The organism is Pseudomonas sp. B34(2017) (genome assembly GCF_002112915.1).
In the GTDB taxonomy this organism is placed as follows: Bacteria; Pseudomonadota; Gammaproteobacteria; order Pseudomonadales; family Pseudomonadaceae; genus Aquipseudomonas; species Aquipseudomonas pharyngis.
In genome coordinates, this window is the sequence record NZ_NEJA01000004.1 from 337805 (window position 1) to 451920 (window position 114116).

Below are 114116 nucleotides of genomic sequence, written 5' to 3' on the forward strand. Positions count from 1 at the left end.
GGGCTCGGGCTATCGATGCTCTGGATTTTTCACTGGTTGCTGGCGGACAACCGGGCTCTAGCGCAAGAAAGAGTCAGAATGTGATCCCGGCCGCCGGCTTCACATCGATCCGCGCCACGGAACCGGTCAGGTGCGCCCAGTCCTTGTTGTGTTCGGCGATGATGTCTTCGGCGCTCATGTTGCCGTTGTCGACCGTCGTATGGGCGTCGGCCGCCAGCTCCACGTCGTAGCCCAACTGGTGGGCCTGACGCACGGTGGCGTTGACGCAGTAATCGGTTTGCATGCCGCAGATCACCAGGCGGTCGAAGTCTTCCCGGGGGATCAGTTTCTGCAGATTGGTCTGGTAGAACGAGTCGTTGGCGGTCTTGTCGACGCGCAGATCGCCAGGTGCAGTGTTCAGGCCTTCAGCCAATTGCCAGCCTTCGGCGCCGTGGGCGAACGGGCTGTCCTTTTCGTTGTGCTGGATCAGCACCACCGGCACACCCGACTGGCGCGCACGGGCGCTGAGGCCGTTGATGGTGTCGATTACCCGTTTGGCGTCGTGGCACTCGTATTCGCCCGCGCACAGGGCGCGCTGGACATCGATGATCAGCAATGCGGTGGTCATGGTGAGCCTTCCTTGATCGGTCCTTGGACAGGGGCGGACCTGTGCCCGCCCCCTTTTTACTCCGCTCAGTAACCCAATGACAACCCGGTGTTGCGCCGTGGATCGTTGGCGCCGTAGAAGCGGTTCTTTCCGACTGGTTTACCCCCCAGCGACGGTGCACCGACCAGAATCGCAGCGATGTGGTTGGCGTCCTGCGGACCCGCGAACTTGTGGCCCCAGCTCTCGAGAATCTTCTTCGTGTCGGGGCTGGCGGCGAAGTCTTCGAGGTTGGTTTCCTCCGGCATCCACTGCTGGTGGAAACGTGGCGCGTCGACCGCTTCCTGCAGGCCCATGCCGTAGTCGATGACGTTGAGCATGGTCAGCAACGTCGCGGTAATGATGCGACTGCCACCCGGCGTACCGACCACCATCACCACTTTGCCGTCCTTGGTGACGATAGTCGGGCTCATCGAGGACAGCGGCGCCTTGCCCGGAGCAATGGCGTTGGCCTCACCCTGCACCAGGCCGTACATGTTCGGTACGCCGACCTTGGAAGTGAAGTCGTCCATTTCATCGTTGAGGATCACCCCGGTCTTGCTCGCCATCACACCCGCGCCGAACCAGTCGTTGAGGGTGTAGGTGACCGAGACCGCGTTGCCCCACTTGTCGACGATCGAATAGTGCGTGGTGTTGCTGCCTTCATGGGGCGCGACGCCGGGTTTGAGTTCTGCCGACACACCGGCCTTCTGCGGCTGGATCGCGTTGCGCAGCTTGGTCGCGTAGTTCTTGTCCAGCAGGTGTTCGATCGGATTCTTCACGAAATCCGGGTCGCCCAGATAGCTGTTGCGATCCACGTACGCGTGGCGCATCGCCTCAATCTGGTAGTGCATGCCTTGGGCCGAATGGAAGCCCAGATCCTTCATTGGATAGCCTTCGAGGATGTTCATGATCTGGCAGATCACGACGCCACCGGAGCTTGGCGGCGGTGCCGATACGACGTGATAGCCGCGATAGTCGCACTCCACCGGGGCCAGTTCGCGGGTCTTGTATTTGTCGAGGTCGGCCTGGGTAATGATGCCCTTGTTGGCCTGGCTGGAGGTAACGATGGCGTCGGCCACCCAGCCTTTATAAAAACCGTCGGCGCCTTTTTCGGAAATGGTGCGCAGGGTTTTACCCAGGTCCTTCTGCACCAGTTTCTGCCCGACCTGCATCGGCTCGCCGTTGCTCAGAAAGATCGCGCCGGAATCCTTGATGTCTTTCTTGAACACGTCCGTGGCGTACTCCAAAAGCTCGACGTCGCCCTGTTCCAGTTCAAACCCTTCTTCAGCCAGTTTGATGGCCGGGGCAATCATTTCCTTGCGCGGTTTGGTGCCGTACTTGCTCAGTGCCAGCTCCATGCCGGACACGGTGCCCGGAACGCCGACCGCGAGGTGGCCACGGGTGCTCAGATCAGGGATGACGTTGCCGTCCTTGTCGAGGTACATGTTGGCCGTCGCGGCCAGCGGGACTTTTTCGCGGAAGTCGAGGAAGGTCTTGCGTCCGTCCGCCAGTTGAATGGTCATGAAACCACCGCCACCGAGGTTGCCCGCCGCCGGGTAAACCACTGCCAGTGCATAACCCACGGCGACCGCCGCATCCACCGCGTTGCCACCACTTTTCAGCACGTCGACACCCACGTGAGTGGCCAGGTGCTGCGCGGTGACCACCATGCCGTTTTCGGCGGCCACCGGGGCAACCGAAGCCGCATGGGCCATAAGGCAGCTGAGCGCCAATGAGGTCGCAATCAGCGATTTGGCAAAAGGTTCGTACTTCATGAGTCGGTCTCTTCTTTTTATAAGGTAGGAAAGCGCTTCAAGAGCATCAGCCAGTATGGTCGCGATTACGGTTTGCGCCTCCCTGATCCGGCAGTATGCTGGGCGCAGTTTTCGCCCCCGTACCGGAGTTTTTCCCATGGCTTACACGTTCATCACCCTGCCCTCGCCCGTCGGCGAGTTGAAGCTGGTCGCGAACGGCTCACGTCTGGCCGCCATCCTCTGGGAAAACGACAAACCGAACCGGGTGCGCCTGGGGCCGATGAGCGAGGCACCGGACAATCCGCTGTTGCTGAAAACCGCGCGACAGCTGGAAGAATATTTTGCAGGAACGCGAAACGCGTTCGATCTGGAGCTGGACTTTGCCGGCACCGAATTCCAGAAAAAGGTCTGGGCCGCGTTGCTGACCATTCCGTTTGGCGAAACCCGCACCTACAGCCAGATTGCCGAACAGATCGGCCACCCGAGTGCGGTGCGTGCGGTCGGCGCGGCAAACGGGCGCAATCCGATTTCGATCATTGCGCCGTGCCATCGAGTCATCGGCGCCTCAGGCAAACTGACCGGTTTTGCCGGAGGCCTGGAAGCCAAGGAGCGTCTGCTGACCCTGGAGGGTGGCCAGTGGTCGAACATTGGTAAAACCGGTGACTTGTTTTAACTGCCAAACAGGTTATTCATCGCCGCGTATTGCAGCAGCATGATGGTCTTGGCATCGCAGATCTCGCCTCGCTGGAACGCCGCCAGCGCGTCGTCGAAACGCCACTCCAGCACTTCCAGTTCTTCGGTCTCTTCTTCCAGACCGCCCCCTTCACTGACCTTTGACGAGGCATCGTACTCGGCGATGAAAAAGTGCAATTTCTCGGTCACCGAGCCGGGGCTCATGTAGGCCTCGAACACCTTCTTCACGTCATGCACGCGGTAACCGGTTTCTTCCTCGGCCTCGTCGCGGATGCGCTGCTCCGGCGCCGCGCCTTCGAGCAGTCCGGCCGCCACTTCAATCAGCAAACCGTCGTGACCGTTGACGAACACCGGCAGGCGGAACTGTCGGGTCAGCACCACGGTGCGTTGCTCGCGGTTGAACAGCAGAATCGCCGCGCCATTGCCACGGTCGTAGACCTCGCGCGTCTGGCGCTGCCAGTCACCGTTGTTGCGGTGATAGTCGAAGGTGATTTTCTTCAGCAGATACCAGTCGTGGGACAACACCTGGGTATCGACGATGTTGACCCGCTCGGCTGTGTTAGACATGACGCCTGATCCTTTTTTGTCATCGGAAGATGGCCATGGTAGGTGAAATGATGCGAACCGCCGACGAAAAAAAGCCCGGCAGCGCTACCGGGCTTTCCTTCATTGACTACTGATGTGCCACGTTCACCGTCGCTGCATCAGCACCCTGTGCCGCAGAGGGCGCGCCGTGAATCAGCGGCCCATAACGCCGACAGAACTCCCAGTTGTACGGCACGCGATCCTTGCTGGTGCCATTGTCCCAGTTCACCGACCAGGTCATCAGGCCCTTGATCGGATGCCCTTTGACCGCCAGGCGTTTCATCGCGTTGCCGACCACGGTCTTGTCGATCACGTAACCGGTGGCGGCGGCATCGACGTTGGCCGGCAGGCCGATGACGAACTTGTCCGCCGGGATCCTGGTGAAACCGCGAGTGCCGGTCACCAGGCTCTCGGTCAGGTAATAGAGGAAATCCTCTTTCATCGCGTCGTTGTTCTGGGCGATCCACGCTCCGCTGCCGTTATTGGCTTCCGGCACCCAGACCCCGTCACCACCCTGGTTGTAGAACTGCGGAGCGATGAAGTCGTAATAGCCTTCCAGCGCCTGCAGATATCCGACGTATTTGCCGGAGGCGGTCAAGTACGGAAACTCCGGCGCCATGCTGATGATGAAATGCTTGCCTTCGCCTGCGTAGTGATCCTTGACCAGTTTCAGCGCGGCCGGCAGGACGGTCTTGTTGGCAGCGAAATCAATCGCGCTCTGCTCAAGATCGATGTCCAGGCCGTCAAAGCCGTAGGTTTCCACCAGACGGATGATTTCGTTGGCCAGCGGTTGCTCCTGACCGGCGCGCAACTCGATGTGCGCATCGGCACCGCCCAGGGAAATCAGCACCGCCCGCCCCTGACTGTTGAGCACGCCGACCTGACGGCGAAACTCGGCATCGGAGACGTTGAACGGCTTGAAGGTCGGAATCCCGCTGCCCTTCATGAAGGCCACCGCGACCACGTTGTATTCCTTCGGGACGTTTTCCAGGGTGATGTTGGCGAACTGGCCGCGCTGGTAACCATCGCTCGGGCCGGCCGGCCAGTTGTGCCAGAAACCCATGAGGATCTTCTTGCCGGCAAGGCTCGGCATCAGCGATGCCGCATCGCTGGCCTGGTTATTCAATAGGGTGAAGTCAATGTTTGACATGTTCTAATCCTTCAGAACGTGTGGGTGGACGTTGCGGACTTATTTGAAGTCCACATCGAAGGCCTGATAGAAGGCGTTGCCGGTGTTGGCGACGATCCACATCAGAACGATGACGTGATGCCCCTGCTTGTTGCCCGGCAGTTGCACCGTGTGGGTGACCTTGGCTTTCAATTCCGCCGCATGACTGTAGTACGGCACTTGCGGATAGAAATCCTCGGCAAACGGTTGCGCTTCCAATTGCGCTCGGGTGATGCGTTGTTTCGGGTCCCAGCCATCTCTGGTGATCAGCCAGCGGTAACCGCGAGTGGTGTGCGGCGCGGTGTATTCCCATTTGACCTCAAGGGTCTGGCCGGGAGTGACATTGAGCAGTGGCCAGGAGAACGGGCGCCCGAGTTTCTTGCTCATTTCTTCTGCGGTGAAGTTCACACAGTCACGTGCGTCGTTCTTGCCGCCACTGAGAATATAGCCGTCAGCGGGCGGTACGACGCTCGGGTTGTCGCTTTCGAACGGCGCGGGGAACGGACCAGCCGCGAGTGCCGGGAAGTTCTTGCCGCCCTCCATTTCATTGACCTGCCAGCCACCGAGCAATCCTTGCTCGATGGCCACCGCGCCGCGGCTTGCAGGGGAAATGACGCGACCGTGTCGCAGTTGGGTTTGAGCTTGTGGTTGGTTCATGTTTTTCACTCCGTTGATTTAAGAACTCTCCAGTCCGAGGAGAGGCCTTCAAGCTAACGGAGGGGGATTTTTTGTCCATCGGCGGTTTTGTCGCAGTCGGCCTCGGCGAAACTTCAAAAATGCCGAAAACACTGTATATAAACACAGCTCATTGCGACGACGCTCACTCAACGCATGGCAAAAAGACTACACCGCGTCATTACAAACACCTGCGTTCACCGGTTCAGGGAAGCTGCGCTCTGAACTCCTTTTCATACTGCCCGGCGAGCTGTTCCTTTTGCTTGTCGTCGAGCAGCTTGCCGGCCATCTGGAAGAATTTCTGCTCTTCCTCCTGCAAGTGGTGATGGACCTTATCCGCGAGCTTTTTTGCCATCGCCAGCCAGGCCGGGCTGGACATGTCGGTCTCGTCGAGCTCTTCCATCATCTCGTCCATTTCATGGTGTTCGGCAATGGCATGGCGACTGAGGTCGACACCCTTGTCGATCTCCATCAACGGGATATAGAAGTGGCGCTCTTCGGCGGTTTCGTGGGCCTGCAGCTCAGCTTTCAGCTGTTTGTAGGCCTCAACCCTTTCCGGGGTGTCACCGCTGGTCTTGATCAACGATTTCGCGTAGGTCCGCTGACGATCGTGGCTTTCACGCAGGGCTTCGAAAATGTTCATGGAATCTCCCAGGCAAACGCGTACCGGATGGACGCCCTGAAGGGCTAGACCGCGGCGCAGGAGCGACGGTTCCAAGCGATTGCTTCAATCGGCTGTGGCGCGATAGGCTGCCGATTCATTACTACAAGGAAGACAACATGACGTTGCGGATCGAGCTGTCGCAGGACCCCACCGAAGAACAGCGCGCGGCCATCCTGGCGCCGCTGCGTGCCTACAACATTGCCAAGGCCGGGCCGTCGCTGTACGAACCGGTCGCGCTGCTGGTGCGCGACGACAACGACGCGATCCTCGGTGGCCTCTATGGGCACACGTTCTATCGATGGCTGTTTATCGAGTTGCTGGCGGTGCCGGAACAAGGCCGGGGACAGGGCATCGGCTCGAAGCTGATGAACATGGTCGAGGAATTCGCCCGGGAAAAAGACTGCGTGGGGATCTGGCTCGATACCTTTGATTTTCAGGCGCCCGGGTTCTACAAAAAACTGGGTTATAGCGAGTGTGGCGAGATTGTGGATTATCCGCTGGGGCACAAGCGGCATTTCTTCCAGAAACGCTTGATTGATTGATTTCAGCGACCCTCGCCCGCAGGCTGGTGAGGGTCGCAAAATCAACGCATCCAGCCGCCCGTTACAGACAGGTCGCCAGCGCCGCCAAGCGGCGCTTGGCCACAAAATCATCCTTCTGCGCGTAATAATTCAGCACCGTGCCGGACGCATCCGTGCTCAAGTCGACAAACGACTCCGCCGAGCGCGTATAGACCGTGGAACCGCCCTTCTTGCCCGGTTGCAGATACGCCGCCGCGTCCACGCCGAACACCGCTTCGTCCTGCCAGGCAAATTGCACGCACTGGGCCACGACTTTTTCGGGTTTGTCCGAATTCAGGGTCTTGTAAGGGGTTTGCGTGCGGGCGTCTTCCATCGCCGAACCCGCGCAACCGGCCAGCAGGGCTGCCGCCAGTGCCACCATCAGCATTCGCATTGCATTCGCTCATTCGGAAAAAAGCGGACTGTATCACCGCACCGGCAAAAATCGTTCTGCTTTACTGCATTTAAAACGCGACACATGCCGGCGCCTGCGGCACATTAACGGTGACCAGCCTCACAAGGAAAGCCCATGGCGCCTACTGACCAGCGACACGAACAAGCCTTGAAACTGTTTCTCGATGCACGCCCCGAGCTGCGCGAAGCCCTCGACCACCTCAACCCGCTGCTGGCCCAAGCCAAGGGCGAAACTCCGGCGCAGTACCGCGAAGAACGCCTGCACGAAGCCTTCGAAGCCGAGGCCGAAAGCCAAGGTTTGTTTGCCTGGGAACTGACGTTGCAGCTCACCGCCGCGACGCCCGAGGAGTATCAGGCGCAACGCCTGGAAGTGCATCGTGAAGTGGCGGAAATGGCCGGGATGGACTGGCTGGAATATTGCGATCTGTATGGCATAGAACCGTAAACCCCGCTCAAGGACGCTGCCTCGATGCTGCCTTCCACCTCGACCCACCGCGCCAGCCCCGGACATCTTCACATACAGAAATGGCGCGGCCGTGTGGGCCTGGCGCTGGTTGCCAGCCTGTCGGTACTGGCCGGCATGACCGACGCCATCGGCTTCATGGCCAGCGGCGATTTCGTTTCCTTTATGAGCGGCAACACCACGCGGCTGGCGGTGGCGATCAGTGATGGCGACAGCGGACTGACATTAAGGCTGATCCTGCTGGTCGCGACGTTCATTGTCGGTAATGCACTCGGGGTTGTGGTCAGCCGACTGGGTGGTCGGCGGGCGCTGCCCTTGTTGTTGTCCATCGCCGCTCTGCTCTGCTTGGCAGCCTGGCCCTTTGACACGCAACTGCCGGCCCTGCTGGCGGCGATCATTGCGATGGGCATGCTCAACGCGGCGGTGGAAGAAGTGAACGGCCTGCCGGTCGGGCTGACGTACGTCACCGGCGCCCTGTCCCGATTCGGCCGTGGATTGGGCCGCTGGGTGCTCGGCGAACGGCGAAGCGGCTGGCGGGTGCAACTGGTGCCGTGGAGCGGAATGCTGGTCGGCGCCATTCTGGGGGCAGCGCTGGAACATCATCTGGGACTCAAGGCCATGTTGGTCAGCGGTATGTTCGCCGCCGTACTGGGGCTGCTGACCCTGAAAATTCCGCGGCGCTGGCAGCTGGGCTACATGCCGCGCTGACGGACGCCTGCTCGTATCGAGACGGGCGCGGGAAACATCCACTTCGCCGCCCCGCCGAGAAAGCTTTATCATGGCCGCAGTTTTGCTGATCGAGTCCGTCATGAAGTTCGCCATTGCGCTGTTTTCCGCCGCCCATGCGCCCTCCTCGCGCCGCGCCCTGCTGTTCGCCCAGGCTGCGCTGGCCGGCGGGCATGAGATTGTCCGGCTGTTTTTCTATCAGGACGGGGTCCACAACGCGTCCGACGCCGTGGTCACGCCGCAGGACGAACTGGACCTGCCCAAACAGTGGCGAACCTTCATCAGCGAACAGAACCTCGATGGCGTGGTGTGCATCGCCGCCGCCCTGCGCCGTGGCGTGTTGAATGCCGAGGAAGCCGGGCGTTATCAGCGTGATGCCGTGGCCGTCAGCGCGCCGTGGGAATTGTCCGGCCTCGGTCAGTTGCATGACGCGGTGCAGGATGCCGACCGCCTCATCTGTTTCGGAGGCGCATGACATGGCCAAATCCCTTCTGATTATCAGCCGTCAATCGCCGTGGTCCGGTCCCGGCGCCCGCGAAGCGCTGGACATCGTGCTGGCCGGCGGCGCCTTCGATCTGCCGATCGGTCTGCTGTTTCTCGACGACGGCGTGTTGCAACTGGCGGCCGGGCAAAACGCCAAGGCACTGCAGCAGAAAGACCTGAGCGCCAACCTGCAAGCGCTGCCGATGTTCGGCGTCGAAGAGCTGTTCTACTGCGCCGACAGCGCCAGTATTCGCGGCCTCGGCGATCGTTCGCTGGACGAGGCGCAGCCTTTGGCCGCCGAGCAAATCACCGCCCTCATTGACCGTTACGACCAGGTGATCACCCTCTGATGTCGACTTTGCATGTGTTGTCCCACTCCCCGTTCGGCGACGAACGCCTGACCAGTTGCCTGCGCCTGCTCGGTTCTGCCGATGCACTGTTGCTGTCTGGCGATGCCGTTTATGCGCTGCAGCCTGGCACCGCGCCGTTCAGTGCGCTGGAAATACGTCAGGTGAAATTGTTCGTGCTGGCCGAAGACGCGCAAGCCCGTGCCGTGCAGGTTCCGGACTGGGCCGAAGCCATCGATTATCCGGCCTTCGTCGAGCTGTCGATCCACCACGACAAGGTCAACAGCTGGCTATGAATGCGTTGACCATCGGCGCCCGCGCCATTGAACTGGACAAGGACGGCTTTCTGGTCGACCTCAACGACTGGTCGGCCGAAGTCGCCAGCGCCCTCGCCGCTGCCGAAGATATCGAACTGAGCCCGGAACACTGGGAAGTCCTCGAATTGCTGCGCAGCTTCTACGCCGAATTCCAGCTGTCACCGGCCACCCGGCCGCTGATCAAGTACACCGCACTCAAGCTCGGCGCGGAGAAAGGCAACAGCCTGCACCTGAACCGACTGTTCAAAGGCACCCCTGCCAAACTCGCCGCGAAACTGGCGGGCCTGCCCAAACCGACGAATTGCCTATGACCGACTATCCAGCGCTGACCCTCGAAACGCCCGCCGAGCATCCATTCGCCCAGTTCGTGCGCATCCTCGGCAAGGGCAAGCGCGGTGCCCGCGACCTGACCCGCGAGGAAGCCCGGCAAGCCATGGGCATGGTCCTCGACGAAGCGGTCGAAGAAACCCAGCTCGGCGCGTTCCTGATGTTGCTGCGGCACAAGGAAGAAAGCGCCGAGGAGATGGCCGGTTTCACCGAGGCCCTGCGCGAGCGCTTGCAGGCCCCGGCGCTGAACGTCGATCTGGACTGGCCGACTTACGCCGGCAAGAAGCGTCACCTGCCGTGGTATCTGTTGGCCGCCAAGTGCCTGGCGCAGAACGGCCTGCGCATTTTCATGCACGGCGGCGGCGCACACACCGCCGGGCGCTTGTACTCCGAACAATTGCTCGGTGAGCTGAACATTCCGCTGTGCCGCAACTGGCAACAAGTCGGCGCGGCGCTGGACAACGGTGGTCTGGCGTTCATGCCGCTGGTGGACTGGGCGCCGCAATTGCAACGGATGATCGACCTGCGCAACACCCTCGGCCTGCGCTCGCCGATTCACTCACTGGCGCGGATTCTCAATCCGCTGGGCGCGCGTTGCGGCCTGCAGAGTATTTTCCACCCCGGCTATCAGGCGGTGCACCGCGATGCCAGCGGCCTGCTCGGCGACACGGCGATCGTGATCAAGGGCGACGGCGGCGAGATCGAGATCAACCCGGATGCCGACAGCCACTTGTACGGCACCACCGGCGGCGAGAGCTGGGACGAGGAATGGCCGCAGCTGTCGGCGCAGCGTCACGTCAAACCGGCGTCGCTGGATATCGAGCATTTGAAGGCCGTTTGGCGCGGCGATGTGGTCGACAGTTACCCGCAAATGGCGTTGATCTCGACCATGGCGTTGGCGCTGCGCGGCCTCGGCCAAAGCCGTGAACAGGCTTTTGAAACCGCGGAGCAATACTGGGCCGCGCGGGATAAATCGATTTAACCGATCATTAACGCCCGATCTTTGCGCTTTTTGTTCGAACTCATCGGAATAGACTCAACTCCAACGAATTATTGGTTTCTGGAGTCTTGATCATGGGTTTACTCGTCGACGGCCGCTGGCAGGACAAGTGGTACGAAAGCAGCAAGGACGGCGCGTTCCAGCGCGAACAGGCGCAGCGCCGCAATTGGGTCACTCGCAATGGCGAGCCGGGCCCGAGCGGTGAAGGCGGTTTTGCCGCCGAAGCCGGGCGTTATCACCTTTACGTTTCCCTCGCCTGTCCGTGGGCCCATCGCACGCTGATCCTGCGCAAGCTCAAAGGCCTGGAAAGCCTGATCGACGTTTCCGTCGTCAGCTGGCTGATGCTGGAAAACGGCTGGACCTTCGATCAGAACCTCGGTTCGACCGGCGACAAACTCGACCATTTCGATTTCATGCACCAGCGCTACACCGCCGACACCGCCGACTACACCGGCCGCGTCACCGTGCCGGTGCTGTGGGACAAAAAGCTCAAGCGCATCGTCAGCAACGAATCGGCGGAGATCATCCGCATGTTCAACAGCGCCTTCGATGACTTGACCGGCAACGATCTGGACTTCTATCCGGCGCCATTACGCAGTGAGATCGATTCGCTGAACGAGCGGATCTACCCTGCCGTGAACAACGGCGTGTACCGCGCCGGGTTCGCCACCTCACAGAAGGCCTATGAAGAAGCGTTCGATGATGTATTTGCCGAACTGGATCATCTGGAGCAGGTGCTGGGCGCCAACCGTTATCTGACGGGCGAATACCTGACCGAGGCGGACGTGCGCTTGTTCACCACACTGATTCGTTTCGACGCGGTGTACCACGGGCACTTCAAATGCAATCTGCGGCGGATCAGCGATTATCCGAATCTGTCGAACTGGCTGCGGGAGATGTACCAGTGGCCGGGCGTTGCCGAGACCGTGGATTTCCAGCACATCAAGAACCACTACTACGGCAGCCACAAGACCATCAACCCGACCGGGGTTGTGCCGAAGGGGCCGAAGCAGGATTTCACTGTTGCCCATGACCGGGACCGGTTGGGCGGGAAAGGGGTTTGGCGCAGAGGTTGAGAGCAGGATCGTTCCCACCGCGTGGGAACGATCCTTTCAGAGTCGTCAGATTTGACCCTGAGCGCCCTCGAACCACGCCAGTTTCTCGCGCAATTGCACCACTTCGCCGACGATCACCAGCGTCGGCGCATGCACTTCATGCTCCGCCACCAGCCGCGGCAGATCGGCCAGCGTGCCGGTGAAGACCCGCTGATTGACCGTGGTGCCCTGCTGGATCAGCGCTGCCGGGGTATCGGCCGCACGACCATGCTTGATCAACTGCTCGCAGATGATCGGCAATCCCACCAACCCCATGTAGAACACCAGCGTCTGAGCCGGCGCGACGAGGTCCGACCACGGCAGATCGGTCGAACCGTCCTTCAAGTGCCCGGTGACGAAACGCACCGACTGAGCGTAGTCGCGATGAGTCAGCGGAATCCCGGCATATGCCGCGCAACCGCTGGCCGCCGTGATCCCCGGCACCACCTGGAACGGGATGCCGTGGGCCGCCAGTTCCTCGATCTCTTCGCCGCCACGGCCGAAGATGAACGGATCCCCGCCCTTCAACCGCACCACACGCTTGCCGGCCTTGGCCAGATCCACCAGTTGCTGGTTGATCTGATCCTGCGGCACGGCGTGATCGGCGCGACGTTTGCCGACGTAGACACGCTCGGCATCGCGGCGGCACAGCTCAAGAATCGCCGGAGCCACCAAGCGGTCGTACAGCACCACATCGGCTTGCTGCATCAGGCGCAAGGCGCGGAAGGTCAGCAGATCCGGATCACCCGGCCCTGCGCCCACCAGATACACCTCACCGGTCGTAACCATGGCTTCGCCGTCAATCTTGGCTTGCAGCAAACGTTCGGCTTCGGCGCCCTGTCCTGCCAGTTGCCGGTCGGCGATCGGCCCCTGGAACACGTCTTCCCAAAAACCGCGACGTTGCTGCACATCGGGAAACAGGCCTTTGACCTGATCGCGAAACCGCGCGGCCAGACCGGCCAGATGGCCGTAGGTCGAAGGAATCCAGGTTTCGATCTTGGCGCGGATCAGCCGGGCCAGCACCGGCGCATCGCCGCCGCTGGAGACCGCGATGATCAGCGGTGAACGATCGACGATTGCCGGAAAGATCACGCTACACAGCGCCGGCGCATCGACTACGTTGACCGGCACGCAGCGCCGATGGGCATCGGCGGAAACTTGCGCGTTCAACGCTTCGTCGTCGGTGGCGGCAATGATCAGCCCGCAACCGTCCAGATCCGTTTCGGCGTAGCCACGCAGCAGGCATTCGCCACCGCTGGCGGCGACCAGTTCGCGCAGTTGCGCTTCGATTTCAGGTGCGACCACCCGCAGCAGCGCACCGGCATCGGCCAGCAGGCGGGATTTGCGCAAGGCAATCTCCCCCCCACCGACGACCAACACACGACTGCCGCGCAGGTTGTGAAACAGCGGCAGATATTTCATTTAGCCGATGACCTCAAGGCCACCCATGTACGGCTTCAGCACGTCCGGCACACGGATCGAACCGTCGGCCTGCTGGTAGTTTTCCAGCACGGCCACCAGGGTACGTCCGACCGCCAGACCGGAACCGTTCAAGGTGTGCACCAGCTCAGGCTTGCCGGTTTCCGGGTTGCGGAAACGCGCCTGCATGCGGCGGGCCTGGAAATCGCCGCAGTTGGAGCACGACGAGATTTCGCGGTATTTGTCCTGGCTCGGAATCCACACTTCCAGGTCGTACGTCTTGACTGCGCTGAAGCCCATGTCGCCAGTGCACAGCGCCAGGGTGCGGTAAGGCAGCTCCAGCAGTTGCAGGACTTTCTCGGCATTGGCGGTCAGGCTCTCGAGCGCTTCCATCGATTTCGACGGCTCGACGATCTGGACCATCTCGACCTTGTCGAACTGGTGCTGACGGATCATGCCGCGAGTGTCACGACCCGACGCGCCGGCTTCGCTGCGGAAGCACGGAGTGTGGGCAACGAACTTGATCGGCAGCTGTTTCGAATCGACGATTTCACCGGCCACGATGTTGGTCAGCGACACTTCGGCGGTCGGGATCAGGTACAGATCGGCTTCGCCTTCGCGCGCGATCTTGAACAGGTCCTCTTCGAACTTCGGCAGTTGACCGGTGCCTTGCAGCGCCGGGGCCTGAACCAGATAAGGCGTGTAAGCCTCTTCGTAGCCATGCTCGGTGACGTGCAGGTTGATCATGAACTGCGCCAGTGCGCGGTGCAGACGGGCAATCGGGCCGCGCAGCAGGGCGAAACGTGCGCCGGACAGCTTGGCGGCGGTTTCGAAGTCGAGCCAGCCGAACTTCTCGCCCAGAGCCACGTGGTCCTGAACCGGGAAATCGAAGGCGGTCGGCGTGCCCCAGCGACGCACTTCGACGTTGCCGTCCTCGTCTTCGCCAACCGGTACCGATTCGTGCGGCAGGTTCGGAATACCCAGCAGGATCGAATCCAGTTCGGTCTGGATCGCGTCGAGCTCGACTTTACCGGCGCTCAGTTCGCCCGCCATGCGCTCGACGTCCGCCATCAGCGGCGCAATGTCTTCGCCGCGCTGCTTGGCCTGACCGATGGATTTGGAACGCGCGTTACGCTCAGCCTGCAGTGCTTCGGTGCGGGTCTGGACGGTCTTGCGCTGTTCTTCCAGCGCTTCGATGCGCGCGACATCCAGGGCAAAGCCACGGGAAGCCAGGCGGTCCGCTACGTCCTGGAGGTTGCTACGTAACAGTTTGGAATCGAGCATCTCGGTTTCTCGTTATCAAAGTTTGGTCAGGGACAGGCCAGCCCAGGTCGCGAGCAGCCCGCCGAATACGCTGATGGCCGCATAGCCCAGGGCCAGCGGCACTTGCCCGCTTTCCAGCAGGCGCACCGTATCCAGTGAAAAGGATGAAAATGTCGTCAGCCCCCCGAGGAAGCCGACCATCAACCCGGCACGTACCTCGATCGGTACTTCCGGGCGTATCAAAAACAGGCCGTACAACACGCCAATCAGCAGACAGCCCACGATATTAACGGCCAGCGTCGCGGTATAGAAGTGCCGCGGCCAATTGGCGTTGACCCAATTGCCGGTAGCGAAGCGCAACAAAGTGCCGGCAATCCCGCCGACGGAGACTGCAACAATCAATGGAACCACTATTTTCTCCGCTGCCGGGGGCTTAAACGATCAAGTTGGGCGAGGTGGTTGAGCTTTTCGCCGATCTTTAATTCCAGGCCACGGGGCACCGGTTGGTAGAACGGAATCGGGTCGAGTTCTTCCGGGAAATAGTCTTCGCCGGCAGCGTAAGCGTCCGGTTCGTCGTGGGCATAACGGTATTCGTCGCCGTAGCCCAATTGCTTCATCAATTTGGTCGGCGCATTGCGCAGGTGCAGCGGCACCTCCAGCGAGCCGTGTTCGGCGGCGGCGCGTAGCGCAGTCTTGAAGCCCATGTACACGGCGTTGCTTTTCGGCGCACAGGCCAGATAGGTGATGGCCTGCGCCACTGCCAACTCACCTTCCGGGCTGCCGAGGCGTTCCTGCACTTCCCACGCCGCCAGGCACAGGCTCAGGGCGCGAGGATCGGCGTTGCCGATGTCTTCGCTGGCCATGCGCACCACCCGCCGGGCCAGGTACAGCGGATCGCAGCCGCCGTCGATCATTCGCGCAAACCAGTACAGCGCGCCGTCCGGATTGGAACCGCGCACCGATTTGTGCAGCGCAGAAATCTGGTCGTAGAACGCTTCGCCGCCCTTGTCGAAACGCCGGCGAGTGTCGCCGAGCAGGCTTTGCAGCAGCTCGGTGCCCATCTCGCTATTGTCTTCGGCCAGGTCCGAGGCGTTTTCCAGCAGGTTCAGCAGACGCCGGCCATCGCCGTCGGCGGCGGACAGCAGCATCTGGAAGCCTTCATCACTGAGGGTCAGATGTCGCTTGCCCAGGCCACGCTCTTCAGTCAGCGCGCGGTGCACCAACTTGCGCAACGCCGCTTCGTCGAGGCTCTTGAGTACGTAGACCCGCGCGCGCGACAGCAATGCGTTGTTCAGTTCGAACGAAGGGTTTTCGGTGGTGGCGCCAATGAAGATCAGGGTGCCGTCTTCAACGTACGGCAGGAAGGCGTCCTGTTGAGACTTGTTGAAGCGGTGCACTTCATCGACAAACAGGATCGTGCGCTTGCCGTACTGGCCGGCCTGCTGCTTGGCGATTTCCACCGCCTGACGGATCTCCTTGACCCCGGCCAGCACCGCCGAAACCGTTTCGAAGTGCGCATCCGAGACTTCCGCCAGCAACCGCGCCAACGTGGTTTTGCCCACGCCCGGCGGGCCCCAGAAGATCATCGAATGCAGGGCACCCTGCTCCAGCGCCTCGCGCAGAGGCTTGCCGCGAGCGAGCACGTGTTCCTGACCGACGTACTCATCCAGATTGGTCGCCCGCAAACGGGCGGCCAGTGGCTGGGCAATCGGTGCACTGCGAAACAGATCCATCACGTACCGTTGAAACCTCTGTGTTTATTCCTGGATCACATCGGCACCCTTGGGGATGTCGAACTTGAATTTCGAGGCCGGGACCGCTTCGTTGGCCTTCACACCGGTAAACAGGATGTTGGTGCGCTGGCCGACGCTGTCGATCAGTTGCATGTCATTGACCAGACCGTTGCGGAACGACAGGCGCAGACTGTCGAACAGCGTGTCCTTGGTTTTCGGCTTCAGGGTGAAGTCGATCACGCCACCGGCCTCTTTCGCGGTGATGTCAAAGCTCTGGCTGATCTTCGATACGTCGCCAGACAGCAACAGCGCCGGGGTCTGGGTCAGGCGCTCATCGAGCTTCTTGATAGTGGCCTGCTCCAGGTCCGGGTCCCACAGCGTGACTTTCTTGCCGTCGGACACCATGGTCTGCTCGGCTGGCGCATTGGTGTGCCAGTAGAACAGGCCCGGACGCTGCAGGGTCATGTCGCCGGTGGTTTCCTGCAACTGGGTGCCGCTGCCGTCGAGGGTCAGCTGGGAAAAATTGGCGGTCAGGGTCTTGGATGTTTCGAGCAATTGGGTCAGGCGAGCCACATCCTTGTCATCGGCGTGAGCCGTGAGGGTGGTCAGAGCCAGTACCGGCAGCAACATGCGGATAAGACGCATGGGAGTCCTCTTGAATACTCGTGGGAAAGTGGACGGCGCTTCATGCACCGCCCATTGCATTTGGATCAGGGTATCGAATCAGTCGCGTACCGGGCCAGGGGCCAGGACTTCGCGGGAACCGTTGGTGTTCATCGACGTCACGACCCCGGCCATTTCCATGGCTTCGATCATGCGCGCGGCACGGTTGTAGCCGATCTTCAGCTTGCGCTGTACAGCGGAGATGGAGGCGCGACGGCTTTCCAGCACGAACTGCACGGCTTCGTCGTACAGCGCGTCGGCTTCCGGATCGTCGCCGTCACCGCCGCCGCTGCTGCCTTCGAAACCACTGCCCGCCTCTTCGACACCGTTGAGGATGTCGTCGTTGTATTCCGGCGCGCCGCGCAGTTTCCAGGCTTCAACCACCCGGTGAACTTCATCGTCGGACACGAATGCGCCGTGAACCCGGATCGGCAGGCTGGTGCCCGGCGGCATGTAGAGCATGTCACCGTGGCCGAGCAGTTGCTCGGCGCCGCCCTGGTCGATGATGGTCCGGGAGTCGATCTTGCTCGATACCTGGAACGCCATCCGCGTCGGGATGTTCGCCTTGATCAGACCGGTGATCACGTCCACCGATGGCCGCTGGGTCGCAAGAATCAGGTGGATACCGGCCGCACGCGCCTTCTGGGCGATACGGGCGATCAATTCTTCTACCTTCTTGCCGACGATCATCATCATGTCGGCGAATTCGTCCACGACCACGACGATGGTCGGCAGCTTCTGCAACAGCGGTGCTTCGTCGTGGATGCTTTCGCGTTTGTACAGCGGATCGCTCAGCGGCTCGCCGGCGTCTTGGGCTTCCTTGACCTTGGCGTTGAAGCCGGACAGGTTTCGCACGCCCATCTTCGCCATCAGCTTGTAGCGACGCTCCATCTCGGCCACGCTCCAGCGCAGGGCGTTGGCGGCGTCTTTCATGTCGGTCACGACCGGGCACAACAGGTGCGGGATGCCTTCGTAGATCGACAGCTCGAGCATTTTCGGGTCGATCATGATCAGCTTGGCGTCGTCCGGGCCAGACTTGAACAGGATCGACAGGATCATCGCGTTCACGCCCACCGACTTACCGGAACCGGTAGTACCGGCCACCAGCAGGTGCGGCATCTTCGCGAGGTCAGTGATGACCGGTTTGCCGCCGATGTCGTGGCCCAGGGCCAGGGTGACCGGCGATTTGAAGTTGTCGTACTCAGGGGTCGACAGCACTTCAGAGAAGCGCACGATCTGCCGGTCTTCGTTGGGAATTTCGATGCCGACCGTGGTCTTGCCCGGAATCACTTCCACCACCCGCACACTGGTCACGGCCAGCGAACGTGCAAGGTCTTTCGCCAGGTTGGCGATACGGCTGACCTTCACGCCCGCAGCAGGCTGGATTTCGTAACGGGTAATGACCGGGCCCGGATGGATCGAATCCACGGTGACTTCGACGCCGAATTCCTTGAGTTTGATCTCCAGCAAATGGCCGACCGCCGCCAGGGATTCGGGCGAATAGTTGAGTTGTTTCTTTTCCGCAGGATCGAGAATCGAGATCGGTGGCAAGGTGCCTTCCACGGCGCTGTCGACGAACAACGGCACCTGCTTCTCTTTCTGCACGCGCTTGCTTGGCTCCGGCGCCTTGACCGGGGCCGGGGCGATGACCGGCGGCACCTGTTTCTCACGCTCGGACATGTGCTTGCTCAGGGCCTGTTCGCGCTCGATCAGACGTTCCTTGACCTTGGCCTGTTCGCGTTTGTCGGTGACCGTCGGTGCAACCACGTCATGCACGCGATCGTCGACTTCACGCAGCTGCGCGACCAGTTGCTTGCGCTCGGTACGAGCCGACCACCAGCGGTTTAGCGCGCCCTGGAACAGTTCGAACAGGTCAAGCGTGATCTTGCCAGTGATGTCCATCACCTTGAACCACGACAGGTCGGTGAACACCGTCAGGCCGAACAGGAACAGTGCGATGAACAGCAACGTGCTGCCCTGAATGTTCAGGGCGTTGCGGGCCAGATCACCGAGGCTTTCACCCAGCGCACCACCCGCGCCGGCCGGCAATCCGGTGGCTGCATGGAAATGAATGTGCGCCAGCGCAGCGCCGGACAACACCAGAAACACCAGACCGATCAGGCGCCAGGAAAACAGCCAGCCGCTCCACTGCCACGGCTCGTGACGCTGACGGAAGATCTGATACGCCTTGATCGCCAGCAGCAACGGGAATATGTACGCGAAGTAACCCAGCACCATGAACAGGATGTCGGCGCTGTAGGAACCGGCAGGGCCGCCGAAGTTCTGCACGTCGTCGATCTTGCTGTTGTGGCTCCAGCCCGGATCGTCCTTGCCGTAAGTCAGCAAGGCCATCATCAGGAACAGGCACAAGGCGCCGATGGCGATCAATGCACCTTCCTTGAGCCGGTAGTGCAGCTGTTGACGCCATAGCGGAACGACTGTTTTTGGTGCTTCCGTGGATTTCTTCAAAACGCTTCTTTTCCTGCGCCAGAGGCGCGTCCATCTATTGAATGACGATAAAAAACTGCCCAATCCAGGCAGGTAAAAAAATTGACGGGCGCAACGGAGACTACTTTTAACACTGCGCCCCGCCTTTTATAAACACGGCACGCGGCGAATATTCTGTAACAGCCCGGCATTGTACGGGTTTGCGCGTTCGATGCCATGCTTCCAGGTCTCTGGTTCAAGCATAGCCAAACGCACAACACCCGGCGTTCAATTTGAGCATGCATTGTCTTTTGTGACAAAGGCTTATGAGGTGTATTTGATGAACGTAGCGAAGCATTCGCGCCTCATCTCCCCTGAGTGCCACACATTGGCATCGGCAACCTTGCCCGCACCGGTGCAACGCCCGATTACGACCGCATCCGGATGCTCAAGTTGCAGCTACGCAAAAGCCGCACTGCAACGGAGGACATCCGCGTCATTTCCCGGCACACTTTACCGCGAGCCCACTGCCCACCGCCCTCCCCTTCTGCAAGCCTGGACGCCATGCTGACTTGGTTACAACGCAACTCACTGACTTTCCCGCCACTGGAAAAGGCCATGCGCGATCCCAACGGATTGCTGGCGGCCGGCGGAGACCTGTCCGCCGATCGCCTGATCCAGGCCTATCGCCATGGCTGCTTTCCATGGTTTTCCGAGGGTCAGCCGATTCTCTGGTGGTCGCCGGATCCGCGCACCGTGCTTTTTCCCGACGAACTGCACGTCTCGCGCAGCCTCGGCAAATTGATGCGCAAACAGCGTTATCAAGTGACTTTCGATCAGGATTTCGACGCCGTGATCCGCGCCTGCGCCGCCCCCAGGGAATACGCAGACGGCACCTGGATCACCGAGGCGATGCAGAACGCCTATATCGAACTGCACCGGCGCGGCTTTGCCCACTCGGTGGAAGTCTGGGATCAGGGCGAACTGGTCGGAGGCCTGTATGGCCTGGCGATGGGGCAACTGTTCTTCGGTGAGTCGATGTTCAGCCGTGCGGACAATGCTTCCAAGTACGGCTTTGCCACGCTGGTGCAACATCTTAAGGAAGCGGGCTTCGTGCTGATCGACTGCCAGATGCCGACCGATCACCTGCACAGCCTTGGCGCCCGGGCCATTTCACGGCAGACATTCGCCGACTATCTGGCCCGGCACCTCGATCAACCCAATCATGCGACCTGGGTTTGCTGAGCGACTTTTGCGCGCGTGGCTTACACTTAATTCACCAGCTTACCCTTGAGGGTTGATCATGACCGAGTTGGCGCGTTTGAAGTTTTATGCCACTCAGCCTCACTCTTGCAGTTATCTGCCCGAGGAACAGGCGACGACCCTGTTTCTCGATCCGAGCCAGCCCATGGATGTGCATGTCTACGCAGATCTGTCAGAAATGGGCTTTCGTCGCAGCGGCGATCATCTTTACCGCCCGCATTGCCAGAACTGCAATGCCTGCGTGCCTGCGCGCATTCCTGTGGCGCAGTTCAACCCCAACCGCCAACAAAAACGCATTTTCAAGCGCAACATCGATTTGCAGGTACGTCCGGTCAAGCCGGCGTTCAGCGAAGAATATTTCGATCTCTATCAGCGCTACATCGAACAGCGCCACGCCGACGGCGACATGTATCCGCCCAGCCGCGATCAATTCTCGACTTTTCTGGTACGCGACCTGCCCTTCTCACGCTTCTACGAGTTCCGGCTCGACGGACGGTTACTTGCAGTCGCCGTCACCGACCTGCTGCCCAACGGCCTGTCCGCGGTCTACACCTTTTACGAGCCGCAGGAAGAACGCCGCAGCCTGGGGCGCTACGCCATCCTCTGGCAAATCGCCGAAGCCCAGCGCCTGGGGCTTGAGGCGGTTTACCTGGGCTACTGGATCAAAAACTGCAAAAAGATGAACTACAAGACCCAATATCGGCCCATTGAACTGCTCATTAATCAGCGCTGGGTCATCCTGAACTGAATGCAAACCCTAAACCCTTGGCGTAAACCCCATTTTTCGGGCACAATGCACGCCGCTTTTGCCTGGCGCAGTTGCACCGGGCCATTCATTGGATACCGAGGGCTTTACTGCATGTCGAAAGAAGACAGCTTCGAAATGGAAGGCACTGTCGTCGACACCCTGCCCAACACCATGTTTCGTGTGGAGTTGGAAAATGGGCACGTCGTAACCGCGCATATTTCCGGCAAGATGCGCAAGAACTACATTCGTATTCTTACCGGTGACAAAGTGCGCGTCGAGCTGACGCCCTATGACTTGAGCAAAGGGCGTATTACTTACCGCGCTCGCTAATCAAGACAATACAAGACGCCCGGCTTAATGCCGGGCGTTTTTGTTTGTCTGGGATTTGGTGTTTTGGGTTTGTGCTTGAGTTTTGGGGGTATATCCGTTGCTGCGGTAACGGCTTCTCAGGGTTCCGCCCTTACGGCGGGTCACTTTTTCCAAACGCCGAAAAAGTAACCAAAAAGGCTGAGCCCCGGCGTACGGCACTTCGCTTAGGCTCAGTGTTCCCTCGCTACGGTGTCCATCAGGGGGCATCGCCTACGGTTTGCTTCGCTGCACCTCCTCTCGATGTATGCGGCTGCGCCGCACGGCGCTGCGCGCCTACCCCCTGATGGACACCTACGCTCGGCCTGCCGAAGGGGCAAAAAATCAAAAGCCAAAGCCAGATCAAGAGCCCCCACTCCTCACCACGCAACACGATGAGCGTTAGCTCGAGTACCGCTTTTGATCGCAGGGCCCGTCGGCAGGCTGAGTGGAGGGATTGATCCGGGGGTGGGAGCGCAGCGACCGTGCGGCGCAGCCGCATGCATCGAGAGGAGGTGCAGCGAAGCAAACCGTAGGCGATGCCCCCGGATCAATCCCGGAGCGAAGGAACCCGAGCCACAGCGAGGGCCGTACGTCAGGGTAAAGCCTTTTTGGTTACTTTTTCGGCGTTTGGAAAAAGTGACCCGCCGTAAGGGCGGAACCCTAAGAAGCCGTTACCGCAGCAACGGATATACAAACAAAACCCGAGGAAACACCCAAAACAAAAAAAGGCGCCCGAAGGCGCCTTTTCGCTTTACAGCCAAGCCAGCCGTCAAGCCATTTCTGCAGTGGTCTCGAAGTCAAACGTCAACTCACCATCCTTGATGTCGATGTGAACCACACCGCCATGCTCGGCCAGCTCGCCAAACAGAATCTCCTCCGCCAGCGGACGCTTGATCTTGTCTTGGATCAGACGCGCCATCGGACGAGCGCCCATGGCCGAATCGTAACCACCGGCCGCCAGCCAGCTGCGCGCCGCATCGGTAACTTCCAGAAGCACACGCTTGTCTTCCAGCTGCGCCTGAAGTTCGGTGAGGAACTTGTCCACCACGCTCTTGATAACCTCATGACTGAGGCGACCAAACTGAATGATGGTATCCAGACGGTTGCGGAATTCCGGCGTGAAGCTCTTCTTGATCACTTCCATCGCATCGGACGAGTGGTCCTGATGGGTGAAACCGATCGAAGCACGTGCCGCTGTTTCAGCACCGGCGTTGGTGGTCATGATCACGATCACGTTGCGGAAGTCCGCCTTGCGCCCGTTGTTGTCGGTCAGCGTGCCGTGATCCATCACCTGCAGCAGCAGGTTGAAGACTTCCGGATGCGCCTTCTCGATTTCATCGAGCAGCAATACGCAATGCGGTTGTTTGGTGATCGCTTCGGTCAACAGACCGCCCTGGTCGAAACCGACGTACCCCGGAGGTGCACCGATCAAACGCGATACGGTGTGGCGCTCCATGTACTCGGACATGTCGAAGCGCACCAGTTCGATCCCCAACGCCTTGGCCAATTGACGCGCGGCTTCGGTTTTACCGACACCGGTCGGCCCTGCGAACAGGAACGAACCGACAGGCTTGTCAGGCGACTTGAGGCCGGCACGGGACAATTTGATCGCAGTCGACAGCGAATCGATCGCCGCGTCCTGACCAAACACCGTCAGCTTCAGGTCACGCTCCAGATTACGCAGCAGTTCCTTGTCGGAGCTGGTGACGTGCTTCGGCGGAATCCGCGCGATCTTCGCCACGATGTCCTCGACTTCAGGGACTTCGATGCGTTTCACGCGCTTCTCGACCGGTTGCAGACGCTGGTAGGCGCCCGCCTCGTCGATCACGTCGATAGCCTTGTCCGGCATGTGCCGGTCATTGATGTAGCGCGAAGCCAGTTCCGCAGCGGCGCGCAGCGACTCATCGCTGTATTCGATGTTGTGGTGCTGTTCGAAACGCCCTTTCAGACCGCGCAGGATACCGATGGTGTCTTCCACCGACGGCTCGACAACATCGACCTTCTGGAAGCGACGCGCCAGGGCGCGGTCTTTTTCGAAGATGCCACGGAATTCCTGGAACGTGGTCGAACCGATGCAGCGAATGTCGCCAGACGACAGCAGCGGCTTGAGCAGGTTCGAGGCATCCATGACGCCACCGGACGCAGCACCCGCACCGATGATGGTGTGGATTTCGTCGATGAACAGGATCGCCTGCGGACGTTTTTTCAGTTCGTTGAGCAGCGCCTTGAAGCGCTTCTCGAAATCACCGCGATACTTGGTGCCCGCGAGCAGAGCGCCCAGATCGAGGGAGTAAACGACGCTGTTGGCCAGCAGGTCCGGCACCTGGTTGTCGACAATGCGCTTGGCCAGGCCCTCGGCGATCGCGGTTTTACCCACGCCCGCCTCGCCGACCAGCAGCGGATTGTTCTTGCGACGACGCGCCAGAATCTGCGCGACACGCTCGACTTCCGTTTCACGCCCGACCAGCGGATCGATCCGGCCCTGGCGTGCAAGTTCGTTGAGATTGCTGGCATAAGCGTCCAGCGGATTGCCTGAAGAAGAAGACTCACCGCCCTCATCGTCCTGCATATCTTGTTCACCTTCAGAGTGATCGCCATGCCCCGGCACTTTGGAAATGCCGTGAGCGATATAGTTGACGACATCAATGCGTGCAACGCTCTGCTGTTTCAGCAGGAACACCGCCTGACTCTCTTGCTCACTGAAGATTGCAACCAGCACGTTGGCGCCGGTTACTTCGCGTTTGCCCGAGCTCTGCACATGAAAGACAGCACGTTGCAGTACACGCTGGAAGCCCAGGGTTGGCTGGGTTTCGCGATCCTCGTCGTGAACGGGAATCAGTGGCGTGGTGGAGTCAATGAACTCCTGCAGGTCGTGCTTGAGTTTGTCGAGGTTTGCGCCGCAGGCACGCAATACGGTGGCGGCAGCCTCATTGTCCAATAGGGCCAGCAGCAGGTGTTCGACGGTCATGAACTCATGACGTTTCGAACGTGCCTCCTTGAAGGCAAGATTGAGGGTGACTTCGAGCTCGCGGTTTAACATAGCTTCACCTCATACCCAAGTGGTCGGCGATTAACCGTCCTTCTCGATTTCACAGAGTAGCGGATGCTGGCTTTCCCTGGCGTACTGGTTGACCTGCATGGCCTTTGTCTCGGCGATGTCGCGGGTAAACACTCCACATACTGCCCGCCCTTCTGTATGGACGGCCAGCATGACCTTGGTCGCCAGCTCGCGATTCAGGTTAAAAAACACCTCGAGCACTTCGACGACGAAATCCATCGGTGTGTAGTCATCATTGAACAAAACCACCTTGTACATCGGCGGCGCCTGTAACGCAGGCTTTGCTTCCTGAACAGCAACGCCTGCCGAATCGTCGTCGTGCTCCTGTGGAAGATCCTTTTGGAGAAGCGGGCGATCCTGATTGAATGTTAGTCGAATCTGGCTGATTGCATGCATGGAAAGAAAGGTTCGTCAGTTGTGCAAATACAGTGGTGGGGGCGGCTTGACACGTTTTCAACTCCGACTGCCCGGTCACCTTGACTATCGGGAAAACGGTGTTACAACCAATAGAACCCACAGTGGGGAAAAAAGATCCGCGGAGTCAATCTTTTTAACGGATTCGACTGCGGATGAATTGGATGATACTCCAGCGATGGAGACTGTTGCAGAGGGATTTGAGCATGGCTGTCGGCAAGGTGAAATGGTTCAACAATGCCAAGGGGTTCGGTTTCATCAACACCGACGCCCGCGAAGGGAAGGACGAAGACGGCAAGGAGATCGATTTCTTTGCCCACTATTCCGCCATTGAAATGGACGGATACAAAACCCTCAAAGCCGGGCAAATCGTCAAATTCGAGATCGTGCAAGGGCCCAAAGGCCTGCACGCCACAAAAATTCAGAATGTCGAAGCCGCAAAAGATGCCGCCTCGGCCGCTGCTCGGCACCAGTCAGTGACCAGCTGAAGCGACCTGGACACCTGCCGGAAAACAAACCGCCCGGCTCGATCACTCGAGCCGGGCGGTTTCGTTGCAGCTGGCTTTCTTACATGTGCTTGATCAGCGCTTCACCGAAGCCCGAAGAAGACACCAGCGTGGCGCCTTCCATCAGACGTTCGAAGTCGTAGGTCACGGTCTTGGCCTTGATGGCGCCATTGGTGCCCTTGATGATCAGGTCGGCCGCCTCGGTCCAGCCCAGGTGGCGCAGCATCATCTCCGCCGACAGGATCACCGAGCCCGGGTTGACCTGGTCCTTGCCGGCATATTTCGGCGCGGTACCGTGGGTCGCCTCGAACATGGCCACGGTGTCGGACAGGTTGGCACCCGGCGCGATACCGATACCGCCCACTTCCGCCGCCAGGGCATCGGACAGGTAGTCACCGTTGAGGTTAAGGGTAGCGATCACATCGTACTCGGCCGGACGCAGCAGGATCTGCTGGAGCATGGCGTCGGCGATGGCGTCCTTGACGACGACTTCGCGGCCGGTTTTCGGGTTCTTGAATTTCATCCACGGGCCGCCATCGAGCAGCTCGGCGCCGAATTCTTCCTTCGCCACCTCATAGCCCCAGTCCTTGAAGGCACCTTCGGTGAATTTCATGATGTTGCCCTTGTGCACGATGGTCAGCGACTTGCGGTCATTGTCCACCACGTACTGCAGGGCCTTGCGCACCAGACGCTTGGTGCCTTCTTTCGAAACAGGCTTGATGCCGATACCGCAATCCTGGTCGAAACGGATCTTGGTGACGCCCATTTCTTCTTTCAGGAATTTGATGACCTTGGTGGCCTCAGGGGAGCCGGCCTTCCATTCGATACCGGCATAAATGTCTTCGGAGTTCTCGCGGAAGATCACCATATCGACGTCGCCGGGCTTTTTCACCGGACTCGGCACGCCTTCGAACCACACCACAGGGCGCAGGCAGACATAGAGATCGAGTTGTTGACGCAGGGCCACGTTGAGGGAGCGGATGCCGCCACCGACCGGAGTGGTCAGCGGGCCCTTGATGGAAACCACGTAATCCTTGACCGCGTCCAGGGTTTCCTGGGGCAGCCAGGTGTCCTGGTCATAAACCTGAGTTGCTTTTTCGCCAGCATAAACCTCCATCCAGGAAATCTTGCGCTTGCCCCCGTAGGCTTTTTCTACGGCAGCATCAACCACTTTGATCATCACAGGGCTGACGTCGACGCCAATGCCGTCACCTTCGATGAAGGGAATGATCGGGTTATCGGGGACATTGAGAGAATGGTCTGCGTTGACGGTGATTTTGTCGCCGACGGCTGGAACCTGAATCTTCTTGTAACCCATGCTGAACTCCATTGTTTGGATTGAACATCTGGCTTGGTTCGAGCGTAACCCAGTTGAATCAACACGCAAACCCTCTGTTCCGGGCGCGACCACATCTCGGTTCATACAAGCCTGAAAGCAAAGGGAAAAGCGCCAATCTCAAGCATTCACGGCGACTCTACGCCCCATCCCGGCCTGCGACCTTTAGACCAATGGACGAGAATCGTTGCACATGAACCATCGGCAGATTGCCAGCTACCTATGTATAATGCCGCCCGCTGACCACAGGGTCACGACGGCTGGCCTCTCTAGCACGAGACTTTCCGCCTGATTGGTCGGGTTGTTACCGCAGTCCGACTGCTTGACGCTCTACTGATGCACCCAACATCACCGCGAAGATTCTCGACATTCGGTTCATGGATGACTTTGAACGAACGCGCTTACCCGGCGCCCCTCGAGTTTCTGCGCACGCTTTAGCAAAGAAGAGAGAGTTAATCCGAATATGCCCACCCGCTCGAAGATCATCTATACCTTCACCGACGAAGCTCCAGCCCTCGCCACCTATTCCCTGCTGCCGATCATCGAGGCTTACACCGCCTCGGCCGATATCGCCGTGGAAACCCGCGATATCTCTCTTGCAGCACGTATTCTGGCCAGCTTCCCCGAGCAACTGGGCGACAAAGCCGTAGCCGACCACCTCGCCGAACTGGGCGACCTGGCCGTTACGCCTGAAGCCAACATCATCAAGCTGCCGAACATCAGCGCCTCGGTTCCGCAACTGCAAGCCGCGATCAAAGAACTGCAAGCCCAGGGCTACAACCTGCCGGACTACCCGGAAACCGTGACCAGCGACGCCGACAAAGATGCCAAGGCGCGTTACGACAAGGTCAAGGGCAGCGCCGTGAACCCGGTCCTGCGTGAAGGCAACTCCGACCGTCGCGCGCCGCTGTCGGTCAAGAACTACGCTCGCAAGCACCCGCACAAAATGGGCGCCTGGGCCAAGGACTCCAAGTCCCACGTCGCTCACATGAGCACCGGCGATTTCTACGGCAGCGAAAAAGCGGCCCTGATCGACGCCGCTGACACCGTAAAAATCGAGCTGGTCGCCCAAGACGGCACCACCACTGTCCTGAAAGAAAAAACCACCGTTCAGGCGGGCGAGATCCTCGACTGCTCCGTGATGAGCAAAAAGGCCCTGCGCGCGTTCATCGCCGCTGAAATCGACAGCGCCAAGCAACAAGGCGTGCTGCTGTCGGTTCACCTGAAAGCCACCATGATGAAGGTCTCCGACCCGATCATGTTCGGCCAGATCGTTGCCGAGTTCTACAAGGACGCCCTGACCAAGCACGCCGACGTGCTGGCCGAAATCGGCTTCAACCTGAACAACGGCATCGGCGACCTGTACGCCCGCATCAAATCCCTGCCGGCCGAGCAGCAAGCCCAGATCGAAGCTGACGTGCAGGCGGTCTACGCCGTTCGTCCGTCGCTGGCGATGGTCAACTCCGACAAAGGCATCACCAACCTGCACGTGCCGAGCGACGTTATCGTCGACGCCTCGATGCCGGCCATGATCCGTGACTCCGGCAAGATGTGGGGCACCGACGGTCAGCTGCACGACACCAAGGCTGTGATCCCGGATCGCTGCTACGCCACCATCTACCAGGCCGTGATCGAAGATTGCAAAGCCAATGGCGCTTTCGATCCGACCACTATGGGCAGCGTGCCAAACGTTGGCCTGATGGCGAAAAAGGCTGAAGAATACGGCTCCCACGACAAGACCTTCCAGATCAAGGCCGACGGCGTGGTCCGCGTGACCGACAGCAAAGGCACCCTGCTGATGGAACAGGCTGTTGAAGCCGGCGACATCTTCCGCATGTGCCAGACCAAGGACGCGCCGATCCAGGACTGGGTCAAACTGGCCGTCAACCGCGCTCGCGCAAGCAGCACCCCGGCCATTTTCTGGCTCGACCCGATGCGCGCCCACGACGGCGTGGTGATCGAGAAGGTTCAGGCTTACCTGAAGGATCACGACACCACCGGTCTGGACATCCAGATCATGGCGCCGGTCGACGCCATGAAATACACCCTGCAGCGCACCCGCGAAGGCAAGGACACCATTTCGGTGACCGGCAACGTACTGCGTGACTACCTGACCGACCTGTTCCCGATCATGGAACTGGGCACCAGCGCCAAGATGCTGTCGATCGTGCCGCTGATGAACGGCGGTGGCCTGTTCGAAACCGGCGCCGGCGGTTCGGCTCCGAAGCACGTGCAGCAACTGGTCGAAGAGAACTTCCTGCGCTGGGATTCGCTGGGTGAATTCCTGGCCCTGGCCGCTTCTCTCGAGCACCTGGGTGTGAACTACAACAACCCGAAAGCGCTGGTACTGTCCAAGACTCTGGACCAGGCCACCGGCCAGTTCCTCGACAACAACAAGTCGCCATCGCGCAAAGTCGGCAACATCGACAACCGCGGCAGCCACTTCTACCTGGCAATGTACTGGGCACAAGCCCTGGCCGCCCAGACTGAAGACGCTGCACTGCAAGCGCAGTTCGCGACCCTGGCCAAGACCCTGACCGAGAACGAAGCGACCATCGTCGCCGAGCTCAACGCCGTTCAGGGCAAGCCAGTGGACATCGGCGGTTACTACCACGCCGATGCCGAGCTGATCAGCAAGGCCATGCGCCCAAGCGCAACCCTCAACGCGGCCATCGCTGCGCTGGTATAAGGTTGTAAAGGGAACATCACAAACCCCGGCCATGCGCCGGGGTTTGTGTTTCTGCCTTTCGCCCAGGAGATTCAATCAATGCAATGGCTCCCCCACATCACCGTCGCCACTATCGTCGAGGACAACGGTCGTTTCCTGATGGTCGAGGAACACAAGGCCGGGCGAAACGTGCTCAATCAGCCTGCCGGCCATCTGGATCCGGACGAAACCCTGATCGAAGCCGCCGTACGCGAAACCCTCGAAGAAACCGGCTGGGACGTCGAACCCACCGCAGTGGTCGGCATTTATCTGTACACCGCCCCAAGTAACGGCGTGACTTACCAGCGCGTATGCTTCAGCGCCAAAGCCGTGAAACATCACCCGGATTATCAACTGGACGACGGCATCGTCGGCGCCAAGTGGCTGACCCGCGACGAATTATTGGCCCAGCGCGATAATTGGCGCAGCGAGCTGATCATCCGTTGCATCGACGATTATCTGGCCGGCAATCGCTTCGGCCTCGAACTGATCCGCCCTTCCCTTTAGCCTTGAGGCCGTGAGCCTGATAGAATCGCGTCCTTTTTCAAGACACTCATTGAATCCCTATGCGTGATCCAGCCCCTTCTGACACATCCAAGAAGCGCGTCATTGTCGGCATGTCCGGCGGCGTGGACTCTTCCGTTTCCGCTCTCCTGCTGATCGAGCAGGGCTATGAAGTGGAAGGCCTGTTCATGAAGAACTGGGAAGAAGACGACGGAACGGAATACTGCACCGCCATGGACGACCTGGCGGATGCCCAGGCCGTGTGCGACAAGATCGGTATCAAGCTGCACACCGCCAACTTCGCCGCCGAGTACTGGGACAATGTGTTCGAGCACTTCCTGGCCGAATACAAGGCCGGCCGCACGCCGAACCCGGACATCCTGTGCAACCGCGAGATCAAGTTCAAGGCGTTCCTCGACTACGCCATGATGCTCGGCGCCGACCTGATCGCTACCGGTCACTACGTGCGCCGCCGCGACATCGATGGCCGCACCGAACTGCTCAAGGGCCTGGATCCGAACAAGGATCAGAGCTACTTCCTGCACGCCGTCGGCGGCGAACAGATCGCCAAGACCCTGTTCCCGGTCGGCGAGCTGGAAAAGCCGGAAGTCCGCGCAATTGCCGAGAAATACGAGCTGGCAACCGCCAAGAAGAAGGATTCCACCGGGATCTGCTTCATCGGCGAGCGTCGCTTCAGCGATTTCCTCAAGCAATACCTGCCGGCACAACCGGGCGAGATCAAGACCACCGAAGGCGAAGTCATCGGCCGCCACCACGGCTTGATGTACCACACCATCGGCCAGCGTCAGGGCCTGGGCATCGGCGGTTTGAAAGACGCCGGCGACGAGCCGTGGTACGTGCTGCGCAAGGACCTGGACACCAACGAGCTGATCGTCGGCCAGGGCAACAACCATCCGTGGCTGTTCTCCAGCGCCCTGCTCGCTTCGGAAATCTATTGGGTCAACCCGATCGATCTGAGCCAGCCATTGCGCCTGACCGCCAAGGTTCGTTATCGCCAGAGCGATCAGGCCTGCACCCTGGAAAAAACCGCGACCGGCTATCGTGCCGTGTTCGACGAGCCGCAACGCGCGGTCACGCCGGGCCAGTCAGTGGTGTTCTATGACGGTGAAATCTGCCTCGGTGGCGGCGTGATCGAAGTCGCCGAGCCGTGGAGCGGCCAGGCATGAGCCCGACTCAGGAGCAATTGACCGCTCTGGGCGGCGTGTTTCTCGCCGCCGTGCTGGTCGACCGCATCGCCAAGACCGGCCAGACCAACGAGGCCGGCCTGAGCTGCATGCTCGGCAGCCTGCTGGTTCGCGACCCGAAAGACACCCTGGATGTTTACGGCGGCGACGACATCAACCTGCGCGAGGGTTACCGCGCACTGATCGGCGCCCTCGAGCGCGACCCGAGCACCTTGCAGCGCGAACCGCTGCGCTACGCGCTGTCGATGCTCGGCCTTGAGCGACAACTGGCCAAGCGCAACGACATGCTCGACGTGATCGGCAAGCGCTTGCCGCAGATCCAGTCGCAGGTCGAGCATTTCGGCCCGGCCCACGAAAACGTGATCGCGGCCTGCGGTGCGCTGTATCAGGACACCCTGAGCACGCTGCGCCAACGCATTCAGGTGCATGGCGACATGCGCAATCTGCAGCAGCCGAGCAATGCCTCGAAGATCCGCGCCCTGCTGCTCGCCGGCATTCGCTCGGCACGCCTGTGGCGCCAGCTCGGCGGTCACCGCTGGCAACTGGTCGTCAGCCGACGCAAATTGCTCAAAGAGCTGTATCCGTTGATGCGCAGCGAGTAAATCGCCGCGCAATAAAAGCTTTGTAGTCTGTAACGCGTAATACGCCGGTCAGTTGGCGACGGACCGGCGGATTTTTTCATGTATGATACGCGCCCCATTTCGTTGCCCGACTGTCCGAGAACACCCCATGCAGCTCTCTTCGCTCACTGCGGTTTCCCCTGTTGACGGCCGCTACGCCGGCAAAACCCAGGCCCTGCGCCCAATTTTCAGCGAGTACGGCCTGATCCGTGCCCGCGTTCTGGTTGAAGTGCGCTGGCTCCAGCGCCTGGCCGCTCACGCCGGCATCCCGGAAGTGCCAGCCTTCTCCGCCGAAGCCAACGCCGTTCTGAATGAACTGGCCGAGAACTTCTCGCTGGAGCATGCCGAGCGCGTGAAAGAGATCGAGCGCACCACCAACCACGACGTAAAAGCGATCGAATACCTGCTCAAAGAGCAGGCGGCCAAGCTGCCGGAACTGGCCAAGGTCAGCGAATTCATCCACTTCGCCTGCACCAGCGAGGACATCAACAACCTGTCCCACGCCCTGATGCTGCGCGAAGGCCGTGACGACGTGATGCTGCCGCTGATGCGCCAGACCGCCAACGCCATCCGCGAACTGGCCATCCGCTTCGCCGACGTGCCGATGCTGTCGCGCACCCACGGTCAGCCGGCTTCGCCGACTACCCTGGGCAAAGAGCTGGCGAACGTGGTTTACCGCCTCGAGCGTCAGATCGCTCAGGTCGCTGCCGTTCCGCTGCTGGGCAAGATCAACGGCGCTGTCGGCAACTACAACGCTCACCTGTCGGCCTACCCACAGATCGACTGGGAAGCCAACGCCCGCGCCTTCATCGAAGACGAGTTGGGTCTGGGCTTCAACCCGTACACCACGCAGATCGAGCCGCACGACTACATCGCCGAGCTGTTCGACGCCATTGCGCGCTTCAACACCATCCTGATCGACTTTGACCGTGACATCTGGGGCTACATCTCCCTGGGTTACTTCAAGCAGCGCACCATCGCCGGCGAAATCGGTTCGTCGACCATGCCGCACAAGGTCAACCCGATCGACTTCGAAAACTCCGAAGGCAACCTGGGCATCGCCAACGCACTGTTCCAGCACCTGGCGAGCAAACTGCCGATCTCCCGCTGGCAGCGCGACCTGACCGACTCCACCGTTCTGCGCAACCTCGGTGTCGGCTTCGCCCACAGCGTGATCGCGTACGAAGCGAGCCTCAAAGGCATCAGCAAGCTCGAGCTGAACGCTGACAAGATCGCTGCCGATCTGGACGCTTGCTGGGAAGTCCTGGCCGAGCCGATCCAGACCGTGATGCGCCGCTACAACATCGAAAACCCGTACGAGAAGCTGAAAGAACTGACCCGCGGCAAGGGCATCAGCCCTGAAGCGCTGCAGACTTTCATCGATGGCCTGGACATGCCGGCCGCTGCGAAAGCCGAGCTCAAGCAACTGACCCCGGCCAACTACATCGGCAACGCTGTAGCGCAAGCCAAACGCATCTGATCGACTGCTTGACCCGTTTGAGACGCCCGGCCGCGCCGGGCGTTTTTATTCCCGTCTGAAAAATGCTTTTTTTCAATAGGTTACATATGAATCCCGATATTCCTCTTCAACTTCTGGGTGGTCTTACGGCGCGCGAATTCATGCGCGATTACTGGCAGAAAAAACCACTGCTGATCCGTCAGGCGATTCCTGATTTCGAAAGCCCGATCGACGCCGACGAACTCGCCGGCCTGGCCCTGGAAGAAGAAGTTGAATCGCGCCTGGTGATCGAGCACGGCGAGCGTCCATGGGAACTGCGTCGCGGCCCGTTCGCCGAAGACGAATTCAGCAAACTGCCGGAGCGCGAGTGGACCCTGCTGGTACAGGCGGTCGACCAGTTCGTGCCGGAAGTCAGCGAGCTGCTGGAAAATTTCCGCTTCCTGCCGAGCTGGCGCGTCGACGACGTAATGATCAGCTTCGCCGCCCCGGGTGGCAGCGTCGGCCCGCACTTCGACAACTACGACGTGTTCCTGCTGCAAGGCCACGGCAAGCGCAACTGGAAAATCGGCCAGATGTGCGACTCCGAAAGCCCGCTGCTGCAACACGCGGACCTGCGCATCCTCGCCGAATTCCACGAGACCGAAGAGTGGGTGCTCGAACCGGGCGACATGCTCTACCTGCCACCACGCCTGGCCCACTGCGGCGTTGCCGTCGATGACTGCATGACCTACTCGGTCGGCTTCCGCGCACCGAGCGCCGCTGAAGTTCTGACCCACTTCACCGACTTCCTCAGCCAGTTCCTGACTGACGAAGAGCGCTACACCGACGCCGATGCAAAACCGGTCAGCGATGATCCACATCAGATCCAGCACGATGCACTCGGCCGCCTGAAAGCGCTGCTCGCCGAGCACATGAGCGATGAGCGCCTGCTGCTGACCTGGTTCGGCCAGTACATGACCGAGCCGCGTTATCCAGAGCTGGTGGTCGGCCCGGAAGAGGTCGAGGAAGAAGACTTGCTCGGCGCGCTCGAAGACGGCGCCATCCTGATCCGCAACCCGAGCGCGCGCCTGGCGTGGTCGGACGTCGATGACGACCTGCTGCTGTTCGCCAGCGGCCAGAGCCGTTACCTGCCGGGCAAGCTGCGCGAACTGCTGAAGCTGATCTGCTCCGCCGACGCTCTGCACACCGACAACCTCGGTGACTGGCTGAGCGACGAAGACGGTCGCGGCCTGCTGTGCGAACTGGTCAAACAGGGAAGCCTGGGGTTCGCCGACGATGAATAAGATTCGCGTACGTGTTGCAGACTGGCAAAAGGACAACGCCGAGATCCGCCGCATTCGCGAAACGGTGTTCATTGCCGAACAATCGGTTCCACCCGAGCTTGAGTGGGACGCCGATGACGCCACGGCGGTGCATTTTCTGGCTTTCGAAGGCGACTTTCCGATCGGCACTGCCCGCCTTTTGCCCGACGGGCATGTTGGCCGGGTTTCGGTGCTCAAGGACTGGCGCGGCCTGAAGGTCGGCGATGCGCTGATGCAAGCGGTCATCGCCGAAGCAGAGGAGCGCGGACTGAAGCAGCAGATGCTCAGCGCCCAGGTTCAGGCCACAGCGTTCTATGAGCGTCTGGGTTTCAACCTGATCAGCGAGGAATTCCTCGAAGCCGGGATTCCGCATGTCGACATGGTTCGTCATTCGGCTTAAGACCCAGGCACCGATCGTTCCCACGCTCTGCGTGGGGATGCCCCTCGGGACGCTCCGCGTCCCTTGCGGCATGTGACGCAGAGCGTCACTGGCTGCATTACCACGCAGAGCGTGGGAACGATCAACACCTAAAACGCCCCTGCATCTCACGATGCCGGGGCGTTTTGCTGTCTACGATTCAACTTGCCCCACCCCGGGCCGACAAACTGGCAATATCAAGCCTTTCGAAAGCGGAGATAACGGACATGTCCCTACGCACCCTGCTCACCACCCTGCTGCTCGGCTGCAGTTTTTCGGTGATGGCAGCCACAGAAATCGTGCCCCTCAAGTACCACACCAGTGCCGACATGCTGCCGGTGGCTCAGGACTTCATCGGCAAGGACGGCCAGGTCAGCGCCTATGGCAACCAACTGATCGTCAAGGCCGAGCCCGGCAAGATTCAAGAACTCAAGGACCTGCTCTCGCAACTCGACACCGCACCCAAGCGCCTGCTGATCACGGTCGACACCAACGAAAACAACGGTCGTGGCGATGAAGGCTATTCGGTCAACGGCGCGCAGACCCGGATCATCAGCCGCAGCACCGCCAGCCGTGACGGCGGCATTCAGCAGATCCAGGCCAGCGAAGGTGCACCGGCACTGATCCAGGTCGGCCAGAGCGTGCCGATCACCAGCAGCCAGACCAACTCCTACGGCGATTACAGCAGCCAGACGCAATATCGCAACGTCACCCAGGGCTTTTACGTCACCGCCAGCGTCACCGGCGAAACCGTTCACCTGGCCATCAGTACCAACCGTGACCGCATGAGCCAGGAACGTCCCGATGTAGTGAACGTGCAAAGCACCGACACAACCGTCACCGGACGCCTGGGTGAATGGATCACCCTCGCCGGCGTAAATCGCCAGACCCAGGCCGACAAACAGGGCCTGGCCCGCAGCTACTCGACTCAAGGCCGGGATGACATGACGTTGCGGGTGAAAGTCGACACGCTGGACTAAAGCACCAAAAACTGACTGATTAGTCGTATTAGACGAAAGATGTAGTGCTTGAAAAAAAGCACTACAAAACGTTTGACGAGCCAAAAAAGCGAAGGCATGATGGCCTCGCTCCCGCTAATCAGAGGCCCTGGCAAGGGCCTTCGAAGCGCTGCTCGCAACCATCCCCGCGAGCCGTTTCGTGTCTGTACCGCCCACAAGGCGTGTTTGACGAGGTTGCCGACTGGAACGAAGTTGTCCCGAGGGACGGAAGCGTAATTAGGTAACCCGGCTTTACACTGTCGTTCGTATAAAGGCCCACGACGCCCGAATGCGCCCACCAGTTCGCCTTTACCTGCTCACTTCCCCTCGAGCCTATCGTTCATCCCGTCGCCTGCCCCGCCGAACCCGACCTGACCGCCTAAGCTTCTGGTCAGCGAGCGCAAGGAATTTTCCACCGCAGAACAACTTTTCATAAAGACGCGACGAGGTTTATCTCCATGGCACTGACACGCGAACAGCAAATTGCAGCCCTTGAAAAAGACTGGGCTGAAAACCCGCGCTGGAAAGGCGTGACTCGCAATTACTCCGCTGCTGACGTCGTCCGTCTGCGTGGCTCGGTTCAGCCAGAGCACACCTTTGCAAAAATGGGCGCCGAGAAGCTGTGGAACCTGGTCACCCAGGGTGCCAAGCCGTCCTTCCGCCCAGAGAAAGATTTCGTCAACTGCATGGGCGCCCTGACCGGCGGCCAGGCTGTGCAACAGGTCAAAGCCGGTATCCAGGCGATCTACCTGTCGGGCTGGCAAGTCGCGGCGGACAACAACTCCGCCGAATCGATGTACCCGGACCAGTCGCTGTACCCGGTGGACTCGGTTCCAACCGTGGTAAAGCGCATCAACAACTCGTTCCGTCGTGCCGACCAGATCCAGTGGAAAGCCGGCAAGAACCCGGGCGACGAAGGCTACATCGACTACTTCGCGCCAATCGTGGCTGACGCCGAAGCCGGTTTCGGCGGCGTACTGAACGCCTACGAGCTGATGAAGAGCATGATCGAGGCAGGCGCCGCCGGCGTTCACTTCGAAGACCAGCTGGCTTCCGTGAAGAAATGTGGCCACATGGGCGGCAAGGTGCTGGTGCCAACCCAGGAAGCCGTGCAGAAGCTGACCGCTGCTCGTCTGGCTGCCGACGTTGCCGGTGTACCGACCATCATCCTGGCCCGTACCGACGCCAACGCTGCCGACCTGCTGACTTCCGACTGCGATCCGTACGACCAGCCATTCGTGACTGGCACCCGTACCCAGGAAGGTTTCTACAAGGTTCGTGCAGGTCTGGACCAGGCAATCGCCCGTGGCCTGGCCTACGCGCCGTACGCCGACCTGATCTGGTGCGAAACCGCCAAGCCGGATCTGGAAGAAGCCCGTCGTTTCGCTGAAGCGATCAAAAAGGAATACCCGGACCAGATCCTGTCGTACAACTGCTCGCCTTCCTTCAACTGGAAGAAAAACCTGGACGACGCGACCATCGCCAAGTTCCAGCGCGAACTGTCCGCCATGGGTTACAAGCACCAGTTCATCACCCTGGCCGGCATTCACAACATGTGGCACAGCATGTTCAACCTGGCGCACGACTACGCCCGCAACGACATGACTGCCTACGTGAAGCTGCAAGAGCAGGAATTCGCTGACGCCGCCAAGGGTTACACCTTCGTGGCTCACCAGCAGGAAGTGGGCACTGGCTACTTCGACGACATGACCACCGTAATCCAGGGCGGCACGTCCTCGGTGACCGCGCTGACCGGCTCGACCGAAGAAGAACAGTTCCACTGATCGACTTCGCCTGAGCGAACGGCCTTTGCGAACCGTATAGAAAGCTAACCGCATTGCCGAAAAAACTGACGCCCCGACTGGTTCGGGGCGTTTTTTTGCCTGCGGTTTTCCGGGCACCTCAGGATTTGGCACAGCCTGTCAGGCAAAACATTGATCCAGAACGGTATCCGCATCGCAAAAATCGGCTAAAACGGGCGCCGCCGCTACTTGCAGTAACGCGCATATAAGACAACTTCCCAACTAGTGACCCGTTAAACAGTTACGAAACCACTGCAAACGATATCAATTATCATTTAGCGACAACTATGTTCGTTACATTTCCCACAAAACATAATTCTTGAAATTCCGGCTAATGCCCGCAACGCATGGGCTGCGGGCCCTTCGAGGTGCGCTATGTCCTTATTCCAATAAATAATTTCGCTATAGGAATTTTACTTGCCGGGTGTTTAGCCATAAAATCAGCGCGATTGATTGCTGCGACATATCGTCACTGCCTTATTTCTTTATCAAGCTCAGAGACCTTTGCTCTCTGTTAAGGATTTCCAGCATGCCCGAAGCGACAGGACTCATGGCCCACAACTGGGGCTTTGCCATTTTCCTTCTGGGTGTAGTCGGCCTGTGCGCCTTCATGCTCGGCGTCTCCAGCCTCCTTGGGTCAAAAGCCTGGGGCCGCAGCAAAAACGAACCGTTCGAGTCCGGCATGCTACCTACCGGTGGCGCCCGCTTGCGGCTCTCAGCCAAATTCTATCTGGTCGCGATGCTGTTCGTGATCTTCGATATCGAAGCCCTCTTTCTCTTTGCATGGTCTGTGTCCGTCCGCGAAAGCGGCTGGACCGGATTCGTCGAAGCTCTCGTTTTCATAGCAATTCTGTTGGCAGGTCTTGTCTACCTGTTCCGAGTGGGCGCCCTTGACTGGGCTCCGGAAGCTCGTCGCAAGCGGCAGGCGAAGCTGAAACAATGAGGCTTTGGCAATGCAATACAATCTCACCAGAATCGACCCCGATGCTCCTAACGAGCAGTATCCGATCGGCCAGCGGGAAACCGTTTCCGATCCGTTAGAAGATCAAGTCCACAAAAACATTTTCATGGGCAAGCTGGAAGACGTGCTGAGTGGCGCGGTCAACTGGGGACGTAAGAACTCCCTGTGGCCGTACAACTTCGGTCTGTCCTGCTGCTACGTGGAAATGACCACCGCCTTCACGGCGCCCCACGACATCGCGCGCTTCGGCGCCGAGGTTATCCGGGCATCACCGCGTCAGGCCGACTTCATGGTTATCGCCGGGACCTGCTTCATCAAGATGGCGCCGATCATTCAGCGCCTGTACGAGCAGATGCTCGAGCCCAAGTGGGTGATCTCGATGGGTTCGTGCGCCAACTCCGGCGGCATGTACGACATCTACTCCGTGGTTCAGGGGGTGGACAAGTTCCTGCCCGTTGACGTCTACGTACCTGGCTGCCCGCCCCGTCCAGAAGCATTTCTGCAAGGCTTGATGCTGTTGCAGGAATCCATTGGCCAGGAGCGTCGCCCACTGTCCTGGGTCGTTGGCGATCAAGGCGTTTATCGCGCCGACATGCCTTCGCAGAAGGAACAGCGCCGCGAACAGCGAATCGCAGTCACCAACCTGCGCAGCCCTGACGAAGTCTGATCCAGTCTGTTTCAAAGAAACGAGAAGCTGGCTTCATTCTTTACGTTGACCGAAAGCGAAAAAATAACCATGACTACAGGCAGTGCTCTGTACATCCCGCCTTATAAGGCAGACGACCAGGATGTGGTCGTCGAACTGAACAACCGTTTTGGCGCCGAAGCGTTCACCGCTCAGCCGACCCGCACCGGCATGCCGGTGCTGTGGGTGGCCCGCGCCAAACTCGTCGAAGTCCTGACCTTCCTGCGCAACCTGCCCAAGCCGTACGTCATGCTCTATGACCTGCACGGCGTGGACGAGCGTCTGCGCACCAAGCGTCAAGGGCTGCCGGGCGGTGCCGATTTCACCGTGTTCTATCACCTCATGTCGCTGGAGCGTAATAGTGACGTGATGATCAAGGTCGCCTTGTCCGAGAGCGACCTCAGCTTGCCGACCGTCACCAGCATCTGGCCGAACGCCAACTGGTACGAGCGTGAAGTCTGGGACATGTTCGGCATTGACTTCAAAGGTCACCCGCACCTGTCGCGCATCATGATGCCGCCGACCTGGGAAGGTCACCCGCTGCGCAAGGACTTCCCGGCGCGCGCCACCGAGTTCGATCCGTTCAGCCTGAACCTGGCCAAGCAACAACTCGAGGAAGAAGCCGCGCGCTTCCGCCCTGAAGACTGGGGCATGAAGCGCTCCGGCCCGAACGAGGACTACATGTTCCTCAACCTGGGTCCGAACCACCCTTCGGCTCACGGTGCGTTCCGCATCATCCTGCAACTGGACGGTGAAGAGATCGTCGATTGCGTTCCGGACATCGGTTACCACCACCGTGGCGCCGAGAAGATGGCCGAGCGTCAGTCCTGGCACAGTTTCATTCCGTACACCGACCGTATCGACTACCTCGGCGGCGTGATGAACAACCTGCCGTACGTGCTCTCGGTCGAGAAGCTGGCCGGCATCAAGGTACCCGAGAAGGTCGACGTCATCCGCATCATGATGGCCGAGTTCTTCCGGATCACCAGCCACCTGCTGTTCCTGGGTACCTACATCCAGGACGTTGGCGCCATGACCCCGGTGTTCTTCACCTTCACCGACCGCCAGAAGGCTTACACGGTGATCGAAGCCATCACCGGTTTCCGTCTGCACCCGGCCTGGTACCGCATCGGCGGCGTCGCTCACGACCTGCCGCGCGGCTGGGAAAAACTGGTGAAGGACTTCGTTGAATGGCTGCCGAAGCGCCTCGACGAATATACCAAGGCCGCCCTGCAGAACAGCATCCTCAAGGGTCGTACCATCGGCGTTGCCCAGTACAACACCAAAGAGGCCCTGGAATGGGGCGTCACCGGTGCCGGCCTGCGTTCCACCGGTTGCGATTTCGACCTGCGTAAAGCGCGCCCATATTCCGGTTACGAGAACTTCGAGTTCGAAGTACCGCTGGCTGCCAACGGCGATGCCTACGACCGCTGCATGGTTCGCGTCGAAGAGATGCGCCAGAGCGTCAAGATCATCGACCAGTGCCTGCGCAACATGCCGGAAGGCCCGTACAAGGCGGATCACCCGCTGACCACGCCGCCGCCGAAAGAGCGCACGCTGCAGCACATCGAAACCCTGATCACGCACTTCCTGCAGGTTTCGTGGGGCCCGGTCATGCCGGCCAACGAATCCTTCCAGATGATCGAAGCGACCAAGGGCATCAACAGTTATTACCTGACGAGCGACGGCGGCACCATGAGCTACCGTACCCGGATCCGTACTCCGAGCTTCCCGCATCTGCAACAGATCCCTTCGGTGATCAAAGGCAGCATGGTCGCGGACCTGATTGCGTACCTGGGTAGTATCGATTTCGTTATGGCCGACGTGGACCGCTAAGCATGAACAGCACGCTTATCCAGACAGACCGTTTCACCTTGAGTGAAACCGAGCGCTCGGCCATCGAGCACGAGCTGCATCACTATGAAGACCCGCGCGCGGCGTCGATCGAAGCCCTGAAGATCGTTCAGAAAGAACGCGGCTGGGTGCCGGACGGCGCCCTGTACGCCATCGGCGAGATCCTCGGCATCCCGGCCAGCGACGTTGAAGGCGTGGCCACGTTCTACAGCCAGATCTTCCGTCAGCCGGTCGGCCGTCACATCATTCGCGTCTGCGACAGCATGGTCTGCTACATCGGCGGCCACGAGTCGGTGGTCAGCGAAATCCAGAACAACCTGGGTATCGGCCTGGGTCAGACCACCGCCGACGGTCGTTTCACCCTGCTGCCGGTCTGCTGCCTCGGCAACTGCGACAAGGCACCGGCGCTGATGATCGATGACGACACCTTTGGCGATGTCCAGCCTGCCGGCGTCGCCAAACTGCTCGAGGGCTACGTATGACCCTGACTTCTTTCGGTCCTGCCAACCGCATCCAGCGTTCGGCCGAGACTCACCCGCTGACCTGGCGCCTGCGTGACGACGGCGAAGCCGTATGGCTCGACGAGTACCAGGCCAAGAACGGTTACGCCGCTGCGCGCAAGGCCTTCGCCGACATGGATCAGGACGCCATTGTCCAGACCGTGAAAGACGCCGGCCTCAAGGGTCGCGGCGGTGCAGGCTTCCCCACTGGCGTGAAGTGGGGCCTGATGCCAAAGGACGAATCCATCAACATCCGCTACCTGCTGTGCAACGCGGATGAAATGGAGCCGAACACCTGGAAAGACCGCATGCTGATGGAGCAACTGCCCCATCTGCTGATCGAAGGCATGCTGATCAGCGCCCGCGCGCTGAAAACCTACCGTGGCTACATCTTCCTGCGTGGCGAGTACACCACCGCCGCCAAGCACCTGAACCGTGCCGTTGAAGAAGCCAAGGCAGCGGGCCTGTTGGGCAAGAACATCCTGGGCAGCGGCTTCGATTTCGAGCTGTTCGTCCACACCGGCGCCGGGCGTTACATCTGCGGTGAAGAAACCGCACTGATCAACTCCCTCGAAGGCCGCCGCGCCAACCCGCGCTCCAAGCCGCCCTTCCCTGCCGCCGTTGGCGTGTGGGGCAAGCCGACCTGCGTGAACAACGTTGAAACCCTGTGCAACGTACCGGCGATCATTGCCGACGGCGTGGACTGGTACAAATCGTTGGCCCGCGACGGCAGCGAAGACATGGGCACCAAGCTCATGGGCTTCTCCGGCAAGGTCAAGAATCCTGGCCTGTGGGAACTGCCATTCGGCGTTACCGGTCGCGAGCTGTTCGAAGACTACGCCGGCGGCATGCGCGACGGCTTCAAGCTGAAAGCCTGGCAGCCAGGCGGCGCCGGTACCGGTTTCCTGTTGCCAGAACACCTCGACGCACAAATGTACGCCAGCGGCATCGCCAAGGTGGGCACCCGTATGGGTACCGGCCTGGCCATGGCGGTGGACGACAGCGTCAACATGGTGTCCCTGCTGCGCAACATGGAGCAGTTCTTCGCTCGCGAATCCTGCGGTTTCTGCACCCCTTGCCGTGATGGCCTGCCATGGAGCGTCAAGCTGCTGATGGCCATCGAACAAGGCCGCGGCCAGCCAGGTGACATCGAGACCCTGCTGGGTCTGGTCAACTTCCTCGGCCCAGGCAAGACCTTCTGTGCTCACGCACCGGGTGCCGTGGAGCCGTTGGGCAGTGCCATCAAATACTTCCGTCCAGAGTTCGAAGCCGGTATCGCGCCCGCAAGCGCCACCGTCCCGCCTCTGGCGAAGCCGATCACAGTCGGCGCGTAAATGCTTAAAAAGGCGAAGGGTCCGTGCCCTTCGCCTTTCGTCCGATGACGCCTTTCGGGGCTGACTGGATTCGGACGGATAACAAGATTCCATTAGCCACGCCCGCTGACACCGGGCCAACGAAGACCTTTGAACCATGGCCACTATCCACGTAGACGGCAAAGCGCTCGAAGTCGACGGGGCAGACAACCTGTTACAGGCATGTCTGTCGCTGGGCCTCGACATCCCTTATTTCTGCTGGCACCCCGCGCTTGGTAGCGTCGGGGCCTGCCGCCAGTGCGCGGTCAAGCAGTACACCGACGAGAACGACACCCGTGGTCGCATCGTCATGTCCTGCATGACCCCTGCCACCGACAACACCTGGATCTCCATCGACGATGAAGAATCCAAGGCGTTCCGCGCCAGTGTCGTCGAATGGCTGATGACCAACCACCCGCACGACTGCCCTGTGTGCGAGGAAGGCGGTCACTGCCACCTGCAAGACATGACCGTGATGACCGGCCACAACGAGCGCCGTTATCGCTTCACCAAACGCACCCACCAGAACCAGCAACTGGGCCCGTTCATTTCCCACGAGATGAACCGCTGCATCGCCTGCTACCGCTGCGTGCGTTTCTACAAGGATTACGCCGGCGGCACCGACCTCGGTGTATTCGGCGCCCACGACAACGTGTACTTCGGTCGCGTTGAAGACGGCACCCTCGAAAGCGAGTTCTCCGGCAACCTCACCGAGGTCTGCCCGACCGGTGTGTTCACCGACAAGACTCACTCCGAGCGCTACAACCGCAAGTGGGACATGCAGTTCTCGCCGAGCATCTGCCATGGTTGCTCGAGCGGTTGCAACATCTCCCCGGGCGAGCGTTACGGCGAACTGCGTCGCATCGAAAACCGTTACAACGGTTCGGTGAACCAGTACTTCCTGTGCGACCGTGGCCGTTTCGGTTATGGCTACGTCAACCGCACCGACCGCCCACGTCAGCCGCTGCTGGCCGACGGCACCAAACTTGGCCTGGATGCTGCGCTGGACAAAGCCGCCGACCTGCTGCGCGGCCGCAACATCGTCGGTATCGGTTCGCCGCGTGCCAGCCTGGAAAGCAACTACGCGTTGCGTGAACTGGTAGGCGCCGAGCACTTCTACTCCGGTATCGAAGCCTCCGAGCTGGAACGCATCCGTCTGGTCCTGCAAGTGCTGAAAGACAGCCCGCTGCCCGTACCGAACATGCGCGACATCGAAGACCACGACGCCGTGTTCGTCCTCGGTGAAGACCTGACCCAGACCGCCGCCCGCATGGCCCTGGCCCTGCGTCAGTCGGTAAAAGGCAAGGCCGAAGACATGGCCGAAGCCATGCGCGTCCAGCCTTGGCTCGACGCTGCGGTGAAGAACATCGGTCAGCACGAACTGAACCCGCTGTTCATCGCCAGCCTGGCTGAAACCAAGCTCGACGACATCGCCGAAGAATGCGTACACGCCGCTCCCGACGATCTGGCGCGCATCGGTTTCGCCGTGGCTCACGCCCTGGACGCCAGCGCCCCTGCCGTTGAAGGTCTGGACGCCGAAGCCCTGGAACTGGCCAAGCGCATTGCCGACGCCCTGCTCGCGGCCAAGCGTCCGCTGATCATTGCCGGCACTTCGCTGGGCTCCAAAGCCTTGATCGAGGCCGCTGCGAACATCGCCAAGGCCCTGAAGCTGCGCGAGAAGAACGGTTCGATCAGTCTGATCGTGCCGGAAGCCAACAGCCTCGGTCTGGCCATGCTCGGTGGCGAATCGGTTGATGCTGCCCTGCAAGCGGTCATCGACGGCAAGGCCGACGCCATCGTCGTGCTGGAAAACGATCTGTACACCCGCACCGCCAAAGCCAAGGTCGATGCGGCACTGAACGCTGCGCAAGTAGTGATCGTTGCCGACCATCAGAAGACCGCCACCAGCGACCGCGCGCATCTGGTTCTGCCAGCCGCCAGCTTCGCTGAAGGCGACGGCACGCTGGTCAGCCAGGAAGGTCGCGCCCAGCGCTTCTTCCAGGTTTTCGACCCGCAATACATGGACGCGAGCATTCTGGTCCACGAAGGCTGGCGCTGGCTGCACGCCCTGCGCGCCACCCTGCTGAACCAGCCGATCGACTGGACGCAACTCGACCACGTGACCGCTGCCGTTGCTTCGAGCACCCCGCAACTGGCCCGTATCGTCGATGCCGCGCCGTCCGCCTCGTTCCGCATCAAGGGTCTGAAACTGGCCCGTGAGCCGCTGCGTTACTCAGGTCGCACTGCGATGCGCGCCGACATCAGCGTTCACGAACCACGCACCCCGCAAGACAAGGACACCGCGTTCGCCTTCTCGATGGAAGGTTACTCGGGATCCGCCGAACCGCGTCAGCAAGTGCCGTTCGCCTGGTCGCCGGGCTGGAACTCGCCGCAAGCCTGGAACAAGTTCCAGGACGAAGTCGGTGGTCACCTGCGCGCTGGCGATCCGGGCACCCGCCTGATCGAAAGCAGCGGTGATTCGCTGAACTGGTTCGCCAGTGTTCCGCGCGCGTTCAACCCGGCCCAGGGCACCTGGCAAGCCGTGCCGTTCTATCACCTGTTCGGCAGTGACGAGAACTCGTCCAAAGCCGCACCGGTTCAGGAACGCATTCCGGCTGCTTACGTGTCGCTGGCCAAGTCCGAAGCGGACCGCCTGGGCGTCAACGACGGCGCACTGCTGAGCCTCAATGTTGCCGGCCAGACCCTGCGTCTGCCGCTGCGCATCAATGAAGAGCTGGGCGCTGGCCTGGTTGCACTGCCGGCCGGTCTGGCAGGCATTCCGCCGGCGATTTTCGGCCAAACCGTTGATGGTCTGCAGGAGGCAGCGCAATGAGCTGGTTCACCCCTGAAGTGATCGATGTGATCCTGACGGTCATCAAGGCCATCGTGATCCTGCTGGCCGTGGTGGTCGCAGGCGCGCTGCTCAGCTTTGTCGAGCGTCGCCTGCTGGGCTGGTGGCAGGACCGTTACGGTCCGAACCGCGTTGGCCCGTTCGGCATGTTCCAGATCGCAGCCGACATGCTGAAGATGTTCTTCAAGGAAGACTGGACCCCGCCGTTTGCCGACAAGGTGATCTTCACCCTGGCACCGGTGGTGGCCATGTCCGCCCTGCTGATCGCGTTCGCGATCATCCCGATCACCCCGACCTGGGGCGTGGCGGATCTGAACATCGGCCTGCTGTTCTTCTTCGCCATGGCCGGTCTGTCGGTTTACGCGGTGCTGTTCGCCGGTTGGTCGAGTAACAACAAGTTCGCCCTTCTGGGCAGCTTGCGTGCCTCGGCGCAGACCGTGTCCTACGAAGTGTTCATGGGCCTGGCCCTGATGGGCATCGTGGTGCAGGTCGGCTCGTTCAACATGCGCGACATCGTCGAGTACCAGGCGCAAAACCTGTGGTTCATCATTCCGCAGTTCTTCGGCTTCTGTACCTTCTTCATCGCTGGCGTGGCCGTGACTCACCGTCACCCGTTCGACCAGCCGGAAGCGGAACAGGAACTGGCCGACGGTTACCACATTGAATACGCCGGTATGAAATGGGGCATGTTCTTCGTCGGTGAATACATCGGCATCATCCTGATCTCGGCGCTGCTGGTCACCCTGTTCTTCGGTGGCTGGCACGGTCCGTTCGGCATCCTGCCGCAACTGTCCTTCGTCTGGTTCGCACTGAAGACCGCGTTCTTCATCATGCTGTTCATCCTGCTGCGCGCTTCCATCCCGCGTCCGCGTTATGACCAGGTGATGGATTTCAGCTGGAAATTCTGCCTGCCACTGACCCTGATCAATTTGCTGATAACCGCTGCGGTTGTGTTGTGGAACACACCTGCGGTTGCGGTTCAGTGAGGATTTGACCCATGTTCAAATATATTGGCGACATCGTTAAGGGTACCGGTACCCAGTTGCGCAGCCTGGTCATGGTCTTCGGCCATGGCTTTCGCAAGCGCGACACCCTGCAATACCCGGAAGAGCCGGTCTACCTGCCACCACGCTACCGTGGTCGCATCGTCCTGACCCGCGACCCCGACGGCGAAGAACGCTGCGTAGCCTGCAACCTGTGCGCCGTGGCGTGCCCGGTGGGTTGCATCTCGCTGCAGAAAGCTGAAACCGAAGACGGTCGCTGGTACCCGGACTTCTTCCGTATCAACTTCTCGCGCTGCATTTTCTGCGGTCTCTGCGAGGAAGCCTGCCCGACCACCGCGATCCAGCTGACGCCGGATTTCGAGATGGCCGAGTTCAAACGTCAGGACCTGGTGTACGAGAAAGAAGATCTTTTGATCTCCGGCCCCGGCAAAAACCCTGATTACAACTTCTATCGTGTTGCAGGTATGGCCGTTGCGGGCAAGCCGAAAGGCGCCGCACAAAACGAAGCCGAGCCGATCAACGTGAAGAGCTTGCTGCCTTAAGGAAGAACGATGGAATTCGCTTTCTATTTCGCATCGGGTATCGCTGTTGTGTCCACACTGCGTGTGGTCACCAACACCAATCCTGTGCACGCCCTGCTCTACCTGATCATTTCGCTGATCGCCGTGGCCATGACCTTCTTCGCACTCGGCGCACCGTTCGCCGGCGTGCTGGAAGTGATCGCCTACGCCGGCGCCATCATGGTGCTGTTCGTGTTCGTGGTGATGATGCTGAACCTGGGCCCGGCCTCGGTTCAGCAGGAACGCACCTGGCTCAAGCCCGGGATCTGGGCGGGGCCGGTGATTCTCGCCGCCCTGCTGCTGGCCGAACTGCTGTATGTGCTGTTCGCTCACCAGAGCGGTCAGGCCATCGGCCACACCACCGTCGATGCAAAAGCCGTGGGCATCAGCCTGTTCGGTCCGTATCTGCTGGTGGTCGAACTCGCCTCGATGCTGCTGCTCGCTGCAGCCGTCACGGCGTTCCATTTGGGCCGTAACGAGGCGAAGGAGTAAGACATGCCTGCTATCCCTCTCGAACATGGTCTGGCAGTTGCCGGCATCCTGTTCTGCCTTGGTCTGGTCGGCCTGATGGTCCGCCGCAACATTTTGTTCGTGTTGATGAGTCTGGAAGTGATGATGAACGCCTCTGCACTGGCTTTCATCGTTGCGGGCGCCCGCTGGGCGCAACCGGATGGACAGATCATGTTCATCCTGGTGATCAGCCTTGCAGCCGCCGAAGCCAGTATTGGCCTGGCGATCCTGCTGCAACTGTATCGCCGCTTCCACACGCTCGATATCGACGCTGCCAGTGAGATGCGCGGATGAACCTACTCTTTCTGACTTTCGTATTCCCTCTGATCGGGTTCCTGTTGCTGTCGTTCTCCCGCGGCCGCTTCTCGGAAAACCTGTCGGCGCTGATCGGTGTCGGCTCCATCGGCCTGTCTGCCATCGTCGCGGCCTACGTGATCTGGCAATTCAACGTCGCGCCACCGGAAGGTGGCGTCTACACCCAGGTGCTGTGGCGCTGGATGTCGGTGGAAGGTTTCCAGCCTGACTTCGCGCTGTACCTGGATGGTCTGTCCGTGACCATGCTCGGTGTGGTCGTCGGTGTCGGCTTCCTGATCCACCTGTTTGCATCGTGGTACATGCGTGGCGAAGACGGTTACTCGCGCTTCTTCTCGTACACCAACCTGTTTATCGCCAGCATGCTGTTCCTGATCCTGGGCGATAACCTGCTGTTCATCTACTTCGGTTGGGAAGGCGTGGGCCTGTGCTCGTACCTGTTGATCGGTTTCTACTACAGCAATCGCAACAACGGTAACGCCGCACTCAAAGCCTTCATCGTCACCCGTATCGGCGACGTGTTCATGGCGATCGGCCTGTTCATCCTGTTCCAGCAACTGGGCACGCTGAACGTCCAGGAGTTGCTGGTGAAGGCGCCTGAGCACTTCAAGGTCGGCGATTTCTGGATCGTGCTGGCAACCCTGATGCTGCTGGGTGGTGCGGTCGGTAAATCGGCGCAACTGCCGCTGCAAACCTGGCTGGCGGACGCGATGGCCGGTCCTACCCCGGTTTCGGCACTGATCCACGCCGCAACCATGGTGACTGCCGGTGTCTACCTGATCGCCCGTACCCACGGTCTGTTCGCCCTGGCGCCGGACATTCTGCACCTGGTCGGCATCGTCGGTGGCGTGACCCTGGTACTGGCCGGTTTCGCCGCACTGGTGCAAACCGACATCAAACGTATCCTCGCCTATTCGACCATGAGCCAGATCGGCTACATGTTCCTGGCGCTGGGCGTGGGTGCCTGGGAAGGCGCGATCTTCCACCTGATGACCCACGCCTTCTTCAAGGCCCTGCTGTTCCTTGCCTCCGGTGCGGTGATCGTTGCCTGCCACCACGAGCAGAACATCTTCAAGATGGGCGGCCTGTGGAAGAAACTGCCGCTGGCCTACGCCAGCTTCATCGTCGGTGGTGCCGCCCTGGCCGCCCTGCCGCTGGTGACCGCCGGTTTCTACTCCAAGGACGAAATCCTCTGGGAAGCGTTCGCCAGCGGCAACCACGGTCTGCTTTACGCAGGTCTGGTCGGCGCATTCATGACGTCGCTGTACACCTTCCGCCTGATCTTCATCGCGTTCCACGGTGAAGCCAAGACCGAAGCCCACGCCGGTCACGGCATCGCTCACTGGCTGCCGCTGTCGGTGCTGATCGTGCTGTCGACCTTCGTCGGCGCCATGATCGTTCCACCGCTGCACGGCGTACTGCCAGAGAGCGTTGGCCATGCCGGTGGCGAAGCCAAGCACAGTCTGGAAATCGCCTCGGGCGCCATCGCCCTGGCCGGTATCCTGCTGGCGGCCCTGCTGTTCCTCGGCAAGCGTCGCTTCGTGACCGCAATCGCCAACAGCGGCATCGGCCGTCTCCTTTCGGCCTGGTGGTTCGCTGCCTGGGGCTTCGACTGGATCTACGACAAACTGTTCGTCAAGCCGTACCTTGCGATCAGCCATGTACTGCGCAAAGACCCGCTCGACCAGACCATCGGTCTGATCCCGCGCATGGCCAAGGGTGGTCACACTGCCCTGAGCCGTACTGAAACCGGTCAACTGCGTTGGTACGCCGCCTCGATGGCTGCTGGTGCCGTGTTGGTCATCGGCGCTGTCGTGCTGGTAGCGGTCTGATATGAACCTTGCGAATTTGCGAAAGGAAACGAGCCCGTCATGATTCTGCCTTGGCTAATCCTGATCCCCTTCATCGGCGGCCTGCTGTGCTGGCTGGGTGAGCGCTTCGGCGCCACCCTCCCCCGCTGGATTGCGCTGTTGACCATGACCCTGGAACTCGCCCTCGGCCTCTGGCTGTGGGCCCACGGTGACTATTCATTTGCACCGGCGCCTGGCGCCGATCCGACCTGGACGCTTGAGTTCAAGCACGTCTGGATCCAGCGCTTCGGCATCAACGTGCACCTGGCCCTCGACGGCCTGTCGCTGCTGATGATCCTGCTGACCGGTCTGCTGGGTATCCTGTCGGTACTCTGCTCGTGGAAAGAGATTCAACGTCACGTTGGCTTCTTCCACCTGAACCTGATGTGGATTCTGGGCGGCGTTGTCGGCGTGTTCCTCGCCCTCGACCTGTTCATGTTCTTCTTCTTCTGGGAAATGATGCTGGTGCCGATGTACTTCCTCATCGCGCTCTGGGGTCACAGTTCTTCGGACGGCAAGAAAACCCGGATCTACGCCGCGACCAAGTTCTTCATCTTCACTCAGGCTTCCGGCCTGATCATGCTGGTGGCGATCCTCGGTCTGGTCCTGGTCAACTACAACAGCACCGGCGTGATCACCTTCAACTACGCCGATCTGTTGAAGACCAAGATGTCGATGACCACCGAGTACATTCTGATGCTCGGCTTCTTCATCGCCTTCGCGGTCAAGCTGCCAGTGGTTCCGTTCCACTCCTGGCTGCCTGACGCTCACGCCCAGGCGCCGACTGCAGGTTCCGTCGACCTCGCCGGTATCTTGCTGAAAACCGCGGCCTACGGTCTGCTGCGTTTCGCCCTGCCGCTGTTCCCGAACGCCTCGGCCGAATTCGCGCCGATCGCCATGACCCTCGGTCTGATCGGGATCTTCTACGGTGCGTTCCTCGCTTTCGCGCAAACCGACATCAAGCGTCTGATCGCCTTCTCGTCCGTTTCCCACATGGGCTTCGTACTGATCGGCATCTACTCCGGCAGCCAACTGGCGCTGCAAGGTGCCGTGATCCAGATGCTGGCCCACGGTCTGTCGGCCGCGGCACTGTTTATCCTGAGCGGTCAGTTGTACGAGCGTCTGCACACGCGTGACATGCGTGAGATGGGCGGTCTGTGGTCGCGTATCGCTTACCTGCCGGCGATCAGCCTGTTCTTCGCAGCCGCCTCTCTGGGTCTGCCGGGCACCGGTAACTTCGTCGGCGAGTTCCTGATCCTGATCGGTACGTTCGCCAGTGCGCCATGGATCACCGCGATTGCCACTTCCGGTCTGGTGTTCGGTTCGGTCTACTCGCTGATCATGATCCACCGCGCTTACTTCGGTCCGTCGAAATCGGATTCGATCCTGCACGGCATGGACGGTCGCGAACTGATCATGGTGCTGGGCCTTGCGGTACTGCTGATTTACCTCGGCGTCTACCCGCAACCGTTCCTCGACACTTCCGCCGCCACGATGCATGGCGTGCAGCAGTGGCTCGGCACCGCCTTCACTCAACTCGCTTCGGCCCGGTAAGAGCGCTATGGAATTCACGATTCAACACTTTATTGCGCTTGCGCCACTGTTGATCACCAGCCTCACCATTATCGTGGTGATGCTGGCAATCGCCTGGCGCCGCAACCACTCGCAGACCTTCCTGATTTCGGTGGCAGGTCTGAACCTGGCCTTGCTGTCGATCCTGCCGGCCCTGAAAGTCGCGCCTCTGGCCGTGACTCCATTGCTGCAGATCGACACCTTTGCCTGCCTGTACATGGCGCTGATCCTGGTCGCCACCCTCGCTTGCGTCACCCTCGCCCACGCCTACCTCGGCGATGGCGGTTCGGGTTACCCGGGCAACCGTGAAGAACTGTACCTGCTGATCCTGATGGCCGCCGCCGGTGGCCTGGTTCTGGTCAGCGCGCAGCACCTGGCCGGCCTGTTCATCGGTCTGGAACTGCTGTCGGTGCCGGTCTACGGTCTGGTGGCCTACGCCTTCTTCAACAAGCGTTCGCTGGAAGCCGGCATCAAGTACATGGTGCTGTCGGCCGCCGGTTCCGCGTTCCTGCTGTTCGGTATGGCGCTGCTGTACGCCGACTCGGGTTCGCTGAGCTTCGTCGGTATCGGTCAGGCCCTGGCCGCGACCGGCCTGCCAAGCTCGCTGGCGCAACTGGGCCTGGGCATGATGCTGATCGGTCTGGCGTTCAAGCTGTCGCTGGTACCGTTCCACTTGTGGACGCCGGACGTGTACGAAGGTGCTCCGGCACCGGTGGCCGCGTTCCTCGCCACCGCTTCGAAAGTAGCTGTGTTCGCGGTCATGGTTCGTCTGTTCCAGATCTCCCCTGCTGCAAGCAGTGGCGTTCTGAGTAACGTGCTGACCATCATCGCCATCGCTTCGATCCTGTTCGGTAACCTGCTGGCCCTGACCCAGAGCAACCTCAAGCGTCTGCTCGGTTACTCCTCCATCGCGCACTTCGGCTACCTGCTGATCGCACTGGTGGCGAGCAAGGGTCTGGCGGTGGAAGCCATCGGCGTGTACCTGGTCACCTACGTGATCACCAGCCTCGGCGCCTTCGGCGTGATCACCCTGATGTCCTCGCCGTACAACGGCCGTGACGCAGACGCGCTGTACGAATACCGCGGCCTGTTCTGGCGCCGTCCGTACCTGACCGCCGTACTGACCGTGATGATGCTGTCCCTGGCCGGTATCCCGCTGACCGCTGGCTTCATCGGCAAGTTCTACATCATCGCTACCGGTGTCGAGTCGCACCAATGGTGGCTGGTAGGTTCCTTGGTACTGGGCAGCGCCATCGGCGTGTTCTACTACCTGCGCGTGATGGTCACCCTGTACCTGATCGAACCGAACCTGCGCCGCCACGACGCCCAACTGCACTGGGAACAGAAAGCAGGCGGCGTGATGCTGCTGGCGATCGCTGTGGTTGCGTTCTTCCTCGGCGTCTACCCACAACCGCTGCTGACCCTGGTTCAGCAATCGGGCCTGGCGGGCTGATCGCTCAGCGATAGTTGGCTAGAAACAGAAACGGCACCTTCGGGTGCCGTTTTTGCGTCTAGACCGTCTTGAGTTTTTTCACCATTGGCACGCAAGCCAGTTGCAGACCTGAAGGCGATTGGTAGATCGCACTCCCCTCCCCGACGTAACCGCAACGCCGATAAAAATCAGCGGCATTCAACGTCGCATCCAGACAAACCTCTGCCAGTCCCAGATCCTGTGCCAGCGCTTCCAGAAAGTGCAGCACACGCTTACCCAGACCGCGCTGCATGAAATCCGGATGGATGAAGATTGCGCCGATTTCGCGGTGCTCCAGATCGAGCATGCCGGTTGCCACGGGCTCACCCTCAACGCAACCCAGATAGAAATGCTTTTGCATGAGCGTGTCATAACCGTCTGCCGCCGAGCCCTTTGTCCAGTCGAGCATTTGCTGCTCGCTGTAGGCACCGATGCATTGATGCCGGATCGCCTGTCGCCGAATCTCGAACGCTATCCCGGCATCGTCCGGTTCGGCTCTTTTCATTTCGAACATATCTCTCTCCTTGAGCCATGTGCGGACGGGCAATGAAAAAGCCCCGTCCATTTCTGGCGGGGCTTTGGGTAACACGTCATTGACCAGACATGCATGACCTTATGGCCCGCCGGAAGCGGTCATAGAGGAGCACATCATGGTCATTCGATGTTGGGCATTCATGGCTGGATAGTGCTGCGGATTGTTCGGTCACGTCAATTGCGAAGCTTCTTCTCTTCTTTATCGAAAGCTCTCGCCAGCATATCCGTTTCGTCCTACAGCCAGCCCAGGGGCAATACCACTATGTTGTTTGCCTGCTCAAGAGCTCAATCGAGACGAGGACGAACAATGAAACGCGAAATTTTTTCGGAACTGATGGATGGCCTCAGAGACTTGGCAGCCGCACGCGAAGGCAAAATCACTCTGAAAACCCACACGCTGAATTTGCCAAAGCGAATACCGATCACCAGTGGGGAAATAGAAATCTGCCCCAAGCTGAATAGTCGAACACCAACCAAATCCACCTAACGAAATTGTAATTCCCCAATCATCTCCGCGTTATCTGCAGCCTGCAACGATGACACCCGGCGACCATGCCGGCGGGCCCCTTGTCCGTCGAACAATAAAACCCACGCCGAAGCTCGTTCCCGTTCTGCCGAACCCAAGGAGTGATTGATGGTTAACAACACAAAAATGTCGATGGCCGCTCTGGCAGTGGTTGTCGGCGCCGGGCCGTCCACGGTGTTTGCAGAAGAAAAACCCGAAGGGTTTATCGAAGGCAGCAGCCTGACGGTGCTCAACCGTAACCTTTACTTCAACCGTGACCACCGCAACGGCCAGTCCAGTCCCACGGGCAATGGTTATTCCGAAGCCTGGGCCCACGGCATCATCGGCAAGTTCGAATCCGGTTTCACCCAGGGCACCGTCGGGGTCGGGGTGGATGCGTTTGCGATGATCGGCCTGAAGCTCGACACCGGCGACGGCCGTAACGGTGGCCGCAGTTCGTTCGATGTATTGCCGGTCAACAGCGACGGTGAAGCGCGGGACGAATACAGCAAGGTCGGTGGCGCCGCCAAAGTGCGGGCTTTCGATACGGTGGTGAAAGTCGGTGATGTGTTCCCGGCCAACCCGGTGGTCGCGGCGGGCGATTCGCGATTGCTGCCGGAAAGTTTTCGCGGCGTGACGGCGATCAACACCAGCATCGAAGGTCTGTCGATCCAGGGCGGCCGGCTGCATGCGATGAGCCAACCGGTGTCCAGCGACCTGCGCGAAAACTTCGCGACCTTCTATGCCGGCCCGGTCAATTCGCCGTGGATTGCTTACGGCGGCGGCGATTACGCGCTGAACAAAAACCTGAGTTTCAGCCTGTACTCCAGCCGCCTCAAAGATGCCTGGAACCAGTACTACACCGGCACCGCCTGGACGTATCCACTGTCGGATGACCTGTCGCTGTTCGGCGGCCTGAATTACTACAAGGCTGTCGACGAGGGCAAACAATTGCTCGGCGAGTTCGACAACAACATCTGGAGCGGCCGCGTCGGCGTGAAACTCGGCGCCCACTCCGTCGCCATTTCCCACCAGCGCAACAACGGCAATGACGACTTCGATTACCTGCGTCAGTCCGACTCGATCCTCCTCGACAACTCGATCCAGTACAGCGACTTCAACTCACCGAAAGAGCGTTCCTGGATGGTGCGCTACGACCTCGACATGACTACTTACGGCGTACCGGGCCTGTCGTTCATGACCCGTTATGCACGCGGCACCGACGCCGATTACTCCAACGCCAACGCCGTGTACATGCGCCGCGATGCCGAGGGCAATCCGCTGACTGACCAGAAGCGCTGGGAGCGTGACATCGAAGTCAAATACGTGGTGCAGAGCGGTTCGATGAAAGACCTGTCGCTGCGTCTGCGCCAGGCCACGACCCGCGCCACCGCATTCGAGTCAGACCTGGATGAAGTGCGGGTGATCGTCGAATACCCGCTGGCGATTCTCTGAGTTTCACGAGCAATGCCCATTCACCTTTAGAAGCTCCTTGCTCCTTTGGTAAGAGGTGAATCTTTGGCGTCCTTCGGGGCGCCTTTTTTGCGCCCGAAAAAAAGCCCGACTCACTGCACATGAACCGGGCGTTTCAGCAGGGATTAGCGTCAGCCACCCTGCTGACGACAATTGCCCATCACGTTGTAAGTGACCGTATTGAGCTGCCCCTTGGAGTCCTCGTAAGTCATCGCAGCCGGCACGACCGCGCATTCATTTTTCGGCCGGACAACGCTCACCACCTTCTTCACATCCAGCTTCATTCCGTACCCGTATTCCTTGACCACCGGCGCCGCTTTGCCCTGACTGGCCGCGTACTGCTCCATGGCTTTGGTGTTGGCACTGAGCGCCCGGTCGAACGTTCTGTCGCCACCGCCTTCGGCCAACACATTCAAGGACATCGCCATGACAGCGGTGAACGCCAACAGCTTTAGAGTTTTCATATTCGTTTCCTTCAAAACACGACTCATAAAAAAGCCCACCATCGATGCGCGATGACGGGCTCATTCACTGGCAGCACGCTTACAGGTCTTGGGTCTTGTCGTCCTTCTTGTCGTTCACAACGAACGGATCACGGGCCTTTTCCTTCGCAGCAAACACCTCCATCGAGCGGTCATTGGCGGCCATCATTCGGTCGAAAGTGCGGTCGCCGCCACCTTCGGCCAACACCAGGGAAGACATCATCAGAGCCACGGCAAACGCGCCAATCTGTGCAAGTTTCATCGTTCATTCCTCATTCAAGTCACTGACGGGATCAAGGTAACAATCCGAACCTTTCGTGACGGTGGCGCCGAAATTACATATCCGTTATGTAGAAAGGCCCGCAATGGCGGGCCTGTTGTTGAGGGAAAAATTGACTAGGCCGCCGTAGGCGCTTCCTCATCCCGACGATGCGCCAGCTGATACAACGCCGGCAGGATCAGCAGCGTGAGAATGGTCGAGGACAGAATTCCACCAATCACCACCGTTGCCAGCGGTCGCTGCACCTCGGCCCCGGTGCCGGTCGCCAGGGCCATCGGAATGAAGCCCAGGGACGCCACCAGCGCCGTCATCAACACCGGGCGCAATCGCGTCAGCGCACCTTCGTGAATCGCTTCGGACAGCGAGCGCCCTTCCTCCCGCAAGTTGCGGATAAACGCGATCATCACCAGCCCGTTGAGCACCGCCACGCCGGACAGCGCGATAAACCCGACACCCGCCGAGATCGACAGCGGAATATCCCGCAGCCACAACGCCATGACCCCGCCGGTCAGCGCAAACGGAATCCCGGTGAACACCAGCAAGCCGTCCTTGAGGTTGTTGAACATCATGAACAGCAACCCGAACACCAGCAGCAACGCCACCGGCACCACGATCTGCAAGCGCTTGGCCGCCGATTGCAGTTGCTCGAACTGCCCGCCCCAGGTGGTCCAGTAACCTGCCGGCACCTGCACGTCGCGCTCGATCGCATCGCCCGCCTCGGCGACAAAAGAACCGATGTCGCGCCCACGCACGTTGGCGCTGACGATCACCAGGCGCTTGCCGTTCTCGCGGCTGACCTGATTCGGCCCCAGCACCAGATCGAGGCTGGCAACGTCCTTCAGCGCAATGAAGCCAATCTGACTGGAAGCATCACCACCCGCCGCCGGCACCGGAATCAGCAGTGCCGACAACCCGTCGATGTCCTTGCGCATGGCGTCGGACAAGCGCACCACCATGTCGAATCGACGGTCCCCCTCATACAGAGTGCCGGCCTTCTGCCCACCGACGGCCACCGCAATGGTGTCCTGCACATCGCCGACGTTGAGCCCGTAACGCGCGGCCTTGTCGCGGTCGATATTGATGGTCAGCACCGGCAGACCGCTGGTTTGCTCGACCTTGACCTCGGACGCGCCGTTGACCTTCTGCATCGCGACGGCAATCTTCGCCGCCGTGGCGTTGAGCACGTCCATGTCATCACCGAACACCTTGACCGCCACGTCGCTGCGCACGCCGGAGATCAGCTCGTTGAAGCGCAACTGGATCGGCTGCGACAGTTCATAGTTACTGCCCGGCAGCGTTGCCGCGGCTTGTTGCAGCTCGGCCATCAGGGTTTCGCGGGACTTGCCCGGCTCCGGCCATTGCTCTTTGGGCTTGAGCATTACGTAGCTGTCGGAGATGTTCGGCGGCATCGGGTCAGAGGCGATTTCCGCAGTACCGGTACGGGCGAACACGCGTTCAACCTCGGGCACTTTGGCCAGGATCAACGTTTCCAGCCGCTGCTGCATGTCCACCGATTGCGTCAGGCTGGTGCCCGGCACGCGCAACGCCTGCAAGGCAAAATCGCCCTCGCTGAGACTCGGCACAAACTCGCTGCCCATGCGGCTGGTGACCACGCCACTGAGCACAATCACAGCCAACGCCGCGCCGACCGCCATCGTCCGATGGGACATGACCCAGTTCAGCGTCGGCGCATAAACGCGACGCGCGCCGCGCATCACCACGCCCTCCTCTTCCTTGACCTTGCCGGTCACGAACAGCGCAATCGCCGCCGGCACAAAAGTCACGGACAACAGCATGGCGCCAAGCAACGCGATGACTACGGTAAACGCCATCGGGTGGAACATTTTCCCCTCGACGCCGCTCAGGGCGAAGATCGGCAGGTACACCACCATGATGATCAACTGGCCGAAAATCAGCGGTCGCCGCGCCTCTTTCGCTGCTGCAAACACTTCATGGAAACGTTCGGATCGCGTCAGCAGACGCCCGTGATGCTGCTGCGCATGGGCCAGTCGTCGCAGCGTATTTTCGACGATCACCACCGCACCATCGACGATGATGCCGAAGTCCAGCGCGCCGAGGCTCATCAGGTTGGCGCTGACCTTGTTGCTGAACATGCCGGTGAAGGTGAACAACATCGACAGCGGAATCACCATCGCCGTGATCAGCGCAGCGCGGATATTGCCGAGGAACAGAAACAGGATTGCGATCACCAGAATCGCGCCTTCGACGAGGTTCTTCTTCACCGTGGCGATGGCCTTGTCGACCAGATGCGTGCGGTCGTACACCGGCACCGCGATCACGCCGGCGGGCAACGACTTGTTGATCTGTTCGAGCTTCGCGGCGACGGCCTGGGAGACCGTGCGGCTGTTTTCACCGATCAACATGAACACCGTGCCAAGCACCACTTCCAGGCCATTTTCCGTGGCGGCGCCGCTGCGCAGTTCGCGGCCGATGTCCACGGTGGCGACGTTCTTGATCCGGATCGGCGTGCCGTCGACGTTGGCCATGACGATGTTGGCGATGTCCTCGGTGCTCGCTACCTGGCCCGGCGCGCGAATCAGCAATTGCTCGCCGCTGCGCTCGATGTACCCGGCGCCGACGTTGGCGTTGTTGCGCTCCAGCGCCGTCACCAGATCGGTGAGGGTCAGTTTGTAGGCCGCGAGTTTTTTCGGATCGGGCGCGATCTGATATTCCTTGGCAAAACCGCCGATGGTGTTGATCTCCGCCACGCCGGGGACGTTGCGCAGTTGCGGCTTGATGATCCAGTCCTGAATCACCCGCAAGTCGGTCGGCGTGTAGGGCGTACCGTCGTCCTTCAGTGCGCCTTCCTTGGTCTCGACCGTCCACAAAAAGATCTCGCCGAGCCCGGTGGAGATCGGCCCCATCACCGCTTCCACGCCCTCGGGCAACTGCTCCTTGGCGGACTGCAATCGTTCGTTGACCAATTGCCGGGCAAAGAACAGATCGGTGCCTTCCTTGAAGATCACCGTGACCTGCGACAACCCCGAACGCGACAGCGAGCGGGTCTGCTCCAGCGCTGGCAAACCGGCCATCGCGGTTTCAATCGGGAACGTAATGCGCTGCTCGGTTTCCAGTGGCGAGAATCCCGCTGCACCGGTGTTGATCTGCACCTGGACGTTGGTGATGTCGGGCACGGCGTCGATCGGCAGTTTCTGATAACTGGCGATGCCGAGGCCGGCCATGAGCAGAACGGCGAGCAGCACGATGATGCGCTGCTCGATGGCAAACTGGATCAGGCGTTCGAACATGGGAGTCTTCCGCGATTAATGACTGTGCTCGGCCGAGGCTTTGCCCAGCTCCGATTTGAGGACGAAGCTGCCGGTACTGGCGACTTGCACGCCCGGTTCCAGTCCGGCGATGACTTCCGCCTGGCCTGCCGCGCGACTGCCCAGCTCCACTGCTTGCGCCTTGAAGCCGTTGTCGGTGCGCACAAACACCGTGGGCTTGTCCTCGACGGTCTGGATTGCGGTTTCCGGTACGGCGACTTTGGCCTGGCGGCTGTCGGTGGCGACCAGCGCGGTGACAAACAGGCCCGGGCGCCAGGAGCCTTGCGGGTTTTCCAGGGTGACGCGCACGGTCGCGGTGCGGGTCTGTTCGCCGAGCAGGCTGCCGACGTAGGTCACGGTGCCGCTGACTTCGGCGTTCAATTCCGCCGCACTGACGGTGACGGGTTTGCCCACTTGCACCTTGTTCAAGTCTTTCGGTGACACGCCGAACGTGACCCACACCCGCGACAAATCCGAGAGCGTGAACGCCGCCGTGGTTTCATCGACCACCTCGCCCGGCGTCAGGTGCTTTTCCACTACCACACCTTCGAACGGCGCCCGCAGCTCATAGCGATTGCCACCGGTGGCGACCACGCTGCCACTGAGCACGCTGATCTTTTGCCGGGCATTGCTCACGGCAATTTCGGCTTCCTCCAGGGCCTGACGTGCCTGGAGGAAATCCTGTTCGGCGGAGATCCTGTCCTGCCACAGTTTCTTCTCGCGCTCGAACGTCGTGCGGGCCAGGGCCAGACGGCGTTGCGCGGCTGCCTGCTCGCTGCGCTGATCGGAGATCTGCTGACTGGCGATCACGGCCAGCAACTGGCCTTTCTTCACCGACTGTCCGAGGTTGACCGACACTGACTCGACCACGCCCGGCACACGCGGCACCACATGCGCGGTGCGGTCTTCGTCGAAGCGCACTTCGCCGGGGAACGACAGACCGAGGCTGAAGTTCTGCGCCCGGGCGGCGGCCAGTTGAATCCCCGCCGCCGCGATCTGCTCGGCCGTCAGTTCGATGTGCCCTTCTTCGTCGTGCCCGCCGTCAGCGGCGGCGCCTTCTTCGGCATGGTCGGCGTGCTCCGCCGCTTCATCGGCATGCGCATCGACAGACGCATTGCCGCTCCACATCGAGCCGATGCCAATGCCCAGCGCCAAGGTCGCCGCAGCAACCACGATCAGTTTTTTATCCATGGAAACTCCTCTGCGCCAAACCATCGCGCAGTAATCAGAACGTTGAAATTCAAGGGTTGGCGCTGAGGTCGCCGAAGATGCGTTCGATGCGGACCCGGGCGTCGGTCGCCTCGCTCACCGCCTGGATGTATTGGCTGCGAGCGGCGATCAATGTGCGCTGGGCATCGAGCACGTCGAGGAAGCCGAACTTGCCCATTTCGAAACCGCGAGTGGCGTTGTCGACCGCACTTTGCGCGGCGGGCAGGATGGTGCGGTCGAATGCCTGGATTTCGCCGTTGGCGGTCTGCCATTGCGCCAGCGTGGTCTGGATTTCCGTGCGCAAGCGCAGTTCGGTGGCGTTGCGCAGGTCCCGCGCCTGATCGGTACGCCGCGCCGCCGCCAGCACGTTGCCCTGATTGCGGTTGAAAAGCGGAATCGGCATCGACAGCCCGACCACGTTGACCCGCTCGCGCTCGGTTTCGCTGTACTGGCTGCCGATGCTGACGGTGAGATCGGGAATCCGCTGGGACTTTTCCAGCCCCAGCGACGCTTCGCGCTGGTCGATCTGCAACCTGGCCAGCCGCAGCTCCGCGGTCTCGTTCAGACGCTCAAGCAAACGGGTGGGCGGCGGTACGCTGGGCAGACTTTGAGTTGCGGTCTGCACCGTGGTCGACGTCGGCAACGGTGCGCCCATGACCTGCGCCAGCTGCTGGTACGCATTGGCCTGATCACGCTCGGCGCGGCTCAATTCCAGGCGCACTTCCGAAAGCTGCACTTGCGCCCGCGTGCCTTCCACCGGCGACGACTTGCCCGCCTCGATCCGCCCCTGAGCCACACGCAAACCGTGCTCGGCGAGTTGCAGCGACTGCCGGGCCAGTTGCAAACGTTGCTGCGCGGTCTGCGCGCCGTTGAACGCTTGAAGCACGTCGGCGCGCAGGACGTTGCGCTTGCGCTCCAGCTCGATGCCGGCGGCATCCTGGGCACGACTCGCCACATCAATCCGCGCGCCGCGCTTGCCGCCCAGCTCGATCGGCTGGCTGAGCATCACCGTGGTGGTGCGTGATTCACGCCGGGTGTCTTCGGCCTCCCACGACACCTCGGGGTTGGGGATCAGCCCGGCCTGCTTGCGGTCACCTTCGGCAATGCCGATTTCCCACTGCGCGGCGGCCAGCTCCGGGTTGCTGGCGAAGGCGGTTTGCAACGCCTGATCCAGCGTCAAAGTCGACGCACTGGCAAGGCTGGTACAAGCCAGCAACAACAGGCCGCTGGCGGTTTTTTTCAGGCGTGAGCGCGCCGTCAGTTCAATTAAACCGGGCAATGGAAGACTTCCTTCAATCAAGAATCGTTGATGGCGCCACGGTAGGGTTTTGAACTTATCGACAAGGTGACGTGAACATTACAAATCCGTTATCCACGGTTAATCGAAGTTGTTTTGCTCTAGGATTCGAAGTTCGAATGGCTTTGCTGCAACACACCGAAACAAATGCATGTTAGTTATCAGCCGAACAGCACTTGCCGAAAAGGAAGTCATGAAAAATTGACCACTTCGCTGCGACAGGCTGTCGCGGATGGCCGATTTAAAGGGCTCAGGCGTTGACTCTGTAGCCACTACAGCCTTTACGGTACACGCCACTCAGCTCCAAAGTCCGTCAGGAAGTCCCTGCAAAAACTGCAACTTCCAGACTCACTTACTTAAATACCCATTCATTAAAAGTGGTGAAACATCATGCGAATCCTTGTCGTCGAGGACGAGCTTAAAGCTGCCGAATACTTGCATCAGGGCCTGACCGAAAGTGGTTATATCGTTGATCACGCGGTCAATGGCGCGGATGGTTTGCACCTGGCGCAACAACAGGTTTATGACCTGATCATCCTCGATGTGAACCTGCCGGAACTCGACGGCTGGAGCGTGCTGGAACAACTGCGTCGCACCCACTCCACCCGGGTGATGATGCTCACCGCACGCGGGCGGCTGGCGGACAAGATCCGGGGTCTGGACCTGGGCGCCGACGATTATCTGGTCAAGCCGTTCGAGTTTCCGGAACTGCTGGCCCGGGTACGCACGTTGATGCGGCGCAGTGAAAATATTCCGGTGCCGCAGGTGCTCAAGGTCGCCGATCTGGAACTCGATCCGGGCCGTCACCGGGCCTTTCGCGGCACCCAGCGCATCGACCTGACCACCAAGGAGTTCGCCCTGCTGCACCTGCTGATGCGCCAGTCCGGCGAAGTGCTGACCCGCACCCAGATCATCTCGCTGGTGTGGGACATGAATTTCGACTGCGACACCAACGTGGTCGAAGTTTCGATCCGTCGCTTGCGGGCGAAGATCGACGACCCGTTCGACAGCAAACTGATCCACACCCTGCGCGGTGTCGGCTATGTGCTGGAGGCGCGGGAATGAAGCCTGCGAGCCTGTCGCTGCGGCTGGGTCTGACGGTCAGCATTCTCGGCGCGCTGCTGGTGGTGTTCCTGGCGATCCTCGCGTATTTCGCCCTGACCCACGAGCTGAACGCGCTATCGCGCGACAGCCTGGAAAAGAAGCTGGAACAGGTCGAGCACAGCCTGACGCTGTACTTCGACACCGGCGAGATCAGCGCCAAGCCGCACATTCTGCTCGATCAGGTCATGGGGCACGACAACCTGACCCTGACTATTTATGACCTGAACAACCTGCGCACCCCGCTGCTCAAGTCCGGTTCGGGTCTGACCGATCCGCGCGTTGAACTGAAGGCGGTACGGGCGACAACCGATCAGTTGACCCACACCGACAGCGCCGATGCCGAAGGTGCGAAGTTTCTCACCGTCTCCAAGCTGATTCGCCTCAAGGACGGCAGCAGCGTACCGGTCCTGCTGTCGATGGATAACGCCCACGATCAGGCCTTGCTCAGTGCTTATTTGCGCTCGACATTGATGGCTTTGCCGTTGCTGCTGGTATTCATCGGCCTGACCGCATGGGGTGCCGTGCAGCGAGGGCTGGCACCGTTGCGCGAGTTTCGCAAAGTGGCGGCGCGAGTGACGACGCAGGATCTCGACCATCGCCTGTCGGTGCTGAACATGCCCCAGGAACTCAGCGAACTGGCGCAGGGCATCAACGTCATGCTCGATCGACTGGACAGCGGCGTGCAGCAGTTGTCGCAGTTCTCCGATGACCTGGCCCACGAGCTGCGCACGCCGATCAACAACCTGATGGGCAAGGCCCAGGTGACGCTGTCGCGGGAGCGCTCGGTCGAGGAATACACCAACGTTCTGGTGTCCTGCACCGAAGAGCTGGAGCGGGTCGCGCGGATTGTCTCGGACATGCTGTTCCTGGCCCAGGCCAGCCAGCCTGCGGCGCACGCCTCGTTCGAACCGATTGCGCTGGAGGAAGAGGCGTCCAGGGTGGTGGATCTGTTTTCCCTGACGGCACAGGACAAACAGATCGATCTGAAGATCATCGGCAGCGCTCAGGTGTCGGGCGACCGGCTGATGATTCAGCGAGCGATTTCCAATCTGCTGTCCAATGCCCTGCGCCACTGCCCGTCCGGCAAGACCGTTTCGCTGTTCATCGAACAGGCGTCGAACGAGGTGTCATTGCGGGTGAGCAATCCCGGTGCGGGCATCGAAGCGCAGCACCTGCCGTATCTGTTCGACCGTTTTTACCGGGTCGACAGCAGCCGCACCCGGTCACAGGGCAGTACCGGTCTGGGACTGGCCATCGTGCACTCGATCATGACCTTGCATCAAGGCTCTGCGCAGGTTCAAAGCCGACCGGGAGCGATGACGATATTCAGTCTGGTGTTTCCCGTGACGCACCCGGAACGGCACTGAACCTTCAAGCCGATTTGTGCGGTGTTTTCTCAAATCTCATGGGAAAAATCGCCGCACAAGTGCTGCATCCATCCCCGTAAATCCTTCAGCACGAATTTGCGTCGTCCCCGCGCTGAAATGTCTGACAGCGGCAAAAGACAGAACGCCTCAAACCGCTGATTCCTTTCGCGTGGCTCGCCCGTTGCAACGCAGTGCGGCCCCTCAGAAACACGTCCTCGCAGCGTCAATTCACGCTTTATCAGTACGTATTTCGACACCGCTGAAACCCGCGGCTGGAAACGTCCGGACATTTTTGACCCCGCCCTCACCGCCCTTTTAGATTCGGCTCGTGCTTGCAACAGCACTCCCAAACAACAACCAAGGAGCAACATCATGGGCTACATGGGCAGCTGGAACGCAAACCCTATCGATGAACTGGAAGAGCAGGAAGCACCCTCGCCAGAGCAGATCGAAGCGCTGCAACTGACCGAGGAAGAACAGGCGGAACTCAACGCCGAGTGACAGAACCCGCGGGGGCCTTGCGCCCTCGCGGGCTTTCCAGGAAGGAAATCATGCACAAGACAACGTTGGCCGAGCGTGAGCTCACGGCCGATCAGGCAGAACGGCGTATTCACACCGAACTTTCACGCCTGGGCCTCACACCGCACACCCGCACCCTCGGCAGCAAAGTGGTTGCAGTTCAGGCGAGTCTTCATGGCGGCGACAACCGTCATGCCCGTGGCTCCGGCAAGGGTTATGCGGATCAGGCGCACCTGGGCGCGCTCTATGAAGCGCTCGAGCATTACTGGACGGATGAGCTCTGTACCTACGATGTTCACCACGAAACGGAACGCTATTTCAAAGACACGCCGGTGTTTGCCGATGACTCGCTTCTGCACAGGCTCACTTGCCAGCAAAACGTGCGCATCCCCTGCCGGACCTATGTCTGTCCGCCGTGGCATGACCGGTTTTCCTACCCGGTGGCGCTGACCTCGCCGAACGGCTCACGTTTACCCTCGTCACCGGGCATGGCGGACTACCGTGCCGTGCAGCGCTACGCCAGCAACAGCGGCACCGCCATTGGCGCCACTTACCACGAAGCGATGCTGCACGCCGCCAACGAATGCATCGAGCGCGACGCCGTGTCGTTGTTTCTGCTCGATCATTTTTATTATCAGAACCATCCGCCACTGCGACGGGTGGCGCGTCTCACTGAACGCGACGATCTCGATCGTCTTTGGGCTGATGCCGAACAAGAGATCGACGGCGAAATCGTGCTGGTGGATATCAGCACCGAGTTCAAGACGCGAACCTTTCTGGCCTTCACCACGAAGCCGGGCGCTCACCCACAGGTATTCGGCAGCGGCAGCTCTCTCGACCCGCGTCACGCGGCGTGGCGGGCGCTTACTGAACTGGTGCAGCTGCAACTGAGTGCCGCCGAACCCGAATACCGTCAGACACTGGCCAATGCGCTGCGCAACCTGCAACCGTTCCCGCGCCTGCTGCGCTGTGCGCAGTTTGATCCGCACACGCTTCTGCATCGCTGCGTTCAACACGAGGTGAGACTGCCGGATTCCGCCAAAGACCTGTCGGTGCAAAATCAACTGCACCTGCTGACTCAAGACCTGCGGATTCATGGCCGTTCGCTGGGTGCAGCGGTCCTGCAGCGAACCGAGCTCGGCACGACCCTGCTCAACGTGGTGATCCCCGGACTGGAACGCTTCTTCGTGGTCTGCAGCGGTAACGTCGTCATACCGCAAGCCCGGGGCCGTACTCTGGAGAGGCCAGCCCCATGAACCGACTCGATCGCACCCGGGAACTGACACTGGCCCGATCCATGCGCCATTACCTCAACGAAAAGGGCGCTGTTGGCCACTACCTCGAACCACGCGGCAGCGGGCTGCATCACGTTTTTTTCCTGCGGGTGAACGATGAGTTCTGGGTCGGCCGCAAGCTCCTGCAACGTGACCGGCATTTTCAGTGGCAGGCCAGCAGCGCGCTCAAACCCGACATGTTGTTTGGCCCGCATCTGCATTCATTGTGGGGGGATGACGGGTTGTCGATCGGCTATCGGACGGTCTCCCCCGCAGACAAAGCGCAGTTCTTCGAGCACGCCTTGCATCAGGCTGACAGCGAGATCCTGGTTCCCTTCCCGCTGCTGGATGAGGCGGGCCGGGAAGCGGTCTGCCCGGCAGACTTCTGGCAATGCAACGAATCACTGGCCGAACAGCTGAACACTGACGAACACCACCTACGCGAATACTGCGCCGGGCTGCTCCAGGCCATCACAGAAAAAGGCGCACTGGTTTACGACCCGGCTTGTTCAACGGGCGCGTTCATCGCCCACCTCGCCCGTGCCCTACCCGACTGTCTTTGCCTGGGCAGTGACCGTTCGGCCTCGATGATCGAACATGCCAGGCGCTGGCACAGCGGGACATCCGTCGAATTTGACGTACTGGAGGCAAGTGAGGCATTCGATACAGGCATCCGCTGTGATGTCTTGATCCTGAGGTTCCTCAACGCCGAAGTCTTGACCCGCCGTGAGGCCCACGTAGCGTTCGAATCGCTGATCCGCTGCGTCAATCCCGGTGGCACGATCCTCGTCTTCGGTCACACCCCGGTGCTGATTCCGGTCACCTGGCTTGCCTCCATCCATCACCTGAAACTTGAATCCAGTGTCGCGGCACGACCAGGGCAAATCGAGCTGTTCCAGTTCTATCGTCTGACGGTTCCGGCGCCATGAGCTTTTCCCTGCATAGCCGAGGTTATTACCCGACCGGCGACGGCCATCAACTCTATTGGGAACGGCATGGTGTTCCGGGACACGAACCGGTGTTTTTCCTCCATGGCGGGCCCGGCGGACGTATCAGCCGCCACCATTTGCAGTTCTTCGAACCGGGTCGGTTCGACATCATCCTGTTCGACCAACGGGGCTGCGGGCGCTCGACGCCTTACGGCGAACTGCGGGACAACACTACCGGGCTGTGTGTCGAAGACATCGATGCCCTGCGCCAGTATTTCGGCTTCGAAAAAATCAGCGTGCTTGGCGTGTCATGGGGTAGCTGGCTGGCGATCCAGTACCAACAGCGATATCCGCAGCACCTGCTGAAAACCACGCTGGTTTCGGTATTCGTGCCGTTTGCCGCCAATGTCCGGGCCTACGATCAGGCACTCAATGACGGGTTGGCACAATCGCCTCACATGTCGCCCGGCCACCGTGCCAGGGACATCTACCGGATCCTCGGCGAAGGCTGTCCATCGCAGCAATACCGCGCCGCCATCGAATGGTTGAACGCTGTTCTACGTCGCACAGGGCAGACGATCTGCCCCGACACTCTGGAGCGCTTTGTCGATCAGGAAGCGGTGCTCGCCATCCGTCTCGAGCTGCATTACCACCTGCAGAACTACTGCTTCACGCCAAAGGATGAAGACCTGACCCTCGATGACAACACCCTGCTGATCCAGGGCATCCGCGACACCCATGGCATGGCCAGCGTGCGCTGGCTCAGGCAACGCATGAACATCCACTGCCGGCTGCTGCACGCCGGGCACAACGCCTTTGAAAACGCCCTCCTCAAAACGGTGCGCCGGGCGGTGAAACGTGAAATCGAAAGGTGAGCGTTATATGGCCGTAGGATCTTTTTCCGTTACTGGCCCGTCCTGCCGGGAACACAGAAAGCTCTCTCCAGAATGCCCGTCTCGTCCTACAGCCACACCAGGAAACAAGACGTTATCTTGGGTCACGGTTTACCAAGCGGCTGAGGCCAGAACGGACAATGAAACGTGAAATCTTTTTTGAGCTGGTGAGCAGCTTCGATTCATCGGTGGTCGAGCGACGGAGCAAAGTCATGCAATTTCCCTATATAGCGCGACGTGCAGGTTTGCCCCCCACCTGCACAGAACAAATCCGGGACTTTGCCGGCCCCCTTGATTCTGGCTATATTTGTCCAGAACATGAGGAAAACATGATGATCATCGTTCCGTTGGCCGAAGCCAAAAACAATCTATCCAGACTCGTCGATGAGGCCGCCTCGGGGCAGATCATTACAATTGCCAAACATGGGCGTGCACTCGCTCGTCTGGTTCCTGTCACCAAGTCTCACGGTCCGCGCATAGGTGCGATGAAGGGCAAACTCGTGCTTCCCGAAAACTTCGACGCGCCACTATCGGATGACATGCTCGACGCATTTGAGGGTGGCCAGTCATGAGGGTATTGCTCGACACCCACATTCTGCTCTGGACGCTTTCAGACGATTCCAGACTCTCCGCAAAAGCCAGAAAACTGATTGAGAACGCCACCGAAATCTATATCAGCGCTGCGACCTATTGGGAGATGGCAATCAAGGTCGGGCTCGGTAAGTTGAATGTAGATCTCGAAGAAATAAGGCAATACAGCCTCGACAGCGGCTTTATAGAACTCCCAGTGACCTCAGAACACGCCATTGCCGTAAAGGAGCTTGAACACCACCATCGCGATCCATTCGATCGGCTTATTGTTGCAACCGCCATGATTGAGCCGATGAAGCTGCTAACCGCCGATCCCCTGGTGGCTCAGTACACAGATCTGGCTGTTCTGGTCTGAATCCCGCACAAAGAAAAACGGCACCCAAAGGTGCCGTTCCGTCCCGCAAAAGCGCTTATTTGCGTGCCGCCTCCCACGACTTGAGCAGTTCGTTGTAGCTCACGGTTTCGCCTTTCGGCTTCTCGTTGGCCAGTTTCGGTTTGGGTGCGCCCGGCTGGTCGAACCAGTATTGCGCGTCGCGCTCGGGGTTCATTTTCGGTGCGCACACCGCTTGGGCCTTGGAGCGTTCCAGACGGGTCATGATCGCGTCCTGATCCTTGGCCAGACCGTCGAGGGCCTGTTGCGGGGTCTTCTCGCCGCTGGCGGCTTCGGCGATGTGGCTCCACCACAGTTGCGCCAGGCGTGGATAGTCCGGCACGTTGGTGCCGGTCGGCGTCCATTGCACGCGGGCCGGGCTGCGGTAGAACTCGACCAGACCACCGAGTTTCGGCGCCAGGTCGGTCATCGCTTGCGAGTTGATGTCCGATTCACGAATCGGCGTCAGGCCGACGATGGTTTTCTTCAGCGACACGGTTTTCGAGGTCACGAACTGCGCGTACAGCCAGGCCGCGAGTTTCTGTTTCTCAGGCGTGGATTTCATGAAGGTCCACGAGCCCACGTCCTGATAACCGAGCTTCATCCCCTCTTCCCAGTACGGTCCGCGTGGCGACGGCGCCATGCGCCATTTCGGCGTGCCGTCGGCGTTGACCACCGGCAGGCCCGGTTTGGTCATGTCGGCGGTGAACGCGGTGTACCAGAAGATCTGCTGGGCGATGTTGCCCTGGGACGGTACCGGGCCGGACTCGGAGAAGGTCATGCCCGCCGCTTCCGGTGGCGCGTACTTCTTCAGCCAGTCGACGTATTTGGTGGTGGCGAACACCGCCGCCGGGCCGTTGGTATCGCCGCCGCGGGTCACGCTGGAACCGACCGGGTGGCAATCCTCGACACGAATTCCCCACTCGTCCACCGGCAAGCCGTTGGGAATGCCCTTGTCGCCGCCACCGGCCATGGAGAACCAGGCATCGGTGAAGCGCCAGCCCAGCGACGGGTCTTTCTTGCCGTAGTCCATGTGCCCGTAAATGCGTTTGCCGTCGATTTCCTTGACGTCTTCGCTGAAGAACTTGGCGATGTCTTCATAGGCCGACCAGTTCACCGGCACGCCCAGTTCATAGCCGTACTTTTCCTTGAACCTGGCTTTCAGGTCGGCGCGTTCGAACCAGTCGGCACGGAACCAGTACAGGTTGGCGAACTGCTGATCGGGCAATTGATAGATCTTGCCGTCCGGCGCAGTGGTGAAGGAGATGCCGATGAAGTCCTTGATGTCGAGGGTCGGCGAGGTGAAGTTCTTGCCTTCGTTGGCCATCAGGTCGGTGATCGATTCGGTCTTGCCGTAGCGAAAGTGCGTACCGATCAGGTCCGAGTCGTTGACCCAGCCGTCGTATATGTTCTTGTCCGACTGCATCACCGTCTGCATTTTTTCCACGACATCGCCTTCCTGCAGCAGGTCGTGGGTCAGCTTGATGCCGGTGATTTCGCTGAAAGCCTTGGCCAGCACCTTGGATTCATATTCGTGGGTGGTCAGGGTTTCCGAGACGACCTTGATGTCCATCCCGCGAAACGGCTCGGCCGCCTTGATGAACCACTTCAGTTCTTCGAGTTGCTGCTCGGTCGTCAGGGTCGACGGCTTGAATTCGCTGCCGATCCATTTTTTTGCGGCATCTTCGTAGGCGTCGGCCCAGGCGGACGCGCTCAAACCGCTGAGTGCCAGCATGGCTGCCAATGAAATGCTATGTCGCAGCTTATTTTTCTTATCGAACATAGAGACCTCCTGTTAGGTTTTCGGAGCACGATTGCCGAGCGATTCGACTAGCCCCAACGCATCACAGCCAACAGCCACACCAGGGACAACGCGGACGCTACCCAGATGCTCCAGTCGGTCACGCCGATTACCAGCAGATGCAGGTAGGCGCTGCCGAGAAGACCGATGAACAAACGATCGCCACGGGTGGTGGCAATCGGCAGAAACCCTCGCCGCAAGATGCTCGGCGAGCGCAATTCCCAGGTGGTCATGCCCACCAGGATCAACCCGATCACGATGAAAAACGCCGCCGTCGGGACGGTCCAGCTCATCCATTCCATCATCAGTTCCTCAGACCCGGCCCAGGGCAAAGCCCTTGGCCACGTGGTTGCGAACGAACCAGATCACCAGCATGCCGGGGAGAATAGTCAACACCCCCGCTGCCGCCAGTACGCCCCAGTCAATCCCGGATGCCGACACCGTGCGCGTCATCACCGCCGCGATCGGTTTGGCGTTCACCGAGGTCAGCGTGCGCGCCAGCAGCAGCTCGACCCAGGAAAACATGAAGCAGAAAAACGCTGTCACACCGATGCCGGAGCCGATCAGCGGAATGAAGATCTTCACGAAGAACTTGGGAAAGCTGTAGCCGTCGATGTAGGCGGTTTCGTCGATTTCCTTCGGCACCCCGGACATGAAGCCTTCAAGGATCCACACCGCCAACGGCACGTTGAACAGGCAGTGCGCCAGCGCCACGGCGATGTGGGTGTCGAACAGGCCGATCGACGAATACAGCTGGAAGAACGGCAGCAGGAATACCGCCGGCGGCGCCATGCGGTTGGTCAGCAGCCAGAAGAACAGGTGCTTGTCGCCGAGAAAGCGGTAACGCGAAAACGCGTAGGCCGCTGGCAGTGCCACAGTCAGGGAAATGATCGTGTTCAGACTGACGTAGTACAGCGAGTTGATATAGCCGGTGTACCAGCTCGGGTCGGTGAAGATCACCTTGTAGTTCGCCAGCGTGAAATCCTGTGGGAAAAGGGTCAGTCCGCCGAGGATTTCGGTGTTGCTCTTGAACGACATGTTCAGCAGCCAGTAGATCGGCACCAGCAGGAACAGAATGTAGAGCAGCAGGGGAATCAGCTTTCTTTTGCTCATGGCCGGGCCTCAGCGGTTGGCATCGTTGTGGGTCATGGCGGTGTAGAACAGCCAGGACACCAGCAGGATGATCAGGAAGTACACCAGCGAGAATGCCGCCGCCGGCCCCAGGTCGAATTGGCCTACGGCCATCTGGGTCAGGGTCTGACTCAGGAAGGTCGTCGAGTTGCCCGGCCCGCCACCGGTGAGCACGAACGGCTCGGTGTAGATCATGAAGCTGTCCATGAAGCGCAGCATCACCGCGATCAGCAGCACGCTCTTCAACTTGGGCAACTGAATGTGCCGGAACACAGCCCAGGCCGAGGCCCGGTCGATGCGCGCGGCCTGGTAATACACATCGGGAATCGCCCGCAAGCCGGAAAAACACAGCAGCGCCACCAGCGAAGTCCAGTGCCAGACGTCCATCACCAGCACAGTGACCCAGGCGTCCATGGTGTTGGCCGCGTAGTTGTAGCTGATGCCCATGGCATTGAGGCTCGACCCCAGCAGGCCGATGTCGGCACGGCCGAAAATCTGCCAGATGGTGCCGACTACGTTCCATGGAATCAGCAACGGGATCGCCAGCACGATCAGCACCACCGACGACCAGCGACCCTTGGTCGGCATGGTCAGGGCAATGGCGATCCCGAGGGGGATTTCGATCAGCAGCACACACGCCGAGTAGATGAACTGGCGCAGCAACGAGTCGTGCAGACGCGGATCGAGCAGCACCTGCTTGTACCAGTCGGCACCGACGAAGTAGCGGCTGGACTGGTCGAAAATGTCCTGCACCGAATAGTTGACCACGGTCATCATCGGGATCACGGCACTGAACGCCACCAGCAGGAACACCGGCAACACCAGCCACCACGCCTTGTTGTTCTGCACCTTGTTCATGGCTGTACCTCGCTGTCGGTGGCATCCAGCAGAAACTCGTCGGCGTAGACCATCAGCCACTGCGCCGGAAAACTGATGTACGCAGTGCCCTGGGGCACCGGTTTGTCCTCGGCCAGGCGCACTTTCAGCGGTGCGCCGTCCAGATCCAGGGTCATGATCTTGTAGGTGCCGAGGTCTTCGACGTGTACGACCCGCGCCTGCATCGCGTCATCAAACGGCTCGTCCCACACATGGATGAACTCGGGACGGATGCCGACCTTCAGATTTTTCCACTGGCCGTGTTCGATATGGCGCTGCAAGCCGTCGGACAGCGGCAGATGGGTTGAATTGAAACCGACCCCGCCCGGTTGCGGTTGCACTTCGATCAGGTTCATCCCCGGGCTGCCGATGAAGTAGCCGACAAAGGTGTGGCTCGGCCGCTCGAACAATTCCCGTGGCGTTCCGAACTGGACGATCTGGCCGCCGTACATCACCGCGATCTTGTCGGCAAAAGTCGAAGCCTCCAGCTGATCGTGAGTTACGTAGACCATGGTGATGTTGAACTGCTCGTGGATCTGCTTGAGCTTGCGCCGCAGTTTCCATTTCAGGTACGGGTCGATCACCGTCAGCGGCTCGTCGAACAGAATCGCCGAGACGTCATCGCGCACCAGGCCACGGCCCATGGAGACTTTCTGTTTTTCGTCGGCGGTGAGGTTGCGCGCCTTTTTGCTCAACAGGTTTTGCAGGTCGAGGACTTCGGCGATTTCCTGCACCTTGCTGTGCACTTTCGCCTCGGCCAGGCCCTGATTGCGCAAGGGAAAGGCCAGGTTGTCGAACACGGTCATGGTGTCGTAGACCACCGGAAACTGGAACACCTGGGCGATATTGCGCTTCTCCGGGGTCAGGTCGTTGACCGCTTTGCCATCGAACAGCACATGACCCTGGGACGGACTGAGCAAGCCGGAAATGATGTTGAGCAACGTCGACTTGCCGCAACCCGAAGGGCCGAGCAAGGCATAGGCACCGCCCTGCTCCCAGATGTGGTCCATCTCGCGGATCGCGTAATCCTCGGGCCCGCTCGGGGTTTTGCTGTAGCTGTGGGCGAGGTGCTGCAAACGGATTTCGGCCATCAGGCAACCCTCGCGACTCGCCGGCCCGGTGCCTGCACCAGACGGCCCTGCGCATCGAACACAAACAGTTTATGGGTCGGGATATAGATGCGGATCGGCGCATCGACGTCGTATTCGTGAACCCCCGGCAAATGCAGCACCAGCAGGAAATGCTCGTTGCGCACGTGCAGGAAGGTTTCCGAACCGCTGATCTCCGCCACCTCGACGGTCACCGCCAGTTCCAGGTCGTCATCGTTGCTCGGCACCAGCGAGATGTGGCTCGGGCGCACGCCAAAACGGAACTCGCCCTCGCCCACCGGCCGCAGGTCGACGTTCAACGGGAAGTGCACGAAGTTGGCGAAACTCACTTCGTTACCGGCGATACGCCCCGGCATCAGGTTGATCGGCGGCTCGGAGAACAATTCGGCGGCCAGCACCGTTTGTGGCTGGTGGTAGACCTCGGTCGACGGGCCGCTCTGGATCACCCGGCCCTCGTGCAGAATGGTCGTGGTACCGCCCAGCGCCAGCGCTTCGTTGGGTTCGGTGGTGGCATAGATGGCGATGGTGTGGCGCGCCTTGAACAGCTCGCGCATTTCCTGGCGCAGCTCTTCGCGCAGCTTGTAATCGAGGTTGACCAGCGGCTCGTCGAACAGAATCAGCTCGGCATCCTTGACCAGCGCCCGCGCCATCGCGGTACGCTGCTGCTGGCCGCCGGACAGTTCCAGCGGATAACGCTGCAGAAACTTTTCGATGCGCAGCATCTTCGCGGTTTCCTGCACCTTGCTCTGGATCTGTTCGTTGGAGATCCCGGCCTGGCGCAGCGGCGAGGCGATGTTCTCGAACACCGTCATGGTCGGGTAATTGATGAACTGCTGATAGACCATCGACACGTTGCGCAAACGCACCGGACGCTGGGTGACGTCGACGCCGTTCATCAGGATGCGGCCGCTGTCGGGCTTGTCCAGACCGGCCATCAGGCGCATCAGACTGGTCTTGCCGGACAGCGTGCGTCCGAGCAAAACGTTGAAAGATCCAGGTTCGAATTTCAGGCTCGCATCGTCGATCCAGGTCTGGCCCTCGACGGTACGGCAGACGTGCTCCAGGGTGAGTGACATGGCTCGGCCTTTTTATTATTGGAGTCAAGCGACCTGTCCTGTAGAGCGACATTCGTGCCAGAAACGGCAAGCTGTTGATTTACCGTTAGATTCGCTGAAAGCCACGCAAACCGTGGTTCGTAGCTGAACACAAGTGAACAGTCGCGACTGAACAATTGAACAGTTTGGCGATTGACAATGAACAATAGTGAACAACACTCTATGGATGCTTTTTGCTCGTCGAACGAGCCATAACAAAAACAACAAAGCACCCTTCAGAGACTGCCAATCATGGCCGCAACTGCCCCGCCGCTGTCCCACGACGCCCTCGTCCAGAGTTCCTGGCAACGTTGCCGCGCGTTCGGTCTGGATCACCAAAGCGCCCCGGCCTTTGATCAGTTGCCCGCCGCCGGCATCGCGCATCTGCTCGACAGCCATCACGCGCTGGTGCAGACCACCCACCAGGAAGTCTTGCCCTACTACGAAAACATCCTCAGCAATTCCAACTGCCTGATCATGCTCGCCGACAATCAGGGCCAGGTGCTGACCTCGTGGGGCACGCAACGCTTTATCGAGCCGAGTCTGGCGCGGGGTTTTCAACCGGGAGCGAGTTGGATCGAACGCGCCAGCGGCACCAACGCCATCGGCACGGCGCTGGCCTGCGAGCAGGCGGTGCACATCGAACACGATGAACACTTTCTCAAGGCCAACCGCTTCATGACCGGTTCCGCCGCACCGATTTTCGATGCCGAGCGCAAGGTCATCGCCGTACTCGATGTGTCCAGCGACAGCTACCTGCCGCCCTCGCACACCCTCGGCATGGTCAAGATGATGAGCCAGACCGTGGAAAACCGGCTGATCCTCAACCTGTTCCATGGCCAGCACTTTCAACTGACCTTCAACACCGGGTTGAACAATCTCGACAGCCAGTGGGCCGGGCTGCTGATCTTTGATGAGAGCGGTCAGGTGCTGTCGGCCAACCGTCGGGCCGACAATCTGCTGGGTGTGCGCTTGTCGCGGGTCAGCGTTGAAAGCCTGTTCAAGGTCTCGTTGCTGGAGTTGATCAATCAGCCGGACGGTTTGCCGTTTGCCTTGCAGACTTCCGGGCGCAATCGTTTCCAGTGTTTGTTGAAGCGACCTAAACAGGCGCCGGTTCAGGCGCGGGTCTTCACTGAAACAAGAACCGCCGAACCGAAAGTCGCCGCACCCACGGCCATCAGCCTGAGCACTTTGCACTTCGGCGACAGCCGCGTGGAGAAAGCCGTGCGCCAGGCCGAACGTCTGCTGGAAAAGGACATCCCGCTGCTTATTCACGGGGAAACCGGGGTCGGCAAGGAAGTGTTCGTCAAAGCCCTGCATCAGGCCAGCTCCCGCAGCAAACAGGCGTTCATTGCCGTCAACTGCGCGGCGATCCCCGCCGAACTGGTGGAGTCCGAGCTGTTCGGCTATGAGAAAGGCGCGTTCACCGGCGCCAACCAGAAAGGCAGCATCGGCCTGATTCGCAAGGCCGACAAAGGCACGCTGTTCCTCGACGAGATCGGCGACATGCCGCTGCCGACCCAGGCCCGGCTGTTGCGGGTGCTGCAGGAGCGCTGCGTGCAACCGGTGGGCAGCAGCGAGCTGTTCCCGGTGGATCTGCGGATCATCTCCGCCACCAACCGTTCGCTTCGGGAACAGGTGCAACTGGGGCGCTTTCGCGAAGACTTGTACTACCGCATCGGCGGCCTGACTCTCGAATTACCACCGCTTCGCGAGCGCAGCGACAAGCAGGCGCTGTTCAAACGCCTGTGGGAGCAACATCGCGAGCCGTCGCAGTGGGCGGGATTGAGTCGCGAGGTGCTGGACTTGTTTGAACGGCACCCGTGGCCGGGCAATCTGCGTCAGGTCAGCAGCGTGATGCAGGTGGCGCTGGCGATGGCCGAGGAACAACCGATTCGGCCCGAGCATTTGCCGGACGACTTCTTCGTCGATCTGGAGATGGAGCCGGTGGAAGTGGCCGAGCCGTTGGGCATCGACCTGAACGATGCCGAGGCGCTGAACCGAGAGTTGCAACTGGCCGGCGGGAATATTTCCCACCTGGCTCGGCGATTGGGGGTGAGCCGCAATACGCTGTACAAGCGATTGCGGCAGCTTGAAAGCTGAGCGCCCCCATAGCGGGTCAGGCCGAAATTGCTGGTTCAACAGGCGCAGCCGATGCGGCCGCCAACGTCCGCAGGCCCATCAGCACCACGACCATCATCATCAGACCTGCAGCAATCGCGACCGCGAACCCTGCCCGTGCACCAAAAGCATCAATCACCAGCCCCGCCAGCATGCCGCCGAGCGCCACGCCGATGCTGATTCCGGTGGTCATCCACGTCAGGCCTTCGGTCATCCTCGCTGCTGGGATGATGATTGTTCCCAGCTTCATGACCACAACCATGGTCGGCGCGAACGAGATGCCGGCGATAAACAGCATCGCGGTAAGGACATAAACGTCCGGTGAGAAAATCGGCAATACGCCGGTGACTGCCGTGACCAGGATCCCGATAAAGAACTGTTTTTCAATCGCCAGCGAAACCCGCAACGCGCCGAAGGTCAGGCCCGCCACCAGCGAGCCGAACGCATAGGCGGCAAGAATGAAGGTAGCGGAGGCTGGCCAGCCCTGGGCATTGGCGAACGCTACAACGGCGACATCGATCGATCCGCCAATGGCGCCCATCGCCAGCAGCGCGAGGACAATGGTGCGAACGCCGGGAATCAGCAGGGTCGAACCGCTGTTTTTCCGGTTACCCGCCACGACTTTCGGTTCGGTCTGACGCTGCATGAGAAACGCCGTCACGCCGACGGCCAGCAGCCCCACCGCCACCAGCGGCCCGGCTTCCGCGAAGAAACTCACGCTCAAACCGATCGCCAGTGGCGGGCCGATGATATAAGCCAGTTCGGTGAGGACCGTGTCCAGCGAGAACGCGGTGTGCAGTTGTGGCTTGCCACGAAACAGCTGCGTCCAGCGTGCGCGGATCATGGACGGCATGCTCGGCATCGTCCCCGCCAGTGCCGCCAGCACAAAAAACAGCGCGGCCGGCGCCCTCAGGTGCACGGCAACAATCAGCGCCAGCAACATGACGATGCTGAACGCCGTGACGACGGGCAGCACGCGACTCTGGCCTCGCCGATCAACCTGTTTCGAGATGCGCGGGCCGAGCAGCGCATTGGCCAGGGTAAACGTACCGGCGACTGCGCCGGCCAGCCAGTAAACGCCGGTCTGCTGCACCAGCATGGTGATGATGCCGATGCCGATCATTGCCTGGGGCAGTCGGGCAATAGAGCTCGCGAGGATCAGCCCGGTCGCGCCGGGTGTAGATACCAACTCGCGATAGTGATTAGCCATGATTCCTCCCTTCCGGATTCGCCGCTGATGAGCATCCTGCCGCGTGCGCTATCAAGACCTATGCGAATGCCAAAAGCAATCACACATTGTCTGGATCGTTCCCACGTCGAGGCGTCGAACCGTCTGCGTGGGAACGCCTCATTGGACGCTCCGCGTCCGCTTCGGCATGGGACGCGGAGCGTCCCGGGCTGCATTCCCACGCGGAGCGTGGGAACGATCAATGCGGACAGAAAAACAAAAACCCGCACAAGGCGGGTTTTGTTTGTAGCAAGCGCAGCGATCAGTCAGCCAGACGCCAGGTCGTGCCGCCCTTGCCGTCTTCCAGCACCACGCCCATGGCGGTGAGCTGGTCGCGGATGCGGTCGGATTCGGCCCAGTCCTTGCCGGCACGTGCCGCCAGACGCGCAGCGATCAGCGCCTCGACTTCGGCGGCATCGACACGCCCTTCGGCGCCGGCCTGCAGGAAGTCATCGGCTTCGAGCTGCAACACACCCAGCACGCTGGCCAGTTCTTTCAGACGCGCCGCCAGACCGGCCGCTGCATCGAGATCGCTCTCACGCAGACGGTTGATCTCACGGACCATCTCGAACAGTACCGCGCAGGCTTCCGGCGTGCCGAAGTCGTCGTTCATCACCGTGGTGAAGCGCTCGACGAACGCTTCGCCGCCAGCCGGCGCCACGTTCGGCAGGCCTTTCAACGCATGGTAGAAGCGCTCCAGTGCACCCTTGGCGTCCTTGAGGTTGTCTTCCGAGTAGTTGATCGCGCTGCGGTAGTGGCTCGACACCAGCAGGTAACGCACGACTTCCGGGTGGTACTTGTCGAGCACGTCGCGAATGGTGAAGAAGTTGTTCAAGGACTTGGACATCTTCTCGCCATTGATACGGATCATGCCGCAATGCATCCACGCGTTGGCGTAGGTCTTGCCGGTGGCCGCTTCGCTCTGGGCGATTTCGTTTTCATGGTGCGGGAACTCGAGATCGCTGCCGCCGCCATGAATGTCGAAAGTCTCACCGAGGCAGCAGGTGGACATCACCGAGCACTCGATGTGCCAGCCCGGACGCCCGGCGCCCCACGGCGATTCCCAGCTCGGCTCGCCCGGCTTGACGCCTTTCCACAGCACGAAGTCCAGCGGATCTTCCTTGGCTTCGTCGACCTCGATCCGCGCACCGATGCGCAGGTCTTCGATCTTCTTGCGCGACAGCTTGCCGTAGCCCATGAACTTGCCGACGCGGTAGTACACGTCGCCATTGCCCGGGGCGTAGGCGTAACCCTTGTCGATCAGGGTCTGGATCATCGCGTGCATGCCAGGGATGTGATCCGTGGCGCGCGGCTCCATGTCCGGCTTCTGGATGTTCAGGCGCGCTTCGTCTTCGTGCATCGCCGCGATCATGCGCTCGGTCAACGCTTCGAACGACTCGCCGTTCTCGTTGGCCCGGTTGATGATCTTGTCGTCGATGTCGGTGATGTTGCGCACGTAGGTCAGGTCATAACCGCTGAACCGCAACCAGCGGGTCACCAGGTCGAACGCGACCATGCTGCGGCCGTGGCCCAGGTGGCAGTAGTCGTACACGGTCATCCCGCAGACGTACATGCGCACCTTGTTGCCATCCAGCGGCTTGAATACTTCTTTGCTCTTGGTGAGCGTGTTGTAGATCGTAAGCACGGTGTTTCCTTAAGACTTGATCACTGGCCCCACGAATCGCGCAGGGTCACGGTACGGTTGAATACCGGCTGGCCTGGTTTCGAGTCCTTGATATCCGCGACGAAGTAACCTTCGCGCTCGAACTGGAAACGGTCTTCCGGCTGTGCGTTGCCCAGCGAGGGTTCAGCACGACAACCGGTCAGCACTTGCAGTGAGTCAGGGTTGATGTTGTCCAGGAAACTCGCGCTGTCTTCGGCTTTCTCCGGGTTCGGAGAACGGAACAGGCGATCGTACAGACGCACTTCGCACTCGATGCTGGCAGCGGCCGGCACCCAGTGGATCACGCCCTTGACCTTGCGGCCTTCAGGGTTCTTGCCCAGGGTGTCCGGATCGTAGGAGCAACGCAGCTCGACGATGTTGCCGTCGGCGTCCTTGATCGCTTCGTCGGCGCGGATAACGTAGCTGCCGCGCAGACGCACTTCGCCGTTCGGCTCCAGGCGCTTGTAGCCTTTTGGCGGCTCTTCCATGAAGTCATCGCGGTCGATGTAGATTTCACGGGCGAACGGCAGCTGGCGCACGCCGAGTTCTTCTTTCTGCGGATGACGCGGCAGTTCGAGGTTCTCGATCTGGCCTTCCGGGTAGTTGGTGATCACGACTTTCAACGGACGCAGCACGCACATGGCGCGCGGGGCGTTCGCGTCCAGGTCCTGACGGATGCTGAACTCGAGCATGCCGAAGTCGACCACGCCGTCGGAACGGTTGGTGCCGATCATCTCGCAGAAGTTGCGGATCGATGCCGGGGTGTAGCCACGGCGGCGGAAGCCCGACAGCGTGGACATGCGCGGATCGTCCCAGCCGTTGACGTGTTTCTCGTCAACCAGTTGCTTGAGCTTGCGCTTGCTGGTGATGGTGTAGTTGAGGTTCAGACGGCTGAACTCGTACTGACGCGGGTGCGCCGGCACTGGCAGTGCGTCGAGGAACCACTCGTACAGCGGACGATGGCTTTCGAACTCCAGGGTGCAGATCGAGTGGGTGATGCCTTCGATGGCGTCCGACTGACCGTGGGTGAAGTCGTAGTTCGGGTAGATGCACCACTTGTCACCGGTCTGGTGGTGATGGGCGTGGCGGATGCGGTACATGATCGGGTCGCGCAGGTTCATGTTCGGCGAGGCCATGTCGATCTTGGCGCGCAGCACGCGGGCACCGTCCGGGAACTCACCGGCGCGCATCCGGGCGAACCAGTCCAGGTTCTCTTCCACCGAACGGTCGCGGAACGGGCTGTTCTTGCCCGGCTCGGTCAGGCTGCCGCGGTATTCCCTGGCTTGCTCGGGCGTCAGGTCGTCGACGTAGGCCTTGCCGGCCTTGATCAGCTCGACGGCCCAGTCGTGCAACTGGTCGAAATATTGCGAGGCGTAGCGCACTTCGCCGGACCATTCGAAGCCCAGCCATTTGACGTCGCTTTCGATCGCGTCGATGTATTCCTGGTCTTCCTTGGCCGGGTTGGTGTCGTCGAAACGCAGGTGAGTGACGCCGCCGAACTCCTGGGCCAGGCCGAAGTTCACACAGATCGACTTGGCGTGGCCGATGTGCAGGTAGCCGTTGGGCTCAGGCGGGAAACGGGTGACGATCTGCGTGTGCTTACCCGAGTCCAGGTCCGCCTGGATGATCGGGCGCAGGAAATTGACCGGCGTAACGGGGCCGGTCTTGGAATTCGAGGTAGGGTCGACAGTGGGCTTGCTCATAGGATCCTTGAACGTACAGTGCGCGGCCGGGACACGGGCCTGACAAAACAAAGCGGCTATCATAGCCGATGCTGTCAAGCCCCTGACAGAGCAGGGCTTAAAAGGAATGCATTTAATCGCCGGGTTTTGAAAAACAGCCTCGAAATTCGCGCCTGTCACGCTAAACTGCGCACCTTGGCCCTCACGGGCTGAACCGGTACGGGGCCCAAATGTCCCAATACCCACGAATTCCTTATAAAGAGCATCGATCATGACTCAAGTTAAATTGACCACCAACTTCGGTGACATCGTCATCGAACTGAACGCTGAAAAGGCGCCTCTCACCACCGCCAACTTCATCGAATACGTCAAGAAAGGTCACTACGAGAACGTCGTGTTCCACCGCGTCATCAAAGGCTTCATGATCCAGGGCGGCGGTTTCGAGCCAGGCATGAAAGAAAAGAAAGACAAGAGCCCGAGCATCCAGAACGAAGCCGACAATGGTCTGAAGAACGACAAGTACACCATCGCCATGGCCCGTACCATGGACCCGCATTCGGCTTCGGCGCAGTTCTTCATCAACGCCTCCGACAACAGCTTCCTGAACCACACCGCCAAGACCGCTCAGGGCTGGGGTTATGCCGTGTTCGGTAAAGTGGTTTCGGGCACCGACGTTGTCGACAAGATCGAAGGCGTTTCCACCACGTCCAAGGCAGGCCACCAGGACGTACCCGCAGACGACGTGATCATCGAGAAAGCCGAGATCATCGAAGCGTGATATTGCTGATTTCAGACTTGCATCTGGAGGAGGAGCGCCCGGACATTACCCGGGCGTTTCTGGATTTGCTCGCCGGACGCGCCCGCTCGGCGAGTGCGTTGTACATTCTGGGCGACTTCTTCGAAGCGTGGATTGGCGACGACGCCATGACGCCCTTCCAGCGTTCCATCTGCCAGGCCCTGCGCGAACTCAGCGATAGCGGCACGGCGATATTTCTGATGCACGGCAATCGCGACTTCATGCTCGGCAAGGCCTTCTGCAAAGAGGCCGGCTGCACGCTGTTGAAGGACCCGAGTGTCGTGCAGTTTTACGGCGAGCCCGTATTGCTGATGCACGGCGACAGCCTGTGCACCCGCGACGAAGCCTACATGAAGCTGCGCCGCTACCTGCGCAACCCGCTGAGCCTGTTCATCCTGCGCAACCTACCCTTGCGCACCCGGCAAAGACTGGCGCGCAAGCTGCGCAGCGAAAGCCGGGCGCAGACGCGGATGAAGGCCAATGACATCGTCGATGTCACGCCGGAGGAAATTCCGCGGATCATGCAGGAATACGGGGTGAAAACCCTGGTTCACGGGCACACCCATCGCCCGGCGATCCACAAGTTGCAGATCGGCGATCAGGCGGCGAAGCGAATTGTGCTGGGGGATTGGGATCGTCAGGGTTGGGCGTTGCAGGTGGATGAGAACGGGTTTGCGTTGGCGCCGTTCGACTTCGCACCGCCGCCAGCACTGCCCGCCCCCGCCACCGTCTGATCGTTCCCACGCTCTGCGTGGGAATGCCTCAATGGACGCTCCGCGTCCGCTTCGGCATGGGACGCGGAGCGTCCCGGGCTGCATTCCCACGCGGACGGTTCGACGCCTCGACGTGGGAACGATCTGTCATCGTTCCCCGACTTAGTGACCGCTGGCCGCCGGGCCTGCCTTGGCTGCGAATGGCGGCTTGGCCAGCCACACAATCAGAATCAACCCCATGAACCCCCAGCCCAGCAACGTGAAGTAATCCACGGTGGAGAGCATGTACGCCTGACTGGTGAGGATCTGATCCATCTGCGCATAGGCCGATTGGCTCCCGCCACCCAGCGAATGCAAGGTCTCGCGAGTCGCCGGCTCGAAGGTGCTGATGCTCTCGCTCATATAGGCATGATGCTGATCCGCCCGGCGAATCCAGATCCACGTGGTCAACGACGCAGCAAAGCTGCCGCCCAGCGTCCGCAGGAACGTCGCCAGACCCGCGCCATCGGCAATCTGGCTCGGCGGCAGGTCCGACATCAGGATGCTCAAGGTCGGCATGAAGAACAGCGCCACCCCAATCCCCATGAACAGCTGCACCAGAGCGATGTGCTGGAAGTCCACCTCGTTGGTGAATTCAGCACGCATGAAGCAGCTCAGGCCGATCGCCAGGAACGCCAGACCGGCCAGCAGGCGCAGGTCGAACTTGTGCGCGTACTTGCCGACAAACGGCGACAGCAGCACCGGCAGAATACCGATCGGTGCCACCGCCAGACCGGCCCAGGTCGCGGTGTAGCCCATCTGGGTCTGCAACCACTGCGGCAGGATCAGGTTGATGCCGAAGAACCCGGCGTAACCCAACACCAGCACCAGCGTGCCGATGCGGAAGTTGCGATAGGCGAACAGCCGCAGGTTGACCACCGGATGCTGGTCGGTCATTTCCCAGATCACGAACACCGCCAGCGCGATCACCGAAATCGCCGCGCCGATGATGATGAAGTTCGACTCGAACCAGTCCAGGTCATTGCCCTTGTCGAGGATCACCTGCAACGCGCCCACGCCGATGATCAGCGTGATCAGCCCGACGTAATCCATCGGCTGATGGCTGGTGACCACCGGGCGTTTGGCCAGCTGCTGGCGCACCACCATCACCGCGAAGATCCCGATCGGCACGTTGATGAAGAAAATCCACGGCCAGCTGTAACTGTCGGTGATCCAGCCGCCGAGGATCGGCCCGGCAATCGGCGCCACCACCGTAACCATCGCCAGCAACGCCAGGGCCATGCCCCGCCTCGCCGGCGGATACACCGCAATCAGCAGTGTCTGGGTCATCGGGTACAACGGCCCGGCCACCAGGCCTTGCAGCACGCGGAAGCCGATCAGTTCCGGCATCGACGTGGAAATACCGCAGAGGAACGAAGCCAGCACAAACAGGATGGTCGCCCACAGAAACAGCTTCACCTCGCCGAAGCGACGGCTCAGCCAGCCGGTGAGCGGCAGCGCAATGGCGTTGCTCACGGCGAACGAGGTGATGACCCAGGTGCCCTGCTCCGAACTCACGCCGAGGTTGCCGGAAATGGTCGGCAACGCCACGTTGGCGATGGTGGTGTCGAGCACCTGCATGAAGGTCGCCAGCGACAGGCCGATGGTGCTGAGCAACAGGCTGGGCGGCGTAAAAGAGGCGTTATTGCTCATCGCGAATCCTTTGGAACCTGATTGACGCTGCGTCCGTTAATGACGCAGCCGCCCTTGTGGGAGCAAGCTCGCTCCCACAGGATGGGATCAGCGTTGCGCAGTCTTGCTGACCGCCGCGCTGTTGTCGTGGATCAACTGGGTGATCATCGCGTCGGCTTCGGCCAGTTGGCGGTCGTAGACGTTGGTGCTGAACGAGGCCTTTTGCGGCGGCTGCTGGGCCAGTACCGGACCGCTCTGGTCGTGCAGGTTGACCTCGACATTGGTCGACAGACCGACGCGCAGCGGGTGCTTGGCCAGCTCTTCGGCGTTGACGTGAATCCGTACCGGCACACGCTGCACGATCTTGATCCAGTTACCGGTGGCGTTCTGCGCCGGCAACAGGGCGAACGCGCTGCCGGTGCCCGCGCCGAGGCTGTCGATGGTGCCGCTGAACTTGACGTCGCTGCCGTAGATGTCCGACTCGATCTCCACCGGTTGGCCGATGCGCATGTCACGCAGCTGAGTTTCCTTGAAGTTGGCGTCGATCCACAGCTGATCCAGTGGAATCACCGCCATCAGCGCAGTGCCCGGCTGCACACGCTGACCGAGTTGCACGGTGCGTTTGGCGACATAACCGGTGACCGGCGCAATCAAGGTGCTGCGCGCGTTGGTCAGGTAGGCCTGGCGCAGTTGCGCAGCGGCGGCCATCACGTCGGGATGCGACGACACCACGGTGTCATCGACCAGCGCGCTGGTGGTTTTCAGCTGCTGCCTGGCGTTGGCCAGGGCGTTTTGCGCCGAGGTCAGATCGTCGCGAGCGTGGGACAGTTCTTCTTGAGAAATCGCCCCGCCAGCAGCGAGGTTCTTACGACGGTTGAAGTTGTCCTGGGCTTTCTGCACTTCGGCCTGTTGCGCATTGACCTGGGCCTTCATGCCGTCGACGTTACTGTACAGGCCGCGCACCTGACGCACGGTGCGGGCCAGATTGGCCTTGGCACTTTGCAGACCGACTTCGGCGTCGTTCGGGTCGAAGTTGATCAGCACCTGGCCTTCATGCACCAGATCGCCATCGTCGGCACCGATGCTGACCACGGTGCCGGTCACCAGCGGGGTGATTTCCACCACGTTGCCGTTGACGTAGGCGTCGTCGGTGCTTTCGCTCCAGCGCCCGATGAATTCGTGATACGCCCAGACGCCGGCACCGGCGAGGGCAACCACAACGGCCAGCACCAGCAGCATCACCTTGCGTTTGCGCGGATTGCCAGTGTCCTGGGCGTTGTCTTGAGCTTGTGTGTTTTCGGCAGTGGCCATGACAAGTACCTTGAATTAGTTGTGCGGCGTGGCTGGGGTGGCGTTGGCTGCGGTCAGGGTTTGCCCCTGGAAGCCGCCGCCCAGCGCTTGCATCAGTTGAATCGACAGGTCGATCTGCTCGGCATTCAGGTTGGCCAGCTGACGCTGGGCCTGCAGCAATTGCTGCTCGATGCTGAGCACGTCCAGGTAGTTGCCGATGCCGGAACCGTAACGCTGGACGACGGTGTTGTAAGAATCCTGGGCAATCTCGGTCGCGTGCTGCTGGGCGCCGATCTGCCGGCCGATGTCACGCAACTGGTTGATCGTGTCGCTGACATCGCCCAGGGCTTTCACCAGGCTTTTGTTGTACTGCGCCACGGCGAGGTCGTAATCGGCGTCGCGGGCATCGAGGTTGGCGCGCAGACGTCCGCCATCGAAGATCGGCACCGAAATCGTCGGGGCAATGTTGAAGAAGCGACTGGCGGAACCGAACATCGCGTCCCCCAACAAGGATTCGGCACCGGCCGAAGCCGACAGGTTCAGGTTGGGGTAGAAGCGGGTCTTGGCCGAATCGATGTCCTTGCTTGCCGCCTCGACACGCCAGCGCGCCGCGACCAGATCCGGGCGACGGCCCAGCAGTTCGGCCGGCAGCATCGATGGCAGTGCGACAGCGCTGGCTTGCAGGACTTTCGGCCGAGCGATTTCGTTGCCGCGATCCGGGCCTTTGCCGAGCAGCACGGCCAGGGCGATTTTTGCGCTGTTCAGGCGTTTTTCGGCGTCGATCAGGCTGGCTTCGGAGCTGGCTTCCAGACTTTGGGTCTGCTGGAACTGGTACTGGCTGTCGATCCCCGAGCTCAAACGACGCTGGCTCAGGTCGAGCATCTGTTTGGTGCGCTTCAAATCTTCGTTGGCCAGGTCATAAACGATGTGCGCCTGACCCAGATCGCTGTAGGCCCGGGCCACATCGGCAGCCAGGGTCAGTTGCGCAGCCTGACGGTCGACTTCGGCGGCGCGGGCCTGACCGAGTGCAGCTTCCCAGGCGTCACGCTGACCGCCCCACAGGTCGAAGTTGTAATTGAAGCCGGCGCTGATGTTGCGCACGGTGGAGTAAGCCCCACCCTGCCCCAATGGATCCTGATCCCGGGCCAGACGCGAGCGGCTGATGCCGGCGCTGGCGTCGAGGGTCGGATAACGCTCGGCATCGGCGGCATACGCGGCGGCGCTGGCCTGATGGGCACGGGCGTCGGCGATCTGCATGTCCGGGCTGTCTTTCAGGGCTTCGCGGATCAGGCCGTCGAGCTGCGGATCGCCGAGGCTGGTCCACCAGTCGCTCTTCGGCCACGCGGCCTGGGACAGGGTGACGCCGTTGAGCGATTGTCCGGTCTGCAGGGTTTTCGCATCGAGGCTCGCGCCCTGGGTATCGAGGCCACTGTAGTTGGCGCAACCGGCGAGGATCATCGCCGACAGCACCAGTGTCAGGCTGCTGCGCAAGGTTTTACCGCTCATTGTGTTCACCTAACCGCTGGATGGTGATCGGGTCACCGGCTGCCAGCAAAATTTTCTTGAGGATGTATTCCAGGGTTTTCAACTCGTCCGGGGTCACGGCGCCGGCCAGTTCATTCATGGCGTCGGCGCCGATGTGCGGCAGGCGATCGGCCAGTTGCTGGCCCTGCTCGGTGAGCTTGAGTTGCACCTGACGGCGATCGCCTTCGCTGCGTTGGCGAACCAGGAAACCTTTCTGCTCCAGACGATCGAGCATGCGGGTCATCGAACCGCTGTCCAGCGACAGGTGCCGGCACAGCTCGGCCGGGGTGTCGACGCCGAACTGGGCCATGATGATCAACACCTTGAACTGCGCGGCGGTGATGCCGTGGGGTTCCATGTGGGTGTCGATGATCTTGTCCTTGAGTAAAGCGGCACGGCCGAGCAACAGGCCGAGATGGCAATGCTGGAATTCGTCTGGGGTGAAATGCTTCATGTGCTCACCTAATAACTGCCTAGGCAGTGAATGTATGTCAAGATGTTACTGCCTAGGCAGCGAATGTCAACGTAATAGTTAGGTTGCTTTGTAATTAGCCGATAACTGACCGCGCAAGATCGTTCCCACGTCGAGGCGTCGAACCGTCTGCGTGGGAATGCATAAAGGGACGCTCTGCATCCGCCGTTGAATGGGACGCGGAGCGTCCCGGGCTGCATTCCCACGCGGAGCGTGGGAACGATCAGGAGGAGAGGGAAAGCGGGCTAGAAATCCCGCTTGTAGAAGATGTCCAGCGAACTGGCCACGCCGCTGGCGGCTTCGAGGTAAACCTTTTTGCTCAGTTTGTAACGCAAGGCGATGGTGTTGGCCGGCTCGAACACGCCGACGCCATAGCGCAGGCTGAGTTTTTCCGAGATGTTGCCGCTGGCCACCACGCTGGTGGTGTTGCCGCTGCCCTGGGTGTCGAGCTGGAAGTCCTGAATGCCCAGGTCGCTGGCCAGACTGCTGGTGACCCCGGAACTGCCCATCAGGCCCAGACCGAGCGCGGCCTGCGCGAGCATGTTGTTGTCTTCGCCGGTGGTGCTCAGCGGACGCCCCAGCACCAGATAAGACAGCGCCTGTTCCTGGCTCATGGCCGGTTCCGAGAAGATCTGTGTCGTCGGCTGCTCGGCGCTGCCGCTCAGGCGGATGCCTGCGATCACATCATCGGTCTGGCGAATCGCTTCGATGTCCAGATATGGCTGATCGATCGGGCCGGCAAACAGCAGACGCGCGCGACGCACCGTCAGGCGCTGACCGTAGGCGCGGTAACGTCCGTCGTTGAGCCACAGTTCGCCACGGGTGTCCATGTTGTCGCCGATGTGCGCCTGGCCTTGCAGGTTAGCGGTCAGGCCGAACCCGGCGAAACTCAACTTGTCCTGGCCGACCACCACATCGATGTCCATTTTCATCGCCAGCGGCGGTTTGCCCTCCTCGGTCTGCGCGCCGACGATGATCGTGTCATCGGAGACTTTCACCGTCGATGGCGGCAGTTCGCGCACGGTGATTTCGCCTTTCGGTACCAGCACTTTGCCGGCAATCGCCAGCTCATCGCCGGCCATGGAAATCTTCAGGTCCGGCGCTACTTCCAGTTTCGCGTAGGGCTCGACCGTCACCGGCAATTGCGTGCCCTTGAGCGCCAGATCCACCACCAACGCCTGACCCCAGGCGATGTTGCCGTTCAGACTGCCCTGCCCGCTCTTGCCGCTTTTCCAGCCGCCATTCAATTGCACGGCCTCACCGGCGATCACCGCTTGCAGTTGCAACGCTTGCAGCTCGATCGGCAACTCCGGCCCGGACACTTCGCCGTCGCTGAGCTGCACGGTGCCGTTGACCAGCGGCGCGAGCAGGCCACCGGAAATCGTGCCGCTGCCGCTCAGGCGCCCGGTGAGTTTCTCGACCATCGGCACAAACGGCCGCGCCACCGACAGATCAAGCCCGCTGAGGCGGAACGAACCGCTGAGCGGTTTGCTCGCCGGCAGCGGATTGATCTGCGCCTGCACCATCAACTCGCCAAGCTTGCCGCCGGCGAAATTGAGATCAGTGTCGATGCGCTTGGGCGTGAGTTTGCTGGTGAGCTTGAGGGTCTGGTACGGGAAGTCGACCCACTGATCCTTCTCGCGCATGCGCAAGGTGCCGCCGCTGGCATCGATGCTGATCTGGCCGTTCGGGCCGCTGGCCGGCAGGTCCAGTTGCAGGTCGGCGTTGAGCTTGCCCTGCCAGGCGAAATCCTTCGGCAGCCACTGCGCCAGGCTTTCGATCGGGAATTGCTTGAGGTGATAACGCAGCTTCGGCTCCGGCATCAGGCGCTGATCTTCACCGCACAGGCTGGCATTGCCGGACATCCAGCAATGGGCGCCAAAGTTGATCTTGCCGTCGGCCAGACGCTCGAGTTTCGCCGGGTTTTGCAGTTTCCAGTCCTGACCGCCGGCCTGAATGTCACCGCTGGCCAGACGCCCGCGCCAGTTGCCCTTGTCCAGATTGCCGTCCAGGCCCAGCGCCAGTTTCAGCTTCGGCCCGAGCAGGTCGAGGTTGAGTTTCTGGCTTTTGATATCGCCCTGAGCGCTGGCGGTCAGGGTGCCCAGCGACGTGTCGCCGGCCTGAATCCCGCTGCCCTTGAGGTCGATTTTCGCCCGTTGCGCGCTGTCGAGGGTGGCATCGAGGTTAAGGCTTTGCAGGCGATTGTCCTGGAACGCCAGTTGCGAACCTTGCAGGCCGAGCTTGCCTTGCGGCGCCTTGAGCGTGCCGGCGACATCGACCCGACCGTTGATCTGCCCGCGCAGTTGCGGCCAGAGCTGGGCCAGACGCGCCAGTTTGATGTCGATCTGCCCGGTGAGCTTCTGTTGCAGGCTGCCCTTGCCGTTGATGCTGTTGTCGCCGAGGCGAATTTGCAGGGCATTCAGATTCCACTGCTCGCCCGCGCCGTCGGCCTTGGCTTGCAGGATCGCCGGTTGGCCGCGCAGTTTGCCTTTCAGATCGAGGTCGGCATTCAGGCTCAGGCGCTCGTTTTTCATTTCGCCTTTGCTTTTCAATGGGCCGGCCAGGGTGCCCGGCAGCTCCGCAACCCAATACGCCGGGTTGAGCGCCGACAGCTCCAGCGCGGTGTCCCAGGCGATGCCATCGGCGAACTGCACGTTCACATGGCCTTCGGCCTTGCCCTGCCCGGCTTCGAGTTTCAGTTGCGGCAGGAAGATCTGCTTGAGATTGCCACTGAACGGACTGCTCAGGCTGAACGCCCCCGCCGGACCATCTGCAGCGGCGGCGAAGTTACCGAGGTACTGACCGTCGGTGTAGGAGACTTCGCCGGTGAAGGTACGCAACGTGACCTGCGGCTCGTCGATTTCCGGATAGAGCCGGTGCCAGGGGAAATCCAGCCAGTTGATATTGGCCTGGGCGCTGAGGCCTTTGCTCCAGTCGACATTGCCAGTGAGCTTGAGGCTTTGCTTGTCGTTGGCCGTCAGATCGAGGCCGGCAATCTGTGCACCGTTGGCGTCGACCTTGCCTTTGAGCAACAGCGCTACCGGGCCTTTATCGGCAGGCAGCGTCGCATTGCCGAGCAATTGGTAACCGTTTTTCAGGTCGCCTTCGCCGGTCAATAGCAGTTGATTGAATTGCAGCGTGTCCGGCAGATCCGCACTCGGCTTGAACGCCTCCGAGGTGATCCGCACTTTGGCCGGCAGGTTTTCCGCCAACGGTTGCAGTTCGCCGCTCAACTGGCCGTCGAGGTAGCCACGGCTGTCGGCGTTAAGGTTGAGGTTTTTTAGCAGGTCGCCGTCGATTTTCAGCGCCAGCGTCCACGGCTCGGGCGCCGGCGACGGCAAGGTCAGATCACCGGTGATGTTCAGCGGCCAGTTGCCGGTCGGTTGTAGCAGGCCGGAGAGGTTCAGGCTCAACTCGTCGCGTTGCAGTTTCACGCTGTCGATCTGCATGCCTTTGGCCGTCCAGTGCGCCGCCAGTTGCAGGCCTTTCAATTCTTCGCTGCCGTTGAACAACAGGCTGCCGACCTGCACGTCGCCCAGCTCAATGGCCACGGGCAATTGCAGATCAGGAAGTTTGATTGGGCCGCTTTCGGTGACTTCTTCGCTCGGCGGAAATTGCAGGCTGACGGTATCGGCCTTGAGCTGTTCGATGCACAACGTCATGCGCGTCAGGCACAGCGGCGACCATTCGAAGATCGGCTTGTCCAGTTCGACGCGGCTGCTGTCCTGCTGCCACAACAGATGATCGGCGCTCCACTGCCCGCCGAGGCGACCCTGAAAGTTGTCGACGCTCAGGCCCGGCACCAGGCCCAGCACCCAACGGCTGCCCGCCTGCGTTCCGAGCACAGCGGTGATGCTCAATACGATCAGCAGCACCAGCGACAACAGCGTCAGCGCCGATATTTTCAAACCACGCTTCACAGCTCAGGCCCCATGGAAAAGTGCAGCCGGATGCCGCCATCGTCGTCCAGCGCGTGGGCCAGGTCGAGGCGGATCGGCCCCACCGGCGAGACCCAGCGCACACCGATACCGACCCCGGTCTTGAGGTTCGGCAGTTCGAGTTTGTTGAAGGAGTTGCCCTGATCGACGAAGGTCGCCACGCGCCACTTCTCGGCAATCGAGTATTGGTATTCGACGCTGCCGGCCACCATGTAGCGCCCGCCGATGCGGTCGCCCTCGGAGTTCTCCGGGGACAGGCTCTGATAGTCGTAACCGCGCACGCTCTGATCGCCACCGGCGAAGAAGCGCAGCGACGGCGGCACCGATTTGTAGCCGTTGGTGGCGCTGCCGCCGACCTGCACCCGGCCGAGCAAGCGATGCTTGTCGAATACGGTGGTCAGGCCCTTGATCAGCGCCGTGCCATAAAGCAGGTTGTTGTCCGAACCGAGGCCTTCTTTCGCCACTTTGCTTTCGAAGGTCAGGCGATAGCCGTTGTGCGGGTCGATGCGGTTGTCACTCTTGAGGTAGGAATAGCTGACGCCGGGCATCAGCAAGGTGCTCAGACCGGAGTCGTCGCCGAGCTGGTATTCCTCGCGCTGCCATTTCAGCGAGATCACTCGCTGCCAGCCGCTGGGCAATTTGCTGTGCCATTCCGGGCCGAAAGTCAGCAGCTTGCTCAAGGTGTCGGAACCGTCGATGTCCTCGTATTGATAACCGCCGGCCCAGCGCAGTTTGTCGGTCAGCGGCGGGTCCAGCGGGATGTCGTAGAACAGACCGACGTTCTGCCGTGGCGCCGATAGTTCGGCCTCCCAGCCATAACTGTCGCCCTGCGGGTTGACCCAGTGGCGGGTCCAGTTGGCCTTGATGCGCGGGCCGACGTCGGTGGAATAACCCAGCCCCAGGCCCATGGTGCGCGGCTTGCGGGTGTCGAGTTTGACGTCCACCGGGATCACGCCGTTTTTCGCGGCGGTCGGCGCGGCGTCGACCCGCACGCCTTCGAAGTAGCCGCTCGATTGCAGGTCGCGGTTGAGTTCGGCGATCAGCTCGGAGTCATACGGCTCGCCGGCCTTGAACGGCACCATGCGTTGTAGCAGGTCTTCGTCGAACGGGGTGTCGCCTTCGAAGCTGACCTTGCCCAGCGCATAACGCGGGCCGCTTTCGTAGATCAGTTCGACATCGGCGACCCCGGCGCGTGGATCGACCATCAATTTCTGGCTGGTGAAACGGCCACTGAAGAAGCCATAACGCGAGGCCTGGTTCTGAATCAGGCGCTTGGCGTCTTCGTAACGCCCATGGTTGAGCACCGCGCCGGGCTTGAGCACGTCACTCTTGGGGACTCGAAAGGATTTGAGAGAGGCCGCCGGACCGTCAACACGCACGGTCACGTTGCGCAGGCGAATCGGCTCGCCGGGATCGATGTTCAGCACCAGACGCGGTTTTTCACCGCCCTTGACGTCACTTTCGATCTGCGGCTGGTAATAACCCAAGGCCTGGGCCGCCTTGCGCGCCTGTTCTTCGGCGCCGCGACTGAAGCGCTGCAAGGCTTCTTCGTCACGATCGCCGAGACTGCCGATATAGCCTTCTATATTGGCTTTCAGTTCATCGTTGGACGGTTTGATCCGCACATCCAATTCACTTTGCGCCAGCGCCGCGCAGCTGGTTAACAGCATGAGCACGCCACTGGTAAATCTTCCTGGAAACTTCATAGGCGCGGATGCTATCACGGGCTTGGGAGCGTGATAGAACAGGAAATTTCCGAAAAAGTTCGATGGTCATCCCGTTGCTGTTTGTAACACCTGCGGGTTGGCGTGGAAAAACACGTGCTCGCGCACCGGGCCGACGGCCACTTCGCCGATTTCCTCGTAACCCTGACGCTTGTAGAACTCCAGGTAACGCGGGTTGCCGGTGTCGAGGATCACGCCTTGGGAGCTTTCGTCCACCGCGCACCAGTTGTGCACCGCTTGCAGCAGTTGCTCGCCGAAATGCTTGCCCTGAAATTGTGGATGCACGCCGAGCAGCGGCAGCATGTGCACCGAGTCGGTCGGCACGCAGGCCTCAACGGCGGCGTGATATTCCAGATAACGCCGGGTGCAGCGAAAACCGGTGCTCAGCACCATACGCAAACGCCAGGCCCAACTCTCGGTAACACCCAGGCGCCGTTGCGGCGGCGCGATCAGGGCGATACCGATCAAGCGGTCGTTGACCAGCAAGCCGATGGCCGGCAGATCCTGAAGGAAATGCTGTTTGACCAGCTCCCGTACCGTGGCGCGCACCCGTTGCTCGTAACCCGGACGCTCTGCTTCGAACAGATAAGCGAAGGTCGGCTCGTGGCGATAAGCCTGATAAAGAAGGGATCGCGCTTCACGGGAATAGCCGCGGTCGAGCATATGAATGTCGGCGATGGCGGTTTGGGTTTCAGGCATGACGGTGATTCTCCCTGGACGGGACTCAAGAGGCCCCGTTCTTGTTATACGAGCCTTGGGCTGAAGGGATCGTTCCCACACCCGAAAAACATTAGCAGCGCATATGGACTACCGCCACGCTGGCCCAGATCCTACATGTCAGCTAGCATCGCCCTTTTGCCAGGACTGCCGACCATGAAGATCGTTTCCTTCAACATCAACGGACTGCGGGCCCGTCCGCATCAGCTGGCGGCGCTGATCGAAAAGCATCAGCCGGACGTCATTGGCCTGCAGGAAACCAAGGTCCACGACGACCAGTTCCCGCTGGAAGAAGTGCGGGCCCTGGGTTATCACGTGTATTTCCACGGCCAGAAAGGCCATTACGGCGTCGCCCTGCTCTCGCGCCAGGAACCGATTGCCGTACACAAAGGCTTCGCCACCGATGAAGAAGACGCGCAGCGGCGCTTTATCTGGGGCACATTCGCCGACGCCAACGGCGTGCCGGTGACGATCATGAACGGCTATTTCCCACAGGGTGAAAGCCGCGACCACCCGACCAAATTCCCGGCCAAACAGCGTTTCTACAGCGACCTGCAAGCCCTGCTGGAGAGCCAGTTCCACAACGAGCAGCCGCTGGTGGTGATGGGCGACGTCAACATCTCTCCGGAAGACAGCGACATCGGCATCGGCCCGGACAACATGAAACGCTGGCTGAAAACCGGCAAATGCAGCTTCCTGCCGGAAGAGCGCGAGTGGATGGCCCGCCTGAAAAACTGGGGCCTGACCGACAGTTTCCGTCACCTGAACCCGGACGTGACCGACACGTTCAGCTGGTTCGACTACCGCAGCCGCGGGTTTGAAGACGAGCCGAAACGGGGCCTGCGCATCGATGTGATTCTGGCGTCCCACGGTTTGCTGCCACGGGTGAAAGCCGCCGGCGTCGACTATGAACTGCGCGGGATGGAAAAGCCTTCGGACCATGCGCCGATCTGGCTGGAATTGAGCTGATTCGCTTGAAAGCAGAAGATCACAGCCAGCGGTGGTGATCTTCTGTCCTGTCATCTTTCAGAAACGTCTTTGACTTAATCTCCCCGGCAATCCCCTTGGCTGCAATCGGTGCCGGCATGACCCTGCGTGTTCTGTTCGTTTTTCTTCTGAGCGCCTGGCTGAAGGTTGCGGTTGCGGCGTTGCCCATTCCCGAGAGCGGCCCGGCATTGCGCATCCAGGGTTCCAACACCATTGGCGCGGCGCTCGGCCCGGCGCTGGTGGAAGGCCTGTTGCAAGACCAGGGGCTGTTGAAAGTCCACAGCGAAACCCCGGACACCGCCAACGAACAACGAGTCGTCGGCCTGACGGCCCAGGGCCAGAGGGTCGTGGTGGAAATCGCTGCCCACGGCTCGAGCACCGGTTTCACTGCACTCAAGAACGCCAGCGCCGATCTGGCCGCCTCTTCGCGCCCGATCAAGGACAGCGAACTGCTGAACCTGCAAGCCCGGGGCGATCTGAAAAGTCCCGACGCCGAGCAAGTCATTGCCATCGATGGCCTGGCGATCATCCTTCATCCCGACAATCCGCTGAATCAATTGAACACCGAACAACTGGCGCGAATCTTCAGCGGCGAGGCGAAGACGTGGGAAGACGTCGGCGGCAAGGGGGGGACGATTCATTTATATGCGCGGGATGATCAGTCCGGCACCTACGACACCTTCAAGGAACTTGTCCTCAGCCGTCGTGGGAAATCCCTGAGCAATGCCGCGAAACGGTTTGAATCCAGCGAACAATTGTCCGACGCGGTCAGTGCCGATCCTCAGGCCATCGGTTTCATCGGCCTGCCCTATGTGCGTCAGGCCAAGGCCGTGGCGATTGTCGACGGGCAATCCCAGGCGATGCTGCCACTCGCCAGCCTGATCGCCACCGAAGACTATCCGCTGTCGCGGCGGCTGTTCTTCTATCTGCCGCCGGACAGCAACAATCCCTGGGCGAATGCCTTGGTGGAGTTTGCGCAAAGCCGTCGGGGCCAGGCGATTGTCGCGGCCAACGGTTTTATCGCCCAGACCGTGCAGGCCATCGCCGTTACGCCGAATGCGCTGATGCCCGAGGGTTATCAATCCCTCAGCCGCCACGCCCAGCGTCTGACCGTGAACTTCCGTTTCGAAGAAGGCAGCGCCAGCCTCGACAACAAGGCCCGTCAGGATCTGGCCCGGGTGTTCGACTATATAAAGCACCACGACAAGACCGACCGCGCGGTAACACTGGTGGGATTCGGCGACGCCAAGGACGACCCGGCGCGGGCGGATTTGCTGTCGAAGCTGCGGGCGATGGCGGTACGGCGGGAGTTGGTGAAGAACGGCGTAGTGCTACGCGAGGTGCGCGGGTTTGGCGCGCTGATGCCGGTGGCGACCAACAATGGGGATGAAGGCCGGATCAAGAATCGGCGGGTTGAGGTTTGGGTTTACTGAGCGTCGAACCACTGATCGTTCCCACGGCGAGGCGTCAGGCCGGTGATCGTTCCCACGCTCTGCGTGGGAATGCATACCGTGACGCTCCGCGTCACAGTGGACGCAGAGCGTCCATGGCTGCGTTACCACGCAGAGCGTGGGAACGATCAGGACTGACGCGGAATGTCTGTAATCAGCGCTCGCTACGCAGCATTTCCTTCGGCACATACTTGCCGATCTCGAACTTGCCGATCGCCGCACGGTGCACCTCGTCCGGGCCGTCGGCCAGGCGCAGGGTGCGTTGCATGGCGTACATGTAGGCCAGCGGGAAGTCGTTCGACACCCCGGCCCCGCCATGGATCTGAATCGCCCGGTCGATCACCCGCAACGCGACGTTCGGTGCCACGACTTTGATCTGTGCAATTTCGCTCTTGGCGACTTTGTTACCCACGGTGTCCATCATGTACGCCGCTTTCAGGGTCAGCAGGCGTGCCATGTCGATTTCCATCCGCGAGTCGGCGATCTTGTCGACGTTACCGCCCAGACGCGCCAGCGGCTTGCCGAACGCGGTGCGGCTTACCGAACGTTTGCACATCAGTTCCAGTGCGCGCTCGGCCATGCCGATCGAACGCATGCAGTGGTGAATCCGGCCCGGGCCGAGACGACCTTGAGCAATTTCGAAGCCGCGTCCTTCACCGAGCAGGACGTTTTCGTACGGCACTCGCACGTTGTCGAACAGCACTTCGGCGTGGCCGTGGGGCGCGTCGTCGTAACCGAACACCGGCAGCGGACGGAGGATCTTCACGCCGGGAGTGTCGACGGGTACCAGGATCATCGAGTGCTGAGCGTGACGCGGGGCGTCGGGGTTACTCAGGCCCATGAAGATCAGGATCTTGCAGCGCGGATCGCAGGCGCCGGAGGTCCACCATTTTTTGCCGTTGATGACCCACTCGTCGCCATCACGCACGGCACGGGCGGCCATGTTGGTGGCGTCGGAGGACGCGACGTCCGGCTCGGTCATGGCGAACGCCGAGCGAATCTCGCCGCGCAGCAGCGGTTCGAGCCAGCGCTGTTTCTGCTCTTCGTTGGCGTAACGCACCAGCACTTCCATGTTGCCGGTGTCGGGGGCGGAGCAGTTGAACGGCTCGGGACCGAGCAACGAACGGCCCATGATTTCCGCCAATGGCGCGTATTCGAGGTTGGTCAGGCCAGCGCCCAGTTCCGACTCAGGCAGAAACAAATTCCATAGTCCCTCGGCCTTTGCCTTGGCCTTGAGTTCTTCCATGATCGCCGTCGGCTGCCAGCGATCGCCCTCGGCGACCTGACGCTCGAACACGGCTTCGGCCGGGTAAACGTAAGTGTCCATGAACGCGGTCACGCGCTCACGCAGTTCTTGCACCTTGGGCGAATAAGCGAAATCCATGAGCAATTACCTTTTTTCGGCAGGTTGTTTAAGTCATGCAATCGATGCTAGAACAGCGCTGATAATTTACCTAGCCTATTCTCGGCGTGTATAAACATTCATCACCGATATATGATTGGTTGATTTTCCTGGCCGCCCTGACCCGCGCCATTCACCTATAACAAGCACCTATAACAAGAGAGCCGCGTAATGAATCTGAGCAAGGTCGACCTCAACCTTTTCATCGTCTTCGACGCGATCTACACCGAAGCCAACCTGACCCGCGCCGGGCAGATTGTCGGCATTACCCAGCCGGCGGTGTCCAACGCCTTGGCGCGGTTGCGCGAGACCTTCAACGACCCGCTCTTCGTACGTACGGCCCAGGGCATGGTGCCGACGCCCATGGCGCAGAACATCATTGGCCCGGTGCGCAACGCGCTGTCGCTGTTACGGGTTTCGGTTCAGGAAAGCCGCATCTTCAACCCCTCGCAAGCGGTCAAGACCTATCGCATCAGCATGACCGACCTGACCGAAGCGGTGATTCTGCCGCCACTGTTCCAGCGCCTGCGTCGTCTGGCGCCGACGGTGATCATCGAAAGTTTCCTGTCCAAGCGCCGGGAAACCACCAAGGAACTGGCGGCCGGGCGTCTCGACTTTGCCGTGGATGCGCCGCTCAACACCGACCCGCAAGTACGCCACGTCAAGCTGATGGAAGACCGTTACGTCTGCGCCATGCGCAAGGGCCATCCGCTGGCGACCAAGGAAAAATTCACCCTCGACGATTACCTGTCCCTGACCCACATTCATATTTCCAGCCGCCGCAGTGGCCTGGGCCATGTCGATCTGGCGCTGGGCAAAATGGGCATTCAGCGCAAGATTGCCCTGCGCTCGCAGCATTACCTGATGGCGTCCCAGGTGTTGCAGCAGACCGATATGGTCATGACCGTGCCGGAGCGGTTCGCCCGGCGCCATGACCTGCATGCGTTCAATCTGCCGGTCAACGATGTGCCGCCGGTGGAAACCCATTTGTACTGGCACGAAAGCACCGATCAGGACCCGGCCAACCGCTGGATGCGCGAGCAGATGATCGAGCTGTGCCAGCAAGTGACAGCGCACGAGAAGAAGCTCGACAAGCTGCAGACGCCCGCTACTTGACGTAAACGTCAACCTGCCATTAGCTTAGCGCCAAGACCCTTCTTCGAGCGCTTTCATGAGCAGCCAGACCTACAGCATTTCCGACCTCGCCCGCGAGCTGGACATCACCACCCGGGCGATCCGCTTCTATGAAGAACAAGGCCTGCTCAGCCCCGAGCGCCGAGGCCAGGAACGCATCTATTCGCCGCGCGACAAGGTCAGCCTGAAACTGATCCTGCGGGGCAAGCGCATCGGTTTCTCCCTGGCCGAGTGCCGCGAGCTGATCGAGCTCTACGACCCCTCCAGCGGTAACACCAAACAACTCAACAGCATGCTGGCGAAAATCAGCGAGCGCCGGGAACAGCTCGAGCAGCAGTTGCTGGACATCGAACAGATGAAGCTGGAGCTCGACACCGCCGAAGAACGCTGCGTGCAGGCGCTGGAGCAGACGCTCAAGAGTCAGCAAGTCGCGCAGTAGCCTCCCGACAACTACAACAGGTCAACGCCATGTCCCTCCCCTCCCAAGTACGCCTGATCGAAGTCGGCCCGCGTGACGGCCTGCAGAACGAAGCCCAGCCCATCAGCGTCGCCGACAAGGTGCAACTGGTCGACGCGCTGAGCGCCGCCGGCCTCGGCTATATAGAAGTCGGCAGTTTCGTCTCGCCCAAGTGGGTGCCGCAGATGGCCGGTTCCGCTGATGTATTCGCGCAGATCCAGCGCAAGCCCGGCGTGACCTACGGCGCACTGGCGCCGAACCTGCGCGGTTTTGAAGATGCGCTGGCGGCCGGGGTCAAGGAAGTCGCGGTGTTTGCCGCCGCGTCCGAAGCGTTCTCGCAACGCAACATCAACTGCTCGATCAGCGAAAGCCTGGCGCGGTTCGCGCCGATCATGGAGTCGGCGAAACAGCACGGCGTTACCGTGCGCGGTTACGTGTCCTGCGTGCTTGGCTGTCCTTATGAAGGCGAGGTCGCCCCGGAACAAGTGGCCATGGTCGCCCGCGAGCTGTACGCGATGGGCTGCTACGAAGTATCGCTGGGTGACACCATCGGTACCGGCACCGCGGGCGCGACCCGCCGGCTGTTCGAAGTAGTGTCGAAGCAAGTGCCGCGAGAGAAACTCGCCGGCCACTTCCACGACACCTACGGCCAGGCCATGGCCAACATCTACGCCAGCCTGCTGGAAGGCATCGCGGTGTTCGACAGCTCTATCGCCGGCCTCGGCGGCTGCCCGTACGCCAAAGGCGCCAGCGGTAACGTCGCCACCGAAGACGTGGTGTACCTGCTCAATGGCCTGGGCATCGAGACCGGTACCGACCTCGACGCCTTGATTGCCGCCGGCCAGCAGATCAGTGCGGTGCTGGGTCGCCCGACCGGTTCGCGTGTGGCCAAGGCTCGTAGCGCACAGTGAGGGGATGGTGTTACCGCCGAGCGCGAAACGTGGGCACAAGCGAGTAACACGGAAACAAATTGTCTGGTTTTGCCTGAAGGAAAAATCCTTCAAAAATCTCAATCCCTTGATTTACAAGGGTTTTGAAAAGTTGGCACGGCTTCTGCTATCTCTATGGCATAACAAGAATAAAAAGCAGCAAACCAATAAAAATAAGACGTACCGACTCTGACATAACAAAAACAACACGACAGAGACGCAGCTAACAGATTTTTTTGGAGAAGGTGTGCTTTTCAGGGTATTCCTCGGAATGACCCGCAACCGGGCAGAGAACAATAAAACTACCTTCAGGTAGCTCCCGAATCGGTTGGATCGCTAGACGAGAAAGCAGATCAGCGCTCAAAAAAATACGTTTGCTCTTGACCCCGGATGGGGGTCGCCAAAAACAGCGGTAAAGGGCCACGGTTGCCAAAAACAACAACAGACCGCCCCTCAATAATAAAAAAGAGCACGCGACGACAAAATTAAAGGGGAGCTTCGGCTCCCCTTTGTGCTGTCTGGCGTTCTGAAATTGTCCGCGACGGAACTCCCCCCCATCTCGATCTTCCTGCAAGCGCTTACTCGGCATGATCTCAATAAGGCAATTGATGCCGTGCCTCAACATCCAGCCCCACATACAAGTAATCCCAACAAAAACACGGTGGGTTCACGGCTTTTGCTGTGTGTAAACACGACGCCGCATGCGCGTTTAAAGTACACGAACCGTTACGCCATAAGGGCTACAGCACCTTGCGTCGTTGCCTACGCGTACGCCAGAATCCGCCGGCTTACGCGGCTATGGGGTGGGCTATATCGTTTCCCTGTCACTGAAAAACAGTGATCGGGTTTGGTAGCCCGTCTGTAATAGCTGTATGGCAACACCGTATGCAGGCCCTTTTGGGGGGCTCTGTTTTATGGTGGTCATGCGTGGGGCTCATTCGTGAGCGCCGGGTTCCTATTGCAGCCGGTCTACCAACCCGCGTATGGCCGCCACCCATCGTTTGGTAGCGTGGGTGATGGCTCCTTGAGATCTGCGATAGGAGTTGCACGTATGTTCAAAGCCACACCAAACCCGCCAGAAACCGATTCAATCCCCTACGACGCCGCACTCGAAGCCGAAAACATAAAAACGGCCACCGAGCGGGCGATCAATCATTACCTCGATCCTGGGGCGCAGAAGACGTCCAAGCCATCGCGCAAGCCCGGCAAGATCTATCTGGTCAATCCAACAATGGATGACGAAACGCTGCTGGTCGAAGCGTGCGAAACGCTGTCGTCGGCCAGTGACATGGCCCGGGATATTGGCAACACCGTCGATCCGTCGCAGCGCAAGGCGATGCAGATACTGCAGCAGGTCATCATGCTGAGTGAGCTGCTGGTCAATCGTGTGCTGGATAACCATCACATCGCGCGGTAGTTGCCGCCTCGTTGAGGGGCTTGTCCCCTCACTGCCTGGCAGCCGTCTATAAAAATCCTCAAGCGACTCTTTCCGGAGTTCCAGCTGATGTCCAAGACCGTCATTCCACCGTTAGAAGATCCGGTGTCCCCCTACGAATTTCCTGATTCAAGAAAACTCCACGACGCAGCCGAACGCGCCCTCGACTATTACCTGACACCGGCAGCCCGGATCATGGCCACGCCTTACACTCCAAACGACATGTTCATGGTCAACCCGCAAACCGACACGGAATCCTTGCTGGCCAATGCCTGCGAATCCCTCGCGTCAGCCACGGTCATGCTCGGTGAGTTTGCCGGCCTGCTGGAGGGGCCGAACCGCAAGACCCTGTTGGGTATTGCGCAAGTGGTGATGCTGGGTGAGTTGGCGGTGAATCAAGCGTTGGAAAATGTAGAGGTAAAGTAATAAGCGCCGCTTTCGAAGCCAGGGTCCGCGCCCTGGCTTCGAAAGCTCTAATCGTCAGCCCTCGTTGCTACGTAACTCCTCGATACTGATCTCGCGCATCCGGAATTTCTGGATCTTGCCCGTCACCGTCATCGGAAACTCCTCCACAAACTTGAAGTAACGCGGTGTCTTGAAGTGAGCGATGCGCTCCTTGCACCACGCTTGCAGTTCTTGTTCGGTGGCGCTGTGGCCGGGATGGAATTTGATCCAGGCGACGATTTCTTCGCCGTAACGCGAGCAGGGAATGCCGATCACCTGCACATCCGCCACCGCTGGATGGGTGAAGAAGAATTCTTCCAGTTCGCGCGGATAAATGTTCTCACCGCCACGGATGATCATGTCCTTGTTACGCCCGGCGATGCACACGTAACCCTCGTCGTTCATGCTCGCCAGGTCGCCGGTGTGCATCCAGCCTGCCGCGTCGATGGCTTCGGCGGTGGCATTCGGGTTGTTCCAGTAGCCGAGCATCACGCTGTAGCCACGGGTGCACAGCTCGCCGATGGTGCCGCGCGGCACCGGATTGCCGGCCTCGTCGATGATTTTGCTTTCGAGTTGCGGCTGGGTGCGGCCGACGGTGGTGACGCGCAGTTCCAGCTCGTCGGATGGGCCGGTCTGCAGGGACACGGGGCTGGTTTCGGTCATGCCGTAGGCGATTTGCACTTCGCTCATGTGCATTTCGTTGATGACCCGGCGCATCACTTCGATTGGGCAGGTGGCGCCAGCCATGATCCCGGTGCGCAGGGTCGACAGGTCGAACTCGGCGCGCTGCGGTTGATCGAGCATGGCGATGAACATGGTCGGCACGCCGTACAGCGCGGTGGCTTTTTCTTCGGCGACGGTGCTCAGGGTCAGCAGCGGATCGAAGGCATCGTTGGGATAAATCATCGTGCTGCCGTGGGTGATGCAGCCCAGGTTGCCCATGACCATGCCGAAGCAGTGATACAGCGGCACCGGGATCACCAGGCGATCGGCGGCGGTCAGGCCGAGGCTTTCGCCGACCATGTAACCGTTGTTGAGGATGTTGTAGTGACTGAGGGTCGCGCCCTTGGGGAAACCGGTGGTGCCGGAGGTGTACTGGATGTTGACCGGTTGATCGAAGTGCAGACTGTCGCTGCGTTCATGCAATTGTGCTGGCGAGACACTGGCGGCCAGATCTGCCAGTTGCGACCACGGAAGAAAACCCGAAGGCGGCTGCGGATCGAGGCTGATCAAGCCGCGCAGCTCCGGCAGGCGCTCGCTGCGCAGTTCGCCGATGGATTGCTCGGCCAGTTCCGGCAGCAAGCCTTGCAACATGCCGTGATAGTTGGAGCTCTTGAATGCCCCCGCGCAGACCAGCCATTGGCAACCGGATTGCTTGAGCACGTATTCGAGTTCGGAGCTGCGGTAGGCCGGGTTGATGTTGACCAGGATCACGCCGATCTTCGCGGTGGCGAACTGCGTGATACACCACTGCGCGCAATTCGGTGCCCAGATGCCGAGCCGGTCACCGGTCTGCAAACCCAACGCCAGCAGCGCTCTGGCATGCGCGTCTACCGCGTCGGCCAGTTGCCGCCAGGTGTAACGCTGCTGCTGATGGCGCACCACCAGCGCCTCGCCGTCCGGGTACTGCGCGACGGTCTCGTCGAACTTCTGCCCGATGGTCATCGCCAGCAAGGCTTTGTCCTGGGAACCACGGGTATAGCTGCGCTGCGGGTTTGCACTGGGTTGATCCATGACGACCCCTATTGTCTTTATTAGTGGGTGTTGGAACGGAGCCACGGCAGCTCCGACCATTCAGAACTGGCCCTACTCTCGCTCAAGTTGACGTTAACGTAAAGGGTGATTGACAGCCATTCGTCACAGGCTTACGTTAACGTAAAGGTGAGAACTGAAACGCCCTTCTCCCCACCCTACAAAAAAGCCAAAAGGTGACCCATGAGCTACCCATCCCTGAACTTTGCCCTCGGCGAAACCATCGACATGTTGCGCGATCAGGTTCAGTCCTTTGTCGCCAAGGAGATCGCCCCCCGCGCCGCGCAGATCGACAGCGACAACCTGTTCCCGGCCGATCTGTGGCGCAAGTTTGGCGATATGGGCCTGCTCGGCATCACCGTGCCGGAAGAGTACGGCGGCGCTGGTCTGGGTTACCTGGCGCACGTGGTGGCGATGGAAGAAATCAGCCGTGGATCGGCTTCGGTGGCGTTGTCCTACGGCGCCCACTCCAACCTCTGCGTGAACCAGATCAACCGCAACGGCAACCACGAACAGAAAGCCAAATACCTGCCGAAGCTGATCAGCGGCGAACATGTTGGCGCTCTGGCGATGAGCGAGCCGAACGCCGGTTCCGACGTGGTCTCGATGAAACTGCGCGCCGATAAACGCGGCGACCGTTTCGTGCTCAACGGCAGCAAGACCTGGATCACCAACGGTCCCGACGCCAACACTTACGTCATCTACGCCAAGACCGACCTGGAAAAGGGCCCGCACGGCATCACCGCGTTCATCGTCGAACGTGACTGGAAAGGCTTCAGCCGCAGCAACAAGTTCGACAAACTCGGCATGCGCGGCTCCAACACCTGCGAGCTGTTCTTCGATGACGTCGAAGTACCAGAAGAAAACATCCTCGGCGTGCTCAACGGCGGTGTGAAAGTGCTGATGAGCGGCCTCGATTACGAACGCGTCGTGCTGTCCGGCGGCCCGACCGGGATCATGCAGTCGTGCATGGACCTGATCGTTCCATACATCCATGACCGCAAGCAGTTCGGCCAGAGCATCGGCGAATTCCAGCTGATCCAGGGCAAAGTTGCCGACATGTACACCCAGCTCAACGCCAGCCGCGCGTACCTTTACGCCGTGGCCCAGGCCTGCGAGCGCAACGAAACCACGCGCAAGGACGCCGCCGGCGTGATCCTCTACACCGCCGAACGCGCCACGCAAATGGCCCTTGATGCGATCCAGATTCTCGGCGGTAACGGTTACATCAACGAATTCCCGGCCGGTCGTCTGCTGCGTGACGCCAAGCTGTACGAAATCGGCGCCGGCACCAGTGAGATCCGTCGCATGCTGATCGGTCGCGAACTGTTCAACGAAACCCGCTAAAACGGAGCTGTCCATGGCTATCCTGCATACCCAGCTCAACCCCCGTTCAGCGGAGTTCGCCGCCAACAGCGCGGCGATGCTCGAACAGGTCGACGCCCTGCACACCCTCCTTGCCCAAGTGGCCCAGGGCGGCGGCGCGAAAGCTCAGGAACGTCACACCTCGCGCGGCAAACTGCTGCCGCGTGAGCGGATCAACCGCTTGCTCGATCCGGGCTCGCCGTTTCTGGAAATCAGCCAGTTGGCCGCTCACGCCGTGTATGGCGAAGACGTGCCGGCCGCTGGCGTGATTGCCGGGATCGGTCGCGTGGAAGGCGTCGAATGCATGATCGTCGCCAACGACGCGACGGTGAAAGGTGGTTCGTACTACCCGCTGACCGTAAAGAAACACCTGCGCGCCCAGACCATCGCCCAGCAAAACCGCTTGCCGTGCATTTATCTGGTGGACTCGGGCGGCGCCAACCTGCCGCGTCAGGACGAAGTGTTCCCGGATCGCGAACACTTCGGGCGGATCTTCTTCAACCAGGCCAACATGAGCGCCATGGGCATTCCGCAGATTGCCGTAGTCATGGGCTCCTGCACCGCAGGCGGCGCTTACGTACCGGCGATGGCCGACGAAGCGATCATGGTGCGCAATCAGGCGACGATTTTCCTCGCCGGCCCGCCGCTGGTGAAAGCCGCAACCGGTGAAGTGGTCAGCGCCGAAGACCTCGGCGGGGCCGATGTGCATTGCAAGACTTCCGGGGTCGCCGACCACTACGCCGAAAGCGACGAGCACGCCCTCGCCCTCGCCCGCCGCAGCGTCGCCAACCTCAACTGGCGCAAGCTCGGCGAAGTGCAGCAGCGCGCGCCGATTGCACCGCTGTACGCCAGCGACGAGTTGTACGGCGTGGTTTCGGCGGACGCCAAGCAGCCGTTCGATGTGCGCGAAGTGATTGCGCGACTGGTCGACGGTTCGGTGTTCGATGAATTCAAAGCGCTGTTCGGGACGACGCTGGTGTGCGGCTTCGCCCATCTGCACGGCTACCCGATCGCGATCCTCGCCAACAACGGCATCCTGTTCGCCGAAGCCGCGCAAAAAGGCGCGCACTTCATCGAACTGGCCTGCCAGCGCGGCATTCCGTTGCTGTTCCTGCAGAACATTACCGGCTTCATGGTCGGCCAGAAATACGAGGCCGGCGGCATCGCCAAGCATGGCGCCAAACTGGTAACCGCTGTGGCGTGCGCCAAGGTGCCGAAATTCACCGTGATCATCGGCGGCAGCTTCGGTGCCGGTAACTACGGCATGTGCGGGCGGGCCTACGATCCGCGTTTCCTGTGGATGTGGCCGAACGCGCGGATCGGCGTAATGGGTGCCGAACAGGCAGCCGGCGTGCTGGTTCAGGTCAAGCGCGAACAGGCCGAACGCAGCGGCCAGGCGTTCAGTGCTGAGCAGGAAGCCGAGATCAAGCAACCGATTCTCGACCAGTACGAAGAACAGGGTCACCCCTACTACTCCAGCGCACGGCTGTGGGACGACGGCGTCATCGACCCGGCGCAGACCCGCGATGTACTGGCCCTGGCCTTGTCCGCGTCGTTGAACGCGCCTATCGAACCGAGCCGCTTCGGCGTGTTCCGGATGTGATCGGGAGAACCTCATGAGCGACTTCAACACCCTCGAATTGCAGAGCGATCCACGGGGTTTCGCGACCCTGTGGCTGAGCCGCGAAGAAAAGAACAACGCGTTCAACGCCGAGATGATCCGCGAACTGATCCTGGCGCTGGACAAGGTCGCCAGCGACGCCAGCCTGCGTTTCCTGCTGGTGCGCGGACGCGGCAAACACTTCAGTGCCGGCGCGGATCTGGCCTGGATGCAGCAATCGGCCGAACTCGATTACCACACCAACCTCGACGACGCCCGGGAACTGGCGGAGCTGATGTACAACCTCGCCAAACTGAAAATCCCGACCGTGGCCGTGGTGCAAGGCGCGGCGTTCGGCGGCGCGCTGGGTCTGATCAGTTGCTGCGATATGGCGATTGGCGCCGATGACGCGCAGTTCTGCCTGTCGGAAGTGCGCATTGGCCTGGCGCCGGCGGTGATCAGTCCGTTTGTGGTGCAAGCCATCGGCGAGCGCGCGGCGCGGCGTTATGCGCTGACGGCCGAGCGTTTTGGCGGCCAACGGGCGCGTGAGATTGGATTGCTGTCCGAAAGCTATCCGGCAACCGAGCTTGAACAGAAAGTCGAACAATGGATCGACAACCTCCTGCTCAACAGCCCCGCCGCCATGCGCGCCAGCAAGGATCTGCTGCGTGAGGTCGGCAACGGCGCGCTGACGCCGGCCCTGCGCCGCTACACCGAAAACGCCATCGCGCGCATCCGTGTCAGCCCGGAAGGCCAGGAAGGTCTACGAGCCTTTCTGCAGAAACGTGCGCCGAGCTGGCAAGCCGCAACCACCACCAAGGAGCCGCGTTGATGAGCGCACCTGTTCTCACCACCCTGCTGGTGGCCAACCGTGGCGAAATCGCTTGCCGGGTCATGCGTACCGCCAAGGCGCTGGGCATGACCACCGTCGCCGTGCACAGCGCCACCGACCGCGAAGCGCGGCACAGCCGTGAAGCGGATATCCGTGTGGATCTGGGCGGCAGCAAAGCGGCTGACAGCTACCTGCAAATCGACAAACTGATCGCGGCGGCCAAGGCCAGCGGCGCTCAGGCGATTCATCCGGGTTATGGCTTTCTGTCGGAGAACGCCGGGTTTGCTCGCGCCATCGAAGCGGCCGGCCTGATCTTCCTCGGCCCACCCGCCTCGGCCATCGACGCGATGGGCAGCAAATCCGCCGCAAAAGCGTTGATGGAAACTGCCGGCGTGCCGCTGGTGCCGGGTTATCACGGCGAAGCTCAGGATCTGGACACCTTCCGCGATGCTTGCGAGCGCATCGGCTATCCGGTGCTGCTCAAGGCCACCGCTGGCGGTGGCGGTAAAGGCATGAAGGTCGTCGAGGACGTCAGTCAACTGGCTGAAGCGCTGGCCTCCGCACAGCGTGAAGCGCAGTCGTCGTTCGGCGACTCGCGGATGCTGGTGGAGAAATATCTGCTCAAGCCGCGGCACGTAGAAATTCAGGTGTTCGCCGATCAGCATGGCAACTGCCTGTATTTGAATGAGCGCGACTGCTCGATCCAGCGCCGGCACCAGAAGGTCGTCGAAGAGGCGCCGGCACCGGGGCTGAGTCCGGAGCTGCGCCGTGCGATGGGCGAAGCGGCTGTGCGTTCGGCGCAGGCCATCGGTTACGTCGGCGCTGGCACAGTGGAGTTTTTGCTGGATGCTCGCGGCGAGTTCTTCTTCATGGAGATGAACACGCGGCTGCAGGTCGAACACCCGGTCACCGAAGCCATCACCGGGCTCGATCTGGTGGCCTGGCAGATTCGCGTTGCTCGCGGCGAAGCACTGCCGATCACCCAGGATCAGGTGCCGCTCAACGGGCATGCGATTGAGGTTCGGTTGTATGCGGAAGATCCGTCGAATGACTTCCTGCCGGCAACCGGGCGTCTGGATCTGTATCGCGAATCCGCCGCAGGGCCGGGGCGCCGTGTGGACAGCGGCGTTGAGGAAGGCGACGAGATTTCGCCGTTCTACGATCCGATGCTCGGCAAGCTGATTGCCTGGGGCGAGGATCGTGAACAGGCGCGTTTGCGGCTGCTGAGCATGCTCGATGAGTTCGCGATTGGCGGGTTGAAGACCAACATCAACTTCCTGCGGCGGATCATCGGTCATCCGGCGTTCGCGGCGGCCGAGCTGGATACCGGGTTTATTCCGCGCTATCAGGAACAGTTGCTGCCAGCGCCTGCTGCGCTGAGCGATGAGTTCTGGGAGGCGGCGGCGCAGGCTTTTGCACAGAGCCTGCCGGGGATGGCTCGGGCGGATGATCCGGCTTCGCCTTGGGCGCTTCCCAGCGGTTTGCGCGCTGGGTTGCCACGGGAAATCACTCTGCATTTGAGTTGCGAGGGGCAGGACCGGGCGTTGACGCTCGGCGCTGGCGGCAGTGCAAAACTGATCGGCGAGCAACTGGTGCTCGAGCACGAAGGGCTGCGTCGGCAGCTGCGGGCGATTCGTCGTGGAGAGGTGCTGTTTCTGCAATGGGACGGCGAGTTGCGATGCGTTGAAACGTACGACCCGATCAGCGCCGTCGAAGCCAGTCACAGCCATCAGGGCGGTCTGACGGCGCCGATGAACGGCAGCATCGTGCGGGTGCTGGTGGAGGCCGGGCAAGCGGTTGAAGCCGGTGCGCAATTGGTGGTGCTCGAGGCGATGAAGATGGAGCACAGCATCCGCGCGCCCCATGCCGGGGTGATCAAGGCGCTGTATTGCCAGGAAGGCGAAATGGTCAGCGAAGGCAGCGCGCTGGTCGAGTTGGAGGAAGCTTGAAAGGTGGATCGATCCTACGCCTGGCGAGGATCGATCTGACTAGTATTTGGCCGTTGCCTGAACCACGACACCGATGATTCGGCACTCGTCGGTCAACAAGGCTTTCGGCCAGGTCGGATTGAGCGGCACCAGGTAACGCTGGCCGCCCTCTTCGATCAGTTTGCGGAAAATCGCCTCGTCGCTGTCCGGCCACTGGGCGATCACCAGTTTGCCGGGCTCGGCTTCCAGCGCCGGATCCACCAGGATCATCATCCCTTCGCCAATGCTCTGCCCGGTCGGTGCGGTCATCGCGTTACCCGTCACCGTCAGCCAGAACGCCGGGCCACGGGCGTGGTAATCCGTCAGTTCGAAACGTCGCTTGTCCTTGGCACTCGAATACGCTGGCTGGCTCTCGCGGGCCTCGACCGGCGCATTCCACTCGCTGACCGGATAGCGAAAGTAAGGGTTGTACTTCTGCGCCAGGGGCATTTCGTCGTCCGCATCGATCTGCGGTTCACGAATCACCACCGCGACCTCGAGATACTCCATGCCCAGCGCTTTCAGCACGCGGTTCATCTGCGTGATGCCGGGCTCGCGGCGCTTGTTCAGCCAATGGCCGATACCGCCCTGCGACATGCCGACGCGCTCGCCGAGTTCGACTTGAGTGACGTTGAGTTCACTCATTTTGGCCTTGACCAACTCAATCCATTTATCCATGTGCGGCACCATACGTGGACGCCTGCGGCCGGCAAAACACATATTGTAGTATTTAAATTCTGGTCACAAATACTGATAGTACTATTCTTGGGTCACGGATTTGAATCGACCAAGGAGTGACCTTTCACCATGAATATCACCAGCAAAGACTTGCCCGACCTGCAAATGGATACCACCTTCACCTCCCCGCAAGGGTGTGCCGCTGCGCAACGGGCGTTGGACTATTACTTGAAACCAGCTGTGTCAGAACCGGATGCAGAGGAACGCTTCTTCGGCGTGAACAGCAACCTGAGTGGCGAAGAATCCCTGGTCCACGCCTCCGACCTGCTGCGATGCGCAGCAGCCACGGCGTTCAAGGCTGCGGATGGCTTACAGGGCGTCAATCGGGATCTGGCGTTTTCGGTCGTGCACATGGTGGACATGGCACGAGCGATGGTCGATCACTCGCTCGATGGCGCGGTTCGCTGAAGACGGGAGTTCGGACGGACAGGAAAGAACTTTCCAATCGCGCAGATAAAAACATTTGACTTGCAAATGATAATGATTATTATTGCAAGCAGCTGGTCGCGAGATCAGTCGATGGACCAGAGACCTTAGGTCGGTCTTCTGGACTATCTCCTCATCAGGCTAATCACGGTTTTTGACCCGGCTTTTTGCCGGGTCTTTTTTTTGCCAGTTTTCTGGCTTGTGGCTTCAGGCTAATGAAGTCTTTGGGTGCCGCAAATTCGATGGCGCGGATAATATCAAAAGAATATTGCCTGGCAAGCGAACCCCGGCCGCATTGGGGCAAAGTAATGCCAATTAGCACTTGAGAATCAATCGCATAGCCACTAAGCTGCATCCGCGTCACGGAAGACGCCCCCCGCCGCAACCCGCAATTTCCCTCGGTTTCACCCCTGTCTTGCGTGTAAAGTAGCCGCCATAAAAATCATATTCAGGAATCGATTATGACCGTGGCCAAATCTTCGTTCGACATCAGCGCCAACTTCGACAGCGGCAACATCCAAGTCATCGACATCAGCAACCCGCTCAACCCGGTTCTGGCAATTCGGCCAGATACCCGCAGCGGCCATTTCCAGTGGTTCCACTTCAAGGCCAGCGGCCTGCACGTTCATCAGGAACACTGGTTCCGACTGGTCAACGCCAGTCAGTCCTCCTACAACAAGGCCTGGACCGGCTATCAGGCGGTCGCCTCTTACGATCACGTCAACTGGTTCCGCATTCCGACCCAATTCGAAGGCGACAGCCTGCGCTTCTGCCTCGAAGCCGAGCAGACCCACGCCTGGTTCGCCTACTTCGAGCCCTACAGCCGTGGCCGTCATGACTGGCTGATCGAGCAGGCGCTGACCAAGGCCGGCACCGAACTGCTGGCCACCGGAAAAAGCGTCGAAGGCCGCGACATTCAGCTGCTGCGCAAAGGCACTGGCGCCGAAGGTCGCCGCAAGATCTGGATCATCGCCCAGCAACACCCCGGCGAGCACATGGCCGAGTGGTTCATGGAAGGCGTGATCGAACGCCTGGAACATCATGACGATCCGGTGCTGAACAAACTGCTGGCCAGCGCCGATCTGTACCTGGTACCGAACATGAACCCGGACGGAGCCTTCCACGGTCACTTGCGCACCAATGCCATGGGCCAGGACCTGAACCGCGCCTGGCAGAACGCCAGTCAGGAAGTCACCCCCGAAGTACTTTTCGTACAACAGCAAATGGAAAAGTACGGCGTCGATCTGTTCCTCGACGTACACGGCGACGAAGAAATTCCCCACGTGTTCACTGCCGGTTGCGAAGGCAACCCGGGTTACACCCCGCGCCTGGAGAAGCTCGAAGAGCATTTTCGCAGCCACCTGAAACACACCACCAAAGACTTCCAGACCAAGTACGGCTACACCCGCGACGAACCGGGTCAGGCCAACATGACTCTGGCCTGCAACAGCGTCGGCCAGAAGTTCGACTGCCTGTCGCTGACCCTGGAAATGCCGTTCAAGGATCACGATGATGCGCCGAACCCGTTCACCGGTTGGTCGGGCAAGCGATCGAAGCAACTGGGCAAGGACGTGCTGACCACCATCGCGGACATGGTCGACACCCTGCGCTAATCCCCTCGGATTTTCGCTTCACGAAAGATCGCAGCCTGTCTGCGATCTTTTTTTTGCGCCGACTTTTACTCAATCAGGTTGCAAATAAAAACCGGATTACTTACCGTCATTCAAGTTTCAACTTGAAACCTGAAAGGACCCGGGACATGAAAACTGCAACACTCGATAAAGGTGTCGTACTGCTTTTCGCCATCGCTTGCGGCCTCGCGGTGGGCAACGTGTATTACGCCCAGCCGCTGCTGGATGCGATGGCCGAAGCCTTCGAGATCTCGCCGGGCAGCATCGGCATCGTCATGACCTTGACCCAGGTCGGCTACGGCTTCGGGCTGTTATTGCTCGTACCCCTCGGCG

Annotated in this window: 104 protein-coding genes and 1 pseudogene (1 of these 105 cut by a window edge); 63 read left to right on the top strand and 42 right to left on the bottom strand. The window is 60.5% G+C overall.

What is annotated here, in order from left to right; all coding sequences use genetic code 11:
* Positions 1-73: 73 nt before the first annotated feature.
* Together CAF80_RS14975 and ggt are read right to left on the bottom strand one after the other, a co-directional pair.
* Entirely contained in the window at positions 74-607 is a 534-nt protein-coding gene (locus CAF80_RS14975) for a cysteine hydrolase family protein (RefSeq protein WP_039767374.1), read from the bottom strand.
* Positions 608-672: 65 nt separating this feature from the next.
* Positions 673-2400 carry a gamma-glutamyltransferase gene (gene ggt, locus CAF80_RS14980; protein WP_085667540.1) on the bottom strand — a complete coding sequence of 576 codons (1728 nt, stop codon included), beginning with the start codon at positions 2398-2400 and terminating at the stop codon, positions 673-675.
* A gap of 136 nt (positions 2401-2536) precedes the next feature.
* Here ggt and CAF80_RS14985 point away from each other — a divergent pair, with 136 nt between their 5' ends.
* Positions 2537-3052 (top strand): methylated-DNA--[protein]-cysteine S-methyltransferase, encoded by a 516-nt coding sequence (locus tag CAF80_RS14985; protein WP_074688920.1) that lies wholly within the window; start codon positions 2537-2539, stop codon positions 3050-3052.
* On the opposite strand, the gene CAF80_RS14990 is transcribed toward CAF80_RS14985, so the two are convergent.
* The 4 genes and pseudogenes from CAF80_RS14990 to CAF80_RS15005 form a co-directional block, all read right to left on the bottom strand.
* Entirely contained in the window at positions 3049-3639 is a 591-nt protein-coding gene (locus CAF80_RS14990; RefSeq protein WP_074688922.1) for an NUDIX domain-containing protein, read from the bottom strand. The two genes, CAF80_RS14985 and CAF80_RS14990, sit on opposite strands and share 4 nt — an antisense overlap.
* Before the next feature lie 142 nt (positions 3640-3781).
* Positions 3782-4807 (bottom strand): annotated as a pseudogene (locus CAF80_RS14995) (chitinase); the annotation flags it as partial.
* Between the two features lie 39 nt (positions 4808-4846).
* Entirely contained in the window at positions 4847-5482 is a 636-nt protein-coding gene (locus tag CAF80_RS15000; RefSeq protein WP_039767385.1) for a lytic polysaccharide monooxygenase auxiliary activity family 9 protein, read from the bottom strand.
* Positions 5483-5705: 223 nt separating this feature from the next.
* The gene (locus CAF80_RS15005; RefSeq protein ID WP_039767386.1) at positions 5706-6143 is read right to left on the bottom strand and encodes a hemerythrin domain-containing protein; all 438 of its coding nucleotides are present in this window, start codon (positions 6141-6143) and stop codon (positions 5706-5708) included.
* Positions 6144-6280: 137 nt separating this feature from the next.
* Between CAF80_RS15005 and CAF80_RS15010 the strand changes: the two genes are divergently transcribed.
* Positions 6281-6706: an N-acetyltransferase gene (locus tag CAF80_RS15010; protein WP_074688926.1), complete on the top strand. Its 426-nt coding sequence runs from the start codon at positions 6281-6283 to the stop codon at positions 6704-6706.
* A gap of 61 nt (positions 6707-6767) precedes the next feature.
* Here CAF80_RS15010 and CAF80_RS15015 read toward each other — a convergent pair whose 3' ends face one another.
* The gene (locus CAF80_RS15015; RefSeq protein ID WP_074688928.1) at positions 6768-7118 is read right to left on the bottom strand and encodes a hypothetical protein; all 351 of its coding nucleotides are present in this window, start codon (positions 7116-7118) and stop codon (positions 6768-6770) included.
* Positions 7119-7253: 135 nt separating this feature from the next.
* On the opposite strand from CAF80_RS15015, the gene CAF80_RS15020 reads away from it, so the two are divergent.
* From CAF80_RS15020 to CAF80_RS15055, 8 genes are all read left to right on the top strand, one after another.
* Positions 7254-7583 (top strand): DUF6388 family protein, encoded by a 330-nt coding sequence (locus CAF80_RS15020; RefSeq protein ID WP_064597709.1) that lies wholly within the window; start codon positions 7254-7256, stop codon positions 7581-7583.
* A gap of 24 nt (positions 7584-7607) precedes the next feature.
* Positions 7608-8309, top strand: a complete 702-nt coding sequence (locus CAF80_RS15025; RefSeq protein WP_074688930.1) for a YoaK family protein — start codon at positions 7608-7610, stop codon at positions 8307-8309.
* A 100-nt stretch (positions 8310-8409) separates the two neighbouring features.
* The gene (tusD, locus tag CAF80_RS15030) at positions 8410-8802 is read left to right on the top strand and encodes a sulfurtransferase complex subunit TusD (protein ID WP_074689306.1); all 393 of its coding nucleotides are present in this window, start codon (positions 8410-8412) and stop codon (positions 8800-8802) included.
* Between the two features lies 1 nt (position 8803).
* Entirely contained in the window at positions 8804-9160 is a 357-nt protein-coding gene (tusC, locus tag CAF80_RS15035) for a sulfurtransferase complex subunit TusC (RefSeq protein ID WP_085667539.1), read from the top strand.
* On the top strand, positions 9160-9453 hold the full coding sequence (tusB, locus tag CAF80_RS15040; protein WP_039767396.1) for a sulfurtransferase complex subunit TusB: 294 nt from the start codon (positions 9160-9162) through the stop codon (positions 9451-9453). The genes tusC and tusB overlap by 1 nt, the downstream gene beginning before the upstream one ends.
* Entirely contained in the window at positions 9450-9785 is a 336-nt protein-coding gene (locus CAF80_RS15045) for a TusE/DsrC/DsvC family sulfur relay protein (RefSeq protein WP_039767398.1), read from the top strand. Before tusB ends, CAF80_RS15045 begins: the two co-directional genes overlap by 4 nt.
* Complete coding sequence (locus tag CAF80_RS15050) at positions 9782-10783, top strand: glycosyl transferase family protein (RefSeq protein ID WP_074688932.1); 1002 nt, start codon at positions 9782-9784, stop codon at positions 10781-10783. The genes CAF80_RS15045 and CAF80_RS15050 overlap by 4 nt, the downstream gene beginning before the upstream one ends.
* Before the next feature lie 92 nt (positions 10784-10875).
* Entirely contained in the window at positions 10876-11877 is a 1002-nt protein-coding gene (locus CAF80_RS15055) for a glutathione S-transferase family protein (RefSeq protein WP_085667538.1), read from the top strand.
* Positions 11878-11922: 45 nt separating this feature from the next.
* On the opposite strand, the gene cysG is transcribed toward CAF80_RS15055, so the two are convergent.
* The 6 genes from cysG to CAF80_RS15085 form a co-directional block, all read right to left on the bottom strand.
* Positions 11923-13317, bottom strand: coding sequence for a siroheme synthase CysG (cysG, locus tag CAF80_RS15060; RefSeq protein ID WP_074688936.1), 1395 nt, complete (start codon positions 13315-13317; stop codon positions 11923-11925).
* Entirely contained in the window at positions 13318-14598 is a 1281-nt protein-coding gene (gene serS, locus CAF80_RS15065; RefSeq protein ID WP_074688938.1) for a serine--tRNA ligase, read from the bottom strand. It lies immediately after the preceding gene.
* Positions 14599-14613: 15 nt separating this feature from the next.
* A complete protein-coding gene (crcB, locus tag CAF80_RS15070; protein ID WP_007958188.1) occupies positions 14614-14988 on the bottom strand; it encodes a fluoride efflux transporter CrcB in 375 nt (124 codons plus the stop codon).
* Positions 14988-16310, bottom strand: a complete 1323-nt coding sequence (locus CAF80_RS15075) for a replication-associated recombination protein A (RefSeq protein WP_007958186.1) — start codon at positions 16308-16310, stop codon at positions 14988-14990. The genes crcB and CAF80_RS15075 overlap by 1 nt, the downstream gene beginning before the upstream one ends.
* Before the next feature lie 24 nt (positions 16311-16334).
* Entirely contained in the window at positions 16335-16955 is a 621-nt protein-coding gene (gene lolA, locus CAF80_RS15080; protein WP_011334944.1) for an outer membrane lipoprotein chaperone LolA, read from the bottom strand.
* A 78-nt stretch (positions 16956-17033) separates the two neighbouring features.
* Entirely contained in the window at positions 17034-19442 is a 2409-nt protein-coding gene (locus tag CAF80_RS15085; protein ID WP_011334945.1) for a DNA translocase FtsK, read from the bottom strand.
* Between the two features lie 522 nt (positions 19443-19964).
* Here CAF80_RS15085 and aat point away from each other — a divergent pair.
* From aat to infA, 3 genes are all read left to right on the top strand, one after another.
* Positions 19965-20645 (top strand): leucyl/phenylalanyl-tRNA--protein transferase, encoded by a 681-nt coding sequence (gene aat / locus CAF80_RS15090; RefSeq protein ID WP_085667537.1) that lies wholly within the window; start codon positions 19965-19967, stop codon positions 20643-20645.
* Positions 20646-20703: 58 nt separating this feature from the next.
* Entirely contained in the window at positions 20704-21411 is a 708-nt protein-coding gene (locus CAF80_RS15095; RefSeq protein WP_007958178.1) for an arginyltransferase, read from the top strand.
* 111 nt (positions 21412-21522) lie between these two features.
* Entirely contained in the window at positions 21523-21741 is a 219-nt protein-coding gene (gene infA, locus CAF80_RS15100) for a translation initiation factor IF-1 (RefSeq protein ID WP_002553999.1), read from the top strand.
* Positions 21742-22528: 787 nt separating this feature from the next.
* Here the strand turns inward: infA and clpA are convergent.
* Positions 22529-24799 (bottom strand): ATP-dependent Clp protease ATP-binding subunit ClpA, encoded by a 2271-nt coding sequence (gene clpA / locus CAF80_RS15105; RefSeq protein ID WP_007951436.1) that lies wholly within the window; start codon positions 24797-24799, stop codon positions 22529-22531.
* Between the two features lie 30 nt (positions 24800-24829).
* Positions 24830-25213 (bottom strand): ATP-dependent Clp protease adapter ClpS, encoded by a 384-nt coding sequence (gene clpS, locus CAF80_RS15110; RefSeq protein WP_011334948.1) that lies wholly within the window; start codon positions 25211-25213, stop codon positions 24830-24832.
* 224 nt (positions 25214-25437) lie between these two features.
* Between clpS and CAF80_RS15115 the strand changes: the two genes are divergently transcribed.
* Positions 25438-25719 (top strand): cold shock domain-containing protein, encoded by a 282-nt coding sequence (locus tag CAF80_RS15115; protein ID WP_039767406.1) that lies wholly within the window; start codon positions 25438-25440, stop codon positions 25717-25719.
* 79 nt (positions 25720-25798) lie between these two features.
* Here CAF80_RS15115 and icd read toward each other — a convergent pair whose 3' ends face one another.
* Positions 25799-27055, bottom strand: coding sequence for an NADP-dependent isocitrate dehydrogenase (gene icd / locus CAF80_RS15120; RefSeq protein ID WP_007951441.1), 1257 nt, complete (start codon positions 27053-27055; stop codon positions 25799-25801).
* Positions 27056-27536: 481 nt separating this feature from the next.
* Here icd and CAF80_RS15130 point away from each other — a divergent pair, with 481 nt between their 5' ends.
* The 22 genes from CAF80_RS15130 to nuoN all read left to right on the top strand — a co-directional run bounded on the left by CAF80_RS15130 (position 27537) and on the right by nuoN (position 53551).
* On the top strand, positions 27537-29762 hold the full coding sequence (locus tag CAF80_RS15130) for an NADP-dependent isocitrate dehydrogenase (protein ID WP_085667536.1): 2226 nt from the start codon (positions 27537-27539) through the stop codon (positions 29760-29762).
* Positions 29763-29840: 78 nt separating this feature from the next.
* A complete protein-coding gene (locus CAF80_RS15135; protein ID WP_007951445.1) occupies positions 29841-30287 on the top strand; it encodes an NUDIX hydrolase in 447 nt (148 codons plus the stop codon).
* A gap of 59 nt (positions 30288-30346) precedes the next feature.
* Complete coding sequence (gene mnmA, locus CAF80_RS15140) at positions 30347-31471, top strand: tRNA 2-thiouridine(34) synthase MnmA (protein WP_007951446.1); 1125 nt, start codon at positions 30347-30349, stop codon at positions 31469-31471.
* Complete coding sequence (hflD, locus tag CAF80_RS15145; RefSeq protein ID WP_039767411.1) at positions 31468-32091, top strand: high frequency lysogenization protein HflD; 624 nt, start codon at positions 31468-31470, stop codon at positions 32089-32091. Before mnmA ends, hflD begins: the two co-directional genes overlap by 4 nt.
* A gap of 127 nt (positions 32092-32218) precedes the next feature.
* Positions 32219-33589: an adenylosuccinate lyase gene (gene purB, locus CAF80_RS15150; protein ID WP_039767413.1), complete on the top strand. Its 1371-nt coding sequence runs from the start codon at positions 32219-32221 to the stop codon at positions 33587-33589.
* Between the two features lie 86 nt (positions 33590-33675).
* Positions 33676-34851 (top strand): cupin domain-containing protein, encoded by a 1176-nt coding sequence (locus CAF80_RS15155; RefSeq protein WP_007951451.1) that lies wholly within the window; start codon positions 33676-33678, stop codon positions 34849-34851.
* Entirely contained in the window at positions 34844-35269 is a 426-nt protein-coding gene (locus CAF80_RS15160; RefSeq protein WP_085667535.1) for a GNAT family N-acetyltransferase, read from the top strand. Before CAF80_RS15155 ends, CAF80_RS15160 begins: the two co-directional genes overlap by 8 nt.
* A gap of 245 nt (positions 35270-35514) precedes the next feature.
* Positions 35515-36267 carry a secretin N-terminal domain-containing protein gene (locus tag CAF80_RS15165; RefSeq protein ID WP_011334955.1) on the top strand — a complete coding sequence of 251 codons (753 nt, stop codon included), beginning with the start codon at positions 35515-35517 and terminating at the stop codon, positions 36265-36267.
* Between the two features lie 476 nt (positions 36268-36743).
* Positions 36744-38069, top strand: a complete 1326-nt coding sequence (gene aceA, locus CAF80_RS15170; protein ID WP_039767419.1) for an isocitrate lyase — start codon at positions 36744-36746, stop codon at positions 38067-38069.
* Between the two features lie 547 nt (positions 38070-38616).
* Positions 38617-39030, top strand: a complete 414-nt coding sequence (locus CAF80_RS15175) for an NADH-quinone oxidoreductase subunit A (RefSeq protein ID WP_003223812.1) — start codon at positions 38617-38619, stop codon at positions 39028-39030.
* Between the two features lie 10 nt (positions 39031-39040).
* A complete protein-coding gene (locus tag CAF80_RS15180) occupies positions 39041-39715 on the top strand; it encodes an NADH-quinone oxidoreductase subunit B family protein (protein ID WP_007951456.1) in 675 nt (224 codons plus the stop codon).
* A gap of 69 nt (positions 39716-39784) precedes the next feature.
* Positions 39785-41569, top strand: coding sequence for an NADH-quinone oxidoreductase subunit C/D (nuoC, locus tag CAF80_RS15185; protein ID WP_039767687.1), 1785 nt, complete (start codon positions 39785-39787; stop codon positions 41567-41569).
* Positions 41570-41571: 2 nt separating this feature from the next.
* Complete coding sequence (gene nuoE / locus CAF80_RS15190; protein WP_003223804.1) at positions 41572-42069, top strand: NADH-quinone oxidoreductase subunit NuoE; 498 nt, start codon at positions 41572-41574, stop codon at positions 42067-42069.
* Positions 42066-43421 carry an NADH-quinone oxidoreductase subunit NuoF gene (nuoF, locus tag CAF80_RS15195; protein WP_085667534.1) on the top strand — a complete coding sequence of 452 codons (1356 nt, stop codon included), beginning with the start codon at positions 42066-42068 and terminating at the stop codon, positions 43419-43421. Before nuoE ends, nuoF begins: the two co-directional genes overlap by 4 nt.
* Before the next feature lie 136 nt (positions 43422-43557).
* Entirely contained in the window at positions 43558-46272 is a 2715-nt protein-coding gene (nuoG, locus tag CAF80_RS15200; RefSeq protein ID WP_039767425.1) for an NADH-quinone oxidoreductase subunit NuoG, read from the top strand.
* Complete coding sequence (gene nuoH, locus CAF80_RS15205) at positions 46269-47276, top strand: NADH-quinone oxidoreductase subunit NuoH (RefSeq protein WP_039767427.1); 1008 nt, start codon at positions 46269-46271, stop codon at positions 47274-47276. The genes nuoG and nuoH overlap by 4 nt, the downstream gene beginning before the upstream one ends.
* A gap of 11 nt (positions 47277-47287) precedes the next feature.
* Positions 47288-47836, top strand: coding sequence for an NADH-quinone oxidoreductase subunit NuoI (gene nuoI, locus CAF80_RS15210; RefSeq protein WP_007951461.1), 549 nt, complete (start codon positions 47288-47290; stop codon positions 47834-47836).
* 9 nt (positions 47837-47845) lie between these two features.
* Entirely contained in the window at positions 47846-48346 is a 501-nt protein-coding gene (gene nuoJ, locus CAF80_RS15215; RefSeq protein WP_007951462.1) for an NADH-quinone oxidoreductase subunit J, read from the top strand.
* A gap of 3 nt (positions 48347-48349) precedes the next feature.
* Positions 48350-48658 carry an NADH-quinone oxidoreductase subunit NuoK gene (gene nuoK, locus CAF80_RS15220; protein WP_003180046.1) on the top strand — a complete coding sequence of 103 codons (309 nt, stop codon included), beginning with the start codon at positions 48350-48352 and terminating at the stop codon, positions 48656-48658.
* Positions 48655-50508 carry an NADH-quinone oxidoreductase subunit L gene (nuoL, locus tag CAF80_RS15225; RefSeq protein ID WP_074688953.1) on the top strand — a complete coding sequence of 618 codons (1854 nt, stop codon included), beginning with the start codon at positions 48655-48657 and terminating at the stop codon, positions 50506-50508. The genes nuoK and nuoL overlap by 4 nt, the downstream gene beginning before the upstream one ends.
* Positions 50509-50547: 39 nt before the next feature.
* Positions 50548-52080, top strand: a complete 1533-nt coding sequence (gene nuoM, locus CAF80_RS15230; protein WP_039767431.1) for an NADH-quinone oxidoreductase subunit M — start codon at positions 50548-50550, stop codon at positions 52078-52080.
* A 7-nt stretch (positions 52081-52087) separates the two neighbouring features.
* Positions 52088-53551, top strand: coding sequence for an NADH-quinone oxidoreductase subunit NuoN (nuoN, locus tag CAF80_RS15235; protein ID WP_011334964.1), 1464 nt, complete (start codon positions 52088-52090; stop codon positions 53549-53551).
* A 58-nt stretch (positions 53552-53609) separates the two neighbouring features.
* On the opposite strand, the gene CAF80_RS15240 is transcribed toward nuoN, so the two are convergent.
* Entirely contained in the window at positions 53610-54083 is a 474-nt protein-coding gene (locus CAF80_RS15240) for a GNAT family N-acetyltransferase (RefSeq protein ID WP_074688955.1), read from the bottom strand.
* A 327-nt stretch (positions 54084-54410) separates the two neighbouring features.
* On the opposite strand from CAF80_RS15240, the gene CAF80_RS28635 reads away from it, so the two are divergent.
* Together CAF80_RS28635 and CAF80_RS15245 are read left to right on the top strand one after the other, a co-directional pair.
* Positions 54411-54590 (top strand): hypothetical protein, encoded by a 180-nt coding sequence (locus tag CAF80_RS28635; protein ID WP_134333884.1) that lies wholly within the window; start codon positions 54411-54413, stop codon positions 54588-54590.
* A 147-nt stretch (positions 54591-54737) separates the two neighbouring features.
* Entirely contained in the window at positions 54738-56063 is a 1326-nt protein-coding gene (locus tag CAF80_RS15245) for an OprD family porin (RefSeq protein WP_074688957.1), read from the top strand.
* Between the two features lie 149 nt (positions 56064-56212).
* On the opposite strand, the gene CAF80_RS15250 is transcribed toward CAF80_RS15245, so the two are convergent.
* The 5 genes from CAF80_RS15250 to CAF80_RS15270 form a co-directional block, all read right to left on the bottom strand.
* Positions 56213-56545 carry a DUF2790 domain-containing protein gene (locus CAF80_RS15250; RefSeq protein WP_039767437.1) on the bottom strand — a complete coding sequence of 111 codons (333 nt, stop codon included), beginning with the start codon at positions 56543-56545 and terminating at the stop codon, positions 56213-56215.
* Between the two features lie 79 nt (positions 56546-56624).
* Positions 56625-56825, bottom strand: a complete 201-nt coding sequence (locus CAF80_RS15255) for a co-regulatory protein PtrA N-terminal domain-containing protein (protein WP_039767439.1) — start codon at positions 56823-56825, stop codon at positions 56625-56627.
* 134 nt (positions 56826-56959) lie between these two features.
* Positions 56960-60112, bottom strand: a complete 3153-nt coding sequence (locus tag CAF80_RS15260) for an efflux RND transporter permease subunit (RefSeq protein ID WP_074688959.1) — start codon at positions 60110-60112, stop codon at positions 56960-56962.
* A gap of 15 nt (positions 60113-60127) precedes the next feature.
* Entirely contained in the window at positions 60128-61321 is a 1194-nt protein-coding gene (locus CAF80_RS15265) for an efflux RND transporter periplasmic adaptor subunit (RefSeq protein WP_085667533.1), read from the bottom strand.
* A 49-nt stretch (positions 61322-61370) separates the two neighbouring features.
* Positions 61371-62618: a TolC family protein gene (locus CAF80_RS15270; protein WP_085667532.1), complete on the bottom strand. Its 1248-nt coding sequence runs from the start codon at positions 62616-62618 to the stop codon at positions 61371-61373.
* A 408-nt stretch (positions 62619-63026) separates the two neighbouring features.
* Between CAF80_RS15270 and CAF80_RS15275 the strand changes: the two genes are divergently transcribed.
* From CAF80_RS15275 to CAF80_RS15305, 8 genes are all read left to right on the top strand, one after another.
* On the top strand, positions 63027-63701 hold the full coding sequence (locus tag CAF80_RS15275) for a heavy metal response regulator transcription factor (protein WP_007951475.1): 675 nt from the start codon (positions 63027-63029) through the stop codon (positions 63699-63701).
* Positions 63698-65107, top strand: coding sequence for a heavy metal sensor histidine kinase (locus tag CAF80_RS15280; RefSeq protein ID WP_085667531.1), 1410 nt, complete (start codon positions 63698-63700; stop codon positions 65105-65107). The genes CAF80_RS15275 and CAF80_RS15280 overlap by 4 nt, the downstream gene beginning before the upstream one ends.
* Before the next feature lie 372 nt (positions 65108-65479).
* Positions 65480-65608 carry a hypothetical protein gene (locus CAF80_RS29085; RefSeq protein WP_256574470.1) on the top strand — a complete coding sequence of 43 codons (129 nt, stop codon included), beginning with the start codon at positions 65480-65482 and terminating at the stop codon, positions 65606-65608.
* Between the two features lie 50 nt (positions 65609-65658).
* Entirely contained in the window at positions 65659-66882 is a 1224-nt protein-coding gene (locus tag CAF80_RS15285; RefSeq protein WP_085667530.1) for a YcaO-like family protein, read from the top strand.
* On the top strand, positions 66879-67829 hold the full coding sequence (locus CAF80_RS15290) for a trans-aconitate 2-methyltransferase (protein WP_085667529.1): 951 nt from the start codon (positions 66879-66881) through the stop codon (positions 67827-67829). The genes CAF80_RS15285 and CAF80_RS15290 overlap by 4 nt, the downstream gene beginning before the upstream one ends.
* A complete protein-coding gene (locus CAF80_RS15295) occupies positions 67826-68704 on the top strand; it encodes an alpha/beta fold hydrolase (RefSeq protein ID WP_085667528.1) in 879 nt (292 codons plus the stop codon). Before CAF80_RS15290 ends, CAF80_RS15295 begins: the two co-directional genes overlap by 4 nt.
* A gap of 158 nt (positions 68705-68862) precedes the next feature.
* On the top strand, positions 68863-69294 hold the full coding sequence (locus tag CAF80_RS28890; RefSeq protein ID WP_170928284.1) for a type II toxin-antitoxin system Phd/YefM family antitoxin: 432 nt from the start codon (positions 68863-68865) through the stop codon (positions 69292-69294).
* Positions 69291-69668 carry a type II toxin-antitoxin system VapC family toxin gene (locus CAF80_RS15305; protein WP_039767456.1) on the top strand — a complete coding sequence of 126 codons (378 nt, stop codon included), beginning with the start codon at positions 69291-69293 and terminating at the stop codon, positions 69666-69668. Before CAF80_RS28890 ends, CAF80_RS15305 begins: the two co-directional genes overlap by 4 nt.
* Before the next feature lie 55 nt (positions 69669-69723).
* Here the strand turns inward: CAF80_RS15305 and CAF80_RS15310 are convergent, their stop codons facing one another.
* The 6 genes from CAF80_RS15310 to CAF80_RS15335 are packed head-to-tail and all read right to left on the bottom strand — an operon-like array spanning position 69724 to position 75676.
* Positions 69724-71466 carry an ABC transporter substrate-binding protein gene (locus CAF80_RS15310; RefSeq protein WP_085667527.1) on the bottom strand — a complete coding sequence of 581 codons (1743 nt, stop codon included), beginning with the start codon at positions 71464-71466 and terminating at the stop codon, positions 69724-69726.
* A 47-nt stretch (positions 71467-71513) separates the two neighbouring features.
* Entirely contained in the window at positions 71514-71786 is a 273-nt protein-coding gene (locus tag CAF80_RS15315) for a DUF2160 domain-containing protein (RefSeq protein WP_039767461.1), read from the bottom strand.
* A gap of 10 nt (positions 71787-71796) precedes the next feature.
* Complete coding sequence (locus CAF80_RS15320; RefSeq protein ID WP_007951486.1) at positions 71797-72597, bottom strand: carbohydrate ABC transporter permease; 801 nt, start codon at positions 72595-72597, stop codon at positions 71797-71799.
* 9 nt (positions 72598-72606) lie between these two features.
* Positions 72607-73473 carry a carbohydrate ABC transporter permease gene (locus CAF80_RS15325; RefSeq protein WP_007951487.1) on the bottom strand — a complete coding sequence of 289 codons (867 nt, stop codon included), beginning with the start codon at positions 73471-73473 and terminating at the stop codon, positions 72607-72609.
* A complete protein-coding gene (locus CAF80_RS15330) occupies positions 73470-74582 on the bottom strand; it encodes an ABC transporter ATP-binding protein (RefSeq protein ID WP_085667526.1) in 1113 nt (370 codons plus the stop codon). Before CAF80_RS15330 ends, CAF80_RS15325 begins: the two co-directional genes overlap by 4 nt.
* Positions 74582-75676 carry an ABC transporter ATP-binding protein gene (locus CAF80_RS15335; protein WP_039767464.1) on the bottom strand — a complete coding sequence of 365 codons (1095 nt, stop codon included), beginning with the start codon at positions 75674-75676 and terminating at the stop codon, positions 74582-74584. The genes CAF80_RS15330 and CAF80_RS15335 overlap by 1 nt, the downstream gene beginning before the upstream one ends.
* Before the next feature lie 270 nt (positions 75677-75946).
* Here CAF80_RS15335 and CAF80_RS15340 point away from each other — a divergent pair, with 270 nt between their 5' ends.
* Positions 75947-77797 carry a sigma-54-dependent Fis family transcriptional regulator gene (locus CAF80_RS15340; protein ID WP_074688976.1) on the top strand — a complete coding sequence of 617 codons (1851 nt, stop codon included), beginning with the start codon at positions 75947-75949 and terminating at the stop codon, positions 77795-77797.
* Between the two features lie 16 nt (positions 77798-77813).
* On the opposite strand, the gene CAF80_RS15345 is transcribed toward CAF80_RS15340, so the two are convergent.
* From CAF80_RS15345 to CAF80_RS15355, 3 genes are all read right to left on the bottom strand, one after another.
* A complete protein-coding gene (locus CAF80_RS15345) occupies positions 77814-79025 on the bottom strand; it encodes an MFS transporter (protein ID WP_074688978.1) in 1212 nt (403 codons plus the stop codon).
* 280 nt (positions 79026-79305) lie between these two features.
* On the bottom strand, positions 79306-80688 hold the full coding sequence (gene cysS / locus CAF80_RS15350) for a cysteine--tRNA ligase (protein WP_039767472.1): 1383 nt from the start codon (positions 80686-80688) through the stop codon (positions 79306-79308).
* Between the two features lie 20 nt (positions 80689-80708).
* Positions 80709-82409 carry a glutamine--tRNA ligase/YqeY domain fusion protein gene (locus CAF80_RS15355; RefSeq protein WP_074688980.1) on the bottom strand — a complete coding sequence of 567 codons (1701 nt, stop codon included), beginning with the start codon at positions 82407-82409 and terminating at the stop codon, positions 80709-80711.
* Between the two features lie 250 nt (positions 82410-82659).
* Between CAF80_RS15355 and CAF80_RS15360 the strand changes: the two genes are divergently transcribed.
* Positions 82660-83166 carry a peptidylprolyl isomerase gene (locus CAF80_RS15360; protein WP_039767476.1) on the top strand — a complete coding sequence of 169 codons (507 nt, stop codon included), beginning with the start codon at positions 82660-82662 and terminating at the stop codon, positions 83164-83166.
* A complete protein-coding gene (lpxH, locus tag CAF80_RS15365) occupies positions 83163-83918 on the top strand; it encodes a UDP-2,3-diacylglucosamine diphosphatase (protein ID WP_085667525.1) in 756 nt (251 codons plus the stop codon). The genes CAF80_RS15360 and lpxH overlap by 4 nt, the downstream gene beginning before the upstream one ends.
* Positions 83919-84059: 141 nt before the next feature.
* On the opposite strand, the gene CAF80_RS15370 is transcribed toward lpxH, so the two are convergent.
* The 7 genes from CAF80_RS15370 to CAF80_RS15400 all read right to left on the bottom strand — a co-directional run bounded on the left by CAF80_RS15370 (position 84060) and on the right by CAF80_RS15400 (position 95215).
* On the bottom strand, positions 84060-85589 hold the full coding sequence (locus CAF80_RS15370) for a DHA2 family efflux MFS transporter permease subunit (protein ID WP_085667524.1): 1530 nt from the start codon (positions 85587-85589) through the stop codon (positions 84060-84062).
* 87 nt (positions 85590-85676) lie between these two features.
* On the bottom strand, positions 85677-86879 hold the full coding sequence (locus tag CAF80_RS15375) for an efflux RND transporter periplasmic adaptor subunit (RefSeq protein WP_039767481.1): 1203 nt from the start codon (positions 86877-86879) through the stop codon (positions 85677-85679).
* 15 nt (positions 86880-86894) lie between these two features.
* Complete coding sequence (locus CAF80_RS15380; protein ID WP_085667523.1) at positions 86895-88364, bottom strand: efflux transporter outer membrane subunit; 1470 nt, start codon at positions 88362-88364, stop codon at positions 86895-86897.
* Positions 88354-88836: a MarR family winged helix-turn-helix transcriptional regulator gene (locus CAF80_RS15385; protein ID WP_011334990.1), complete on the bottom strand. Its 483-nt coding sequence runs from the start codon at positions 88834-88836 to the stop codon at positions 88354-88356. Before CAF80_RS15385 ends, CAF80_RS15380 begins: the two co-directional genes overlap by 11 nt.
* Before the next feature lie 263 nt (positions 88837-89099).
* The gene (locus CAF80_RS15390; protein ID WP_085667522.1) at positions 89100-92774 is read right to left on the bottom strand and encodes a translocation/assembly module TamB domain-containing protein; all 3675 of its coding nucleotides are present in this window, start codon (positions 92772-92774) and stop codon (positions 89100-89102) included.
* Entirely contained in the window at positions 92771-94498 is a 1728-nt protein-coding gene (locus CAF80_RS15395; RefSeq protein ID WP_085667521.1) for an autotransporter assembly complex family protein, read from the bottom strand. Before CAF80_RS15395 ends, CAF80_RS15390 begins: the two co-directional genes overlap by 4 nt.
* 66 nt (positions 94499-94564) lie before the next feature.
* Complete coding sequence (locus CAF80_RS15400; RefSeq protein WP_007951503.1) at positions 94565-95215, bottom strand: N-acetyltransferase; 651 nt, start codon at positions 95213-95215, stop codon at positions 94565-94567.
* A gap of 174 nt (positions 95216-95389) precedes the next feature.
* Here CAF80_RS15400 and xthA point away from each other — a divergent pair, with 174 nt between their 5' ends.
* Positions 95390-96202 carry an exodeoxyribonuclease III gene (gene xthA / locus CAF80_RS15405; RefSeq protein ID WP_085667520.1) on the top strand — a complete coding sequence of 271 codons (813 nt, stop codon included), beginning with the start codon at positions 95390-95392 and terminating at the stop codon, positions 96200-96202.
* A gap of 116 nt (positions 96203-96318) precedes the next feature.
* The gene (locus CAF80_RS15410; RefSeq protein WP_085667616.1) at positions 96319-97653 is read left to right on the top strand and encodes a substrate-binding domain-containing protein; all 1335 of its coding nucleotides are present in this window, start codon (positions 96319-96321) and stop codon (positions 97651-97653) included.
* A gap of 172 nt (positions 97654-97825) precedes the next feature.
* On the opposite strand, the gene CAF80_RS15420 is transcribed toward CAF80_RS15410, so the two are convergent.
* Positions 97826-99055: an acyl-CoA dehydrogenase gene (locus tag CAF80_RS15420; RefSeq protein WP_074688994.1), complete on the bottom strand. Its 1230-nt coding sequence runs from the start codon at positions 99053-99055 to the stop codon at positions 97826-97828.
* A 189-nt stretch (positions 99056-99244) separates the two neighbouring features.
* Here CAF80_RS15420 and CAF80_RS15425 point away from each other — a divergent pair, with 189 nt between their 5' ends.
* From CAF80_RS15425 to CAF80_RS15450, 5 genes are all read left to right on the top strand, one after another.
* On the top strand, positions 99245-100189 hold the full coding sequence (locus tag CAF80_RS15425; protein ID WP_064380747.1) for a LysR family transcriptional regulator: 945 nt from the start codon (positions 99245-99247) through the stop codon (positions 100187-100189).
* A gap of 55 nt (positions 100190-100244) precedes the next feature.
* Positions 100245-100646 carry a MerR family DNA-binding transcriptional regulator gene (locus CAF80_RS15430; RefSeq protein WP_007951507.1) on the top strand — a complete coding sequence of 134 codons (402 nt, stop codon included), beginning with the start codon at positions 100245-100247 and terminating at the stop codon, positions 100644-100646.
* A 29-nt stretch (positions 100647-100675) separates the two neighbouring features.
* Positions 100676-101575 carry a hydroxymethylglutaryl-CoA lyase gene (locus tag CAF80_RS15435; protein ID WP_085667518.1) on the top strand — a complete coding sequence of 300 codons (900 nt, stop codon included), beginning with the start codon at positions 100676-100678 and terminating at the stop codon, positions 101573-101575.
* A gap of 1069 nt (positions 101576-102644) precedes the next feature.
* The gene (locus CAF80_RS15445; RefSeq protein WP_074689002.1) at positions 102645-103010 is read left to right on the top strand and encodes a DUF6124 family protein; all 366 of its coding nucleotides are present in this window, start codon (positions 102645-102647) and stop codon (positions 103008-103010) included.
* A gap of 87 nt (positions 103011-103097) precedes the next feature.
* Positions 103098-103454 (top strand): DUF6124 family protein, encoded by a 357-nt coding sequence (locus tag CAF80_RS15450; RefSeq protein WP_074689004.1) that lies wholly within the window; start codon positions 103098-103100, stop codon positions 103452-103454.
* Between the two features lie 54 nt (positions 103455-103508).
* On the opposite strand, the gene CAF80_RS15455 is transcribed toward CAF80_RS15450, so the two are convergent.
* Positions 103509-105206, bottom strand: a complete 1698-nt coding sequence (locus tag CAF80_RS15455; RefSeq protein ID WP_085667517.1) for an AMP-binding protein — start codon at positions 105204-105206, stop codon at positions 103509-103511.
* A 201-nt stretch (positions 105207-105407) separates the two neighbouring features.
* On the opposite strand from CAF80_RS15455, the gene CAF80_RS15460 reads away from it, so the two are divergent.
* The 4 genes from CAF80_RS15460 to CAF80_RS15475 are packed head-to-tail and all read left to right on the top strand — an operon-like array spanning position 105408 to position 110970.
* Positions 105408-106571, top strand: coding sequence for an isovaleryl-CoA dehydrogenase (locus CAF80_RS15460; RefSeq protein ID WP_039767508.1), 1164 nt, complete (start codon positions 105408-105410; stop codon positions 106569-106571).
* Between the two features lie 13 nt (positions 106572-106584).
* Positions 106585-108192: a carboxyl transferase domain-containing protein gene (locus CAF80_RS15465; RefSeq protein ID WP_085667516.1), complete on the top strand. Its 1608-nt coding sequence runs from the start codon at positions 106585-106587 to the stop codon at positions 108190-108192.
* A gap of 13 nt (positions 108193-108205) precedes the next feature.
* Positions 108206-109021: a gamma-carboxygeranoyl-CoA hydratase gene (locus CAF80_RS15470; protein WP_085612692.1), complete on the top strand. Its 816-nt coding sequence runs from the start codon at positions 108206-108208 to the stop codon at positions 109019-109021.
* Entirely contained in the window at positions 109021-110970 is a 1950-nt protein-coding gene (locus CAF80_RS15475) for an acetyl/propionyl/methylcrotonyl-CoA carboxylase subunit alpha (protein WP_085667515.1), read from the top strand. The genes CAF80_RS15470 and CAF80_RS15475 overlap by 1 nt, the downstream gene beginning before the upstream one ends.
* 39 nt (positions 110971-111009) lie before the next feature.
* Here CAF80_RS15475 and CAF80_RS15480 read toward each other — a convergent pair whose 3' ends face one another.
* Entirely contained in the window at positions 111010-111666 is a 657-nt protein-coding gene (locus CAF80_RS15480) for a LexA family transcriptional regulator (protein ID WP_039767691.1), read from the bottom strand.
* A gap of 129 nt (positions 111667-111795) precedes the next feature.
* On the opposite strand from CAF80_RS15480, the gene CAF80_RS15485 reads away from it, so the two are divergent.
* Complete coding sequence (locus tag CAF80_RS15485) at positions 111796-112134, top strand: DUF6124 family protein (RefSeq protein ID WP_039767517.1); 339 nt, start codon at positions 111796-111798, stop codon at positions 112132-112134.
* A 163-nt stretch (positions 112135-112297) separates the two neighbouring features.
* Here the strand turns inward: CAF80_RS15485 and CAF80_RS28640 are convergent, their stop codons facing one another.
* Positions 112298-112516, bottom strand: a complete 219-nt coding sequence (locus tag CAF80_RS28640; RefSeq protein WP_134333879.1) for a hypothetical protein — start codon at positions 112514-112516, stop codon at positions 112298-112300.
* Between the two features lie 97 nt (positions 112517-112613).
* Here CAF80_RS28640 and CAF80_RS15490 point away from each other — a divergent pair, with 97 nt between their 5' ends.
* Together CAF80_RS15490 and CAF80_RS15495 are read left to right on the top strand one after the other, a co-directional pair.
* Positions 112614-113765 carry a M14-type cytosolic carboxypeptidase gene (locus CAF80_RS15490; protein WP_074689012.1) on the top strand — a complete coding sequence of 384 codons (1152 nt, stop codon included), beginning with the start codon at positions 112614-112616 and terminating at the stop codon, positions 113763-113765.
* Positions 113766-113911: 146 nt separating this feature from the next.
* On the top strand, positions 113912-114116 hold the 5' end (the start) of the coding sequence (locus CAF80_RS15495) for an MFS transporter (RefSeq protein ID WP_085667514.1). 1004 nt of this gene lie beyond the right edge of the window; only the first 205 of its 1209 coding nucleotides appear in the window; its start codon is at positions 113912-113914; its stop codon lies off the right edge, out of view.

What these genes read in the sequence shown, in the direction of transcription:
- CAF80_RS14975 (WP_039767374.1), bottom strand. Translation starts at nt 607, where the DNA reads ATGACCACCGCATTGCTGATCATCGATGTCCAGCGCGCCCTGTGCGCG.
- ggt (WP_085667540.1), bottom strand. Translation starts at nt 2,400, where the DNA reads ATGAAGTACGAACCTTTTGCCAAATCGCTGATTGCGACCTCATTGGCG.
- CAF80_RS14985 (WP_074688920.1), top strand. Translation starts at nt 2,537, where the DNA reads ATGGCTTACACGTTCATCACCCTGCCCTCGCCCGTCGGCGAGTTGAAG.
- CAF80_RS14990 (WP_074688922.1), bottom strand. Translation starts at nt 3,639, where the DNA reads ATGTCTAACACAGCCGAGCGGGTCAACATCGTCGATACCCAGGTGTTG.
- CAF80_RS15000 (WP_039767385.1), bottom strand. Translation starts at nt 5,482, where the DNA reads ATGAACCAACCACAAGCTCAAACCCAACTGCGACACGGTCGCGTCATT.
- CAF80_RS15005 (WP_039767386.1), bottom strand. Translation starts at nt 6,143, where the DNA reads ATGAACATTTTCGAAGCCCTGCGTGAAAGCCACGATCGTCAGCGGACC.
- CAF80_RS15010 (WP_074688926.1), top strand. Translation starts at nt 6,281, where the DNA reads ATGACGTTGCGGATCGAGCTGTCGCAGGACCCCACCGAAGAACAGCGC.
- CAF80_RS15015 (WP_074688928.1), bottom strand. Translation starts at nt 7,118, where the DNA reads ATGCGAATGCTGATGGTGGCACTGGCGGCAGCCCTGCTGGCCGGTTGC.
- CAF80_RS15020 (WP_064597709.1), top strand. Translation starts at nt 7,254, where the DNA reads ATGGCGCCTACTGACCAGCGACACGAACAAGCCTTGAAACTGTTTCTC.
- CAF80_RS15025 (WP_074688930.1), top strand. Translation starts at nt 7,608, where the DNA reads ATGCTGCCTTCCACCTCGACCCACCGCGCCAGCCCCGGACATCTTCAC.
- tusD (WP_074689306.1), top strand. Translation starts at nt 8,410, where the DNA reads ATGAAGTTCGCCATTGCGCTGTTTTCCGCCGCCCATGCGCCCTCCTCG.
- tusC (WP_085667539.1), top strand. Translation starts at nt 8,804, where the DNA reads ATGGCCAAATCCCTTCTGATTATCAGCCGTCAATCGCCGTGGTCCGGT.
- tusB (WP_039767396.1), top strand. Translation starts at nt 9,160, where the DNA reads ATGTCGACTTTGCATGTGTTGTCCCACTCCCCGTTCGGCGACGAACGC.
- CAF80_RS15045 (WP_039767398.1), top strand. Translation starts at nt 9,450, where the DNA reads ATGAATGCGTTGACCATCGGCGCCCGCGCCATTGAACTGGACAAGGAC.
- CAF80_RS15050 (WP_074688932.1), top strand. Translation starts at nt 9,782, where the DNA reads ATGACCGACTATCCAGCGCTGACCCTCGAAACGCCCGCCGAGCATCCA.
- CAF80_RS15055 (WP_085667538.1), top strand. Translation starts at nt 10,876, where the DNA reads ATGGGTTTACTCGTCGACGGCCGCTGGCAGGACAAGTGGTACGAAAGC.
- cysG (WP_074688936.1), bottom strand. Translation starts at nt 13,317, where the DNA reads ATGAAATATCTGCCGCTGTTTCACAACCTGCGCGGCAGTCGTGTGTTG.
- serS (WP_074688938.1), bottom strand. Translation starts at nt 14,598, where the DNA reads ATGCTCGATTCCAAACTGTTACGTAGCAACCTCCAGGACGTAGCGGAC.
- CAF80_RS15075 (WP_007958186.1), bottom strand. Translation starts at nt 16,310, where the DNA reads ATGGATCTGTTTCGCAGTGCACCGATTGCCCAGCCACTGGCCGCCCGT.
- lolA (WP_011334944.1), bottom strand. Translation starts at nt 16,955, where the DNA reads ATGCGTCTTATCCGCATGTTGCTGCCGGTACTGGCTCTGACCACCCTC.
- aat (WP_085667537.1), top strand. Translation starts at nt 19,965, where the DNA reads ATGCTGACTTGGTTACAACGCAACTCACTGACTTTCCCGCCACTGGAA.
- CAF80_RS15095 (WP_007958178.1), top strand. Translation starts at nt 20,704, where the DNA reads ATGACCGAGTTGGCGCGTTTGAAGTTTTATGCCACTCAGCCTCACTCT.
- infA (WP_002553999.1), top strand. Translation starts at nt 21,523, where the DNA reads ATGTCGAAAGAAGACAGCTTCGAAATGGAAGGCACTGTCGTCGACACC.
- clpA (WP_007951436.1), bottom strand. Translation starts at nt 24,799, where the DNA reads ATGTTAAACCGCGAGCTCGAAGTCACCCTCAATCTTGCCTTCAAGGAG.
- clpS (WP_011334948.1), bottom strand. Translation starts at nt 25,213, where the DNA reads ATGCATGCAATCAGCCAGATTCGACTAACATTCAATCAGGATCGCCCG.
- CAF80_RS15115 (WP_039767406.1), top strand. Translation starts at nt 25,438, where the DNA reads ATGGCTGTCGGCAAGGTGAAATGGTTCAACAATGCCAAGGGGTTCGGT.
- icd (WP_007951441.1), bottom strand. Translation starts at nt 27,055, where the DNA reads ATGGGTTACAAGAAGATTCAGGTTCCAGCCGTCGGCGACAAAATCACC.
- CAF80_RS15130 (WP_085667536.1), top strand. Translation starts at nt 27,537, where the DNA reads ATGCCCACCCGCTCGAAGATCATCTATACCTTCACCGACGAAGCTCCA.
- CAF80_RS15135 (WP_007951445.1), top strand. Translation starts at nt 29,841, where the DNA reads ATGCAATGGCTCCCCCACATCACCGTCGCCACTATCGTCGAGGACAAC.
- mnmA (WP_007951446.1), top strand. Translation starts at nt 30,347, where the DNA reads ATGCGTGATCCAGCCCCTTCTGACACATCCAAGAAGCGCGTCATTGTC.
- hflD (WP_039767411.1), top strand. Translation starts at nt 31,468, where the DNA reads ATGAGCCCGACTCAGGAGCAATTGACCGCTCTGGGCGGCGTGTTTCTC.
- purB (WP_039767413.1), top strand. Translation starts at nt 32,219, where the DNA reads ATGCAGCTCTCTTCGCTCACTGCGGTTTCCCCTGTTGACGGCCGCTAC.
- CAF80_RS15155 (WP_007951451.1), top strand. Translation starts at nt 33,676, where the DNA reads ATGAATCCCGATATTCCTCTTCAACTTCTGGGTGGTCTTACGGCGCGC.
- CAF80_RS15160 (WP_085667535.1), top strand. Translation starts at nt 34,844, where the DNA reads ATGAATAAGATTCGCGTACGTGTTGCAGACTGGCAAAAGGACAACGCC.
- CAF80_RS15165 (WP_011334955.1), top strand. Translation starts at nt 35,515, where the DNA reads ATGTCCCTACGCACCCTGCTCACCACCCTGCTGCTCGGCTGCAGTTTT.
- aceA (WP_039767419.1), top strand. Translation starts at nt 36,744, where the DNA reads ATGGCACTGACACGCGAACAGCAAATTGCAGCCCTTGAAAAAGACTGG.
- CAF80_RS15175 (WP_003223812.1), top strand. Translation starts at nt 38,617, where the DNA reads ATGCCCGAAGCGACAGGACTCATGGCCCACAACTGGGGCTTTGCCATT.
- CAF80_RS15180 (WP_007951456.1), top strand. Translation starts at nt 39,041, where the DNA reads ATGCAATACAATCTCACCAGAATCGACCCCGATGCTCCTAACGAGCAG.
- nuoC (WP_039767687.1), top strand. Translation starts at nt 39,785, where the DNA reads ATGACTACAGGCAGTGCTCTGTACATCCCGCCTTATAAGGCAGACGAC.
- nuoE (WP_003223804.1), top strand. Translation starts at nt 41,572, where the DNA reads ATGAACAGCACGCTTATCCAGACAGACCGTTTCACCTTGAGTGAAACC.
- nuoF (WP_085667534.1), top strand. Translation starts at nt 42,066, where the DNA reads ATGACCCTGACTTCTTTCGGTCCTGCCAACCGCATCCAGCGTTCGGCC.
- nuoG (WP_039767425.1), top strand. Translation starts at nt 43,558, where the DNA reads ATGGCCACTATCCACGTAGACGGCAAAGCGCTCGAAGTCGACGGGGCA.
- nuoH (WP_039767427.1), top strand. Translation starts at nt 46,269, where the DNA reads ATGAGCTGGTTCACCCCTGAAGTGATCGATGTGATCCTGACGGTCATC.
- nuoI (WP_007951461.1), top strand. Translation starts at nt 47,288, where the DNA reads ATGTTCAAATATATTGGCGACATCGTTAAGGGTACCGGTACCCAGTTG.
- nuoJ (WP_007951462.1), top strand. Translation starts at nt 47,846, where the DNA reads ATGGAATTCGCTTTCTATTTCGCATCGGGTATCGCTGTTGTGTCCACA.
- nuoK (WP_003180046.1), top strand. Translation starts at nt 48,350, where the DNA reads ATGCCTGCTATCCCTCTCGAACATGGTCTGGCAGTTGCCGGCATCCTG.
- nuoL (WP_074688953.1), top strand. Translation starts at nt 48,655, where the DNA reads ATGAACCTACTCTTTCTGACTTTCGTATTCCCTCTGATCGGGTTCCTG.
- nuoM (WP_039767431.1), top strand. Translation starts at nt 50,548, where the DNA reads ATGATTCTGCCTTGGCTAATCCTGATCCCCTTCATCGGCGGCCTGCTG.
- nuoN (WP_011334964.1), top strand. Translation starts at nt 52,088, where the DNA reads ATGGAATTCACGATTCAACACTTTATTGCGCTTGCGCCACTGTTGATC.
- CAF80_RS15240 (WP_074688955.1), bottom strand. Translation starts at nt 54,083, where the DNA reads ATGTTCGAAATGAAAAGAGCCGAACCGGACGATGCCGGGATAGCGTTC.
- CAF80_RS28635 (WP_134333884.1), top strand. Translation starts at nt 54,411, where the DNA reads ATGAAACGCGAAATTTTTTCGGAACTGATGGATGGCCTCAGAGACTTG.
- CAF80_RS15245 (WP_074688957.1), top strand. Translation starts at nt 54,738, where the DNA reads ATGGTTAACAACACAAAAATGTCGATGGCCGCTCTGGCAGTGGTTGTC.
- CAF80_RS15250 (WP_039767437.1), bottom strand. Translation starts at nt 56,545, where the DNA reads ATGAAAACTCTAAAGCTGTTGGCGTTCACCGCTGTCATGGCGATGTCC.
- CAF80_RS15255 (WP_039767439.1), bottom strand. Translation starts at nt 56,825, where the DNA reads ATGAAACTTGCACAGATTGGCGCGTTTGCCGTGGCTCTGATGATGTCT.
- CAF80_RS15260 (WP_074688959.1), bottom strand. Translation starts at nt 60,112, where the DNA reads ATGTTCGAACGCCTGATCCAGTTTGCCATCGAGCAGCGCATCATCGTG.
- CAF80_RS15265 (WP_085667533.1), bottom strand. Translation starts at nt 61,321, where the DNA reads ATGGATAAAAAACTGATCGTGGTTGCTGCGGCGACCTTGGCGCTGGGC.
- CAF80_RS15275 (WP_007951475.1), top strand. Translation starts at nt 63,027, where the DNA reads ATGCGAATCCTTGTCGTCGAGGACGAGCTTAAAGCTGCCGAATACTTG.
- CAF80_RS15280 (WP_085667531.1), top strand. Translation starts at nt 63,698, where the DNA reads ATGAAGCCTGCGAGCCTGTCGCTGCGGCTGGGTCTGACGGTCAGCATT.
- CAF80_RS29085 (WP_256574470.1), top strand. Translation starts at nt 65,480, where the DNA reads ATGGGCTACATGGGCAGCTGGAACGCAAACCCTATCGATGAACTGGAA.
- CAF80_RS15285 (WP_085667530.1), top strand. Translation starts at nt 65,659, where the DNA reads ATGCACAAGACAACGTTGGCCGAGCGTGAGCTCACGGCCGATCAGGCA.
- CAF80_RS15290 (WP_085667529.1), top strand. Translation starts at nt 66,879, where the DNA reads ATGAACCGACTCGATCGCACCCGGGAACTGACACTGGCCCGATCCATG.
- CAF80_RS15295 (WP_085667528.1), top strand. Translation starts at nt 67,826, where the DNA reads ATGAGCTTTTCCCTGCATAGCCGAGGTTATTACCCGACCGGCGACGGC.
- CAF80_RS28890 (WP_170928284.1), top strand. Translation starts at nt 68,863, where the DNA reads ATGAAACGTGAAATCTTTTTTGAGCTGGTGAGCAGCTTCGATTCATCG.
- CAF80_RS15305 (WP_039767456.1), top strand. Translation starts at nt 69,291, where the DNA reads ATGAGGGTATTGCTCGACACCCACATTCTGCTCTGGACGCTTTCAGAC.
- CAF80_RS15310 (WP_085667527.1), bottom strand. Translation starts at nt 71,466, where the DNA reads ATGTTCGATAAGAAAAATAAGCTGCGACATAGCATTTCATTGGCAGCC.
- CAF80_RS15315 (WP_039767461.1), bottom strand. Translation starts at nt 71,786, where the DNA reads ATGGAATGGATGAGCTGGACCGTCCCGACGGCGGCGTTTTTCATCGTG.
- CAF80_RS15320 (WP_007951486.1), bottom strand. Translation starts at nt 72,597, where the DNA reads ATGAGCAAAAGAAAGCTGATTCCCCTGCTGCTCTACATTCTGTTCCTG.
- CAF80_RS15325 (WP_007951487.1), bottom strand. Translation starts at nt 73,473, where the DNA reads ATGAACAAGGTGCAGAACAACAAGGCGTGGTGGCTGGTGTTGCCGGTG.
- CAF80_RS15330 (WP_085667526.1), bottom strand. Translation starts at nt 74,582, where the DNA reads ATGGCCGAAATCCGTTTGCAGCACCTCGCCCACAGCTACAGCAAAACC.
- CAF80_RS15335 (WP_039767464.1), bottom strand. Translation starts at nt 75,676, where the DNA reads ATGTCACTCACCCTGGAGCACGTCTGCCGTACCGTCGAGGGCCAGACC.
- CAF80_RS15340 (WP_074688976.1), top strand. Translation starts at nt 75,947, where the DNA reads ATGGCCGCAACTGCCCCGCCGCTGTCCCACGACGCCCTCGTCCAGAGT.
- CAF80_RS15345 (WP_074688978.1), bottom strand. Translation starts at nt 79,025, where the DNA reads ATGGCTAATCACTATCGCGAGTTGGTATCTACACCCGGCGCGACCGGG.
- CAF80_RS15355 (WP_074688980.1), bottom strand. Translation starts at nt 82,409, where the DNA reads ATGAGCAAGCCCACTGTCGACCCTACCTCGAATTCCAAGACCGGCCCC.
- CAF80_RS15360 (WP_039767476.1), top strand. Translation starts at nt 82,660, where the DNA reads ATGACTCAAGTTAAATTGACCACCAACTTCGGTGACATCGTCATCGAA.
- CAF80_RS15370 (WP_085667524.1), bottom strand. Translation starts at nt 85,589, where the DNA reads ATGAGCAATAACGCCTCTTTTACGCCGCCCAGCCTGTTGCTCAGCACC.
- CAF80_RS15375 (WP_039767481.1), bottom strand. Translation starts at nt 86,879, where the DNA reads ATGGCCACTGCCGAAAACACACAAGCTCAAGACAACGCCCAGGACACT.
- CAF80_RS15380 (WP_085667523.1), bottom strand. Translation starts at nt 88,364, where the DNA reads ATGAGCGGTAAAACCTTGCGCAGCAGCCTGACACTGGTGCTGTCGGCG.
- CAF80_RS15385 (WP_011334990.1), bottom strand. Translation starts at nt 88,836, where the DNA reads ATGAAGCATTTCACCCCAGACGAATTCCAGCATTGCCATCTCGGCCTG.
- CAF80_RS15395 (WP_085667521.1), bottom strand. Translation starts at nt 94,498, where the DNA reads ATGAAGTTTCCAGGAAGATTTACCAGTGGCGTGCTCATGCTGTTAACC.
- CAF80_RS15400 (WP_007951503.1), bottom strand. Translation starts at nt 95,215, where the DNA reads ATGCCTGAAACCCAAACCGCCATCGCCGACATTCATATGCTCGACCGC.
- xthA (WP_085667520.1), top strand. Translation starts at nt 95,390, where the DNA reads ATGAAGATCGTTTCCTTCAACATCAACGGACTGCGGGCCCGTCCGCAT.
- CAF80_RS15410 (WP_085667616.1), top strand. Translation starts at nt 96,319, where the DNA reads ATGACCCTGCGTGTTCTGTTCGTTTTTCTTCTGAGCGCCTGGCTGAAG.
- CAF80_RS15420 (WP_074688994.1), bottom strand. Translation starts at nt 99,055, where the DNA reads ATGGATTTCGCTTATTCGCCCAAGGTGCAAGAACTGCGTGAGCGCGTG.
- CAF80_RS15425 (WP_064380747.1), top strand. Translation starts at nt 99,245, where the DNA reads ATGAATCTGAGCAAGGTCGACCTCAACCTTTTCATCGTCTTCGACGCG.
- CAF80_RS15430 (WP_007951507.1), top strand. Translation starts at nt 100,245, where the DNA reads ATGAGCAGCCAGACCTACAGCATTTCCGACCTCGCCCGCGAGCTGGAC.
- CAF80_RS15435 (WP_085667518.1), top strand. Translation starts at nt 100,676, where the DNA reads ATGTCCCTCCCCTCCCAAGTACGCCTGATCGAAGTCGGCCCGCGTGAC.
- CAF80_RS15445 (WP_074689002.1), top strand. Translation starts at nt 102,645, where the DNA reads ATGTTCAAAGCCACACCAAACCCGCCAGAAACCGATTCAATCCCCTAC.
- CAF80_RS15450 (WP_074689004.1), top strand. Translation starts at nt 103,098, where the DNA reads ATGTCCAAGACCGTCATTCCACCGTTAGAAGATCCGGTGTCCCCCTAC.
- CAF80_RS15455 (WP_085667517.1), bottom strand. Translation starts at nt 105,206, where the DNA reads ATGGATCAACCCAGTGCAAACCCGCAGCGCAGCTATACCCGTGGTTCC.
- CAF80_RS15460 (WP_039767508.1), top strand. Translation starts at nt 105,408, where the DNA reads ATGAGCTACCCATCCCTGAACTTTGCCCTCGGCGAAACCATCGACATG.
- CAF80_RS15465 (WP_085667516.1), top strand. Translation starts at nt 106,585, where the DNA reads ATGGCTATCCTGCATACCCAGCTCAACCCCCGTTCAGCGGAGTTCGCC.
- CAF80_RS15470 (WP_085612692.1), top strand. Translation starts at nt 108,206, where the DNA reads ATGAGCGACTTCAACACCCTCGAATTGCAGAGCGATCCACGGGGTTTC.
- CAF80_RS15475 (WP_085667515.1), top strand. Translation starts at nt 109,021, where the DNA reads ATGAGCGCACCTGTTCTCACCACCCTGCTGGTGGCCAACCGTGGCGAA.
- CAF80_RS15480 (WP_039767691.1), bottom strand. Translation starts at nt 111,666, where the DNA reads ATGGATAAATGGATTGAGTTGGTCAAGGCCAAAATGAGTGAACTCAAC.
- CAF80_RS15485 (WP_039767517.1), top strand. Translation starts at nt 111,796, where the DNA reads ATGAATATCACCAGCAAAGACTTGCCCGACCTGCAAATGGATACCACC.
- CAF80_RS15490 (WP_074689012.1), top strand. Translation starts at nt 112,614, where the DNA reads ATGACCGTGGCCAAATCTTCGTTCGACATCAGCGCCAACTTCGACAGC.